This window comes from Streptomyces sp. NPDC031049, from assembly GCF_055571015.1.
This window is the reverse complement of the sequence record NZ_JBVIGC010000007.1, coordinates 257151-362825: the sequence shown is the minus strand read 5'-3', so window position 1 is coordinate 362825 and position 105675 is coordinate 257151. Positions and strand designations below refer to the sequence as shown.

At 74.6% G+C, this 105675-nt stretch carries 99 protein-coding genes and 1 pseudogene; 49 read left to right on the top strand and 51 right to left on the bottom strand.

From position 1 onward, the window contains the following. Positions 1-94: 94 nt before the first annotated feature. Complete coding sequence (locus ACZ45Q_RS15305; protein WP_468260349.1) at positions 95-547, bottom strand: DUF3662 domain-containing protein; 453 nt, start codon at positions 545-547, stop codon at positions 95-97. A gap of 93 nt (positions 548-640) precedes the next feature. Further along, entirely contained in the window at positions 641-844 is a 204-nt protein-coding gene (locus tag ACZ45Q_RS15300; protein ID WP_468260346.1) for a hypothetical protein, read from the bottom strand. A 193-nt stretch (positions 845-1037) separates the two neighbouring features. On the opposite strand from ACZ45Q_RS15300, the gene ACZ45Q_RS15295 reads away from it, so the two are divergent. The 3 genes from ACZ45Q_RS15295 (at position 1038) to ACZ45Q_RS15285 (ending at position 5616) form a co-directional block, all read left to right on the top strand. Continuing rightward, positions 1038-1955 (top strand): MurR/RpiR family transcriptional regulator, encoded by a 918-nt coding sequence (locus tag ACZ45Q_RS15295; protein ID WP_468260343.1) that lies wholly within the window; start codon positions 1038-1040, stop codon positions 1953-1955. A 315-nt stretch (positions 1956-2270) separates the two neighbouring features. Next, positions 2271-2645 (top strand): hypothetical protein, encoded by a 375-nt coding sequence (locus tag ACZ45Q_RS15290; RefSeq protein WP_468260400.1) that lies wholly within the window; start codon positions 2271-2273, stop codon positions 2643-2645. A gap of 463 nt (positions 2646-3108) precedes the next feature. Beyond that, entirely contained in the window at positions 3109-5616 is a 2508-nt protein-coding gene (locus ACZ45Q_RS15285; RefSeq protein WP_468260397.1) for a SpoIIE family protein phosphatase, read from the top strand. A 57-nt stretch (positions 5617-5673) separates the two neighbouring features. Here ACZ45Q_RS15285 and ACZ45Q_RS15280 read toward each other — a convergent pair whose 3' ends face one another. Both ACZ45Q_RS15280 and ACZ45Q_RS15275 read right to left on the bottom strand, forming a co-directional pair. Continuing rightward, positions 5674-6165, bottom strand: coding sequence for a flavin reductase family protein (locus ACZ45Q_RS15280; RefSeq protein ID WP_468260341.1), 492 nt, complete (start codon positions 6163-6165; stop codon positions 5674-5676). A gap of 137 nt (positions 6166-6302) precedes the next feature. Further along, the gene (locus ACZ45Q_RS15275; RefSeq protein ID WP_468260394.1) at positions 6303-7139 is read right to left on the bottom strand and encodes an ATP-grasp domain-containing protein; all 837 of its coding nucleotides are present in this window, start codon (positions 7137-7139) and stop codon (positions 6303-6305) included. Positions 7140-7505: 366 nt separating this feature from the next. Between ACZ45Q_RS15275 and ACZ45Q_RS15270 the strand changes: the two genes are divergently transcribed. Beyond that, positions 7506-7916, top strand: coding sequence for a Zn-ribbon domain-containing OB-fold protein (locus ACZ45Q_RS15270; protein ID WP_468260338.1), 411 nt, complete (start codon positions 7506-7508; stop codon positions 7914-7916). Positions 7917-7923: 7 nt separating this feature from the next. On the opposite strand, the gene paaI is transcribed toward ACZ45Q_RS15270, so the two are convergent. From paaI to ACZ45Q_RS15255, 3 genes are read right to left on the bottom strand one after another with little or no spacing between them, the layout of a single operon-like run. Next, positions 7924-8319 carry a hydroxyphenylacetyl-CoA thioesterase PaaI gene (paaI, locus tag ACZ45Q_RS15265; protein ID WP_468260392.1) on the bottom strand — a complete coding sequence of 132 codons (396 nt, stop codon included), beginning with the start codon at positions 8317-8319 and terminating at the stop codon, positions 7924-7926. 38 nt (positions 8320-8357) lie between these two features. Further along, positions 8358-8744, bottom strand: coding sequence for a PPOX class F420-dependent oxidoreductase (locus ACZ45Q_RS15260; protein WP_468260335.1), 387 nt, complete (start codon positions 8742-8744; stop codon positions 8358-8360). 40 nt (positions 8745-8784) lie between these two features. Continuing rightward, positions 8785-9966, bottom strand: a complete 1182-nt coding sequence (locus tag ACZ45Q_RS15255; protein ID WP_468260332.1) for a MalY/PatB family protein — start codon at positions 9964-9966, stop codon at positions 8785-8787. Between the two features lie 183 nt (positions 9967-10149). Here ACZ45Q_RS15255 and ACZ45Q_RS15250 point away from each other — a divergent pair, with 183 nt between their 5' ends. Then, entirely contained in the window at positions 10150-11547 is a 1398-nt protein-coding gene (locus ACZ45Q_RS15250; protein ID WP_468260330.1) for a S1 family peptidase, read from the top strand. Positions 11548-11551: 4 nt separating this feature from the next. Here the strand turns inward: ACZ45Q_RS15250 and ACZ45Q_RS15245 are convergent, their stop codons facing one another. The 4 genes from ACZ45Q_RS15245 to ACZ45Q_RS15230 all read right to left on the bottom strand — a co-directional run bounded on the left by ACZ45Q_RS15245 (position 11552) and on the right by ACZ45Q_RS15230 (position 13310). Further along, positions 11552-11749: a hypothetical protein gene (locus ACZ45Q_RS15245; RefSeq protein ID WP_468260327.1), complete on the bottom strand. Its 198-nt coding sequence runs from the start codon at positions 11747-11749 to the stop codon at positions 11552-11554. A 123-nt stretch (positions 11750-11872) separates the two neighbouring features. Beyond that, positions 11873-12130, bottom strand: coding sequence for a hypothetical protein (locus tag ACZ45Q_RS15240; RefSeq protein ID WP_468260324.1), 258 nt, complete (start codon positions 12128-12130; stop codon positions 11873-11875). Between the two features lie 134 nt (positions 12131-12264). Beyond that, entirely contained in the window at positions 12265-12450 is a 186-nt protein-coding gene (locus tag ACZ45Q_RS15235) for a hypothetical protein (protein WP_468260321.1), read from the bottom strand. Between the two features lie 161 nt (positions 12451-12611). Further along, the gene (locus tag ACZ45Q_RS15230; RefSeq protein ID WP_468260319.1) at positions 12612-13310 is read right to left on the bottom strand and encodes a L,D-transpeptidase family protein; all 699 of its coding nucleotides are present in this window, start codon (positions 13308-13310) and stop codon (positions 12612-12614) included. A gap of 192 nt (positions 13311-13502) precedes the next feature. Between ACZ45Q_RS15230 and ACZ45Q_RS15225 the strand changes: the two genes are divergently transcribed. Continuing rightward, positions 13503-13919: a hypothetical protein gene (locus ACZ45Q_RS15225; protein WP_468260316.1), complete on the top strand. Its 417-nt coding sequence runs from the start codon at positions 13503-13505 to the stop codon at positions 13917-13919. Between the two features lie 79 nt (positions 13920-13998). Here the strand turns inward: ACZ45Q_RS15225 and ACZ45Q_RS15220 are convergent, their stop codons facing one another. From ACZ45Q_RS15220 to ACZ45Q_RS15205, 4 genes are all read right to left on the bottom strand, one after another. Beyond that, a complete protein-coding gene (locus ACZ45Q_RS15220) occupies positions 13999-14913 on the bottom strand; it encodes an SDR family oxidoreductase (RefSeq protein ID WP_468260313.1) in 915 nt (304 codons plus the stop codon). Positions 14914-15029: 116 nt separating this feature from the next. Further along, the gene (locus ACZ45Q_RS15215; protein WP_468260310.1) at positions 15030-15659 is read right to left on the bottom strand and encodes an MBL fold metallo-hydrolase; all 630 of its coding nucleotides are present in this window, start codon (positions 15657-15659) and stop codon (positions 15030-15032) included. Next, the gene (locus tag ACZ45Q_RS15210; RefSeq protein ID WP_468260308.1) at positions 15659-16747 is read right to left on the bottom strand and encodes an S-(hydroxymethyl)mycothiol dehydrogenase; all 1089 of its coding nucleotides are present in this window, start codon (positions 16745-16747) and stop codon (positions 15659-15661) included. The genes ACZ45Q_RS15215 and ACZ45Q_RS15210 overlap by 1 nt, the downstream gene beginning before the upstream one ends. Before the next feature lie 152 nt (positions 16748-16899). After that, on the bottom strand, positions 16900-17184 hold the full coding sequence (locus ACZ45Q_RS15205; RefSeq protein WP_468260305.1) for a hypothetical protein: 285 nt from the start codon (positions 17182-17184) through the stop codon (positions 16900-16902). A 173-nt stretch (positions 17185-17357) separates the two neighbouring features. On the opposite strand from ACZ45Q_RS15205, the gene ACZ45Q_RS15200 reads away from it, so the two are divergent. Together ACZ45Q_RS15200 and ACZ45Q_RS15195 are read left to right on the top strand one after the other, a co-directional pair. Continuing rightward, entirely contained in the window at positions 17358-17723 is a 366-nt protein-coding gene (locus ACZ45Q_RS15200) for a nuclear transport factor 2 family protein (RefSeq protein WP_468260302.1), read from the top strand. 429 nt (positions 17724-18152) lie between these two features. Continuing rightward, complete coding sequence (locus ACZ45Q_RS15195; RefSeq protein WP_468260299.1) at positions 18153-19406, top strand: YncE family protein; 1254 nt, start codon at positions 18153-18155, stop codon at positions 19404-19406. 41 nt (positions 19407-19447) lie between these two features. Here the strand turns inward: ACZ45Q_RS15195 and ACZ45Q_RS15190 are convergent, their stop codons facing one another. From ACZ45Q_RS15190 to ACZ45Q_RS15170, 5 genes are all read right to left on the bottom strand, one after another. Beyond that, a complete protein-coding gene (locus tag ACZ45Q_RS15190) occupies positions 19448-19966 on the bottom strand; it encodes a metallophosphoesterase family protein (RefSeq protein ID WP_468260389.1) in 519 nt (172 codons plus the stop codon). A 2-nt stretch (positions 19967-19968) separates the two neighbouring features. Beyond that, positions 19969-20952, bottom strand: a complete 984-nt coding sequence (gene rfbB, locus ACZ45Q_RS15185) for a dTDP-glucose 4,6-dehydratase (protein ID WP_468260297.1) — start codon at positions 20950-20952, stop codon at positions 19969-19971. A gap of 84 nt (positions 20953-21036) precedes the next feature. Further along, on the bottom strand, positions 21037-21216 hold the full coding sequence (locus tag ACZ45Q_RS15180; RefSeq protein WP_468260386.1) for a hypothetical protein: 180 nt from the start codon (positions 21214-21216) through the stop codon (positions 21037-21039). Between the two features lie 189 nt (positions 21217-21405). Then, the gene (locus ACZ45Q_RS15175) at positions 21406-21828 is read right to left on the bottom strand and encodes a CBS domain-containing protein (protein ID WP_468260294.1); all 423 of its coding nucleotides are present in this window, start codon (positions 21826-21828) and stop codon (positions 21406-21408) included. Between the two features lie 84 nt (positions 21829-21912). Next, the gene (locus ACZ45Q_RS15170; RefSeq protein WP_468260291.1) at positions 21913-24366 is read right to left on the bottom strand and encodes a SpoIIE family protein phosphatase; all 2454 of its coding nucleotides are present in this window, start codon (positions 24364-24366) and stop codon (positions 21913-21915) included. Positions 24367-24559: 193 nt separating this feature from the next. On the opposite strand from ACZ45Q_RS15170, the gene lanKC reads away from it, so the two are divergent. From lanKC to ACZ45Q_RS15150, 4 genes are all read left to right on the top strand, one after another. After that, positions 24560-27283 (top strand): class III lanthionine synthetase LanKC, encoded by a 2724-nt coding sequence (gene lanKC / locus ACZ45Q_RS15165; protein ID WP_468260288.1) that lies wholly within the window; start codon positions 24560-24562, stop codon positions 27281-27283. Between the two features lie 152 nt (positions 27284-27435). After that, positions 27436-27552 (top strand): SapB/AmfS family lanthipeptide, encoded by a 117-nt coding sequence (locus ACZ45Q_RS15160; protein WP_468260285.1) that lies wholly within the window; start codon positions 27436-27438, stop codon positions 27550-27552. A gap of 100 nt (positions 27553-27652) precedes the next feature. Beyond that, the gene (locus ACZ45Q_RS15155) at positions 27653-29401 is read left to right on the top strand and encodes an ABC transporter transmembrane domain-containing protein (RefSeq protein ID WP_468260283.1); all 1749 of its coding nucleotides are present in this window, start codon (positions 27653-27655) and stop codon (positions 29399-29401) included. A gap of 19 nt (positions 29402-29420) precedes the next feature. Next, the gene (locus ACZ45Q_RS15150; RefSeq protein ID WP_468260281.1) at positions 29421-31457 is read left to right on the top strand and encodes an ATP-binding cassette domain-containing protein; all 2037 of its coding nucleotides are present in this window, start codon (positions 29421-29423) and stop codon (positions 31455-31457) included. Here ACZ45Q_RS15150 and ACZ45Q_RS15145 read toward each other — a convergent pair. Next, positions 31380-31961: pseudogene (locus tag ACZ45Q_RS15145) on the bottom strand (response regulator transcription factor); the annotation flags it as partial. The gene ACZ45Q_RS15150 and the pseudogene ACZ45Q_RS15145 overlap by 78 nt on opposite strands. A 218-nt stretch (positions 31962-32179) precedes the next feature. Here ACZ45Q_RS15145 and ACZ45Q_RS15140 point away from each other — a divergent pair. After that, positions 32180-34321 carry a PP2C family protein-serine/threonine phosphatase gene (locus tag ACZ45Q_RS15140; protein ID WP_468260278.1) on the top strand — a complete coding sequence of 714 codons (2142 nt, stop codon included), beginning with the start codon at positions 32180-32182 and terminating at the stop codon, positions 34319-34321. A 226-nt stretch (positions 34322-34547) separates the two neighbouring features. Here ACZ45Q_RS15140 and ACZ45Q_RS15135 read toward each other — a convergent pair whose 3' ends face one another. Then, on the bottom strand, positions 34548-35933 hold the full coding sequence (locus ACZ45Q_RS15135) for a S1 family peptidase (protein WP_468260275.1): 1386 nt from the start codon (positions 35931-35933) through the stop codon (positions 34548-34550). Between the two features lie 567 nt (positions 35934-36500). Between ACZ45Q_RS15135 and ACZ45Q_RS15130 the strand changes: the two genes are divergently transcribed. The 9 genes from ACZ45Q_RS15130 (at position 36501) to ACZ45Q_RS15090 (ending at position 46143) form a co-directional block, all read left to right on the top strand. Then, positions 36501-36716 (top strand): type A2 lantipeptide, encoded by a 216-nt coding sequence (locus tag ACZ45Q_RS15130; RefSeq protein WP_468260273.1) that lies wholly within the window; start codon positions 36501-36503, stop codon positions 36714-36716. Between the two features lie 91 nt (positions 36717-36807). Next, the gene (locus ACZ45Q_RS15125) at positions 36808-37611 is read left to right on the top strand and encodes a hypothetical protein (RefSeq protein WP_468260270.1); all 804 of its coding nucleotides are present in this window, start codon (positions 36808-36810) and stop codon (positions 37609-37611) included. Further along, the gene (locus ACZ45Q_RS15120) at positions 37608-39830 is read left to right on the top strand and encodes an NHLP family bacteriocin export ABC transporter peptidase/permease/ATPase subunit (RefSeq protein WP_468260267.1); all 2223 of its coding nucleotides are present in this window, start codon (positions 37608-37610) and stop codon (positions 39828-39830) included. The genes ACZ45Q_RS15125 and ACZ45Q_RS15120 overlap by 4 nt, the downstream gene beginning before the upstream one ends. A gap of 1 nt (position 39831) precedes the next feature. After that, positions 39832-42882: an NHLP bacteriocin export ABC transporter permease/ATPase subunit gene (locus ACZ45Q_RS15115; protein ID WP_468260265.1), complete on the top strand. Its 3051-nt coding sequence runs from the start codon at positions 39832-39834 to the stop codon at positions 42880-42882. Positions 42883-42967: 85 nt separating this feature from the next. Continuing rightward, the gene (locus ACZ45Q_RS15110) at positions 42968-43972 is read left to right on the top strand and encodes a Ppx/GppA family phosphatase (RefSeq protein WP_468260263.1); all 1005 of its coding nucleotides are present in this window, start codon (positions 42968-42970) and stop codon (positions 43970-43972) included. 43 nt (positions 43973-44015) lie between these two features. Continuing rightward, a complete protein-coding gene (locus ACZ45Q_RS15105; RefSeq protein ID WP_468260260.1) occupies positions 44016-44198 on the top strand; it encodes a hypothetical protein in 183 nt (60 codons plus the stop codon). Between the two features lie 26 nt (positions 44199-44224). Beyond that, positions 44225-45247 carry an iron-containing redox enzyme family protein gene (locus ACZ45Q_RS15100; protein WP_468260257.1) on the top strand — a complete coding sequence of 341 codons (1023 nt, stop codon included), beginning with the start codon at positions 44225-44227 and terminating at the stop codon, positions 45245-45247. A 28-nt stretch (positions 45248-45275) separates the two neighbouring features. Beyond that, positions 45276-45938 carry a HemK2/MTQ2 family protein methyltransferase gene (locus ACZ45Q_RS15095; protein WP_468260254.1) on the top strand — a complete coding sequence of 221 codons (663 nt, stop codon included), beginning with the start codon at positions 45276-45278 and terminating at the stop codon, positions 45936-45938. Next, positions 45919-46143 carry a CDGSH iron-sulfur domain-containing protein gene (locus ACZ45Q_RS15090; protein ID WP_468260251.1) on the top strand — a complete coding sequence of 75 codons (225 nt, stop codon included), beginning with the start codon at positions 45919-45921 and terminating at the stop codon, positions 46141-46143. The genes ACZ45Q_RS15095 and ACZ45Q_RS15090 overlap by 20 nt, the downstream gene beginning before the upstream one ends. A gap of 220 nt (positions 46144-46363) precedes the next feature. Here the strand turns inward: ACZ45Q_RS15090 and ACZ45Q_RS15085 are convergent, their stop codons facing one another. Next, positions 46364-46798 (bottom strand): subtilase-type protease inhibitor, encoded by a 435-nt coding sequence (locus tag ACZ45Q_RS15085; protein WP_468260248.1) that lies wholly within the window; start codon positions 46796-46798, stop codon positions 46364-46366. Positions 46799-47119: 321 nt separating this feature from the next. On the opposite strand from ACZ45Q_RS15085, the gene ACZ45Q_RS15080 reads away from it, so the two are divergent. Both ACZ45Q_RS15080 and ACZ45Q_RS15075 read left to right on the top strand, forming a co-directional pair. Beyond that, positions 47120-48289 (top strand): lactate 2-monooxygenase, encoded by a 1170-nt coding sequence (locus ACZ45Q_RS15080; RefSeq protein ID WP_468260245.1) that lies wholly within the window; start codon positions 47120-47122, stop codon positions 48287-48289. Between the two features lie 38 nt (positions 48290-48327). Then, entirely contained in the window at positions 48328-49308 is a 981-nt protein-coding gene (locus ACZ45Q_RS15075) for a 2-hydroxyacid dehydrogenase (protein WP_468260383.1), read from the top strand. Between the two features lie 57 nt (positions 49309-49365). Here the strand turns inward: ACZ45Q_RS15075 and ACZ45Q_RS15070 are convergent, their stop codons facing one another. From ACZ45Q_RS15070 to ACZ45Q_RS15055, 4 genes are all read right to left on the bottom strand, one after another. Next, entirely contained in the window at positions 49366-50982 is a 1617-nt protein-coding gene (locus ACZ45Q_RS15070) for an RICIN domain-containing protein (RefSeq protein WP_468260242.1), read from the bottom strand. 304 nt (positions 50983-51286) lie between these two features. Further along, complete coding sequence (locus ACZ45Q_RS15065) at positions 51287-51664, bottom strand: toxin Doc (RefSeq protein WP_468260239.1); 378 nt, start codon at positions 51662-51664, stop codon at positions 51287-51289. A 3-nt stretch (positions 51665-51667) separates the two neighbouring features. Further along, on the bottom strand, positions 51668-51913 hold the full coding sequence (locus tag ACZ45Q_RS15060; protein ID WP_468260236.1) for a hypothetical protein: 246 nt from the start codon (positions 51911-51913) through the stop codon (positions 51668-51670). Positions 51914-52007: 94 nt separating this feature from the next. After that, a complete protein-coding gene (locus ACZ45Q_RS15055) occupies positions 52008-54251 on the bottom strand; it encodes a glycoside hydrolase family 9 protein (protein WP_468260234.1) in 2244 nt (747 codons plus the stop codon). Between the two features lie 329 nt (positions 54252-54580). Between ACZ45Q_RS15055 and ACZ45Q_RS15050 the strand changes: the two genes are divergently transcribed. Then, positions 54581-56965, top strand: coding sequence for a SpoIIE family protein phosphatase (locus ACZ45Q_RS15050; protein WP_468260231.1), 2385 nt, complete (start codon positions 54581-54583; stop codon positions 56963-56965). Positions 56966-57469: 504 nt separating this feature from the next. Then, positions 57470-58108, top strand: a complete 639-nt coding sequence (locus ACZ45Q_RS15045; RefSeq protein WP_468260228.1) for a DUF4232 domain-containing protein — start codon at positions 57470-57472, stop codon at positions 58106-58108. A gap of 46 nt (positions 58109-58154) precedes the next feature. Here ACZ45Q_RS15045 and ACZ45Q_RS15040 read toward each other — a convergent pair whose 3' ends face one another. Further along, positions 58155-59123, bottom strand: coding sequence for an aldo/keto reductase (locus tag ACZ45Q_RS15040; RefSeq protein ID WP_468260225.1), 969 nt, complete (start codon positions 59121-59123; stop codon positions 58155-58157). Between the two features lie 245 nt (positions 59124-59368). On the opposite strand from ACZ45Q_RS15040, the gene ACZ45Q_RS15035 reads away from it, so the two are divergent. Further along, positions 59369-60202, top strand: a complete 834-nt coding sequence (locus ACZ45Q_RS15035; protein WP_468260223.1) for a hypothetical protein — start codon at positions 59369-59371, stop codon at positions 60200-60202. Here ACZ45Q_RS15035 and ACZ45Q_RS15030 read toward each other — a convergent pair. From ACZ45Q_RS15030 to ACZ45Q_RS15015, 4 genes are all read right to left on the bottom strand, one after another. Beyond that, complete coding sequence (locus ACZ45Q_RS15030) at positions 60199-60825, bottom strand: flavoprotein (RefSeq protein ID WP_468260220.1); 627 nt, start codon at positions 60823-60825, stop codon at positions 60199-60201. The two genes, ACZ45Q_RS15035 and ACZ45Q_RS15030, sit on opposite strands and share 4 nt — an antisense overlap. Positions 60826-60873: 48 nt before the next feature. Beyond that, positions 60874-61074, bottom strand: a complete 201-nt coding sequence (locus tag ACZ45Q_RS15025) for a ferredoxin (RefSeq protein WP_468260217.1) — start codon at positions 61072-61074, stop codon at positions 60874-60876. Between the two features lie 12 nt (positions 61075-61086). Then, positions 61087-62310, bottom strand: coding sequence for a cytochrome P450 (locus ACZ45Q_RS15020; protein WP_468260215.1), 1224 nt, complete (start codon positions 62308-62310; stop codon positions 61087-61089). Positions 62311-62811: 501 nt separating this feature from the next. After that, on the bottom strand, positions 62812-63732 hold the full coding sequence (locus ACZ45Q_RS15015; protein WP_468260380.1) for a cation diffusion facilitator family transporter: 921 nt from the start codon (positions 63730-63732) through the stop codon (positions 62812-62814). Positions 63733-63995: 263 nt separating this feature from the next. Between ACZ45Q_RS15015 and ACZ45Q_RS15010 the strand changes: the two genes are divergently transcribed. Further along, a complete protein-coding gene (locus ACZ45Q_RS15010; protein WP_468260213.1) occupies positions 63996-65024 on the top strand; it encodes a glutathione S-transferase family protein in 1029 nt (342 codons plus the stop codon). A 104-nt stretch (positions 65025-65128) separates the two neighbouring features. Continuing rightward, the gene (locus ACZ45Q_RS15005; protein WP_468260210.1) at positions 65129-65434 is read left to right on the top strand and encodes a DUF4235 domain-containing protein; all 306 of its coding nucleotides are present in this window, start codon (positions 65129-65131) and stop codon (positions 65432-65434) included. Between the two features lie 107 nt (positions 65435-65541). Here the strand turns inward: ACZ45Q_RS15005 and ACZ45Q_RS15000 are convergent, their stop codons facing one another. Further along, positions 65542-65934, bottom strand: coding sequence for a VOC family protein (locus ACZ45Q_RS15000; RefSeq protein WP_468260208.1), 393 nt, complete (start codon positions 65932-65934; stop codon positions 65542-65544). A gap of 177 nt (positions 65935-66111) precedes the next feature. Further along, positions 66112-67068 (bottom strand): GlxA family transcriptional regulator, encoded by a 957-nt coding sequence (locus ACZ45Q_RS14995; protein WP_468260205.1) that lies wholly within the window; start codon positions 67066-67068, stop codon positions 66112-66114. Positions 67069-67139: 71 nt separating this feature from the next. Between ACZ45Q_RS14995 and ACZ45Q_RS14990 the strand changes: the two genes are divergently transcribed. Together ACZ45Q_RS14990 and ACZ45Q_RS14985 are read left to right on the top strand one after the other, a co-directional pair. Beyond that, positions 67140-68090 carry an NADP-dependent oxidoreductase gene (locus tag ACZ45Q_RS14990; protein WP_468260202.1) on the top strand — a complete coding sequence of 317 codons (951 nt, stop codon included), beginning with the start codon at positions 67140-67142 and terminating at the stop codon, positions 68088-68090. Between the two features lie 130 nt (positions 68091-68220). Further along, positions 68221-68619 (top strand): anti-sigma factor antagonist, encoded by a 399-nt coding sequence (locus ACZ45Q_RS14985; protein ID WP_468260194.1) that lies wholly within the window; start codon positions 68221-68223, stop codon positions 68617-68619. Here ACZ45Q_RS14985 and ACZ45Q_RS14980 read toward each other — a convergent pair. After that, the gene (locus ACZ45Q_RS14980) at positions 68616-69563 is read right to left on the bottom strand and encodes a ribose-phosphate diphosphokinase (RefSeq protein ID WP_468260191.1); all 948 of its coding nucleotides are present in this window, start codon (positions 69561-69563) and stop codon (positions 68616-68618) included. The two genes, ACZ45Q_RS14985 and ACZ45Q_RS14980, sit on opposite strands and share 4 nt — an antisense overlap. Before the next feature lie 201 nt (positions 69564-69764). Between ACZ45Q_RS14980 and ACZ45Q_RS14975 the strand changes: the two genes are divergently transcribed. Beyond that, positions 69765-70427 (top strand): DUF4230 domain-containing protein, encoded by a 663-nt coding sequence (locus ACZ45Q_RS14975; protein WP_468260188.1) that lies wholly within the window; start codon positions 69765-69767, stop codon positions 70425-70427. A gap of 254 nt (positions 70428-70681) precedes the next feature. Beyond that, on the top strand, positions 70682-71230 hold the full coding sequence (locus ACZ45Q_RS14970) for a VanZ family protein (protein ID WP_468260185.1): 549 nt from the start codon (positions 70682-70684) through the stop codon (positions 71228-71230). A 141-nt stretch (positions 71231-71371) separates the two neighbouring features. On the opposite strand, the gene ACZ45Q_RS14965 is transcribed toward ACZ45Q_RS14970, so the two are convergent. Further along, a complete protein-coding gene (locus tag ACZ45Q_RS14965) occupies positions 71372-71608 on the bottom strand; it encodes a hypothetical protein (RefSeq protein ID WP_468260182.1) in 237 nt (78 codons plus the stop codon). An 89-nt stretch (positions 71609-71697) separates the two neighbouring features. Further along, positions 71698-72507: an SDR family oxidoreductase gene (locus tag ACZ45Q_RS14960; protein ID WP_468260180.1), complete on the bottom strand. Its 810-nt coding sequence runs from the start codon at positions 72505-72507 to the stop codon at positions 71698-71700. 142 nt (positions 72508-72649) lie between these two features. Here ACZ45Q_RS14960 and ACZ45Q_RS14955 point away from each other — a divergent pair, with 142 nt between their 5' ends. The 4 genes from ACZ45Q_RS14955 to ACZ45Q_RS14940 all read left to right on the top strand — a co-directional run bounded on the left by ACZ45Q_RS14955 (position 72650) and on the right by ACZ45Q_RS14940 (position 77190). Further along, positions 72650-73687, top strand: coding sequence for a PHP domain-containing protein (locus ACZ45Q_RS14955; protein WP_468260177.1), 1038 nt, complete (start codon positions 72650-72652; stop codon positions 73685-73687). A gap of 185 nt (positions 73688-73872) precedes the next feature. Further along, entirely contained in the window at positions 73873-74529 is a 657-nt protein-coding gene (locus ACZ45Q_RS14950; RefSeq protein ID WP_468260175.1) for an HAD family hydrolase, read from the top strand. 152 nt (positions 74530-74681) lie between these two features. Then, a complete protein-coding gene (locus ACZ45Q_RS14945; protein ID WP_468260377.1) occupies positions 74682-75854 on the top strand; it encodes an FUSC family protein in 1173 nt (390 codons plus the stop codon). 304 nt (positions 75855-76158) lie between these two features. Beyond that, on the top strand, positions 76159-77190 hold the full coding sequence (locus ACZ45Q_RS14940) for an SDR family oxidoreductase (protein ID WP_468260173.1): 1032 nt from the start codon (positions 76159-76161) through the stop codon (positions 77188-77190). 138 nt (positions 77191-77328) lie between these two features. Here ACZ45Q_RS14940 and ACZ45Q_RS14935 read toward each other — a convergent pair whose 3' ends face one another. Further along, a complete protein-coding gene (locus ACZ45Q_RS14935; RefSeq protein WP_468260170.1) occupies positions 77329-77652 on the bottom strand; it encodes a hypothetical protein in 324 nt (107 codons plus the stop codon). Positions 77653-78009: 357 nt separating this feature from the next. On the opposite strand from ACZ45Q_RS14935, the gene ACZ45Q_RS14930 reads away from it, so the two are divergent. Continuing rightward, a complete protein-coding gene (locus ACZ45Q_RS14930) occupies positions 78010-78507 on the top strand; it encodes an FBP domain-containing protein (RefSeq protein ID WP_468260168.1) in 498 nt (165 codons plus the stop codon). Here ACZ45Q_RS14930 and ACZ45Q_RS14925 read toward each other — a convergent pair. Continuing rightward, complete coding sequence (locus ACZ45Q_RS14925; protein WP_468260165.1) at positions 78504-79919, bottom strand: erythromycin esterase family protein; 1416 nt, start codon at positions 79917-79919, stop codon at positions 78504-78506. The two genes, ACZ45Q_RS14930 and ACZ45Q_RS14925, sit on opposite strands and share 4 nt — an antisense overlap. Positions 79920-80160: 241 nt before the next feature. Here ACZ45Q_RS14925 and ACZ45Q_RS14920 point away from each other — a divergent pair, with 241 nt between their 5' ends. Both ACZ45Q_RS14920 and ACZ45Q_RS14915 read left to right on the top strand, forming a co-directional pair. Next, positions 80161-81408, top strand: coding sequence for an FUSC family protein (locus ACZ45Q_RS14920; RefSeq protein ID WP_468260162.1), 1248 nt, complete (start codon positions 80161-80163; stop codon positions 81406-81408). A gap of 43 nt (positions 81409-81451) precedes the next feature. Then, a complete protein-coding gene (locus ACZ45Q_RS14915) occupies positions 81452-82486 on the top strand; it encodes a hypothetical protein (protein WP_468260160.1) in 1035 nt (344 codons plus the stop codon). A 108-nt stretch (positions 82487-82594) separates the two neighbouring features. Here the strand turns inward: ACZ45Q_RS14915 and ACZ45Q_RS14910 are convergent, their stop codons facing one another. Beyond that, positions 82595-83320: a DUF2470 domain-containing protein gene (locus ACZ45Q_RS14910; protein ID WP_468260158.1), complete on the bottom strand. Its 726-nt coding sequence runs from the start codon at positions 83318-83320 to the stop codon at positions 82595-82597. A 183-nt stretch (positions 83321-83503) separates the two neighbouring features. Next, entirely contained in the window at positions 83504-84112 is a 609-nt protein-coding gene (locus ACZ45Q_RS14905) for a TetR/AcrR family transcriptional regulator (RefSeq protein WP_468260155.1), read from the bottom strand. 154 nt (positions 84113-84266) lie between these two features. Here ACZ45Q_RS14905 and ACZ45Q_RS14900 point away from each other — a divergent pair, with 154 nt between their 5' ends. Further along, positions 84267-85838 (top strand): cytochrome P450, encoded by a 1572-nt coding sequence (locus tag ACZ45Q_RS14900; RefSeq protein ID WP_468260152.1) that lies wholly within the window; start codon positions 84267-84269, stop codon positions 85836-85838. Here ACZ45Q_RS14900 and ACZ45Q_RS14895 read toward each other — a convergent pair. From ACZ45Q_RS14895 to ACZ45Q_RS14865, 7 genes are all read right to left on the bottom strand, one after another. Further along, the gene (locus ACZ45Q_RS14895; protein WP_468260149.1) at positions 85800-86639 is read right to left on the bottom strand and encodes a pentapeptide repeat-containing protein; all 840 of its coding nucleotides are present in this window, start codon (positions 86637-86639) and stop codon (positions 85800-85802) included. The two genes, ACZ45Q_RS14900 and ACZ45Q_RS14895, sit on opposite strands and share 39 nt — an antisense overlap. A 78-nt stretch (positions 86640-86717) precedes the next feature. Continuing rightward, entirely contained in the window at positions 86718-87626 is a 909-nt protein-coding gene (locus ACZ45Q_RS14890; protein ID WP_468260146.1) for a sigma-70 family RNA polymerase sigma factor, read from the bottom strand. 11 nt (positions 87627-87637) lie between these two features. Next, on the bottom strand, positions 87638-88381 hold the full coding sequence (locus ACZ45Q_RS14885; protein ID WP_468260143.1) for a PIG-L deacetylase family protein: 744 nt from the start codon (positions 88379-88381) through the stop codon (positions 87638-87640). Between the two features lie 42 nt (positions 88382-88423). Next, complete coding sequence (locus ACZ45Q_RS14880; protein WP_468260140.1) at positions 88424-89725, bottom strand: alpha/beta fold hydrolase; 1302 nt, start codon at positions 89723-89725, stop codon at positions 88424-88426. A gap of 98 nt (positions 89726-89823) precedes the next feature. Further along, complete coding sequence (locus ACZ45Q_RS14875; RefSeq protein ID WP_468260138.1) at positions 89824-90843, bottom strand: LacI family DNA-binding transcriptional regulator; 1020 nt, start codon at positions 90841-90843, stop codon at positions 89824-89826. Between the two features lie 253 nt (positions 90844-91096). Continuing rightward, a complete protein-coding gene (locus ACZ45Q_RS14870; RefSeq protein WP_468260135.1) occupies positions 91097-91417 on the bottom strand; it encodes an L-rhamnose mutarotase in 321 nt (106 codons plus the stop codon). Positions 91418-91434: 17 nt separating this feature from the next. Continuing rightward, the gene (locus tag ACZ45Q_RS14865) at positions 91435-91566 is read right to left on the bottom strand and encodes a hypothetical protein (protein WP_468260133.1); all 132 of its coding nucleotides are present in this window, start codon (positions 91564-91566) and stop codon (positions 91435-91437) included. A 282-nt stretch (positions 91567-91848) separates the two neighbouring features. Here ACZ45Q_RS14865 and rhaI point away from each other — a divergent pair, with 282 nt between their 5' ends. The 6 genes from rhaI to ACZ45Q_RS14835 all read left to right on the top strand — a co-directional run bounded on the left by rhaI (position 91849) and on the right by ACZ45Q_RS14835 (position 99615). After that, positions 91849-93009: an L-rhamnose isomerase gene (gene rhaI / locus ACZ45Q_RS14860; RefSeq protein WP_468260130.1), complete on the top strand. Its 1161-nt coding sequence runs from the start codon at positions 91849-91851 to the stop codon at positions 93007-93009. Positions 93010-93161: 152 nt separating this feature from the next. Beyond that, complete coding sequence (locus tag ACZ45Q_RS14855; RefSeq protein ID WP_468260127.1) at positions 93162-95201, top strand: bifunctional aldolase/short-chain dehydrogenase; 2040 nt, start codon at positions 93162-93164, stop codon at positions 95199-95201. Continuing rightward, positions 95198-96646 (top strand): rhamnulokinase, encoded by a 1449-nt coding sequence (locus tag ACZ45Q_RS14850; RefSeq protein WP_468260124.1) that lies wholly within the window; start codon positions 95198-95200, stop codon positions 96644-96646. The genes ACZ45Q_RS14855 and ACZ45Q_RS14850 overlap by 4 nt, the downstream gene beginning before the upstream one ends. 73 nt (positions 96647-96719) lie before the next feature. Beyond that, on the top strand, positions 96720-97475 hold the full coding sequence (locus tag ACZ45Q_RS14845; protein WP_468260121.1) for a (Fe-S)-binding protein: 756 nt from the start codon (positions 96720-96722) through the stop codon (positions 97473-97475). Next, positions 97472-98950, top strand: a complete 1479-nt coding sequence (locus ACZ45Q_RS14840) for a LutB/LldF family L-lactate oxidation iron-sulfur protein (protein ID WP_468260118.1) — start codon at positions 97472-97474, stop codon at positions 98948-98950. The genes ACZ45Q_RS14845 and ACZ45Q_RS14840 overlap by 4 nt, the downstream gene beginning before the upstream one ends. Continuing rightward, the gene (locus ACZ45Q_RS14835) at positions 98947-99615 is read left to right on the top strand and encodes a LutC/YkgG family protein (RefSeq protein ID WP_468260116.1); all 669 of its coding nucleotides are present in this window, start codon (positions 98947-98949) and stop codon (positions 99613-99615) included. The genes ACZ45Q_RS14840 and ACZ45Q_RS14835 overlap by 4 nt, the downstream gene beginning before the upstream one ends. Positions 99616-99645: 30 nt before the next feature. Here the strand turns inward: ACZ45Q_RS14835 and ACZ45Q_RS14830 are convergent, their stop codons facing one another. From ACZ45Q_RS14830 to ACZ45Q_RS14820, 3 genes are all read right to left on the bottom strand, one after another. Next, positions 99646-100488, bottom strand: a complete 843-nt coding sequence (locus tag ACZ45Q_RS14830; RefSeq protein ID WP_468260113.1) for a class I SAM-dependent methyltransferase — start codon at positions 100486-100488, stop codon at positions 99646-99648. 49 nt (positions 100489-100537) lie between these two features. Next, positions 100538-100897 carry a cupin domain-containing protein gene (locus ACZ45Q_RS14825; protein WP_468260110.1) on the bottom strand — a complete coding sequence of 120 codons (360 nt, stop codon included), beginning with the start codon at positions 100895-100897 and terminating at the stop codon, positions 100538-100540. Positions 100898-101066: 169 nt separating this feature from the next. Then, entirely contained in the window at positions 101067-102044 is a 978-nt protein-coding gene (locus ACZ45Q_RS14820; protein ID WP_468260107.1) for a pyridoxal-phosphate dependent enzyme, read from the bottom strand. A gap of 317 nt (positions 102045-102361) precedes the next feature. Between ACZ45Q_RS14820 and ACZ45Q_RS14815 the strand changes: the two genes are divergently transcribed. Together ACZ45Q_RS14815 and ACZ45Q_RS14810 are read left to right on the top strand one after the other, a co-directional pair. Beyond that, on the top strand, positions 102362-104026 hold the full coding sequence (locus ACZ45Q_RS14815; protein WP_468260105.1) for an alkaline phosphatase D family protein: 1665 nt from the start codon (positions 102362-102364) through the stop codon (positions 104024-104026). A gap of 170 nt (positions 104027-104196) precedes the next feature. Continuing rightward, positions 104197-105573: an alpha-lytic protease prodomain-containing protein gene (locus tag ACZ45Q_RS14810; protein WP_468260102.1), complete on the top strand. Its 1377-nt coding sequence runs from the start codon at positions 104197-104199 to the stop codon at positions 105571-105573. Positions 105574-105675: the final 102 nt, after the last annotated feature.

Genomic DNA, 105675 nt, shown 5'->3' with positions numbered 1-105675 from the left:
CCCCCCCCCCCCCCCCCCCCCCCCCCCCCCCCCCCCCCCCCCCCCCCCCCCCCCCCCCCCCCCCCCCCCCCCCCCCCCCCCCCCCCCCCCCCCGCTACGGGCGGTGGGGGCTGACCGCGCCCCGGTCCGCCGCATCCGGGGCCTGCCGCTGGCCGGCCACGTGCCCGAAACCGTCCGCGCTCACGTGCGGCAGCACGTGGCCGGCCACCTCGTAGCGGCCGTTGGGCACGTCGTCGGTCCTGGTGATGTGGACGGCGAGCGGCCCCGCCCACTCGTAGCCGTGCCGTTCGGCGTGCCGGGCCAGGCTGTCGGTGAGGGCCTGGCCCACCCCGCCGTGGCGGGACAGCTCCTCGTGGACGGCACCGGCGAGCGCCACCTCGTAGGCGTTGGGCACCAGGACCCGGCCCTCGGCGCAGACCACCGCCTTGCGGTCGCACTCGCTGCGCAGGGCGTCGAGGAGTTCGACCGGTTGCCGGTCGAACACCCGCGCCCGCAGCGCTTCCCATCGGTTCTCCAGTGTCTCTTCCAGCGCGCTGAGGGCGCCCATGCGCATGTCACCTGCCGGGTAGGTCGTCTGCTGCTCGTGCGTCTGCCGCGTACGGGACGGGAGGGCGCGGAGCCGGTTGCCGGGAGCCGCGCCTCACTTCTCGTCGTAGTCGTCGGGACGCACCTGGGCCTCTTCGAGAGCCTCGCGCATCGTGCGGCCGGTGGCACCCGGACGGGACTCCTCCGACTCCTCGCGCGCCCGGGACTCCTCGCGGGTCCGGCTCGGATTGGCGTTCGGGTCCTGGACGACGTCGTCCGTGGTCTCGGTCTTCCGGCGGTTCTCCTCCGGGACGGTCATGACGGCGACTCCTCCTGGTTCGGGTGGGGCTGTTGCCTTTCCGTGGCGGCGGGTTCCCGAAGCGGGCGCGGCTATCCCTCCCACCGGGCCCCTCGCCCTCTCGGCCGGCCGCGAAGGCGCCCTGGTGGGGGCGGCCGGTGGGCTATGTTGAACCTCCGTGGGAGACTCCGTGGGAGACAAGGGAGGCGCACCCGTGCCATCGCCGCAGCAGGCACGCGCGCAGGCGTCAGCGATCACCTCGGGCCGGACCGTCCCGGAGACCGAGGTCTCCCCGACGTCCCAGCTGCGGACGCTGTTCGACCGTCCCCGGCTCTCCCCCGGTCACCGGCGCATCGCCCAGTACCTGATCGAGCACCTCACCGAGGCGGCGTTCCTGTCCATCACGGAGCTGGCCGACCGGGTCGGGGTGAGCCAGCCGTCGGTGACCCGCTTCGCCTCGGCGGTCGGCTTCAGCGGCTACCCGGCGCTGCGGGAGCGGCTCCAGTCGATCGCCCTCGGCTCCCGTGGCGGCGGCCCGGCCGAGGAGAACCGCGGCAACGAGCTCCAGTCCGCGGTGGACGCCGAGATCGAGAACCTGGAGAACCTGCGGCGCGACCTCGCCGACCCCGACCTGGTGATCGACATCGGCCGCGAGCTGTCGGCGTCCACCCCGCTGACCGTGCTCGGGCTGCGCATCTCCGTCTCGCTCGCCGAGTACTTCGCCTACGCCGCCCGCCGGATCCACCCGGACGTGCGGCTGGTGACCCTGGGCGGCAGCGTCGCCTACGACGCGCTGCTGCAGTCCCGGGAGGCCGGCGGCACCTGGGTGCTGGCGTTCTCCATGCCGCGGCACGCGCAGGAGACGCTGACCGCCGTGCGGGTGGCGCGCGGCGCCGGGCTCAAGGTGGCGCTGATCACCGACCTGGCGCTGGGGCCCGTGGTCGACGAGGCCGACGTCACCTTCGCCACCGGGACCGGCTCCCGGCTGGTCTTCGACTCCTACGCGGCTCCGGGCGTGATGTGCGCGGCGCTGCTCCAGGCCATGACCGACGCCGATCCCGAGCGGACGCAGGCCCGCCTGGAGGAGTACGAGCACCTCGCCGACCAGCACCACTTCTTCCTCCGGGACTGAGCCGGGCGCGGTCTCCGGCGGGCGGCGGGCCCTTCGGCAACAAAGCACGCATGAATGTTTTCATACGTCTTGCAATGCGGATGGCATATATAAATACTGCTCACGGATCGCGGCCCGGCGTCCGGCCCGCGTCCGCACCCACACGAACACCGGCGGCCGCCGACTCCTACCCGCTCCGGCAGCCCGGGTGTTCGGCCGGGGGGCATCGCCTGCGCGAGCGCCCGCCCGTGGCGGTCCCGGTCATCCCCTAGGCCGGGGCCGCCCCCCAACCGTCGCCTCACCCCGACGACGCCGCACACTCCGGAAGCGATGAACATGTCCCTGACGTCCACGCGCACCCGCCCGGACTGGCCCTGCCAGGTGAAGATTCCCGGCAGCTACGACTGGGAGCGCTCGGCTGCCAAGTGGCTGCGCGAGCTGGTGCCGGCGCGCTACGCCGGCTACCCGGCGCTGGTACGGCACCCCGTGCTGCTGGCGCGGCACGCGCAGATCCAGGTGCAGCACGAGATCCGGATGGCGCGGACGGCCCTTCAGACGGCGCGGGCCGACCTGCCGCGGCTCGGCGTCCCCGAGTCGGTCATCGAGCACACGATCAAGCTCTACGCGGCGGAGGTCTCCCAGCTCCAGCACATCGCCCGCAGCGTGCGCGCGGTGACGGAAGCACTGGTCGAACACAACGCCGGCCGCTGAACGCCCGCCGGCGCGAAGGCGGTACCGGTCCCCGGCCCCCGGTCCCGCGCCCGCCGGCGCGAAGGCGGTACGGGCCCCCCGCACCCGGCGCCGAGCCCCGTGGCCACGCGGGCGAGGCGGGCGGCTCGGGCTACGCGGGCGGCTCGGCGCCCCCTCCGGCGGAGTGGGGCCGCCCCGGCGGAGTGGGGCCGCCCCGGCGGGACGGGGCCGCTCCGACGGAATGGGGCTGGCCGCTCCGGCGGTGCAGGGCCTTGTTCGCGGCGAGGTAGGGCCTGGTCCGCGGCGGGCCTGTCGCGCGTGCCGGCCCGGGCCGGCACGCGTCTGATCAGCCTCTTTGCCGACCCTGCCCCTCGCGGGCGCGTGGACCGGCCACGAGCCGGTCCGCGAATCCGGTTTCGTGTGCAATGCTCAACGCGTGACCAGCGACCACGCCACGCCGGCGGGTTCCGGCGCCGCTCACGACCTGGCCGCACCGGCCGAGGCCGTCGCCGCGGCGCGCACCGAACTCGACCGGCTGCGCGAGCTGACCGCGGTCTCGGCCGTGCTGGAGCGGGCCAGGGGCGCGGTGATGGCCCGCACCGGCTGCTCCGCGGAGGCCGCGCACGAGACGCTGGTCCGGCGGGCCCAGGCGGAACGGCGGACGTTGCTCGAGGAGTGCTGGATCACGCTGGGCACCCTGCTGCCCCCGCTGTCCGGACCCGACCGTACGACGGAACCGGCGACGCCGGACCCGACGCCCGCCGCCCCCGGCGAGAGCCACCGGGAGCCGGACGCGGTGACCGCGACGGCGGCCGACGCCGGCACGGAAGCGGCCGCTCCCGCCCCCTCTCCCACCGCCCCTCCCGGCACCGGACCGGCATCGGACTCCCCCACCGACGCACCGTCCCCGGCACCGCCCCACCCGTCCGGCACCGCAGCCGCGGCGGCGTCGCCCGCCGGCGCACCGGAGGGACTCGCGCGGCTCGCGCAGTGGCTGGTGCGGGTCGACTCGCCGCAGGAGCTGGCCGGCTGCCTGCTGGAGCACCTCGCGCCGGATCTCGGCGCCGACGCCGTCATGCTCTACGCCCGTACCTCCACGGGCGGCCTGGAACTGCTCGGACACGCCGGTGTCGACGAGACCCTGGCGGCGCAGTGGCGTCATGTCCCCCCGCTGAGCGGTGTGGTGGCGCTGGACGCCCTGCGGACCGGGGAGCCGCGCTGGCTGGAGGACTTCGAGCGGGACCGGGAGCGGTATCTGCTGATCGGCGGCCCGCCCGAGCGCTGGCGGTCCCGGGCCTGGCTGCCGATGCCGGCGGGGACGGCGCCCGATGTGTGCCTCGGGGTGCTGCGCCGGCGCGGCGGGCCGTTCTCGCCCGGTGCGCGGGAGCACCTGGAGGCCGTCGCGCGGCTGTGCGCGGGACGGCTGCGCGCCTTCGGTGACCGGCCGCGGCCGGTGGTGGACACCGCCGGGCTCGTCCAGCGGGTCTTCGACACCCTGCCGGTCCCGGCCCTGCTGGTCACACCGTTGCGCGCCCCGTCGGGCGAGGTGCGGGACTACCGCGTCGACGCGGCGACCGCCGAGGCCGAGGAGCTGGCCGGCGCCGATGCCGGCAAGCTGCGCGGCAGGCGGCTGCTGGAGTGCTTCCCGTCCCTCGCGGGCGGTCCGCTGTGGCGGGGCTGCCGGGACACACTGGTCACCGGGGAGCCGTACGAGGGCGAGGCCCGCGCGCGGCCGGCCCCGGCGTCCGGCGCCGGGGAGCCGTCGACGTACACGGTCCGGGTGGCGGCGCTGGGTGGCGGTCTGGTCCTGACCTGGGTCCGGGACCCGCTGTCCGACCGACAGGAACAGCGGCTGGCCGACCTCCAGCGGCTCGGCGGCCTCGGCTGGGCCGACTGGAGCCTGGTCACCGGTACGGCCGCCTGGTCCGAGCAGGTCTACAGCATCCTCGGCCGTGACCCGGCACGCGGCCCGGTCCCGCTGGCCGAGCTGCCCGGCCTGGCGCTGCCCGAGGACGACGCCGCGCTGTCCTCGGCGATCAGGGCGCTGGTGGAGGAGGGCCAGCCGTGCGACGTGCCGTTCCGCACCCGCACGCCACGCGGTGTGCGGCATCTGCGGATCGTCGCCGAGGCCGTGAAGGACGCCGACGGCGCCCCGGTGGACGTGCACGGCTTCGTGCAGGACCTGACCAGGCGGCGGCGGGTGGAGCTCGCCTTGGTGGAGAGCGAGCGGGCGATGCTCACGCAGCACGACGTGCTGCGGGCCGAGCGGACGCTGGCCGCCCGGCTCCAGCACGCGCTGCTGCCGCTGCCCCGGAGCCCGCTGCGGCCGGCCGGGCTGCGCGTCGAGGTCGCCTATCTGCCCGCGCAGTCCGGGGTGCATGTCGGCGGCGACTGGTTCAGCGCGGTCGAACTCCCCGGCGGTGACGCGCTGCTCGTGGTCGGCGACGTCGCCGGGCACGGCGTGGACGCGGTGGCCACGATGGCCCAGCTCCGGTTCACCGCCAAGGGCATGGTCACCACGGGCTCGTCGCTGACCGGGGCGCTGGCCCGGCTGAACACGCTGCTGCTGCACTCCCGCGACGCCCACGGCACCGCCAGCATGGTCCTGGCCCGCTACCACCCCGCCGGCCGTCGCCTGGTGTGGGCGCAGGCCGGTCATCCGCCGCCGCTGCTGGTGCGCGCGGGTACCGCCCGCTATCTCGACCGTCCCGCGGGCATGCTGCTCGGGGCGACCGGCGAGCCGGTGTACGAGGAGGCGGAGTGCCTGCTGGAGCCGGGCGACCGGATCCTGCTGTACACCGACGGCCTGGTCGAGCGCCCCGAGGAGAACATCGACCGGGGGCTGGAGAGGCTGGCGGAGGCGGTCACGGCGGCCGGCGGCCGCTCCCCCGCGCCGGGCGCCCTGGAACCGCTGCTCACCGCGATGCTGGCCGGGCAGGAGCGGCGCGACGACGTCTGCGTGCTGGACATACGGGTGCCGCGGGAGCAGTGAGCGGCGCCGGGCGCCGTCACTCCACGCCAGGGCCGGGAGCGAGCGCGCAGGGCGCCGTCACTCCACGGGATGGCCGGCGTCGATGCCGCGCGCGTCGCTCAGGCGCAGCAGCGGGCCGCCGGCGCCGTCGCGTGCCCCGCACTCGACCGGGTCGAGCACGAACCCGATGTGGTCGCCGCCGCCGGCGTGCCCCACGATCCGGCCGACGAACCAGGCCTCGGCGTCCTGAAGGACCACGGCCCCGCCGTGCCCCTGGCGCCAGCGCACGTCCCGGAACTTGTCGACCCCGTCGTCGCCGGTCCGGCCGCCGAAGACCTCCGCCAGCCCCAGGCGGTCGCGGCCCAGCAGGTGCACGGCGAGGAACTCCGCGGTCCGCGCCACCCGGAAGGTGCGGTTGGCCTCCGACAGCCACACCACGAACCGCACCGGCCGCAGGGAGCACTGCGAGGCGAACCCGACCAGGCACCCGGCCCGCTCGCCGCGCGCCGCGGCCGTCACCACGCACATGTCGGGATCGAGCAGACCGGTGAACGCGTCGATGTCCGCCATGCCCGGGCTCCTCCCGTACCGTCCGCTTCCCTGGGTCGCCGTCACGGCATCACCTCACCACGTCACCGGCAGGCATGCCATCGGGCCGGGGCACGGCGCCCCCGCCGGGCACCGCAGCCGGGTGGCACCGCGCGGGTTCAGGCGGCGAGGAAGCGGTGCAGCGACGCCGTCATCGCCGCGACGAAGGCGTCCCGGCGCGCCTCGTCGAGGGCGTCCAGGGACAGGTACGGGTTGAGGTCCTCCAGTTCGACCAGCAGCAGCCCGCCGTCGGGAGCCCGGCAGGCGTCGACGCGCTGGATGCCGTGCTCCAGGCCGTTCCAGTCGATGAAGCGGCGGGCGAACGCGAGGTCCTCCGCCGTGGGCTCGTACGGCTCGAGCCGCCAGCGCCGGTCCCGGTCCGGCGCGTACAGCGCGTACTGGAAGCCGGAGTCGACGAAGCAGAACGAGACCTCGTAGGAGAAGTCGACGCGCGGCTGCGCGAGGATCTGACCGGCCTCGGCGGCCACCGTCTCGCACAGCCGGTCCGCGGGCACCGTGCGCAGGCCCAGGGAGTCGGCGCCGAGTTTCGGCTTGACGACGTACTGCCCGGCCTCCGGCAGCCGGTGCAGGTCCTCGGGGCGGTCGGCGGTGGGGATGACGGGGTGGCCCGCCTCAGTGAGGTCGAGCAGGTACTGCTTGCCGGCCATGTCCCCCTTGCCGGTGAGCGGGTTGTACACGCGGGTGCCGCGCTCGGCCGCCCGTGCCCGGAAGTCCGCGTAGGCGTCGAGGTGGCCCAGCACCGGGCCGCTGTTGCGGACGACGACGGCGTCGAAGGCGTCCATCAGGGCGACGGCGTCCCGGGGGTGGCACAGCGCGAGGTCGAAGCTCTCGCGCAGGCGCGAGGTGAGGAAGACGTCCTCGTCGCCGTAGCGCCGCCCGCGCGCCGGGTAGGCGAGGTCGGTGACGTACAGGATGCGGGGGCGGCCGGTGGGCATGCGGGTCTCCTCGGGCTGGCTCACGGCGATCGTAGGCAATCACCGGGAGCCGTCCGCGGCCGGGAGCACTGGACCCCCGTAGGCTGCACCGAGTGCCACCTGGCGCTGCTGGTCGCCGGTGGCGCGGCACCCCGAGCGTGCCCTCACCGGCCGGCCCATGAGCCCGAGGATGTGGCGCCGCCCCTACAGAGATGCGGGCGTCCGACCCGACGGAATTCGGTCCCCATTTGAAGGTACCGAGTACCTTTACGTGTGGCACTGAGTGCCATACGCTGTGCCCCGTGCACGGTGGCACGACGCACCGCGCACGCGCGTGCCGGGTCACCGCGCACGCGGATTCCGGCCGAGTGCAGGGAGTTGACCAGCGTGTACCACTCAGGAAGTGTCGCTCAGCAGGCAGCCGGCTCCGCGACGGGCCTGCTCGACTCCGGGGTCCCGGACACCGAGGCCATCGTCTTCCAGCGCTGCACCTGGTGCGGTACGGCGATGTACCACCGGCTGCTGTGCCCGGTCTGCCGGGGCAGCGATCTGCGCACCGAGCGCAGCGAGGGCACCGGGACCGTGCGCCACTCGACGGTGGTGCACCGCAACACCCCCGCCGCGCGCAACGTGTCGCTGATCGAGATGGCGGAGGGCTTCGTGGTGCGGGGCCGGGTGATGGGCCCGCCCATCGGCATCCACAGCGGTGACCGGGTGCGGCTGTCCACGGCCAAGGACCCGGTGCGCGGCGAGCCGGTGTTCCAGCTGGTCGACGAGCCGTACCGGGCCTGGACCTGACGGGCGGTCAACGGCCGGCGGACTCCCCCGGCCCGGGCCGCCGCAGCGTCCGGCTGCGCCCGCGGAACTCGGCGATCACCTCGTCGCCGCGCCGCACGGTGACGTCGTAGACACCGCTGCGGCCGAACCTGGTGCGCTCCTCGGCGACGGCGGTCAGCACGTCGCCCTCGCGCGCGGGCGCCACGAACTCGATGTCGGCCCCGGCCGCGACGGTCACGGGGCCGTGGCTGTTGCAGGCGCAGGCGAACGCGGTGTCGGCGAGCAGGAAGAGGTATCCGCCGTGCGCGATGCCGTGTCCGTTCACCATCCGGCCGGTCACCTCCATGCGCAGCAGGGCGCGGCCCTCGGCGTGCTCCAGCAGTTCGATGCCGAGACCGCGCGAGGCCCGGTCGGCCTCGAACATCCGCTCGGTGGAGGTCAGGGCTCCCTCGGCCGCCGTGCTCACCGCGGCACCGTCACACGGATGCCGACGGTGCCGTCCAGGCCGCGGCGCAGCCGGCTGCCCAGGAGGGTGAGCCGGCCGGTCAGTCCGTACTTGCGGGCGATCAGCCGGCGATAGCGCGCGGTGGTGGCCGCGTCGCACAGCTCGGCCGTCGCCGGGAACTGGTCGCCGGTGGGGTTGCCCCGGACGTCGCAGGGTCCGACGAGGACGTCGGCGCGGTTGCGGATGCGCTTGACCTTGCCGGAGTCCGCGACGGTCCACACGCCGAGCCCGTCGCCGTCCGGCACCACCCACACCGGCGTGGCGACCGGAGTGCCGTTCCTGCGATGGCTGGTGAGCAGCAGGTACTTGCCCGTGCCGAGCCGGGTCAGCGTGGCCTCGTCCATGGTCGGGCAGTCTAGGCGGTGCCGCCGGCGGCCACGAGGGTCAGGCCGCCGCCCCCGCGGCCATCCGCCGCACCGCCTCTTCGATCAGCTCCGGTGACGTGCCCAGGTTGAACCGGACGTGCCCCGCCCCGCCGGTGCCGAAGGGCAGCCCGGAGCTGAGCGCCACCCGGCCGCGGCGCAGGAACGCCTCCGCCGGGTCGTCGCCGAGGCCGAGCGCGCGGCAGTCCAGCCAGGCCAGGAACGTCGCCGGCGCCGGGCGGTACCCGATGCCCGGCAGATGCTCGGCGAGCAGCCCGGCCAGCAGTTCCCGGTTGTCGTCGAGGCCGGCCAGCAGGGCGTCCAGCCAGGCGGTGCCGTCGCGCAGGGCCGCGGTGTGGGCGAGGGCGCCGACGTGGCTCGGGCCGTGCCCGACCTCCTCGGGCATCCGGGCCAGGTCGGCGGCGGAGTCCGGCCCGGCCAGGGCGAGCGCGGCCTTGAGACCGGCCAGGTTCCAGCCCTTCGACGCCGACATCAGCGCGAGGCCGCGTTCGGCGCCCGGCACGCTCAGATACGGCACGAACCGCGTGCCGCCGGAGACGACCGGGGCGTGGATCTCGTCCGCCACGACCCGGACGCCGTAGCGCTCGGCGAGCGCGGCGACGGCGGCCAGTTCCTCGGCGGTGTGCACGGTGCCGGTCGGATTGTGCGGGCTGCACAGCAGGTGGGCGGCGCGTCCGCCGTCCGCGGTGGCCCGCCGGAAGGACTCCTCCAGAACGTCGAGGTCGAGCCGCAGGTCCGCGCCGAGCGGGGCCTCGTCCACCCGCCGGTCCAGGTGGGACACGAACGCGTAGAACGGCGGATACACCGGCGGGTTGACGATCACCGCGTCGCCCGGTCCGGTGACCAGCTTGAGCATCTCCACCACACCCAGCATGACGTCCGGCACCAGGGCGGTGCGCTCCACCGCGAGGCCGTCCCAGCCCCACCGCTTGCTCGCGAAGGCGGCGAGCGCCTCGGCGTAGGCGGTGCCGGCGGGGTATCCGGTGTCGCCGAGTTCCATGGCCTCGGTGACGGCCCGGACGACCGGTTCGGCGAGCGGCACGTCCATCTCGGCCACCCACAGCGGCAGTACGTCCTCCGGGTAGGTGCGCCACTTCATGCTCGTACGGCGCCGGAGCCGGTCGAGGGTGAGGGCGGTGAGCGGGTTCGGTTCGCCGCGGTCGTCGTGCCGGATGCTGGTCATGGGCCTCAAGATAGGCGGACGCGGTGCGACCGGGGAACCACGCGCGGAGGACCGGGGGACCACGCGCGGGGGGCCGGTGCGGCTGAACGCCGCGGTCCTTGCGCGCGTATGGAGTGAGGGCACTCGGTCTGGCGCGGGGCCCCGCGGCGCCGACGCCGCGCGACCGGCTACGGGAGCACACGCATGAGGCACGCACGACGACGCTTGGTCCGGCGAGCGGTACGGCTGGCCGCCGCCGGCGGGCTGCTGCTCGGGGCCACGATGGTCACCGGCGCCGTGGCGAGCGAGCCCCCCGGCGCCTCCCCCGCCCCCCGCACCCTCGCCGGACCGGCCGCCGGCACCGGAGCCGACCTGGTGCGACGGCTCGGCACCTCCCGCACCGCGGGCCACTGGGTCGACGACGACGGGCGCCCGGTCGTGGCGGTCACGGACGACGCGGCGGCGGCCGAGGTGCGCCGGGCGGGGGCCGAGGCGAAGGTCGTCCGGCACAGCATGCGGGAGCTGAGGTCGGCGACGGAGAGCCTGCGTTCGGCGCCCCGGGTCGCGGGCACCGCGTGGATGGTGGACTACCGGTCGAACGAGGTGGTGGTCCGGGGCGACAGCACCGTCTCGCGCGCCGACTGGTCGCGGCTGACCGACGTCGCCGAGGGCGTCGGCGGCTTCGTGCGCATGGAGCGCGTCGGGGGCGCGTTCACGACCCGGCTGAACGGCGCGCTGCCGATCCTGTCGACGGCGGGCCGCTGCTCGGCGGGGTTCAACGTCACCGACGGGCGCAGCGAGTTCATCCTCACGGCCGGTCACTGCGGTCCGACCGGGTCGGTGTGGTTCTCGGACTCGGGCGGTGACCGGCAGGTCGGCGAGACGGTCGCCGGAAGCTTCCCGGGGGACGACTTCTCCCTCGTGGAGTACGCGAACGGGGAGGCGGGCGACGCCGCCGACGTGGTGTCGGTCGGCGGCGGAAAGGGCGTGCGGATCACGGGTGCGGGCGAACCGTCCGTCGGGCAGCGGGTGTTCCGCAGCGGCAGCACCAGCGGGCTGCGCGACGGCCGGGTGACGGCGCTGAACGCGACCGTGAACTATCCGGAGGGCACGGTGACCGGTCTCATCGAGACGGACGTGTGCGCGGAGCCGGGGGACAGCGGTGGGCCGATGTTCTCCGAGGGGATCGCCCTCGGTGTGACCTCGGGCGGCAACGGTGACTGCGCCGGGGGCGGGACGACGTTCTTCCAGCCGGTCCAGGAGGCCATGGAGTCGCTCGGCGTCCGGCTGCTCGTCGCCGGGTCGGGGTCCGGTGCCGGCTCCGATTCTGGTTCCGGCTCCGGTTCCGGTTCCGGTCAGGGCGGTGCGGCGCCCGGCTCCGACGGGGCGGCCCGGCCGGGGGACGCCTCGCCGGGGGCGCCGGCTCCGGTGACGGGCATCGACGCCGGGACGCTGCTGGCCCGCCTGGCCGACCGGCGCAACCTCGGCCCCGGCCTGCTGATCGTCGCCGGCAGTGTGATCGCCCTCGTCGCCACCCGCTGGATCAGGGCGGAGCAGGACCGCAGCGCCTATCGGCGCCAATACTCGGCCCTGTGGGGCTGACCGGTCAGCCCAGGGTCAGCAGCACCGTGGCCACCGCCGCCCCGATCAGCAGCGCCTCGGCGCACCGGCGCGGCGGCAGCCGGAGGCACGCGGTGTGCCGGGCGACGGCCGGGATCAGCACGAGGACGGCGGCGACCCGGCCGGCGGCCACGGGCCACAGACCGCTGTCGGGACCGGCCTGGCCGAGGGCGAGGTACTGCACGGCGACGCCTGCACTGGCGAGCAGGCCGTCGGTGACCGCGGGCCCGGCCCGGCGGCACCGCCTCCGGAGACCAGCCCGGGCGCGGCGACGACGACGCCGGCCCAGGCGAGGGTGTGGGGCCGGTCACCGAGGACGAGGACTCCGCAGAGCTCGGAGAGCAGTGACGCCCGTGACGGCGCTCACGGGCACCACCACGCTCATCGCGCCGCGGCTCAGGCCTCGGTTGAGGAAGTGCATGGCGCAGCCGCTGCCGACGCCGGACAGGGCGCCCCACAGCAGGTCCGTGACGTGGACCCGGCCGGTGGCGAACAGCCACGCGGCGGCGCAGGCCAGCAGCAGACCGCCGACCTGCCCGAGAGAGGTGACCGCGGTGAAGTGCACACGGCGCGAGAGCAGGCCGCCGGCGAAGTCGACGACGCCGTACAGGACGGCTGAGGCGAGAGCGAGAAGGGCACCCTCAGCATGGGAGTGCCCAGGTCGGGCGCCCGGATACTACGAGGAGCGCGGTGCGCCGGTCAGGCGGCTCGCCCGGACTCGGGGGCCACGGCGGCCCACTCCATGACGAGGCGCTGGTACTCCTCGCGCTGCTCGACGCTCAGTGTCCCGCCCGACCGGAGCCACAGGGCCCGGATCTCCTCGTTGACCTCGGCCGCCGATCGCTCGGAGGAGGGTTCAACAGTGGTGGACATGCTGTGAAGCATACGATGCCGAAGGTGAAGGTCATGTGAGTAGCGGCAAGTCAATCGGACATATCGGACCGTGTCTCTGGTCACGTCCATCTGGCAAGGAACAACGGCGAGTTCGCGCCCCGCACCGACGGACGTGACCCTTCGCACAGCGCCGAGCGGCCCCGTCGCTGCGGTCAGGTGCCCGGCTTGCGACCGTACACGTAGACGTCGTCGCCCTTCTTCAGCAGCGACCAGTACTTCTTGGCGTCGGCCTTCGTCATGTTGACGCAGCCGTGGGAGCCCGGCGGGTTCCACATGCTGACGCCGGCCGAGTGGAAGGCCTGGCCGCCGTCGAAGAACTGGCTGTAGGGCATCGGCACGTCGTAGAGGGTCGAGTGGTGGTCGATGTTGCGCCAGTAGATCTTCTTCAGCCCGGTGCGGGTCTCGTGGCCGTCGCGGCCGGTACGGACCGGCACCGGGCCGTACACCAGCTTCTTGCCGTCCTGGACCCAGCTCAGCTGGAGGCTGAGGTTCACGCAGGCGATGCGGCCCTTGTTCACCGGGCACCTGCCGTCCTTGTTCGGGTTCTTCCCGACGGCCTTCTGCTTGCGCATGAGGTCCATCACGCCCCAGGTGATCGGCCCGGCGTAGCCGATGTTCGGTGTGATGCCGTGCTTGGTCTGGAAGGCGCGGATCGCCTTGCAGTCGGCCGCGGACTGCTTGCCGTCGACCGGGCGGCCGAGGAACTTCTCCACCTGCTTCTGGTGCGGACCGGCCTTCGTGGTGCAGCTCGCGGCGGCCTGCGCGGGCGTGGCGCCCAGCGCGAGCGTGAGCGGCGCCACCAGCGCCGTGATTCCGAGTGCGACGGCTCCCCGTCTGCGTGTCTCCCCCATGACCGGCCGGCCTTTCGCGTCGTAGTGGGCGGTGGGTGGAACGTCCCGCGTGGTGCGGTCCCCTGCCTGCTAGACCCGCCCGGGGCACCATCGGTTGCCCGCACCGGCGCACCGCGACCGAACGGTGACATACGACGCGGCCCGTTTCTTATGTAGCCTGTCGAGCTGTTCGAACGCGCTGAGGGGCTGAGGGTGGACAAGGAACGCCAGCAGGGTGGCATCCAGCTCCCCGCGGGGTCCTGGTGGGACTGGGACGTCATCACCTGGAACGCTGGTCAGTTCCGCCTGGCGGCCGGACATGACCTCACGTATCACCATGGCTTGGAGCTGGTCTTCGGTGATCCCGCCTTCGTCAGCTGTCCGGCGACGTTTCACGATCCGATGTTCCGTGTGCCGACGAACGAGGAGCTGATGCGGATCGCTCGCCGGCTTGGTGGGGAGCCGCCGGTCCTCGTCGCGTTCGAAGCGGACGCGGGCGGTCGGGAGCCCGTCTCCTGCCTCATCGCCGCAGAGCGGTTCGAGGTCGTGCACGAGACCGTACTGAGGTACTGGCGGGACGACGCAGCCCCTGGTCAGCGCTTTGCTTCGTGGGTGCGGTCCCCGATGTAGCAGCGGTAGGGCGCTGATCGGGCTCAGGTGATGCCGAGCCCGCGGGCCCGCTGCCGTCCGTGGTGGCCGCTCGCGTCGGTCAGCGGTAGCCGGTGACGTCGGCCGGTTTGCCCGCGTCCTGGACCTCCACGAGATAGCGCCAGGCATCGGGGCGGCTGCCGTCGAGGTCCGTGAAGCCGTACTCCCGTGCGAGGCCGCCGCTGGAGAGCGACCGGCCGTTGAAGCGGGCCACGTCCGGGTCGGCGGCGAGGGCGGCGACGGCGCGGCCGACGTAGCGGGGTGTCTCCGAGATCGCGAAGTGCGGTTCCGCGGCGAGCGCGTCGCGCCAGTTGTCCTCCCGGACGCCGAAGTGGTCGAGCATGAACTCCGAGCGCAGCCAGCCGGGGGTGAGCGCGAGGGCCGTGGCGCCGCGGGGGCCGAGTTCGTGGCCGAGGGAGAAGGCCATGCGCAGCACGGAGGTCTTGGCTAGGTCGTAGAAGAAGGAGTTCCGGTAGTGCTCGCCGTTGTACTCGGCGGTGCCGTCGGTGACCTCGACGACCAGGCCGCCGGGACGGCGCAGCAGCAGCGGCAGGGCGTGGTGGCTGGTGATGGCGTGGGTCTCGACCGCGAGCCGCAGCAGTCTCAGCCCGTCGTCGAGGTCGTGCTCCCAGACGGGCTTGTCCCACGCGAAGAGGTGCTCGCCGCCCCAGATGTCGTTGACGAGGACGTCGAGCCGGTTCTGTTCGCGGGCGATGCGCTCCACGAGTGTGCGGACCTGGTCCGGGTCGAGGTGGTCGGCGGGGTGGGCGATGCCGCGGCCGCCGGCCTCGGTGACCAGGTCGGCGGTGTCCTCGATGGTCTCGGGCCGGTCGTACTCCGAGCGGCGGGCGCGGGTGCTGCGCCCGGTGACGTAGACGGTGGCGCCCGCGGCGCCGAGTTCGACGGCGATGCCCCGCCCGGCTCCCCGCGTCGCCCCGGCGACCAGTGCGACCCTGCCCTCCAGCGGACGTGACATGTCCGGCCTCCCGTTTCCTTGTTCCGTCGGTGGTGTGGCTCCGGGAACGAGAATGCCGGGTGAGCCGGACATCTCCTGTCGCCTTTTATGGGTGTCGGTGCCCGTGTTCCCGGGTGTCAGTGCCCGCGTGCGATCCACTCGTCCAGGTGCGGGGCCTCGGCGCCGATGGTCGTCGGGTCGCCGTGGCCGGTGAGGACCCGTGTTCCGGGCGGGAGGGTGAGCAGGCGGTCCCGGATGGAGTCGATGATCGTCGGGAAGTGGGAGAAGGAGCGGCCGGTGGCGCCGGGGCCGCCTTGGAAGAGCGTGTCGCCGGTGAAGACGGCGCCGAGGCCGGGGTCGTGCAGGCAGACCGCGCCGGGGGCGTGGCCGGGGGTGTGCAGGACGGTCAGGTCGGCGCCGGCGCCCTCGATCACCTGGCCGTCGGTGAGCCAGGCGTCGGGCTCCCGGTCCGGGTGGGTCTGCTGCCACAGGGGCAGGTCGTCGGGGTGCAGCCAGATGACGGCGCCGGTGCGCTCGGCGAGCGCGGGGGCCGCGTTGACGTGGTCGTTGTGGGCGTGGGTGCACACGATGGCGGTCAGGCGCCGCTCTCCGACGGCGGCGGCGATCGCGTCGGCGTCGTGGGCGGCGTCGATGACGATCACCTCGTCGTCGTCGCCGACCAGCCAGACGTTGTTGTCCACGTCCCAGGTGCCGCCGTCCAGGGCGAACTTCCCGGAGGTGACGACGCGTTCGATACGGGCGGTCATCACAGCACCACCACCGAGCGCAGGACGTCACCGGCGTGCATCCGCTCGAACGCCTTCTCCACCTCGTCGAGCCGGATGGTCTCGGTGACGAACTGGGCGAGATCCAGCCGTCCCTGGAGGTGGAGGTCGATGAGCATCGGGAAGTCGCGGGAGGGCAGACAGTCGCCGTACCAGGAGGACTTCAGCGCGCCGCCCCGGCCGAAGACGTCCAGCAGCGGCAGTTCCAGGGTCATCTCCGGGGTGGGGACCCCGACGAGCACCACCGTGCCGGCCAGGTCGCGGGCGTAGAAGGCCTGCCGGTAGGTCTCCGGCCGGCCGACCGCCTCGATGACGACGTCGGCGCCGAAGCCGCCGGTCAGCTCCCGGATCGCCTCGACCGGGTCGGTGTCACGGGAGTTGACGGTGTGGGTGGCGCCCATGGTGCGGGCGGTGCGCAGCTTGCGGTCGTCGATGTCCACGGCGATGATCCGCGCGGCCCCCGCCAGCCGGGAGCCGGCGATCGCGGCGTCGCCGACCCCGCCGCAGCCGATGACGGCGACCGTGTCGCCCCGGCCCACGGAGCCGGTGTTGACCGCCGCGCCGATCCCGGCCATCACGCCGCAGCCGAGCAGACCGGCGACCTCCGGTGCCACGGCCGGGTCGACCTTGGTGCACTGTCCGGCCGCGACCAGCGTCTTCTCGGCGAACGCGCCGATGCCCAGGGCCGGGGACAGCTCCCGGCCGCTGTCGGCGAGCGTCATCTTCTGAGCGGCGTTGTGCGTGTCGAAGCAGTACCAGGGCCGGCCGCGCCGGCAGGCCCGGCACGCGCCGCACACGGCACGCCAGTTGAGGATCACGAAGTCGCCGGGCGCGACGTCCGTGACCCCCTGTCCCACCGACTCCACGACGCCCGCGGCCTCGTGGCCGAGCAGGAAGGGGAAGTCGTCGTTGATGCCGCCCTGCTTGTAGTGGAGGTCGGTGTGGCACACGCCGCAGGCCTGGACGCGCACCACGGCCTCGCCCGGTCCGGGATCGGGCACGACGATCGTCTCGATGCGGACCGGTTCGTCCTTGCCCGGTGCGATCACGCCGCGTACTTCCTGCGCCATGGTGCTGACCCCTTCGTCGGCCGCTGTCCCGTTGCCCTCCGACCCTACGTCCGATTGATCGGCAAGGGGACGCGGCCCGGGGACACGGGTGAGGGCCGCCCCGCGTCGGGACGGCCCTCGGGCCCGCACGCGGGGCCCCTCGTCAGTGGACGTCAGTGGATGGCGGGGACCAGGCCGAACAGCGGCGAGACCAGGCCGGTGACCTGGTGCAGCTGGTTGACGTCGTTGAGCCGGTTGAGCTGGGCGGACGGCGGCAGGACCTCGTCGCGGTGCTCGGCGGGGATGTCGCCGGCGGCGAGCGAGTCGAGGGTCCCCGTCACGCTGATTCCGCCGGTCTCCTGGGCAGCCGCGTCGGCCGCGCCCGCCGTGGGCGCGACGAGGCCGGTGACCCCGGCGGCGAGGCCAACGGCTGCGACGATACGTCGTGTTGAGATCATGTACTCAGCAACGCCGGGCGGCCGTTTCCGGACACGGGGCCGGAGCACCGCTCACCCGACAGGCGCAGTGCCCGGCCGCGCTTGCCAGGCCCGCCCGGGCGGAGGAGTCTCGAAGGAGAAGCCCCGAGCGGCCCGCAGCCGCAGTCGGGCCGCGACCTTCGAAGGAGGTCGTCATGGGCACTACGGCATCGCCGGGATTCGACACCGAGACCTTCCGCCGGGCCCTCGAAGGAGGGACCGTGGCGGACCTGGTCTCCCTCTACGCGGACGACGCGCAAGTGCGCATCGTGGACCGCAACACCCAGCCCAGCCATCCCCGGGTCCTGCACGGCCGCGACGAGATCGCCGAGATGCTCGACGACGTCTACAGCCGCGACATGTCGCACAAGCTGGAGGAGTGCATCGTCCAGGGCGACCGCGTCGCCTACGCCGAGTCCTGCGCCTATCCGGACGGGGTGCGGGTCCTCGCGGAGTCGATGGTGTCGCTGCGGGACGGCAAGATCGTCGATCAGACCATGATCCAGGCCTGGGACGAGTGACGGGCGCGCGGGAGCGTCCCAGCGGAAGGAAGTGATCGCGGGCGTCGGACGGCGGCGTACGGGCGGAAGGTCGCGGCGGCGCGTTCGGCGGGCGGCAGGCCCGCCGCCTCGCTGCGCACCGGCACGGTGGCACACCCGCGGTGGCCGGGGGTGCCCCAGTGGCCAGGGGTGCCCTGGTGGCGAGGCGTGCCCCGGTGGCGAGGGGCGCCCCGGTGGCCGGAGGTGCCGCCTCGGTCTGCCCGTCGCCGGCCCTCCCGGCGCCGCCGGCACAGCCGTCGCCGCGATTTTGTCGTGTGCACGGCCTTGTGCTGGAGCACGCCCGCTCCTTACTTTCCAGTAAGCACTCTCCGGCAAGCCCCACTCCCCCTAAGCCTCCCGCCGTGGACTGATTGTCATGCGCTCGCCAAGACCAGGCCAAGGAGCGTCCCCATGCCCGTCCGCCCGTCCCGCTTCCTCCGTTCTCTCGGCGCCGCCCTCGCACTCGTCCTCGCCGCCCCCGCGACCGCCGCCCACGCCGCACCGGACGCCCCCGCCGCCCTCCGGGAGGTCCTGTTCGTCGGCAACAACTGGGACGGCACCGCCGACGTCCTCAGGTCCACCGGCGACTTCGCGCGGATCGGCCGGATCGACGTGATCCCGGACAAGGCCGAACGGATGGCCGAGATCAACGCCGATCCGATCCGGTGGATCTACTTCCACGCCATCCGCAACAGCGTCGGCGAGGGCCACGACCAGTTCGTCGACGACATGTACGCCACGCCGGACGGCCGGTCGGTGGTCGTCTCCCGGCCGAGCTTCGCCGACGTGGTCTCCCTCGACCTCGCCACCGGCCGCGTCAACTGGCGGTTCCCGGTCTCCGGCCACCGCTCCGACCACATGGCCGTCTCGCCCGACGGGAGGCGGGTCGCGGTGTCGGCGTCGACCTCCAACACCGTCCACGTGCTGGACATCGTGACCGGCGAGCAGCTCGGCTCGTTCGCCACCGGCGACAAGCCGCACGAGAACGTCTTCACCGCGGACGGCAGGTACCTGTGGAACATGTCCATCGGCGAGGTCAACACCGCCCTGGACGCCCCCTGGCTGGACTGGACCAAGGGTGACCGGCGTATCACGGTCGTGGACGCGACGACGTACCGGCCGGTCAGGGTGATCGACATGCGGGAGCGACTGGACGCGATCGGGCTGAAGGACCACTCGGACGCCGTCCGGCCCGCCGCCTTCTCACCCGGCGAGTCCACGCTCTACTTCCAGGTCTCCTTCTTCAACGGCTTCTTCGAGTACGACGTCGCCGGCGACCGCATCACCCGGACCAAGACCCTGCCGAAGAACCCCGCCACCAGCGAGGACCGCACCACCTGGGTCAACGACTCCCGCCACCACGGCATCACGGTCAGCCCGGACGGCGCCAAGCTGTGCGTGGCGGGCACCATGGACGACTACGCCACGGTCGTCGACCGCGCGTCCCTGGCCCACGGGCCGCTGGTGCCCGCCGCCAAGCCCTACTGGGCCACGGTCAGCGGCGACGGCCGGCACTGCGTCGTCTCCGAGAGCGGCGCCGACCGGGTCACCGCGATCGACTTCGCCACCGGCGAGAAGTCGGTGTCCGTGCCCGTCGGCGACCATCCGCAGCGGGTGCGTCTCGGGCGGGTGCCGGCCGACTGGCGGGGCCCGTCCGCCGGCTGACGCCCCGGTCACCGGCGGCCCCGGCGCACCGGGACGGGGGCTCAGCCGCCCGGGCGCCGGGTGCGCGGCGGCAGCCGGTGCAGCACGACGTCGGTGAGCCGGCCGCCGGCGGCGGTGGCGGTCATGTACGTGCAGTGCGGCTGGCGTCGCCGGTCGGTCGGGGAGCCGGGGTTGAGCAGGCGCAGTCCGGTGCCGGCGGTGGTGTCCCAGGGGATGTGGCTGTGCCCGAAGACCAGCACGTCGAGGTCGGGGAAGCGGGCGGCGCAACGCGCTTCCCGGCCCTTGGCCGGGCCGGTCTCGTGGACGACGCCGAAGCGCAGGCCGCCCAGTTCCGCGTACGCCACCTCCGGCAGCCGGGCGCGCAGGCCGGGGCCGTCGTTGTTGCCGTACACGGCGACCAGCCGGCGGCTGCGGCTCTCCAGCAGGTCGAGGGTGGCCGTGTCGACCCAGTCCCCCGCGTGCACGACGGCGTCGGCGCGCGGGAGTTCGGCCAGCAGCCCGGCGGGCAGTTCCCTGGCGCGGACGGGCAGATGGGTGTCGGACATCAGCAGCAGGCGCACGGTCACCTCGCACCGTCGTGGCCGGTCCGTCGCTTCAGCGGCTCCCACCAGGACCGGTTCTCCCGGTACCAGGCGACGGTCGCGGCGAGCCCGGCGGCGAAATCGTGGCGCGGGCGGTAGCCGAGTTCGTCGCGGGCCTTGCTCCAGTCGACCGAGTAGCGCCGGTCGTGTCCCTTGCGGTCGGCGACGTGGTCGACGCGGTCCCAGCCGGCGCCGCAGGCGTCGAGGAGCAGGCCGGTCAGTTCCCGGTTGGTCAGCTCGGTGCCGCCCCCGAGGTTGTACACCTGCCCGGCCCGGCCGCGGGTGCGGACCAGTTCGATGCCGTGGCAGTGGTCGTCGACGTGCAGCCAGTCGCGGACGTGGGCGCCGTCGCCGTACAGCGGGACCCGGCCGCCGTCGAGCAGGTTCGTCACGAACAGCGGGACGATCTTCTCGGGGAACTGGTGCGGGCCGTAGTTGTTGGTGCAGCGGGTGATCCGCACGTCGAACCCGTGGGTGCGGTGCTGGGCGAGGGCGAGCAGGTCGGCGGAGGCCTTGGAGGCGGAGTACGGCGAGCTGGGCCTGAGCGGCCACTCCTCGTCGGCGCGGCCGGTGCCGACCGAGCCGTACACCTCGTCGGTGGAGATGTGCACGAAGGTGCGCACGCCGTGGCGCAGGGCCGCGTCCAGCAGGGTCTGGGTGCCCGCGACGTTGGTGTGCACGAAGTCGGCGGCCGTGCGGATCGAGCGGTCGACGTGGGACTCGGCGGCGAAGTGCACCACCTGGTCGGTCTCCGCCATCACCTTGTCGACCAGTCCGGCGTCGCAGACGTCACCGTGGACGAAGTCCAGCCGGGGGTGGCCCAGCTCCAGGTTGTCGAGGGTGCCGGCGTAGGTGAGCTTGTCCAGCACCGTGACGTGCGGCGCCCCCGGCGGGTCGGAGGCGAGCAGCAGACGGACGTAGCGGGAGCCGATGAAGCCGGCGCCACCGGTGACCAGGAGGTTCATGGTCCGATCCTCCCTGCACCGGTGCGGCGGTCGGCTACGGGGTGGCCGTCGCGCTCAGCGGCTCGGGTTCCCCGGCTCGGCGGCTCAGTCCTCGCCGCGGACGATGTTCGGCTCCGTGCCCGGACGGGGCGCGCGCGGGGCGGTGCCGTCCTCGACGGCCGGGACCCAGGTCCTCAGCACGCTCTTTCCGCGCAGCCGGCGGGCCTCGGACCAGCCGGTCTCCGGGCGGCGTGCGACGGGTTTCTCACTGGCGTCCGTGGTCACGGATCTCATCTTCTTTCTGTCTCCGGACGGTTTCCGGTTCTCTCTGTCTCCGGACGGCTCCGCACGGCTCCGGCCGCCCGCGGCCGTCACCGGACCGGCGGCCGGCCCCCGCACCGCGGCCCTCGAGAAGGGCCGCTCCGGCGGTGCGGGTTCCCGGGCCGCGCCGAGGTCAAACGCCGCTCGGGCGCCTCAGGGGTTGGGCCGGGCCACGCTGATGTCGCCGAGCGCCGACTCCGGGTCGCGCTCCATGGCCGCGTCGCCCAGGGAGACGATGCCCACGGGGTGCTGCCCCTCGTCGACGACCGGGATGCGGCGCACGGCGTGCTCGCGCATCAGCCGGATCGCGTGGTCCAGCTCCTCGTCGGGGCGCACGGTGACCACGTCGTCGCTGCACGCGCCGGCCACCGTGATCTGGTCCACGTCGCCGCCGTCGGCCAGGGAGCGGATCACCAGGTCGCGGTCGGTGACCAGGCCGCGCAGTTCGTCGCCGTCGGTCACCAGCACGGCGCCGAGGTCCTGGTCGCGCATGATCCGGGCGACGGCGTGGACCGAGGTCTGCGGTTCGACGGTCACCGGGTCGCCGGTCATGATGTCGCGGACGTACTGGGTCATGGCATGCCTCCTGACGGTTATCGGTCCGGTTCACCCGCCGGGTACCCGGTGGCGCGGTGTGTCACCTGTCCGTCGCCGGGACGGTCACCGGCTGACCGGGATCTCGCTCCAGACCTGCTTGCCGCCGCTGACCGGCAGCGTCCCCCACGCCGCCGACACGGCCTCGACGAGGAGGATGCCCCGGCCGCCGGTGGCCTCCCAGCCGATGCTGGTCGGCTTGGCGGGGCTGCGCGGGGAGGCGTCGGCGACGGCCACGCGCATCCGGCCGCCGATCAGGGTCAGGTCGAGCCGGACCTTGCCGTCGGTGTGCACGAGAGCGTTGGTGACGAGTTCGGACACCACCAGCAGGACGCTGTCGATGTCGTCCCCGGACACGTCCCAGGAGCGCAGGGTGCGCCGGGTGAAGCGGCGGGCGTGGGACACCGCCTCGGGGACCCGCCACACCGTCCAGCTCTCGCGCAGCGGGCGCAGCGCCATGCCGTCGTAGCGCACCAGCAGCAGTGCCACGTCGTCGCTGCGGCGGGCGTTGCCGAGCAGGGCGTCGGCGACGAGGCCCGGGTGGGCGGGGTCGCAGGCGGCGAGGGCGTGGGCGAAGCGGTCCATCCCCTCGTCGATGTCGGCGTCGGCGGACTCCACCAGGCCGTCCGTGGTCAGGGCGATCAGGGTGCCGGGCTGGAGCCGCAGCGGGTTCATCGGGAAGTCGGCCTGGGCCAGGACGCCGAGCGGCGGGCCGCCCTCCGCCTCGGCGGTCTCCGTCCGGCCGTCCGGGTGGCGCAGCACCGGCGGCAGGTGCCCGGCGCGCACGCACCAGGCGAAGCCCTCCTCCATGTCCAGTTCGACGTAGGTGCAGGTGGCGAAGAGGTCGGTCTCCATGTCCACCAGCAGCCGGTTCGCGTGGGAGACCACCACGTCCGGGGGGTGGCCCTCGACGGCGTAGGCGCGCAGGGCGGTGCGCATCTGGCCCATGAGGGTGGCGGCGCCGGCGCTGTGCCCCTGGACGTCGCCGATGACGAGGGCGACGTGGTTGTCGGGCAGCGGGATCACGTCGTACCAGTCGCCGCCCAGTTCCAGCCCTGCGGTGCTGGGCAGGTAGCGGGCGACGGCGACCGCGCCGGGCAGCCGGGGCAGCCGGCGGGGCAGCAGCTGGCGCTGGAGCATGCCCACGAGTTCGTGTTCGGCGTCGAAGGCGTGGGCGCGCATCAGGGCCTGTCCGGCGAGACCGGCGGAGGCGGTGAGCAGGGCGCGTTCGTCGGGGCCGAAGACGTGCGGGCTGTCCCAGCCGATCAGGCAGGCGCCGGCCATGCGTCCGCCGGCGGGCAGCGGCAGGACGGCGAGGCCGCCGGGGCCGACCTCGGCGAGGGCGGGTTCGAGGTCGCCGGTGCCGGCCGGCCAGATCCGGGCGCGGCCCTCGCGGAGCGCCGCGGCGAGCGTCGGCATGGCCCGGACCGGGGCGTCGGGCCATTCGGTGCGCCACTCCAGCCGCCACAGGTCGGGCCAGGACTCCGGCTCCGGCGGGTCGAGGACGGTGACGACGAGCCGGTCGTTCTCCAGCTCGGCCAGGGCGATCCGGTCGGCGCGCAGCGGGGCGCGCAGCGCGGCGACCACCGCCTGGCCGACGTCGCGGACGGTGCCCGCGGTGGCGAGCGCGGCGGCCAGGCGCTGCACGCGGGCCACATCGGTGACGTCGGGCCGCAGAGTGGAGGCGTCGGCGACCGTGCCGACCAGGCGGGCCGGCCGGCCCTCGCCGCCGGGCAGCAGCCGGCCGCGCAGCCTCAGCCACTTCGGCGGCCCGTCGGGCTGGAGCACCCGGAACTCCAGCTCGCGGTCGCCGATGGTCATGTGGTCGGCCTCCGTCACCGACATCAGCGACGGCAGGTCCTCGGGCACGGTCAGGGCGAGCAGCGTCTCGACCTTGCCGTCGAAGGCGCCGGTGTCGAGGCCGAACAGGCGCAGGATGCCGTCGCCGACCTCGACCCGTCCGGTGTCCATGGCGAGGCTGAAGGCGTCCGGCGGCAGCTCCCCGCCGTCGGCGGCCGTGCCCGGGGCCGGGCAGACGACGGCCTCGGCGATCAGCTCCAGGCAGGCCCGGTCCTCGTCGGCGAAGCCGCCGGGGCGTTCGGTGACGGCGAGCAGACAGCCGCCGGCGTCGCCGTCGCCGGGCACCGGCAGCGCGGCCAGGGAGAAGCCGCCCCCCGGCACGCGCCGCGACTCGGCGCTGCCGGCGAGGTCCGCGGCGTCGAGCCACACCGGGCTCTTGGCGCGCCGGGCCTCGGCGACCGCGGAGCCGCCGGCCGCGGGGTAGACGTCACGCACCCCGTACAGGGTGCGCGGCACTCCGGCCGACTCCGCCAGGCACAGCAGCTCGCGGTCCTCGCCCGGCGCGTAGAGGGCGGCGAAGGCGGCGCCGGCGAAGACCAGGGCCTGTTCGAGGACGCGGTGGGTGCGGTCGGCACCGTCCTGGGCGGAGGCGAGCGCACCGAGCGCTTCGGCGGCACGCGGCGTTCCCGCTCCTCGTCCCGCAGCGCCCTCACCGACCACGCCGCCATTACAGCGCGTATGGGGCGTTCGCGCAGCCCTTGCGGGCGTTCGGCACCACGACCGCCACGGGTTCGAAAGCGGATCGAACATGTCTTGACGGGTGCGTTCCGCACGCCGTTCTCGTGACAGGCGTGACTGTCCGGGGCCGCCGCCCGGCTGGAAGGCTCGTAGCCGCCCGAGGAGGGGGACGCGCATGGACAAGCGGTACGAGGTGTACGCGCTCGCGGACCGGTACTTCTACGAGACACCGGACCGGCTGGCCGGCGGCACGGCGGACGCCGGGCGCCGGTTCGAGGCGGCCCGCCGCACGGTGCCGGAGGGCTGGTCGGCGGAGCGCACCGGTGACTGGCTGACCATGACGCCGCTAGGCCCGGACGGGGCACCGCTGCCGGGCCCGGCCCAGGGCTGGAAGATCCACGCCTCGGCGACCCGGGCGAACGCGGAGGAGATCGCCGGCATCGTGTGGGACTACTGCGTGCCGCGCCGCATCCCGTTCAAGTTCGTGCCCGGCCCTGACCTGCTGCACCTGCGCAACACCAAGTACGCGCCCCGGGACGGCAGCGGCAAGTTCGTCACCGTCTACCCGGCCGACGAGGCGCGGCTGCACGAGGTGCTGCGCGAGCTGGGGGCGCTGCTGGAGGGCTTCGAGGGGCCGTACATCCTCACCGATCTGCGCTGGCACGACGGTCCGCTCTACGTCCGCTACGGGGCCTTCGCGCGCTCCTTCGTCGTCGACGAGCGGGGTTCGCTGGTGCCGGCGGTGCGCGACGGTGCGGGGCGGCTGGTGCCGGACCGGCGGACGCCGTCGTTCCAGGTGCCGGAGTGGGTGACGCTGCCGTCCTTCCTGGAGCCGCATCTGGCGGCCCGCAACACCACGACGGTGGGTGAGCTGCCGTACCGGATCGAGAAGGCGCTGCACTTCTCCAACGGCGGCGGCGTCTACGCGGGCACCGACACCCGCGACGGCCGCAAGGTCGTGCTGAAGGAGGGCCGGCCGCACGCGGGCCTGGCCGCCGACGGAGCGGACGCGGTGGCGCGCCTGGAGCGGGAGAGGCGGGCGCTGGAGCGGGTGTCGGGCACGGGCGTGGTGCCCGAGGTCCGCGACTGGTTCGAGCTGGGCGGCCACCGCTTCCTGGTGATGGACTTCGTCGAGGGCCGTCCGCTCAACGCGTTCTTCGCCGAGCGGCACCCGCTGCTGGGTCCCGACCCGGACCCCGAGGCGGTCGCCGCGTACACGCGGTGGGCGTTGCGCGTCCACCGCAGGGTGGAGGAGGCGGTGGCGGCGGTCCACGCACGCGGCATCGTCTTCAACGACCTGCACGTCTTCAACATCATGGTGGCGCCCGACGAGGAGTCGGTGTTCCTGCTGGACTTCGAGGCGGCGGCCCTGGTCGAGGAGAGGGGCCGCCAGGTCGTCGCCCACCCCGGCTTCTTCGCGCCGCCCGACCGGCGGGGCACCGACGTGGACCATTACGCGCTGGCCTGTCTGCGGCTCGCCCTCTTCCTGCCGGTGACCACGCTGTTCGTGGTGGACCGGGGCAAGGCGGCCCATCTGGCGGAGGTGGTCCGGGAGCAGTTCCCGCAGGTGCCGCGGGCGTTCCTGGACGAGGCGGTCGCGGAGATCACCCGCGACCCGGAACCGGAGGCGGCGGAGCTGGAGCCGGCGGGGGCGGACCCGGGACCGGCGGGGGCGGCGGACGCGGGCCGGACGCCCGGCACCGGTCACCGGCCGTCCCCGGGGACCGGCGCGGCGCGGCTGGGCTCCGCGCCCCCGGCCGAGCCCGGCGACTGGCCCTACAGCCGTGACTCGATGATCAAGGCGATCCTGGCCTCCGCCACCCCGGACCGCACCGACCGGCTCTTCCCCGGCGACATCGCGCAGTTCTCCGACGGCGGCGGCCTCGGCCTCGCGCACGGCGCGGCCGGGGTGCTGTACGCGCTGGCCGCAAGCGGCGCCGAGCGGTACGAGGAGGGCGAGCGCTGGCTGCTGGACCGCACCGGTCCGCCCCCGGCGGGCACACCGCTCGGCCTGTACGACGGTCTCGCCGGCGTCGCCCACGTCCTGGAGCGGCTCGGGCACCGGCAACGGGCGCTGGACCTGGTCGACGGCGTCCTGCGCGAGCGCTGGCAGAACCTCTCCTCGGATCTGTACGGCGGCCTGGCCGGGCTCGGCCTGGTCCTCGGCGACCTGGCGCGCTCCACCGGGGAGCGGGAGCTGGGCGAGCGGGCGGCCGAGGCCGCGGAGATCCTCGTACGGCGTCTGGCGGAGCCCCTGCCCGAGGCGCCGCGGCGGCGGGCCGGGCTGCTGCGGGGCGCGAGCGGACCGGCGCTGTTCCTGCTGCGGCAGTACGAGCGGACCGGCGACCGGACGCTGCTGGACGCGGCCGTGACGGCGCTCCGCCGGGACCTGGCGTGCTGCGTGACCCGCCACGACGGCGCCCTGGAGGTCGACGAGGGCTGGCGGACCCTGCCCTATCTCGGCGACGGCGGGGTGGGGGTCGGCGCGGTCCTCGACGACCTGCTCGTCCATGTCCCGGACGGCGGCGAGGACTTCGCGCGGGCCCGCCGGGGCGCCCGGACCGCCGCCACCTCACGCTTCTACGCCCAGCCCGGCCTCTTCCAGGGCCGCGCCGGGATGATCCTGCACCTGAGCCGCACCGACGCGCCGGGCTCCGCCGCCCCGGGCGCCGTGTCCCCGCGGCTGGCCGGGCAGATCGCCGGGCTCGGCTGGTACGTGATGGCCTACCAGGGGCAGCTGGCCTTCCCCGGCCACCAGATGATGCGGCTCTCCATGGACCTCGCCACCGGAACGGCGGGCTGTCTGCTGGCCCTGTCGGCGGCCCTCGGCCCCGGCCGCGCCGCGCACCTGCCGTTCCTGCCGCCACCGCGGCCCCACGAACGCGGCTCCGCCGGCTGACGGAGCCGTGCACCACCCCGTCCCCACGGGCGGAACGGAAACACCCCGAAAGACCTCGGGGGGTCTCCCCGGAAAGCCTCGGGAGGGCTCCCCCGGGAAACCGCTCCGGACGTGTCACGACGCGTCCGATCACATCGACGAGAGGAAACACCATGGCGCTTCTCGACCTGCAGGCGATGGAGTCCGAGGCCCGCACCGACGGCGGCGGCAACAGCACCGTCAGCCTGCTGTCCTGCATCAGCGCGGCCAGCGTCCTGCTCTGCCTCTGACCGCACGGTGCCACCGGCCCCGGGCGGACCGCTCCCGCGAGGGAGGGGCCGCCCGGGGTCCCGCACACCGCCCCGACCCCGGAGGGGAAGGCCGCCGCCCATGACGACCCGCGCAGCCGCCGCTCCCGGCACCCGGCCGGCCCGCACTCCGCCGCCCGCGGCGGCCGGGCCCGGCGGCGCCCGCTGGGTGGCCCTCTGCCTCGCCGGCACCGCCGGGACCGGTGCGGCCCTGCTGCTGCCGGCCGTGCTGGGCCGGACCCTCGACCTGCTGCTGGCGCAGGCCCCGGCGACCCGCTGGGTGCTGGCCTGCGCCGGCCTGCTGCTGCTCGTCGCCGCGCTGGACGCGCTGGAGACGGTGCTCACCGGCACCCTCGGCGCCCGCACCACCGCCGGGCTGCGCCGCACCACGCTCCGCCGGCTGCTGGCCGTGGGCCCCCGGGCCCAGGACCGCTTCGCCCCGGGCGACCTCGTCGCCCGGCTGGTGGGCAGCGCGGCGCAGGCCGGCGCCGGACCCGCCGCCCGTGCCTCGCTGCTCGCCGCGTCGGCCGGCCCGGTCGGCGGCGTGGTCGCGCTCGTCCTGATCGACCCCTGGCTCGCGGCCGTGTTCCTGGCGGGCGCCCCCGTGCTGGGCCTGCTGCTGCGCACGGTGTCCCGGGACACCTCCGCCTGTGCCGCCCGCTACCAGCGGGCGCAGGGCCGGGTCTCCGCCGCGCTGGCCGAGGCCCTCGCCGGGTTCCGCACCATCCGGGCGGCGGGCACACAGCGGCGGGAGACCGAGCGGATCCTGCGTCCGCTGCCGGAGCTGGCCGACGCCGGGCACCGCATGTGGCGGGTGCAGGGCCGGGCCGCCGGCCAGGCCGTCGCGGTGGCCCCGGCGCTGTACCTCGGCGTCCTCGCGGTCGCCGGTGTGCTGGTCGCCCGGCACCGGATCACGGTGGGCGAGCTGCTCGCGGCGTCCCGGTACGCGGTTCTCGCCACCGGCGTCGGCGTGCTGGTCGGACAGCTCGCCGCCCTGGCGCGGGCGCGGGCGGCCGCCGGGCGGCTCGGCGAGGTCCTGGCCGAGCCCGCCCCCGCGCACGGCGGGCGCCGGCTGCCGGCGGGCCCCGGCCGGCTGGAGCTGCGCGGCGTCACCGCCCGGCGCGGCGGGCGGACCGTGCTCGACGGGGTCGACCTGACCGTGCCCGGCGGGACGACGCTGGCCGTGGTGGGCCGCTCCGGCTCCGGCAAGTCGCTGCTCGCGGCCGTCGCCGGGCGGCTGACCGACCCGGACGCCGGGCAGGTGCTGCTCGACGGGGTGCCGCTCGGCGAGCTGTCCCGCGAGGAACTGCGCGGCGCGATCGGCTACGCCTTCGCCCGCCCCGCCCTGCTGGGCACCAGCGTCGAGGACACGATCGGCCTCGCGCTGCCCCGGCCCTCCCCCGCCCGGGTCCGGGAGGCCGCCCGGACGGCACGCGCCGACGACTTCGTGCGGCGCCTGCCCGACGGCTACCGCACCGCCCTCGCCGACGCCCCGCTGTCCGGCGGCGAGACCCAGCGGCTCGGCCTCGCCCGGGCGTTCGCCCACGGCGGCCGGCTGCTGATCCTCGACGACGCGCTGTCCAGCCTCGACACGGTCACCGAACGCCACATCGCGCGGGTCCTGGCCGGGCACGGCACCGGCGGCACCCGCCTGCTGGTGGCCCACCGCGCCGCGACGGCGGCCCGCGCGGACGCGGTGGCGTGGCTGGACGGCGGACGGATCCGCGCACTGGGCCGGCATGCCCACCTGTGGCGCTCGCCGGAGTACCGGGCCGTGTTCGGGGACGAGGACGGGGGCGGCGGTGACGGACGGTCCGGGGAGCGGCTGTGACGGGGGCCGGGGTACGCCCATGACGGGCAGCGTGTACCGGCGTGGTCTGCGGTACCTGCGCGGGCGGGCGCGGGTGCTGGCCCGGCTCGCGGGGTGGTCGGTGCTGGAGTCGGGGCAGAGCTTCCTCATCGGGTACGCGCCCGCACGGGCGCTGGACGACGGCTTCCTGGCCGGACGGCCCGGCACGGGTGTGGGGTGGCTCGCGGTGGCGGGGCTCGGTGTGCTGCTCGGGGCGTACGGGACCGCCCGGGTGTACGGGGCCGTCGCCGACCTCGTCGAACCGCTCCGGGACCGGCTCGTGGCGCGGGTGGTCGCCCGGGGGGTGCGGACCGGGGACAGCGGCACCCTGTCGGGCCTGACCCAGCAGGTGGAGATCGCCCGGGACACCTTCGCGGGACTGGTGCTGGTCTCCCGTTCGTTCCTGTTCACCACCGCCGGGGCGCTCGCCGGGCTGTTCTCCCTGGCCCCGCCGCTGCTCCTGGTCGTCGGGCCGCCGCTGCTGCTCGGCGTGGCGCTGTTCGCGGCGAGCCTGCGTCCGCTGGCCCGCCGCCAGGAGGCGTTCCTCGTCGCGGACGAGGCACTCGCCGGCCGGCTGGGCGTGATCTGCCCGGGGCTGCGGGACATCACCGCCGCCGGGGCCGAGGACCGGGTGGCCGCGGACGCCGGGCAGGCCGTCGACGCCGAGCTGCGGGCGGCGTACTCGCTGGCCCGCTGGAGTGTGCTGCGGGTGGCGTCCCTGGCGGTGGGCGGGCAACTGCCGATCGTGCTGCTGCTGGTCGCGACCCCGTGGCTCCTCGCCCGCGGCGTGACCGCCGGGGCCCTGGTCGGCGCCCTCGCCTACATCACCCAGTCGCTGCTGCCGGCCCTGCGCGACCTCGTGCACGGCCTGGGCACCAGCGGCTCGCGCCTCGCGGTGGTGCTGCGCCGCCTGGTGCCCGACAGCACCGAGCGGCACGTGCCCGGCCCGGCCGCGCCCGTCGCGGTGCCCGGGGGGCGCGAGCCGGCGGAGGGACCGGCGACCGCCGGACCCGTCGGCCGGTCCCGGGGCGAGCCGGCGTTCCACGGCGAGCCGGCATCCCAGGGCAAGCGGGCGCTCCCGGACGGGCCGGCACCCCCGGACGGCCCGGCGTCCCCGAACGAATCGGCCTCCCCGGACCACCCCGCGTCCCCGGACCAACCCGTGCTCGTTCTGGACGGTGTCACCTTCGGCTACGGGCGCGCCGCCGTCCCGGTGGTCGAGGATCTCGACCTGTCCCTCGAACCCGGAGAGCACCTGGCGGTCGTCGGGCCGAGCGGCATCGGCAAGTCGACGCTCACGGCGCTGGTCGCCGGCCTGCTGGAACCGGTGCGGGGCACGATCCGCATCGGCGGTCACCCGGTGCCCGGCGCCGCCGCGGCCGCCCGGCGCGTGCTCATCCCCCAGGAGGCCTACGTCCACACGGGCACCCTCGCCGAGAATCTGGACCACCTGCGGCCCGGCCCGGTGCCCGAGGCCGAGCTGCGCGCCGCCGCCGAAGCGGTGGGCATGACACCGCTGCTGTCGCGGCTCGGCGGACCCGGCGCCGTACTCGACCCGGCGGCGCTGTCCGCCGGCGAGCGGCAGCTGATCGCGCTCGCCCGGGCCCTGCTGTCCCCCGCCCCGCTGGTCCTGCTCGACGAGGCGACCTGCCACCTGGACCCGGCGGCGGAGGAACGCGCGGAGCGCGCCTTCGCCGACCGCCCCGGAACCACGCTGGTCGTCGTGGCGCACCGCATCAGCGCCGCACGCCGCGCCGACCGGGTACTGGTCATGGACGGCCCGCGCACGGCGTGCGGAAGCCACGAGGACCTGCTGCGCCGCTCCGCGGCCTACCGCGATCTGGTCGGCTGCTGGACAGCCGGCCGTACCGGGCCGTCACAGCCAGCCCTCCCCCTGGGAGATCCGGATGGCGTCGACCCGGTTGCGGGCCCCGGTCTTGCGGGTGATGGCCGCCATGTAGTTCCGCACGGTGCCGTGCGACAGGTGCAGCCGCCCGGCGATCTCCGCGATGGAGGCCCCGCCCGCGGCCAGGGATAACACGCTCAGCTCCCGCCCGGTCAGCGGCATGTCCGCGGCCTTGAGGAAGCCGAGTCCCAGCGAGGCGTCGACGAAGCGTTCCCCCGCGGCGACCCGCCGGATGCCGCGCACCAGGCACTCCGGCGCGCCCTTGCGGTCGACATAGCCGAGCGCGCCCGCCTCGACGGCACGTTTCAGCAGGCCGGGCCGGTGCGCGCCGGCCAGCACCAGCAGTCGCGACGGCACCGCCCCCGCGTCCCTCGGCAGGAGTTCGCCCAGCGACGGCGCACCGTCGGCGTCCCGGCACTCCAGGTCCGCCACGCACACGTCCGGCCGCAGGGACCGCACGCGTACCGGCGCGCCGTGCCAGGTGCTGTCGGACACCGCGAGATCGGGTTCCCGGCGGAGCCACTCCGCCAGGACCGATCGCACGAGACACGCGTCGTGCACCAGTAGCACCCGAATCACTGCCACTCCCTCAGCTCTTCGCCCGCCCCGCCGGCCGGTGTTGAACGCGTGCCCCATTGTTGGCGTCCCGGACGGCCGCTGCGCATGGGGAACCGGCCATCGCGGTGCGCGGGGGCGCACACAGGGCACCCGTACGCCACCACGCGCACCGACTCCCCAGGTGTGGACCGGGCCCCTCGGGGTACCGCCCGCCGGCCCCGCCGTGCGCGGCAGGCCGCCAAGGAGGAGATTTGAATACCGGGGCCCGTCGCGACGGTGACGAGGAGGTGGTCGGCATGTCCGACGGAGGGTCGTCCCCGCAGGCGGCCTCCTCCAGGACGTCGCCCGGCCGGCCCGTGCTGTCCCTGGCGCTGGCGTCGATGCTGGAGGACTCCCACGCCCACTCCGGCGCCGTGTACCTGCTCGCCGCCGACCCGCCGGTGCTGGAGATGGCCGTCATGGCGGGGATGCCGCGGGCTTTCGCGGCGCCCTGGGAGCGGGTGACGCTCAACGCGCGGGTCCCGGTGGCCGACGCGGTGCGCGAGCGGCGGCTGATCTGGGTCGGCGGCGCGGAGGAGATGGCGCGCCGCTACCCCCGGGTCGCCGTGGTGCTCCCCTACCCGTTCGCGCTGGCCGCGCTGCCGGTCGCCACCGACTCCACCGTGTACGGCGCCGTCTTCCTGACCTGGCCGGGAACACGTCCCCCGGAACTGTCCGACCGGGAGCGGGAGCATCTCGGCTCCGCCTGCGAGCGGCTCGCCCTCCGGCTGGAGCGGGCGGCCGCGGCACGGCTGCCCGTGCACCCCGAGCCGGATCTGCTCGCCGCCCCGACGATCGGCGGCGCGGCCGGCACCCTCGGGGCGCTGGAGGCCGTGCGGATGACGGCGCGGCTGCCGTACGGACTGTGCTCGCTCGACCTGCACGGGCGGGTCGGCTTCGCCAACGCGGCCGCGGCCGATCTGCTGGACGTCCCGGTCGACCGGCTGCTCGGCACCCATCTGTGGTCCGTGGTGCCCTGGCTCAACGACCCCGTGTACGAGGACCGCTACCGCGCGGCCCTGATGAGCCAGGAGTCCACGTCCTTCGTGGCGCTGCGCCCGCCGGGCGAGTGGCTGTCGTTCCGGCTGTATCCGAGCCGTACCGGGCTCAGCGTCCGGATCACCCGGGCCCGGGGCGTGGCGCGCGCCGCCCGGACGACGCCGTCCCCTCAGGAGGTGCCGACCCGGCTGGTCACCATCTCCCAGGTGGTGAGCCTGACCGGCGCGCTCGCGGAGGCGGTCGGCGTGCGGGACGTGGTGGAGCTGGTCGCGAACGAGATCGCCCCGACGGTGGGCAGCCAGGCCCTGGTCCTCCTGGGCTCACGGGCGGGCCGGCTGCACGTGCTGGGTCACCGCGGCTATCCCGACCCGCGCACGGTGGAGCAGTTCGAGGGGCTGCCGCTGACCGAGCGGACGCCGGGCACCCAGGTGCTCAAGACGGGGGTGCCGGCGTTCCTGGAGTCGTGGGAGGAGTTGCAGCGCCTGTACCCGGCGCGACGGGCGACTCCGGACGGCTACGCGTCCTGGGCCTTCCTGCCGCTGATCGCCTCGGGCCGGCCGGTGGGCACGTGCGTGTTCGCGTACGCCGAGCCGCACTCCTTCGCCACCGACGAACGGGCGGTGCTCACCAGCCTGGCCGGGCTGGTCGCCCAGGCGCTGGAGCGCGCCCTGCTGTACGACGCCAAGCACCGGCTGGCGCACGGTCTTCAGCAGGCCCTGCTGCCGCACTCGCTGCCGGTGCTGCCCGGCTTCGAGACGGCGGCCCGCTATCTGCCGGCCACCCGCGGCATGGACATCGGCGGGGACTTCTACGACCTGGTGCGCAGCCGGGGCGCGGCGGCGGCGGCGGTGATCGGGGACGTGCAGGGCCACAACGTGACCGCGGCGGGGCTGATGGGGCAGCTGCGGACCGCCGTCCGCGCCTACACGGCGGTCGGGCAGGCGCCCGAGGAGGTCATGCGCAGCACCAACCGGCTGCTCATCGAGCTGGGCACCGACCTGTTCGCCAGCTGTCTGTACCTGCGGCTCGACCCGGATCGGGGGTGTGCGGTGATGGCGCGTGCCGGTCATCCGCCGCCGCTGGTGCGCCGGCCCGACGGACGGGTGCGCGTGCTGGACCTGGCCGGTGGTCCGCTGCTCGGCATCGACGCGACGGCCGCGTACCCGACGACGCGGGTCGACCTGCCGCCCGGTTCCGTGCTCGCGCTGTACACCGACGGCCTGGTGGAGGTGCCCGGCATGGACTTCGAGGACGGGGTGGCCGGACTCGGCCGGCGTCTGGGCGAGGCCGGGGACCTGCCGCCGGACGAACTGGCCGACGCCCTGGTGGGGCCGGACGCGGACGCCGAGGAGCGGCTCGACGACATCGCGCTGCTGCTGCTCCGGGCGCGGGAGCCCTGACCGGGCGGCACCGCGAGGACCCGTCGCTGCGGCCGGCGGCCGCTGTCCGGCCAGGGCGGCCCCGCCACGGCGGTTCCGTCACGACGGTCCGGTCACCACGGCCCGACCACAGCGGTTCGGCGCGCCGGTCCGATCACCAGGGCCCGGAGACGACGAGGGACGACGGCCCGCGACGGTCCGGTCCTCCCGCCGGAGGGCCGGACCGTCCCGGACGCCGGCCGGCTCGTCAGCCGGTCGACCCGGAGCCGTCCGCGCCGGCCTCGCCCGTGCCGTCGCCCGCTCCGTGACCGGGGCCCTGGCCGGCACCGGCACCGTCTCCGGTGCCGTCTCCGGCCTCCGCGCCCTCACCGGCTCCCGCCCCGGCGTTCGCGCCCGCGCCCGGGGCGCCGCCACCGACGCCCGCACCGCCGGTCTCCTGCCCGGCACCGGCACCGGCGCCCTCGCCGCCGGTCTGATCGCCGGCGCCGCCGCCCTGCTCGCCCGCGCCCTGGTCGCCCGCGCCGAGCGTGGCGCCGACCGCCGCCAGGGCGGTGGTGACCGGCTGGAAGAACGTCTCGCCGCCGACGGTGCAGTCGCCGCTGCCGCCCGAGGTCAGCCCGATGGCCAGGCCGTCCTGGGTGAACAGCGAGCCGCCGCTGTCCCCGGGCTCGGCGCAGACGTCGGTCTGGATGAGGCCGGTGACGGTGCCCTCCGGGTAGTTCACGGTGGCGTCGAGCCCGAGGACCTGGCCGTCGGCGAGCCCGGTGGTGCTGCCCATCCGGAACACCTGCTGTCCGACGGTGGCCTCCGCGGCCCCGGTGATCTGCACGGTCTGGTCCCCGAGGTTCACCTCGCTGGGCGCCTCGGTGGCCGGGTCGTCGTACGTCACCAGCCCGAAGTCGCCCTCGCCGGGGAAGACGGACTGCTCGACGGTGCCGATCGGCGCTCCGCCCTGGACGTCCGACCACTGCCGGGCGGCGGCCGTGCAGTGCCCGGCGGTCAGGAACGCCGGGGAGCCGTCGCCCGCGGTGACGTTGAAGCCGAGCGAGCAGCGGGCGCCGCCGCCGAAGACGGCGTCCCCGCCGGACGCGAACGTCTTGAAGGTGCCGGCCGACTTCTTCAGGGTGGCCATGCCGGAGCCGAGCTGCCGCACCGTGGACTCCAGCCGGTCCCACCTCTCGCCGGTGACGGTGGAGTCGGCGGTCACCAGGATCTTGTTGGTCCGCGGGTCGATGGCCCACGAGGTGCCCGGGATGGTCGCCCGGGACGTCAGCGTCCGCGCGCCGGCCCGCAGTTCGGCGTAGCTGTTGTCGACCTCCCGTACCTCCGCGCCCGCCTTCTTGGCCTGCACGATGATCTGGTTGTTGTCACCGGGGACGACGTTGACGACCAGTTGCCGGTCGCCGGCGTCGTAGTAGGAGCCGGCGAAGGCGTCGCCGAGCATGCCGGCCAGCCGGGAGGCGAGATCCGAGGCGTCCGCCGCCTTCAGCGTCCGCGGCGCTGCGGCCGTGTCGCCCGCGCCGCCCTCCTGCGAGGCGTTGGCGTGGGGCAGCAGGACGGCGGCCGCGCCGAGCGCCACCACGCCGCCCGCCGCGATCGCGGCCCTGCGCTTCGGGATTCGCTTGTGACTCAACCTTCTCGACCTCCTGGGACGGGGTCCGTGCCGCCGGTCGGCAGCAATTCGGGGCGCCTGGTTGGCTGTTGGTACGCACGTGTCGCCCGGGGCGTTCAAACACGGCGACGGCACACCGATCGTGATCGGTCGGTCACGATCGGTTCCGGACACGTAGTGGAATCCCGGCTTCAGCGAATCTGCACATCGAATGCCCAATCCGGTCACCGCCGTCCGCGGATCCCCACACCGGCCGGGTGCCGCGTACGCCTTTGGGGCGGGAGTGCCGGATTCGCCGGCGCCGGGGCAAGGGGCCGGACGCGCCGATGCCGGACGGCATGTGAAGAAGTCGCTGCGAAGGCGTGCCCGGTCCTGCACGGTTGGTCGCCTGGGCGACGCAAGTGCCCAGGTGGGAGGGGGTTGTTGATTGGAAGGGCGGCGGCGCCGCGTGCTTTGATCCATCGCACCGCGGGGGTCGCGGAGGGCTCCGGAGACGGGCTGCCCGGCGCCCGCGGCCGCGGCCGTCGTCTGTCCCCAGAGGGGGCCGCTCCCCCCTTGTGAAAGAGCTATAGGAAGGGAAGTTCCATCATGAACTCCACCCCCCAGGTCGAGACCGTCGAGATCTCGGACGCCGAGCTGGACAACGTCTCCGGCGGTCTCTCCGTGAACGCCGTGGGCACCGTCACCGGCGCCCTGGACAGCGTCGCCCCGGTCTCCGGTCTGGTGAACACGGCCGTCGGCACCGTCGAGGGTGTCACCGGTCTGAACACCGCCCCGGTCACCAACCTGGTCGCCGGTCTCTGATCGCACCGTCGCGCCGCCGACAGTCCCGGAGCCGCCTGACGGCTCCGGGGCTTTCGGACGTCTCCGCCTCGCACCCCCTGGACCCTCCCCCGTGCAGTTCCGCCAACAGGCCCTCGCCAAGCTCCAGTCGCCCGAGGAGCTCGATCTCCCCGTGCGCTTCGCCCGCCCCCAGGGCTGGCTGGTGCTGTCCGTGACCGTGCTCGCGATGGCCGCCGCGTCCGTGTGGGCGGTGACCGGTTCGGTGACGTCCACGGTCGGCGCGCCCGCCGTCCTCACCCACGGACAGGGCAGCTACCTGTTGCAGAGCCCGGTGTCCGGCCAGGTCACCGCCGTGCTCGCCGAGCAGGGCCGGCGGCTGCCGGCCGACGCCCCCGTCCTGAAGGTCCGCACCGCCGAGGGCGAGACCGTCGTCCGCACGCTCGACGCGGGCCGGGTCAGCGCGCTCGCCGCGACCGTCGGCCAGATCGTGCAGACCGGTGCGAACCTCGCCGCCGTGGAGAAGGTCGCGCACGCCGACGACCCGCTGTACGCCACGGTGTACGTGCCCGCCGAGAACGCCGCGTCCATCCCGGCGCACGCCTCCGTCGACCTGACCGTGCAGTCGGTGCCCAGCCAGGAGTACGGCGTGCTGCACGGCGAGGTGAAGTCGGTGGACCGCACCGCCCAGTCGGCGCAGCAGATCGCCGCCTTCCTCGGCGACCGGCAGCTCGGCGAGCAGTTCACCGAGGAGGGCAGGCCGGTGGCGGTCACCGTCGAGCTGAAGAAGGCGAACACCGAGAGCGGCTACGAGTGGTCCACCGCGGACGGGCCGCCGTTCGAGCTGACCTCGATGACCCTGGCCACCGGCTCGGTCCGGCTGGCCGAGGAGCGTCCCGTCGACTGGCTGCTGCCGTGAGCACCGCACAGGAGACCCGGGGCAGGCGCCGCGCCGCACCGCCGAAGCGCGCGGTTACGAAGTCCGCGGCGAAGGCCGTCCGTACGCCGACGGTGCTCCAGATGGAAGCCGTGGAGTGCGGTGCCGCCTCCCTGGCGATGGTGCTCGGCCACCACGGCCGGCACGTCCCGCTGGAGGAGCTGCGCATCGCCTGCGGCGTCTCCCGCGACGGCTCGCGCGCCAGCAACCTGCTGAAGGCGGCCCGCGGTTACGGACTGACCGCCAAGGGCATGCAGATGGACCTGGCCGCCCTCGCGGAGGTGACGGCACCGGCCATCCTGTTCTGGGAGTTCAACCACTACGTCGTCTACGACGGGATGGGGCGCCGCTTCGGCCGCCGCGGCGTCTTCGTCAACGACCCCGGCAAGGGCCGCCGGTTCGTGCCGCTGGAGGACTTCGACGGCTCCTTCACCGGTGTCGTGCTGACCATGGAGCCCGGCCCCGGCTTCCGCCGCGGCGGGCGCAGGCCGGGCGTGCTCGGCGCGATGCCGGCCCGGCTGCGCGGCACGGCGGGCACCCTGCCGGCCGCGGTCCTGGCGAGCCTGCTGCTGGTGCTGGTCGGCGCGGCGGTGCCCGCGCTCAGCCGCACCTATATCGACATGTTCCTGATCGGCGGCCAGACCTCGCTGCTGGGCGTGCTGTTCGCCTCGATGGCCGCCTGCGTGCTGCTCACCGTCGCCCTGACCTGGCTGCAACAGGCGAACCTGCTGCGCGGCCGGCTGATCTCCTCCACCCTGTCCAGCGCCCGCTTCCTGCGCCACCTGCTGCGACTGCCGGTGACGTTCTTCGGCCAGCGCAGCCCCGCCGACCTGGTGCAGCGGCTCCAGTCCAACGACGCGGTGGCCGAGACGCTGGCCCGCGACCTCGCGGCGGCCGGTGTGGACGCGGTGGTCGTCGTGCTCTACGCGCTGCTGCTGTACACCTACGACCCGCAGCTGACCTTCGTCGGCATCGGGGTGGCGCTGCTGAACATCGTCGCCATGCGGGTGGTGGTCCGGCTGCGGGCGACGCGCACGGCCAAGCTGCGCGCGGACACCGCCCGGCTCACCAACACGGCGTACACCGGTCTTCAGCTGATCGAGACGATGAAGGCGACCGGCGGCGAGGACGGCTACTTCCGCAAATGGGCCGGGCAGCACGCCACGACGCTGGAGGAGCAGCAGCGGCTGGGGGTGCCGACCGCCTGGCTGGGCGTGGTGGCGCCGACGCTGGCCACCCTCAACAGCGCGCTGATCCTGTGGATCGGCGGCATGCGGGCCGTGGAGGGGCACATCTCCGTCGGGCTCCTGGTGGCGTTCCAGGCGCTGGTCACCCGCTTCACCGCCCCGCTGACCCGGCTGAACGGCGTCGCGAGCCGCATCCAGGACTTCGCCGCCGACGTCGCCCGGCTGAAGGACGTGGAGAACTTCCGCGCCGACCCGCTCTACGGCCGCCCCGACGCCGGCGACTCCACGCGCCGCCTGCACGGCCACGTCGAGTTGCAGAACGTCTCCTTCGGCTACAACCCGCTCGACAAGCCGCTGCTCACCGGCTTCGACCTGACCGTCGGCCCCGGGCAGCAGGTGGCGCTGGTCGGCGGCTCCGGCAGCGGCAAGTCGACGGTGTCCCGGCTGATCTCCGGCCTGTACACCCCGTGGGAGGGCGTCATCCGCATCGACGGGCAGCGTCTGGAGGACATTCCGCGCGGCGCGCTGGCTGCCTCGGTGTCCTTCGTCGACCAGGAGCTGTTCCTGTTCGAGGGCACCGTCCGCGACAACGTGGCGCTGTGGGACCCGTCCGTGCCGGACGAGGCGGTGATCGAGGCGCTGCGCGACGCGGCGCTGTACGACGTGGTGATGCGCCGCCCCGGCGGCATCCACAGCCGGGTCGAGCAGGACGGCCGGAACTTCTCCGGCGGGCAGCGCCAGCGGCTGGAGATCGCGCGGGCGCTGGTGCGCCGGCCCAGCATCCTGGTCCTGGACGAGGTGACCAGTGCCCTGGACGCGGAGACCGAGCTGGTCGTCATGGACAACCTGCGCAAGCGGGGCTGCGCCTGCGTGGTGATCGCCCACCGGCTGAGCACCGTGCGGGACAGCGACGAGATCGTCGTCCTCCAGCACGGCACGGTCGTGGAGCGCGGCCGGCACGAGGAACTGCTGGCGCGCGGCGGCGCGTACGCGGCGCTGGTCAGGGAGCGGTGAGATGACCTCCGTACACGACGGAGCCTCCGGATACGAGGGGCCCCCCGGATACGACGGTGCCTCCGGATACGAGGCGGCCCCCGGAGACGACGGTGCCTCCGGCTACCACGGCGGGTCGGGGTACGACGGCGCCGCCGGCCACGGCCCGGCCTCCGGGTACGCCGGCGCGGCCGGCCACGGGCAGGCCCCCGGGCACCCGGGAGCCCCGGGGCACACGGCGGGCACCGCGTCCGGGCAGGGGCCCGCGCCCGAGGGCGACCTCGTCCTCGGCGCGCTCGGCGCCCTGGGCACGCCCGTCGACTGCGCCGGCTCCAGCCGCCTGGACCTTCAGGGCCCCCAGGTGCTGTGGCTGGTGGCGTCCGGCGCGGTGGACCTGTTCGCGGTGGACGCCGAGCGGCAGGGCCACTGGCACCACCTGGGCCGCCTGGAGGCGGGTTCGCTGCTGCTCGGCCCGGTCGCCGGCCCCCGGCACACGCTGGTCGCCCGGCCGCTCAGGGACTGCGTGGTGCACCGCATCGGGCTGCGCGAGCTGTACCAGCCGGCGAGCACGCAGACGTGGTCCTACGACGAGTACGGCACCCCCCGGTACGTGCCGCCGACGACGAGCCCGCTGGAGTACGCCCTCGCCCTGGGCGTCGGCCGCAGTCTGTCCATCCTGTTCCAGGCGCCGATGGCGAGCGAGGGCGCGGTCGCGCCCGCCGACGACGACGTGTTCTGGATGCAGGTGCCGCCGGGCAGCGTGCAGTACGGCGCGCTCTACGGTGCCGAGGCCGCCGCCGACCTGCTGATGGACCCGGCGCTGTGGCAGAGCATGGTCGACCAGCAGTACCGGCTGCTGACCACGCTGGACCGCTGGATCGAACAGCTGGAACACACCCACGAAACCCGCACCGCGGCCGGCATCAGGGCCGGTGAGGCGGTGCGCGCCCAGGCCGACCGGACGCTGCTGGCGTCCATCGGGAAGCGGGCGGACCGGCGCACGACGACCGCCGACGCGGACGCCACCTACGCGGCCTGCAAGCTGGTCGCTCGGGCGGCCGGGATCACGCTGGCCGAGCCCGCGCGCGGCGGCACGCAGAGCGACCGGCTCGACCCGGTCGAGCGGGTCGCCGTCGCCTCGCGGGTGCGCACCCGCGCCGTACGCCTGGACGGCCGCTGGTGGCGGGAGAACGTCGGCCCGCTCGTCGGCCACCGGGCGCTGTCCGGTGCGCCGGTGGCGCTGCTGTGGCGGCGCGGCGGCTATGTCGCCGTCCATCCGTCGACCGGCCGGGAGACCCCGGTGGAGAAGGCGAACGCGGGCGAGTTCGAGCCGCGTGCGGTGATGTTCTACCGGCCGCTGCCCGAACGCGGGCTCGGTCCGCTGCGGCTGCTGCGGTTCTGTCTGCGCGGCACGCGCGGCGATCTGCTGAGCCTGCTGCTGGGCGGGCTGGTGACGGTGGCGATCGGGGCGCTGGTGCCGATCGCCACCGGCAAGGTGCTCGGCGAGTTCGTGCCGCAGGCGCGGACCGGGCTGATCGTGCAGGTCTGTCTGGCGGTGATGCTCAGCAGCGTGGTGGCGGCGGCGTTCATGCTGTTGCAGAACCTGACCATCCTGCGGCTGGAGGGCCGGATCGAGGCCACTCTCCAGCCCGCGGTGTGGGACCGGTTGCTGCGGCTGCCGACGACGTTCTTCACCGAGCGGTCCACCGGTGAGCTGGCCAGTGCCGCCATGGGCATCAGCCAGATCCGCCGGCTGCTGGCCGGGGTCGGCCCGACGGTGGCCCAGTCGGTGACCGTCGGCGCGATGAACCTGGGGCTGCTGCTGTGGTTCAGCGTGCCGATGGCGCTCGCGGCGATCGGCATGCTCGTCGTGGTCGCCGGGGTGTTCCTGGGGCTCGGACTGTGGCAGGTGCGGTGGCAGCGCAGGCTGGTGGTGCTCACCAACAAGCTGAACAACCAGGCGTTCCAGACGCTGCGCGGCCTGCCCAAGCTGCGGGTGGCGGCGGCGGAGAACTACGCGTACGCCGCCTGGGCCGGGCAGTTCGCGCGCAGCCGTGAGCTCCAGCAGCGGGTGGGGCGCATCAAGAACCTCAACGCGGTGCTCGGCGCGGTGTATCTGCCGCTGTGCACGCTGCTGATGTTCATGCTGCTGGCGGGACCGGCGCGCGGGTCGATGTCGGCGGCGGCGTTCCTGACCTTCAACACCTCGGTGACGATGCTGCTGACCTCGGTCACCCAGCTGACCGGCGCGTTCGTCTCGGCGGTGGCCGCGCTGCCGATGTTCGAGCAGATCAAGCCGGTGCTGGACGCCACCCCGGAGGTGCGTGCGGCGAGCACCCGGCCGGGCCCCCTGTCGGGGGCGATCGAGGCGCGGCGGCTGTCCTTCCGGTACACCGACGACGGCCCGCTGGTGCTGGACGACGTGTCGTTCGAGGTGCGGCCGGGCGAGTTCGTGGCGGTCGTCGGGCCGAGCGGCTGCGGCAAGTCGACGCTGCTCAGGCTGCTCATCGGCTTCGACCGCCCGCTGTCGGGCAGCGTCCTGTACGACGGTCAGGACCTGGCCGCCCTGGACCAGTCGGCGGTGCGCCGCCAGTGCGGGGTGGTGCTCCAGCACGCGCAGCCGTTCACCGGTTCCCTCCTGGACGTCATCTGCGGCACCGAGCCGTACACGCCGGAGGAGGCGATGGCGGCGGCGGAGATGGCGGGGCTCGCGGAGGACATCCGGCGGATGCCGATGGGGCTGCACACCATCGTCTCCGGCAGCGGCGCGGTCTCCGGCGGCCAGCGGCAGCGGCTGATGATCGCGCAGGCACTGATCCGCCGGCCGCGCATCCTCTTCTTCGACGAGGCGACCAGCGCCCTCGACAACGACACGCAGCGCACCGTGATCGCGTCGACCAAGGCCCTCGATGCCACCCGCGTCGTCATCGCCCACCGGCTGTCGACGGTGCTGGACGCCGACCGCGTGATCGTGATGGAGGACGGCAGGATCACCGAGCAGGGCCCGCCCGCGCGGCTGCTCGCGGACACCGGGGGCCGGCTGCACGAGCTGGTGCGGCGGCAGATGGCCTGACCGCGCCCCGGCGCGGTGGCCGGTGACCGCCCCTTCGCCCGGCCCCCGCCGTTGATCCCGCCCGTATCTGGGTACCTGCCGCTGCATGCGGATCAGCGTGGTGGATGTGGGATCGAACACGGTCCGGCTGGTGGTGGCGGACGCGGAGGGCGGGGTGCCGCTGCCGGTGCACACCGCGAAGTGGCGGTTGCGCCTGTCGGAGCTGGTCAAGCCGGGGTCCGCGATCCCCGAGGAGGCCGTCGAGCGGCTGGCGGAGGCGGTGGCGGACGCGAGCCGGACGGCGGGCCGCTGGGGGTCGGCCCCGCCCCTGGCCTTCGCGACGGCCGTGGTGCGGGCCGCCCCGAACCGGGCGGAGGTGCTGCGGACCGTGCGTGCCCGCACGGGCGTGGAGCTGTGCACCCTGCCGGGGGAGGTGGAGGCGGAGCTGACGTTCCTCGGGGCGCGGCGCTGGATGGGCTGGCGGGCGGGGCCGCTCGCCCTCATGGACATCGGCGGCGGGTCGCTGGAGATCGCCTTCGGGCGGGGCCGGCTGCCGGACTTCGTGGCCTCGCTGCCGCTGGGGGCGGGCCGGCTCACCCACGAGTTCTTCGGGGACGACGACCCCCCGCCGCCGGAGCGGGTGCGGGCGCTGCGCCGCCGGGTCCGCCACCAGCTGCGGGACGTCGCGGCCCGGATCCGCTGGGAGGGCCCGCGCACCGCCGTGGCCACCTCCCGCACGTTCCAGCAGCTCGGCCGCCTGTGCGGGGCCGCGCCCGGCCGCCACGGCCCGTTCGTGGAGCGGCAGTTGTACTGCGCCGACCTGCGGACGGCGATCGACCGGCTGGCCGCCCTGCCCGCCGCCGAACGCGCCGCGCTGCCCGGCATCTCCGCGCCGCGCGCCGCCCAGAGCCTGGCCGGAGCGGTGGTCGGGCACACGGCGATGAAGCTGACCGGGCTGCGGTCCGTGACGATCTGCCCGTGGGCGATCCGCGAGGGTGTCCTGCTGCGGCACATCGAGGACGGCCCGTCCTGGTGGGCGGAGATCACCCGCCGCCACGACGAGGCTCCCGCGGCCCCGGTGCCTCTGCGCATCGCGACCACGACGAGCTGACCCGGCCGAGCCGGCCGGCACCGAACCGAAGGAGGAGTCACCCGTGTCCGACCACGACGACCGCAAGCCCACCGAGCCCGAGACGGCCATCGACGAGATCCTGCGGGAGATCCGGGACGCCAGGCCCCGTGACGCGGAGTCGGACGAGCCGGACCCGCGCCGGGGCGAGGCCGGGGACGCCACCTCTCCGAACGTCGACGCCCAGGAGCAGTCCGGCGGGGAGTGACCGCCCGGCCCGGGTACCCGCCCGGCATGACGCACCAGGACCACAACCACGAAGAACCACAGCTGCCGACGGCCCGGGGCCCGCTCTCCGCGGCCGTCGGCGACCATCTGCGGGGCGCCGGCCCGCTGCCCGCCCCCGACGCCGTCGCCGCCGCGTCCCCCTACGGCGACGATCTCCAGCTCGCCCTCTACGTGTGCTACGAGATGCACTACCGGGGCTTCGCCGGGGTCGACCCGGGCCTGGAGTGGGACCCCGGTCTGCTGCGCACCCGGGCGGCGCTGGAGGACCGCTTCCTGTCCGCGCTCCGCGCCGACGTGCCGGTCCACGGCACGGTGGACGACGCGATCGGTGAGCTGCTGGTGGAGCCGGCCGACGGAACCGGTGTGTCCCACTTCCTGCGCGACGAGGGCCAGCTGTGGCAGCTGCGGGAGTACGCCGCCCAGCGTTCGCTGTACCACCTGAAGGAGGCCGACCCGCACGCCTGGGTGCTGCCGCGGCTGTGGGGCCGGGCCAAGGCGGGGATGGCGGCGGTGGAGTTCGACGAGTACGGCGGCGGCCGTGCCGACCGGGTGCACGCCCGGCTGTTCGCCGATCTGATGACCGATCTGGGGCTGGACACCGCCTACGGGCGGTACCTCGACGCGACCGGCGCGGAGTGCCTGGCCACGGTGAACCTGATGTCGCTGTTCGGGCTGCACCGCCGCCTGCGCGGGGCGCTGGTGGGCCACTTCGCCGCGGTGGAGATCACCTCGTCGCCGGGCTCCCGCAGGCTCGCCGAGGCGATGCGCCGCACGGGGGCCGGAGCGGCCGCCGAGCACTTCTACGACGAGCACGTCGAGGCCGACGCGGTGCACGAGCAGGTGGTGCGCCACGAGGTGATCGGGGGCCTGCTGGAACAGGAGCCGCACCTCGCGCCGGACGTCGTGTTCGGCATCGACGCCACCGGCTTCGTCGAGGACCGCTTCGGCGCCCGGCTGGTGGACGCCTGGCGCTCGGGCCGGCCGACGCTGCGCGCCCCGCTGCCGGAGCCGGCCGGCGCACCGTTCTGACCAGGGTTGATTTCGCCAGGTGGGGTACTTGGGTGCCGTGAATCCGTTGGTACCACCGGGCGTCTACGCCCCGCAGGAGGACACCGAGCTGCTGGCCGGTGCCCTGTCCGACGAGTCCTTGCCGGCCGGTGCGGCCGTCCTCGACGTGGGCACCGGGACCGGTGCGCTGGCCCTGGCGGCGGCGCGGCGGGGCGCCCGGGTGACCGCGGTCGACGTGTCCTGGCGGGCGGTCGTCACCGCCCGGCTCAACGCCGCCCGGTCCGGGCTGCCACTGCGTGTGCGGCGCGGGAACCTGTTCGATCCGGTACGGGGTGAGACCTTCGACCTGGTCCTGGCCAACCCGCCGTACGTGCCGGCGCCCCGGGGCGGCCGCCGTCCGCGAGGGGCGGCCCGGGCCTGGGACGCGGGCCACGACGGGCGGCTGCTGCTGGACCGGATCGGCGACGAGGTGCCGGGACTGCTGCGGCCGGGCGGTGTGCTGCTGCTCGTGCAGTCCGCGCTGGCCGATCCGGAGCGGACGGTCGGGCACCTGCGGGCCGGCGGTCTGAAGGCCGCCGTCGTCCGGCGCCGGCGGATCGCCTTCGGCCCGGTGGTCCGCGGCCGGGAGGGCTGGCTGCGCCGCCGGGGTCTGCTGTCCGCCACCGAGAACAACGAGGAGCTGGTGGTCGTCCGTGCCGAACTCCCCGTCTGACTGCCCACGCCGGATCACCGTCCAGCGCCGGGGCCCGATCCTGGTGGAGGGCCCGGTGGAGGTCGAGCTGGAGGACGGCACGACGGTGTCGTCCGACCGCTTCCGGGTCGCGTTGTGCACCTGCCGGCGCAGTCGCCGCTATCCCTGGTGCGACACCAGCCACCGTGCCCGGACCCCTCGCCCGGACCGGACCGCTCAGGAGTGACGGCGTCCCGGCGGCGCGCATCCAGGTCCCCGGCGGGCCCGTGATGCCGGCGGGCCCGGGGGGGGGGGGGGGGGGGGGGGGGGGGGGGGGGGGGGGGGGGGCGCCCCCCCCCCCCCCCCCCCCCCCCCCCGGTGCGGGACCGCAGACCCTCCGCGGCAGCGCTCGCACTCCCCAGCAGCGAGCCGCCGGTCACGCCGCGGACACGGGTGCGGTCCCGGTCTCAGAACGTGAAGACGCTCGCGCTGTGGGCGTTCTTCACGCAGGGGTTGCCGAAGGTGCGCTCGTCGGCGATGCGGCGGCCCTCCCAGACGCCCTCGACGGTGACGACGACGGGGTCGTACTCCTTGGTGCACATCACGTCGTCCGTGGCCGTCAGGGCGTGCAGGTCGGCCTCGGCGCCGCGCAGTTCGGCGCAGGCCTGCTCGGGGTCCGGGTGGGTGCCGGAGGGCGTCGGGGCGCAGCTGAGGGTGACGGCGCGCATCGGGGTGGCCAGCGCCGCGTTCTCGCCGTGGCCCACGGTGAGCACCAGGGCCGAGGGGGCGTAGAGCGACGCGGGGGCGTTGTCCGGGCCAGCGAGCGCGGCGCCCGCGAGGGGGCCGCAGGTGGTGGTGATCGCGAGGCCGAGGGTGGTCGCCCAGCGCGCGGTGTTCCGCATTGTGTGCATCCTTCCGCTGTCCGTTCGAGGGTGTGCCGGCCCGGCTCGGTCGGTGCCGGGGACGGCGAGCGCGAGTCTGCCGAGTCCGCCGCCGAAACACACCTCGACCCCCCGCGTTTCAGTAACCTTGCGTATTGAATCAGTGGCGTGAAGTTACGGAATACGAACGTTTCAACGCCGTATCCACCCGACTCTTGATCGCTCCGGGTGGCCGGATGGCGCGATTGACGCGTTCCGCAATAGGCCTGAAACATTCCGCTTGCTTACTCGCGAGTATGGTCGGGGCGACGCGAACTCGACGACGAGAGGCGGAGCGTGCGGATGGCGAAGCACTGGGCCGACTTCCAGTACGAGATCTACCTGAACGGGATGACGGGTGCCGTGCCACGGCTGCCCACCGATCTGACCCGCCTGGAGCAGCTCGCCGAGCAGCGGCTCGGCCCCGGGCCCGTCGGCTACGTCGCGGGCGGCGCCGGTGACGGCAGCACCGCCCGCGCCAACCGGGCGGCGCTGGCACGGCGCAGGATCGTGCCGCGGATGCTGCGCGACGTGCACGAGCGGGACCTGTCGGCCGAGGTGCTGGGCCGTGCCCTGCCCGCCCCGCTGGCGCTGGCCCCGGTCGGGGTGCTGTCCATCATGCATCCGGACGCCGAGCCGGCCGCCGCCCGGGCCGCCGCCGCGCAGGGTGTGCCGTACATCCTGTCCTCCGCCTCGAGCACGCCCATGGAGCAGGTGGCGGAGGCGATGGGCGACGGTGAGCGCTGGTTCCAGCTGTACTGGCCGAAGGACCGGGAGGTGGCCCGCAGTTTCCTGGACCGGGCGAAGGCCGCCGGGTTCACCGCGCTGTTCGTCACCCTGGACACCCCGCTGCTGTCCTGGCGCCCGCGCGACCTGGACCAGGCCTACCTGCCGTTCCTGCGCGGCGTCGGCACCGCCAACTACTTCACCGACCCGGCGTTCCGGGCGGGTCTGGCCAAGCCGGTGCACGAGGACCCGGACGCGGCGGTGATGCACTTCGTCGGGATGTTCTCCGACCCGGGCAAGACCTGGCCGGATCTGGCGTTCCTGCGCGAGAACTGGGACGGCCCGATCGTCCTCAAGGGCGTGCTGCACCCGGACGACGCCCGGCTCGCCGCCGACGCCGGGATGGACGGCGTGGTGGTCTCCAACCACGGCGGCCGGCAGGTGGCCGGTTCCGTGGCCGCGGCCGACGCCCTGCCGCGCGTGGCGGACGCGGTCGGTGACCGGCTCACCGTCCTGTTCGACAGCGGCGTACGCACCGGTGACGACGTGTTCAAGGCACTCGCGCTGGGGGCGCGGGCGGTGCTGCTCGGCCGGCCCTACGTCTACGGACTCGGCCTCGACGGGCAGGCCGGGGTCGAGCACGTGATCCGGTGCCTGCTCGCCGAACTCGACCTCACGCTCGCCCTGTCCGGGCACGCCACACCGGCCACGCCCGGCCGCGCCGACCTGGTGGAGGACCCGGCATGAGCGGAGTCGACGGCGTCCCGGCCGACGAGGAGACCGCCATGACCGAGGCGAAGAACGTGCTCGCCGTCGTCTCGCCCCACGTCGGCGGCCGCAGGGCCGGCGCCGGGCTGGCGGGCCTCTTTCCCGGCGGGACCCGGGTCACCGTCGTCGAGGCGGCCGACGAGGACCCGGCCGCCCTGCGCGAGGCACACGTGGTCGTCACCGCGCTCGCCCCGCTGACGGCCGCTCATCTCGCCGCCGCCGCACGCCTGGAGCTGGTGCAGTGCGCCAGCCACGGCTTCGACTACGTCGACACGGAGGCGGCCCGCGCACGCGGCATACCGGTGTGCACGATCGGGTCCAGCGGCGCCGAGGCGCAGAACGTGGCCGAGCAGACCTTCGCGCTGATGCTGGCCCTGGCCAAGCAGCTCCTCCCGGCCCATCGGGCGCTCACCGAGGCCGACTGGGCGCTCCCCCGGCTCCAGGGCTCGCTGACCGAGCTGTCCGGCAAGACGCTCGGCGTCGTGGGCCTGGGCCGGATCGGGCAGCAGGTCGCCCGGCGCGCCGCGGCGTTCGACATGACCGTCGTCTACGCCGGGCGGCACCGGGCGGCCCCCGGGACGGAACAGCGGCTCGGGGGCGCCCGGCACGTCCCGCTGGAGGAGCTGCTGCGCACCGCGGACTACGTCACCCTGCACACCCCGCTCACCGACGAGACGCGGCATCTGCTCGACGCCGGGCGGCTGGCGCTGCTGAAGCCGACGGCGTTCGTGGTCAACACCGCGCGGGGCGCGCTGATCGACCAGGACGCCCTGGCGGACGCGCTGGAACGGGGCGCCCTGGCCGGGGCGGGCATCGACGTCTTCGACCCCGAGCCGCCCACCCCGGCGCTGCGCCTGCTGAAGGCCCCGAACGTGGTGCTGTCGCCGCATGTCGGCGGGGTCACCCGCGAGACGGTGGTCCGCATCGCCCTGGCCGCGGTCCAGAACGTCTCGTCGTTCCTCGCGGGCGAGCCGCCCCGGGACGTGGTGAACGGCTGACCTGCGCCGGCGGGCACCGGCTCCGGCCCCGCCGGTGCCGGCCGGCCCTTGAGGCCGTCAGCCGCCCGAGACGGGCACGGGCCGGGCGGCCGGGGCGCTCGACCCGGCGATCGACAGCGACCCGTCGGTCACCGGCTCGGTCCGCCAGCGCTGCGCCTCGGTGCCGTCCCGGACCTTGACCACCACATCGGCCTCCGGCGCTCCGGTGGTGCTGGTCAGGGCGAGCTGCTCCTGCCAGCGGGGCAGCAGTTCGCCCCGCACGGTCCGGTCGTACCGCACGTCGTCGCCGCGCTCGGTGCCCTCGTCGGCGCAGGTACCGAGGATGACGACGCCCGCATCGGCGTGCGAGTCCAGGCACAGCCCCGGGTCGGCCACGCTGCGCAGCCGCCCGTCGTCCTCGTACGTCCACTGCTGGGTCCAGGTCTCGGAGCACTCCGCCAGCCGGGCCCCCGCCCCGGCGCGCGGCTCGCCGCGCACGTCGAGGCAGAGCCCGGCGTCGACGTTGCGCAGCCGGGCCTGGCCGGCCGCGGTGGGCGGTACGGCGGCCGGCGGTGCCGGGGTGGTGGTGGCGCCGGGTGCGCCGTCGCGGTCGGCGGCGCTGGTGGAGGCGGCCGGGTCGGCGCCGCTGCCGTCGTAGGACCACACGCTCACCACGAGCATCGTCACCAGGACGCCGGCCGAGGCCGCGCCGACACCCCTGAGCATCGAGCGGGCGGACCAGGGGCGGACCGGACCGCCGCGGCCGCCGGGACCACGGCGCGCCGCCACGGGGAACCGCGCCAGCAACCCGGTCGGCCGGGCGCGGTGCCGGGCGGAGCCCTGGGCGCCGGAGCGGGAGGCCGTGCGTCCCGGGCGGGAGTCGAGATAGCGGCGGGCGCCCCAGCCGAGCACCGCCTCGGCGAGCAGGGTCCCGAGCCCGCCGCTGAAATGGCTCAGCTGTTCGGCCGCGTGCCGGCAGTGCCGGCACTGGGCGAGATGGTCCTTGACGTCCGGCAGCAATTCGCCGCCCCGGCGAATGGGGACGTCCAGGAGCCGGTTGTAGAAGCGGCAGTCCTGCGTCGGGGCGAGTTGCTGATGGGCGTGTACACAGCCGTCGCGGAATGTGTCCCGGGCCTGTCCGAGAGTGGCCGAGGCCGTGTCGAGGTCCATGCCGAGCAGTCCGGCCGGCACGGATATCGGTTCGGCCTCGACCTCGGTGTGCCACAGCAGACAGCGGGAGGGCGCCGGAAGGGAGGCGAATGCCCGCGCGGCCAGTGTGCGGTTTTCCGGTATCAGCGACTTCGCGGCCCGCATGCCCCGGCCGCCCGCCGGTTTCAGCAGTTCGGGAACGGCGGCGGTCATTCTGTCGTCGGCGGACCACTGGCGGACCGTGTCCCGCACGGCCACCAGCAGCCGGGGGCGCAGTGCGGTGGCCGACTCGCCCTCGGCGAGCCGGCCCAGGACCCGGTGGAAGGCGGCGGCGGTGACCATGGCGGCGGCGCTCGCCGAGGAGGCGAGGCACACGGCCGCGTAGTCGTGGGCCGGCTGCCAGTGCCGGGCGGTCAGCAGGGCGACGGCTTCGGCGGCCTCGCTCTCGGGGCGGCCCCGCAGCCGGGCGGCGAGGGCCTCGTCGGACTCTCCAGGATCACCGCCGGAGGGAGGGTGGAGCGGTCGAGGGGGGTGGGGGGTGGGCACTGAGACGGTTCCTTCCCACGCGCGCGTTGCACACATGTTCTCCGTCCGAAAAGGAGCCCGGATTGGTGCATACCTTTTGGGACGCTGCACGGGGAGCAGGAATTCACCGCCGGAGATTCGGCCCCGGTTCTCCAAGGCGCGTGCGACACCCGGCCATTACCCCCCGCACGGGTGCCTCACTCTCGCACAAACCCTCATGGTCAACAAGGCGCACGGAGAACTTGCGCCAGCGGCCCAGACCATTGAAAGAAAGTCAGAATCCTTTTCCGCAACCCAGCGGGAAAGGGGCCCCGGCGCCCCCGGCTCAGATCTGCCAGGAGCGCAGCCGGTCGGCCGCGCCGTAGACGTCGGCCTTGCCGGACATCAGATCGCGGGCGAGGTCGACCAGCGCGCCGTAGGGCGGGTCGATGCCGACGCCGCTGACGAACATGTACGCCACCGCCGTCGCACAGGCGAAGCGGGCGTTGGCCGAGGGCAGGGGCTTGAGCACGGCGAGCGTGTGCAGCAGCGCGGCGGCCCGCCAGGCGGGGTCGGAGTCCACACCGAGCCGGGGCGGGTCGACGCGGTGCCGGGCGACGGCGGCGACCAGGGCGGAGAAGTCGTTGACCGTCGGCTGGTCCGGCAGCACCTCCTCGTGGCGCTGCAACAGCCAGGGAACGTCGATGTGAACGACCGGCGCCATGGGTCAGGCCGCCCGCCCCTCGCCCCGGCCGGGCGGTTCGTCGTCGGGGAAGGCGGCCGCGAACTCGTCGGCGTGCGTCCGGAAGAAGCGACGGAACGCCTCCGCGCCCTCTTGCAGTGCCCGGTGCCTGGCGATGTCGGCGGCGGCGGCCTCGCGCACGAGGGCCTTCATCGACGTACCGCGTTCCTTGGCTATCTGCCGCAGGTCCTCGAGCTCGCGGTCGCTGAACTCCACGTTCAGGGCTGGCATGCCCCCACGGTACCGCTCGGGTACTGACCCGTAAATATCCCCAGGTCAGATACGGAATCGAACGGTACCGCGAAGGCGTCGAACGAGTGGTCGGTCAACTCTGGTCGGCGACGAAGGCCGCCATCCGCACCAGGGCCGCGTTCCAGTTGATGGTGATCTCGTTGGTCGACCAGGACTGGATGTCGTCGAGGTAGCAGAACTGCGCCACGCAGCCCTGGAGCTTCTCCTGGGCGACGGGGTCCTGGATGGAGGAGTTCGGGCCGCCCGAGAGCGAGCCGTCCGGCGGCTGGGGCAGCGCCGGGTCGAGCTGCCTGGCGTACCAGCGGCTGTGCTGGTTGCGCGCGTGGACCTCGCCGTAGCCGGTGACGTAGGAGATGTTCAGCGCGTTGCGGCCCAGGACGTAGTCCATGCTCTGCACCGCTGCGTCACGGTACTTCGACGCGCCCGTGATGTCGTAGGCGGTGGCGATGACGACGGCGTTGTTGAGGACCTGGTGGGTGGAGCCCCAGTCGTACCTGTTGTCCTCGGGGGCGTACGGCATGCCGTACGGGTGCGCCTTCAGCGTGGCCAGATAGCGGTCGGCGCCCTCGACCACCGAGCGGCGCACCTCGCCCCGGCCGGGCAGCCGGCTGGGCACCGTCGCCAGGTCGAGCCGGGCCGCCGCGGCGGTGCGGGCCCAGTCGAAGCCGAGCGGGCCGAAGATGTCGGCGGTGTGCACCGGCGAGGAGAGCACGTGGTCCCGGAACTCCCGCTCCCCGGTGGTCAGGTACAGCTCGGCCGCCGCCCAGTAGAACTCGTCCCGCACGTCCCGGTCGGGGTAGGCCCCGCCGCCGATGCCGTCGTTCTCGTCGGCGTACACCTCGGGGTGGGCGAGCGCCGCCTCCCACGCCGTGCGCGCGGCGGCGAGGGCGCGCCGGGCGAAGTCGCGGTCGTACGGCTTGTACAGCCGGGCCGCCTGGGCGGCGGTGGCCGCCAGGTTCAGGGTGGCCGCGGTGGTCGGCGGGTGCAGTTCGCGCTTCTGCGGGTCGTCGGCGGGCATCAGGGGCAGGCCGGTCCACGCCTCGTCGTGGATCTTGTGGTGCGCCATGCCCGCCAGCGGCTCGCCCTGCGGGACCTGCATCTTCAGCAGGAAGTCCAGCTCCCAGCGGACCTCGTCGAGCAGGTCGGGCACCTTGTTGCCGCTCTCCGGGATGTCGAGCGTGCCGTCGCGGAAGGCGGCCCGGTCGCCGGTCCGCGCGTGCAGGGCGCGCTCGTAGGTGCTCAGCAGCTCCCACACGGAGATGCCGCCGTTGACGACGTACTTGCCGTGGTCGCCGGCGTCGTACCAGCCACCGGAGACGTCGAGGCGGTGGTCGCACACGCCCGGCTGGCACGGCACGTCGGTGTCGCCCTGGTTGGGCGCCACGCCCACGTGGCCGGCGGCACGGCCGTAGCCCGGGCGCAGGTCGTCCCGGATGGCGACGCCGCTGCGCTGCGTGTAGTAGAACTTCGCGGCGTCGGTGCGCAGCCGGTCGTAGGCGCGCGTGCCGATGGCGAAGGGGCGGCTGGTCTCGCCGTCGGCCACCAGGGTGTAGCCCTCGCCGCGCCGGGTGTGGCGGCCGAAGTCGATCGAGTGGACGTTCTGCCCGGAGGAGGCGTCCACCCCGCGCGGCTCGCTCCAGCCGCGGGCGACCACACGGCCGTCCGCGTTCTTCAGCCGCCAGGGCAGCCGCTCGGTGGCGTCGGTGACCAGGGTGGCGTTCTTGGGGCCGGAGGGCAGGTAGGCGACCTGGTTGACGCGGACCCGGGGGCCGGTGTCCGGCTCGTACGGCTCCGGCGCCACCCCGCCCAGCAGGGACACGTCGTCCACGCAGAAGCGCCAGGCGTCCGCGCTGCCGCCGAGCTGGAAGGCGACCTGGCCCTGGGCGGTGTCGGCGGGTGCGGTGAAGGTGTACGTGTAGGTGTTGCCGGAGACGCTGAGCTGCGGGCTGACCTCGTAGTAGGTGTCGTACGGCGCCGCGGCCAGGCCCACCAGGGCCCGCACCACGTGGTCGGCGGGCGTGCCGTCCGCCGTGAAGGAGAACCGGTACGACTCCCCCTCCACGAGGGCGATGTCGTTCTGGCCGACGATCACGTCCCAGCGGTTCGCGGTGCCGCCGGGCACGTCGGCGCAGAGCCGGCCGTCGACCGGGGCCGCGGTGACGTTGGCGGTCGTCCACCAGGACTCGGTGCCGTTGTCGAAGGTGCCGTTCCTGACCTGCTCCGTCTCGTCGGCGCCGGCCGGGGTGGCGGGCAGCGCGGTGAGCGCGGTGGCCAGCAGGGCGGTCAGGGAGAGCAGAGCGGTGCTGCGTCTGCGCACGTCGGGGCTCCTCGGAGGGGTCAAAGGGACGTCGGAAGCCGTTACGGGAGTGCATGGGAGCGCTCCCAAGAATCGGACACGGATATGCTTGTTGCAGGCATGACACCCCGTCAACGGTCGTGACAGGACTGATTGCCCTCTCCCTCGTCCGCGGGCGGGCGGCTCCGCGCGGCCGGCCGGCCGGATGCGGGGCGGTTCCGGCGCGGGGACGGGCGCGCGGGCGGTGGCGTCACCGCGGGGTTCGGCCACCCGGCCACGGCCGGACGCACTAGGCTGGTACCCAAGTGACACACCTGTTGACGGTGAGTGTGCGCGATGGAGTGGCGACGATGAGCCCGGTCAACCCGTTCGACGATGCCGCCCCGGCCCGGGCCGTCATCGACGCCACCGGCGACGTGCTGGAGTGGAACGAGGCGGCGCGACGGCTCCTCGGGCACACCGCGTCCGACATCGTGGGCCGGCCCGCCGCCGAACTGCTCGCCGACCCGGCGGCCCTGGCGTTCTTCGGGCCCCGCGACAACCGCTGGAGCGGCACGCTCACGCTGCGGCACCGCGACGGCCGCACCGTCTCCGCGTGGGTGCTCGCCCACCGCCGGCCCGCGCCGGACGGCGGTCCGGGCACCTGGCTCGCCGTCAGCCCGCCCGACCGCGACGGGTCCGGGCGCCCCGACGACCCGCTGGTCCGGGCGGCGCTGTCCCAGTCCCCCTGCGCGACGATGATCTTCGACGAGCGGCTCCGTCTGCACGGTGTCAACGACGCCATGGCGCGGCTGCTGGAACTGCCGGCCGAGCGTCTGCACGGGCTGCGGCCCACCGACATCGGCAGCCGCCCGCAGCACGCGGAACTCGAGGACAACCTGCGGCGCGTCCTCGCCACGGGGCGGGGCCACGACATGCACACGTACATGAAGGCCGCGGGCGAGGAGCGCGGCGCCCACGCCTGGCTGGCCCGGCTCGCCCCGCTGACCGCCCCCGACGGCCGGGTGCGCGGTGTCTGCCTGACCGCCCACGACTTCACCGAGCAGCACCGCGCCCGGGAGCGGCTGAACCTGGTCAACGAGGCCAGCGTGCGCATCGGCACCACCCTCGACGTCACCCGGACGGCGCAGGAGCTGGCCGCGGTGTGCGTGCCCGCGCTCGCCGACTTCGTCAGCGTCGATCTGCTCGACGCCCGGGAGTACGGCGGGGAGAGCGCCGGAGCGCCGGCCCCGCCGGTGAGCCTGCGGCGCACGGCGCACCGGTCGATCACGCCGGGGTGCCCGGAGGCGGTGGCCGAACCCGGGCAGGTGGACGTCTATCCGGCCGGCTCCCCGCAGGCCGAGTCACTGGTGACGGGCGGCGCGGTCGTGGCCGCCGTGCCCGCCGGGGACACCGAGCGGTGGCGCACCTGGGACGAGGTCGGCTTCCGGCGGCTCGAGGAGCACGGCATCCACTCCACGATGTCCGTCCCGCTCCAGGCCCGCGGCAGCACCCTCGGGGTGGCGGTCTTCACCCGCTTCCGGCGCCCGGAGCCGTTCACCCACGACGACGTGCTGCTGGCCGAGGAGGTCACCGCGCGCGCCGCCGTCTGCATCGACAACGCCCGCCGGTACTCGCGGGAGCGGGAGACGACGCTGACCCTCCAGCGCAGCCTGCTGCCGCGGGCGCTGCCGCCCACCGCCGCGGTCGAGGCGGCCTCGCGATATCTGCCGGCGGCGCGCTCCGGGGTCGGCGGCGACTGGTTCGACGTGATCCCGCTGTCCGGGATGCGGGTCGCCATGGTGGTCGGGGACGTCGTCGGCCACGGCATCACCGCCTCGGCCACCATGGGCCGGCTGCGCACCGCCGTCCGCACGCTCGCCGACATCGACCTCGCCCCCGACGAACTGCTCACCCACCTCGACGACCTGGTCGTGCGCCTGTCGGAGGAGTCCGGCGGCAACGGTGCCGACGAGGTCGGCGCGACCTGTCTGTACGCGGTGTACGACCCGGTGTCCCGGCGGTGCACCATGGCACGGGCCGGTCATCCGCCGCCCGTCGTGCTGCCGCCCGGCGAGCCCGCGCACCATGTCGACCTGCCCACGGGCCCGCCGCTGGGCGTGGGCGGGCTGCCGTTCGAGTCCGCCGAGATCGCGCTGGCGGAGGGCAGCGTCCTGGCGTTCTACACCGACGGCCTGGTGGCGGGCCGGGACCGGGACCCCGACACGGGCCACTCCCTGCTGGTGCGGACCCTGGCCTCGGCCGCCGCCTCGCTGGACCTGACGTGCGACCGGGTGCTGCACGCCCTGCTCCCGCCGGGCGGCACCACGGACGACGTGGCACTGCTGCTGGCCCGGACCCGGGGCCTGCCCGCCTCCCAGGTCGCGACCTGGGACATCCCCGCCGACCCGGCGCTGGTCGCGCCGATCCGCAAGCAGGTGCTGGACCAACTCGCCGAGTGGGCGCTGCTGGAGGCGTCCTTCACCGCCGAGCTGGTGGTGAGCGAACTGGTCACCAACGCCATCCGGTACGGCACGGCGCCCATCCGGCTGCGGCTGATCCACGATGCGTCCACGCTGATCTGCGAGGTGTCCGACACCAGTCACACGGCGCCGCATCTGCGCCGCGCCAAGACGTGGGACGAGGGCGGGCGCGGACTGCTGCTGGTCGCCCAGCTCACCCAGCGCTGGGGCAGCCGGCACACCGCCGACGGCAAGACCATCTGGGCCGAGCTGACCCTCCTCGGCGAGGAGTGACCCCCGGTTTCCCGGGCCGCGCCGCGGGACACCCGGTCCTCAGGGCGTGCGGTGCGGGCGGAAGCGGCCGTGCCGCACGCGGCCGACCTCCTCGGGAGTGGAGAAGCGATGGCGAAGACGTCCCGGCCCCTGCGATCCGAACCCGGCCCGCCCGGCCCCGGCCGGCCACCGTGCGTCCGGCCCGCGCGGTCGGAACCCGCGCCACCAGAACCGGGGCGGCCACCGTCCGTCCGGCCCGCACGATCGGAACCCGTGGCGTCCGGGCCCAGGCGGCCGGAATCCGGGGGGCCGGAACTCGCGCCACCGGAACCCGGACGGTCCGGACCCGGACGGTCCGGACCCGGGCGGTCCCGACCCGGCCGGTGGCCGTCCGTCGGGCCCGTGCCGCCCGGCCCCGGGGGGCCCGAGCCCCTGCCGCCCGGACCCGGGCGGTCGCCGTGGGTGCGGGCGGTCGCCGGACGGACCGGTCCCGCGGCGGGGTGGTTCCGGTCCGGGCGGCGGGCCGTGCTGCTCGTGGGCGCGGTCGCGGTGCTCGGCGCGCTCACCGCCTGCGGCGGCGAGGGCGCCGCGACCGGCAGCCCGCAGCCCACCCGCGCCGACCGCACGGCCGGTACCCCCGGCACGTCGCCCGGCACCGCCGCGACGGGCTCTCCCACCGCGGCTGACACGGCCTCTCCCACCGCCGGCGACACGGCCGCGTCCGCCTCGGCGTCCGCCCGGACCGACGGCCGCTGCCACACCTCCGAACTGCGCGCGTCCGTCGGCCGCGTCGACCCGGGCGCCGGTCAGCGCAACTTCCCGATCGTGCTGACCAACACCTCCGACCGCACCTGCACGCTGTACGGCTATCCGGGCGCCGCCTTCGTCGACGCCTCCGGCGAGCAGCTGGGCCCCGACCCGGAACGCGTCCCGGCGTCACCGCAGACGGTCCGGCTGACGCCGGGTGCCAGCGCCTGGTCGGGGCTGTCGTTCGCGAGTCCGCAGATCAGCGGGGCGCGCACCGCCGAGCCGGCCGCGCTGCTGATCACCCCGCCGGACGAGCACCACCCCCTGAAGGTCGCGTGGACGGCCGGCGAGGTGCCCGTGGGCGGCAACGAGTCGTCGGTCTCCGTCACCGCCCTGGCCCCCGGCAAGGGGCCCTGAGCCCGGGACGACGGGGCCCTGCCCCCCGTCCCGGCCCGGGCGGCCCTCAGTGGCCGGCGATCGGGTGCGGGGTGTAGGGCCGCTCCAGTTCCTCGATCTCCTTGTCGGTCAGGGTGAGTTCGACGGCCGCCACGGCGTCGTCGAGGTGCCCCGGCCTGGACGCGCCGACGATGGGCGCGGTCACCGTGTCCCGCTGGAGCAGCCAGGCGAGGGCGACCTGGGCGCGCGGGACGCCGCGCTCGCCGGCGATGCGGGTGACCGCCTCGACGATGGCCCGGTCGCCCTCCTGGTAGAGGGTGCTGCCGAAGCCGTCGGTGGCGCTGCGCTCGGTGGTGGTCCCCCAGTCGCGGGTGAGCCGGCCGCGGGCGAGCGGGCTCCACGGCAGCACGCCGACGCCCTGGTCCGCGCAGAGCGGCAGCATCTCGCGCTCCTCCTCGCGGTAGAGCAGGTTGTAGTGGTTCTGCATGGACACGAACCTGGTCCAGCCGCGCAGCTCGGCGGTGTACTGCGCCTTGGCGAACTGCCAGGCGTACATCGAACTGGCCCCGATGTAGCGCACCTTGCCGGCCCTGACCAGGTCGTGCAGGGCCTCCATCGTCTCCTCGATCGGCGTGTGCGCATCCCAGCGGTGGATCTGGTACAGGTCCACGTAGTCGGTGCCCAGCCGCCGCAGGCTGTGATCGATCTCCGTCATGATCGCCTTGCGGGACAGGCCGCCGCCGTTGGGGCCGGGCCGCATCCGGCCGTGCACCTTGGTCGCCAGGACGATCTCGTCGCGGCGGGCGTACTCGGCGAGCGCGCGCCCGACGATCTCCTCGCTGGTGCCGTCGGAGTAGACGTTGGCGGTGTCGAAGAAGGTGATGCCCGCCTCCAGCGCCTGGCGGATCAGGGGCCGTGAGGCCTCCTCGTCGAGCGTCCACTCGTGCTTGCCGCGGTCGGGCAGGCCGTAGGTCATGCACCCCAGACAGATCCGCGACACGTCCAGGCCCGTCGAACCGAGCTTCACGTACTGCATCGTTGCTGCTCCCGCCTTCTGGATCACTACGGGTGGAGCGTACGCGTTGGTGTGTGCTCCACGTCCAGGGCGCCTCGTCCCCGACCGGCACGGTCGTTGCTGCCCCCAGGTGACCGACCGGCGTGGGAGCGGGGGGCGTGCCGCGCGGCTGCCGCATCCTCGGCGCAGACGGCCGGCGCCCGGCCGGCCGCGAACGTCCGCGGGAGGAACGCGTGCCGACACGTGCGAGAACGACTCCGAGACGAGTGACGACCCTGGCCGGTGCCGCCGCACTGTGCCTCGCCCTGATCACACCGGCGTGGGCCCGGCCGGCGCCCGAGCCGGACGCCCCGGCGCGGGCGACGCTGTGCGCGCCGGCCGGGACCCTCCGCGGCACGGACGGGCAGCGGGCCGCGGTCGACCTGTGCGCCTCGGCGGGCGCCCGCGGCATGGAGGTGTCGGCCCCGGCGACCTGCCGGCGGCCCGGCACCGGGACCCGGTACGCCTGTCTGACCTCCGGCACCTGGACCGCGCGGCGGGACGGCAGGACGGTCGCGTCCGGGACGCTGCCCGGCTCGGACCCGGTCCACCCGGGCCCGGGGACGTACGAGATCACGGCCACGGTGCACGCCCGTTCCGTGCCGGAGGGCGTGGACCTGCGCGGCACCGTCCGCACCACGCTCACCCTGACCACTCCCAAGCCGGCGCCCACCCACCGCGTCGAGGTGGACCGGCGCACCCTGCGGCCCGGGGCCACGACCACGCTCACGTACACGGTGCACCGCGACAGCGACGCGGGCGACGGCAGCGCGCGGTTCGGCCTCATCGGGGAGGAGGGCTCCGGCGTGACCCTGGCCACGGACGACGCCCGGTGCGTCAACCCGCTGGTCGGCCGCCACCCGTCGACGGACCGGTTGCGCCACGCCCTGGACTGCGCCCTGACGGACCTTCAGCCGGGCCGCCCGGCCACGGTCCGGGTCGACGTGACCCTCGGCCGGTCCTGCTCGACCGTGGTCTCGAAACTGGGCTACTGGATGCCGCGGGGCCAGGAGGTGTACACGGGAGGCATGCTGGTCGGGCCGGCGGTCGGCTGCGCCTAGCGGGTGCCCCGGGGGCGCCCGGCGGGTGCCCCCGTGGTGCGCCTGGACGTGCGTGGACGTGCCTGGCCCTGCCCGTCCGCCCGTTCGACCAGGTCCAGGGCCCGCTCCCAGTCGAAGTCGGGGCGGCGCCCGTCCGGCCCCGGCTCCCCGGTGTACCGCTCGCCGAAGCGGACGCCCATCCCGCGCAGCCGGGCGAGGCTCTCCCGGTAGGCGGGGTGGGCGGCGAGCGCGTCGGCCACGCAGGGCAGGACGGCGACGGGCACGCCGAGGCCGCAGGCCTCGCAGAGGGTGCCCAGGGCGACGCTGTCGGCGAGGCCGGCGGCCCACTTGTTGACGGTGTTGAAGGTGGCGGGCGCGACGATCACCGCGTCCGGTGGCGGGAACGGGCGCGGTTCGCCCGGCGGGCGGGGCCGGGCACGGACCGGGCGGCCGGTCTGGGCGGCGACGGCGGCCGGATCGAGGAAGCCGTCCGCCGCCGCGGTCGGGGTGGCGATCACCCCGACCTCCCAGTCGCGTTCCTGCGCCGCCGTGATCAGTTTGCTGACGTCCGCGGCGGCGCCCGCGGCGCACACGACGACGTAGAGGAACGGCTTCCGGGACGGTTTCGGGTCCGCTGCGGTCATCCCGGAACCCTAACGAACCCTGACGCGACCGGCCGCGGGGCCCGTGGGTCAGGAGACCGTCCCTGACACGGTGATGGCGGAGACCGGGCAGGCGCGGGCCGCCTCGCGGAGCAGCGGGCTGCCGCCGCCGTCCTCCCGGCCGGGCAGCACGGTGCTGTAGCCGTCGTCGTCCTGGGTGAACACCTCCGGCGCGGTCAGGGCGCACTGGCCGGCGCCGATGCAGAGGTCCTTGTCGATGTCGATGCGCATGTCCGGAGCCTCCTACCAGGCCACGGGGAGTTCCAGCATCCCCTGGATCGTGTCGCCGGGTTTGCAGGGGATCTCCTCGGACGGGACCGCCAGGCGCAGCGTCGGCAGCCGCTCGAGGAGGGTGCGCAGGGCGATCTCGAGTTCGGCGCGGGCCAGGTTCTGGCCGAGGCACTGGTGGATGCCGAAACCGAAGGCGACGTGGTGGCGGGCCGGGCGGTGCCAGTCGAGGGTGTCGGGGTCGGGGTAGACCGCGGCGTCCCGGTTGATGACGGAGGTGGCGAAGACGACGCCGTCGCCCGCCCGGATGGTGTGGCCGTCCACCTCGATGTCCTCGGTGGCCCGGCGGAGCAGGCCGTCGGCGATGGACAGCATCCGCATCAGTTCCTCGACCGCGGAGGGCAGCAGGCCCGGGTCGGCGCGCAGTTCGGCGAGCCGCTCGGGGTGCCGCAGCAGGGTGTAGGTGCCGAGCGAGATCATGTTCGCGGTCGTCTCGTGTCCCGCGACCAGCAGGATGACCGCCAGGGAGACGAGTTCGGCGCGGCCGGCCGCGCCGTCCCCCTCCGGCCGCCGGACCAGGTCGTCCAGCAGGCCGGTGCCGGGCTCGCGCCGCTTGCGGTCGACGAGCCCGCCGAGGTACGCCTCCAGTTTCTCGCGGGCGTCCTGGACGTCGTCCGCGGTCGCGCCGCGCAGCAGGCGGCGGGACTGCTCCTCGAAGAAGTCGTGGTCGGCGTAGGGGACGCCGAGCAGGGCGCAGATCACCATGGAGGGCACCGGCAGCGCGAAGGCGGAGACCAGTTCGGCGGGCGGGCCCTGCGTGATCATCGCGTCGAGGCGGCCGTCCACGATCTCCTGGATGCGCGGGCGCAGGGCGGCGGCCCGTTTGAGGGTGAACTCGGGCAGGACCAGCTTGCGCTGGGCGTGGTGCTCGGGGTCGTCGACGCCCAGCAATGCGGCCCTGCGGTCGCGCACCCCGGCGAAGCGGGGGGCGGTGACGGGGAAGCCGGGGTGGGTGCGGTCCGTGGACAGCCGCCGGTCGGCCAGGAGCCTGCGCGCGGCGGCGTGGCCGGTGACCATCCAGACCGGGCGGCCGTCGTAGAGGGTGACACGGGTCAGCGGCCGGGCGGCGCGCAGCGGGTCGTAGCCGGTGGGCGGGTGGTAGGGGCAGGTGCGGTCCTGGGGGAAGGCGACGGGCGCCGTGGGCGGGGCGGTGACGTGCGCGCCGCCGGCGTCCGTCATGTCTGTTGTGTCCGTCGTGTCCGGCATGGAAGACCTCGCAGACGAAGAGTGCGTCGTGCCGGTCTTCATTAGATGCCTTGGGCACCTATCCGGCGACGGGAAGTTCGGCCAGACCGGGTGCGGCGGCGAACTGGCCGAGGATCGACGCCGGGCCGCTGCGCCCGCCCCGCCGCGCTCGCCCCGTACGGCCGCGGCACCGTCCTCGCCCCGCCGACGGCCCCGGCCTCGTCGCGCCGACGGGATGCGGCTCGGTGGCGTGCGCATGATCGGTCCCGCGCGGCACGGCCCGGCCGGCACCTGGCGCGATGCCGACGCCGGCCCGGCCGCACGGGTCGCCGGATCTGATCCGATCGCACGGCAGGACCCGCACCGGCCCGGGCAGCTTCCCGGCGCGTGGGCGGTCAGGGGCCGGCGGACGTGGGTCCGGCGGCCCGTTGTCGCACGCTCGGAGGAATGTGTGGCCGTGGGTGCATGAATCCGCGGACACCGGGCACGCGTGGGTCAGGCCCCGCCGCGCTCCCCCGTCGCGGCGGGGCTTTCGGCTGCCTCACGGGCCGGCCGGTCCGTCACGTCGAGGAAGATCTGCTGCGCCTCGGGAACGGTGCGCGCGATGGACCGCTTGATGCGGACCGCGACCTCCTCGACGCGCTCGCTGTCCAGGCCCGGCACCAGGTCGACGCGGGCGGCGACCAGGGCGGAGTCGATGCCGGTCTTCATGGTGAACAGCGCCTCGACGCTGTCGATCTCCGGCTGCGCCCGAAGCAGCGCCCGGATGCGTCCGCTGGCCTCGGGGTCGGCGGCCTCGCCGATCAGCTGGTCGCGGGCCTCGCGGCCCAGCCGGTAGGCCACGTACACGAGCAGTGCGCCGATCCCGAGCGAGGCCACGGCCTCGTAGACGACCCGGCCGGTGACCATGTGCAGCACCATGCCGGCCATGGCGAGCGTCACGCCGAGCACCGCGGTGCCGTCCTCGGCGACGACCGTGCGCAGCGCCGGGTCCCGCAGCCCGCCGTCGGTCCCGCCCTGCCGGCGCGCCTGGTACAGGGCCCGCAGCAGCGAGCCGCCCTCGGCGAGCAGGGCGACGGCCAGCACGATCAGGCCCGCCACGTATCCGCCGAGGTCGTCCTCGCCGCCCGTACGCAGCGCCTCGACGCCCTGGTAGAACGAGAAGCAACCGCCCATGACGAAGATGCCCACGGCCGCGAGCAGCGACCAGAAGTACCGCTCCTTGCCGTAGCCGAACGGGTGACGCCGGTCGGCGGGGCGGCGGCTGCGGCGCAGCGCGGCCAGCAGGAACACCTCGTTCATGCTGTCGGCCACGGAGTGGGCCGCCTCCGACAGCAGTGCCGGGGAGGAGGCCATCAGGCCGCCGACCGCCTTGGCGGTGGCGATCACCAGGTTGGCCGCCAGCGCGACCAGCACGGTGACCCGGGTCCTGCGGTCCGCCTTCCGCCCCTCGCGGTCCTTCCCGCCGCGCCTGTCTCCGTCGCCCTGGGAATGCGTCTTCTCTTCCGTCGATGTGCCGCTCACGACTCGCCGACTGCCCGCCACCCGCCGGGCTCACACCCCCTGTGCGGGTGGCCCACCAGTGCCGACGGCCCGAAACGGGGAACGCGTCCAGACGGGGAACGCCTCCGGACGGGGAAGGCGTCCCGCACGGGCGGACACTCGAGGGAGGAGAGGACATGAGCGGCGGCGAGGACGATCGGCCCGGCAACAGCGCCTACGGCAGGAAGGCCTTCAAGCGGTCGAAGAGCCACTTCGCGGACCGGATCACCGCCGACGGCCGGGACGGCTGGCCGGTGGAGCCCGGCCGGTACCGGCTGGTGGTCAGCCGGGCCTGCCCCTGGGCGAGCCGCGCACTGGTCTCGCGTCGGCTGCTGGGGCTGGAGGACGCGTTGTCCCTGGCGATCGCCGACCCGGTCCAGGACGACCGCAGCTGGCGGTTCACGCTCGACCCGGACGGCCGTGACCCGGTGCTCGGCATCGGCTTCCTCAGCGAGGCGTACGACGCACGGGAGACGGGTTACCCGGGCGGGGTGAGCGTCCCGGCGGTGGTGGACGTGCCCAGCGGGCAGCTGGTCACCAACGACTACCAGCAGATCACCCTGGACCTGGCCACCGAGTGGACCTCCCTGCACCGTGCGGGCGCCCCCGACCTCTACCCGGAGCCGCTGCGGGACGAGATCGACGAGGTGATGGCCGGCGTCTACGAGGACGTCAACAACGGCGTGTACCGGGCGGGCTTCGCCACCGGCCAGGAGGAGTACGAGGCCGCGTGCACCGCGGTGTTCCGCCGGCTGGAGCTGCTCACCCCCCGGCTGGAACGGCAGCGCTACCTGGTCGGCGACACCCTCACGGAGGCGGACATCCGGCTGTTCACCACCCTGGTCCGCTTCGACGCCGTCTACCACGGCCACTTCAAGTGCAACCGGTGGAAGCTGGCGGAGAACCCGGTGCTGTGGGCCTACGCCCGGGACCTGTACCAGACGCCCGGATTCGGCGACACCGTCGACTTCGACCACATCAAGCGCCACTACTACCAGGTGCACACCGGCATCAACCCGACCCGGATCGTGCCCCTGGGCCCCGACCTGTCCGGCTGGCTCACCCCGCATCACCGGCAGGAACTGGGCGGCCGCCCGTTCGGGGACGGGACGCCGCCGGGTCCCGTCCCCACCGGCGAGGAGGTCCCGGCGGCGGGCCGGCCCTGACCGCGGACGCCGGACGCCGGACGCCGGACGCCACGGAGAACGGCGCAGAGCCGGACCGGCACAGGACGAACGGAACTCACCAGACCCCGACCAAGGAGAACCTCGTGGGCAAGAAGACCAAGAAGAAGCAGCTCTCGCTGGCCTACAAGCCGGTCGGCTTCGTGCTGGGCTGGGCGGGCGGCGCACTGGCCGGCATGGCCTTCCAGAAGACGTGGAAGGTGCTCCGGCACGAGGACGACGCGCCCGACGCGCTCGACCCGGACCGCGGCTGGGGGGAGATCCTGCTGGCCGCGGCGGTGCAGGGCGCGATCTTCGCCGTGGTGCGCAGCGCCGTCGACCGCACGGGCGCCAAGGCCATCGCGCGGCAGACCGGTGTCTGGCCGACCAAGGAGACCAGCGGACGGGACTGACCGGGCGGGCCCGGCGTCCGGTCCGGCGGCCTGCCGTCGGACCGCCCGGCGCCGGGCTCAGCCCCGCTCGGGACTCACCGGGCTCACCCCGCTCGGGACTCACGGGCTCAGCCCTGCTTGGGACTCGTCGGTGGGCTCAGGCGCAGCGTGAAGGAGTGGCCCGCGGGGTCGGCGTAGCTGCGTTCCTCGTACGGCCCCAGGGCCTCCTTGGCCTCCATCGGCCGCCCGCCGAGCCCGACGACCTTGCGCTCGGTCTCGTCCAGGTCGTCCACCACGAAGTCAAGGTGGGCCTGGAGGGAGTTCTCGGGCCGCGGCCAGCTCGGCGGGGTGGCGTTCACATCGCGCCGGAACGCCATGCGGAAGCCGCCGGCGCCGCTGATCTCGACCCGGTTGGCGCTCGTGTGCGTCTCCTCGGCGTCCAGCAGGCCCTTGTAGAACTCGGCGAGTTCCTCGGGGCGGGCGCAGTCGAGCACCACGACGCCCGCGGTCACCAGTGCCATCTTCTCCTCCGGAGGTCCTGGGTCCGGGGCGTCGTGTGCCCCGGACCCCCGTACCCTGCGGATATCCCGGCCCGCCGGATTCAGTCGGGCGCCGGGCCCGGCCAACCCGCCTGTCCCGGCGGGGCGTTGGCGGCGCCGCCCCGGGGACGGCTCGGTGATGTGCGGGGGACGGCTCGGTCAGCGGGACGACTGGAAGGTGCGCCGGTAGGCCAGCGGGGAGACGCCGATCGAGGCGTGCAGATGCCGGCGCAGGGAGGCGCCGGTGGCGAAGCCGACCCGGCCGGCGATCTGGTCCACGGACAGGTCGCTGGACTCCAGCAGGTGCCGGGCGCGGGCGACGCGCTGCTGGACGAGCCAGCGGCCGGGGCTGAGTCCCACCTCGTCGTGGAAGCGGCGGGCGAACGTGCGCAGGCTCATCCCGGCGTGGGCGGCGAGGTCCGCGAGCGACAGTGACGCGTCGAGGCGTTCGAGGGCCCAGGCGCGGGTCGCGGCGGTGCCGGCCGCCCCCTGCGCGGGAACCGGCTGCTCGATGTACTGCGCCTGCCCGCCGTCCCGGAACGGCGGGACCACGCAGCGGCGGGCGACGGCGTTGGCGAGGGCGCTGCCGTGGTCGGTGCGGACGAGGTGGAGGCAGACGTCGACCCCGGAGGCGGCACCGGCGGAGGTCAGCACCCGGCCGTCGTCGACGAAGAGGACGTCGGGGTCGAGGCGTACGTGCGGGTACATGCGCCGGAACAGGTCCGCGACGGCCCAGTGGGTGGTCGCCCGGCGGCCGTCCAGCAGCCCGGCCGCGGCGAGGACGAAGGCGCCGGTGCAGATGGAGACGATCCGTGCGTCGGGCCGGATGCGGGCGAGGGCGGCGGTGACCTCGGCGGGCGGTTCGGCCGTGACGAGGGCGGGCGGGACGGCCGCGACCACCACCGTGTCGGCCGTCGCCAGGATCTCGGGGCCGTGCTCGGCGGTGACGGTGAAGCCCGCGTCGGTGCGCACCGGCCGCCCGTCGGCGGTGCAGGTCAGCACCTCGTACCGGCCGTCGGCCGCGCCCAGGATGCGGCTGGGGATGCCCAGTTCGAAGGCGTAGGCGCCGTCGACGGCGAGGACCACGACACGGTGGGGGCGACGCGAGCGCTGCATGGCACGATCGTATCGCAAGGTGGCAATCTTGCCATTTCCCTGGCGGGCGGGAACCGGCACGCTGGACGACCATGAACGATGTGAAGCAGATGCGAGCCATCAGCCAGGACACCCTCGGCGGTCCCGAGGTGCTGCGGGAAGTGCGGCTGGAGCGTCCCGAACCGCGCCCGAACGAGGTGCTGGTGCGGGTGCGCGCCGCCGGGGTGAACCCGACCGACTGGAAGCACCGGGCGAACGGCGGCTTCCTGGGCCGGCCGCCGTTCGTGCTCGGCTGGGACGTCTCGGGGGTGGTCGAGGCGACCGGGATCGGCGTCGCCGAGTTCCGGCCGGGCGACGAGGTCTTCGGGATGCTGTCGTACCCGTTCGGCCACGGCTCCCACGCCGAGTACGTCGCCGCACCGGCGCGGGCCTTCACCCACAAGCCGGCCGGGATCGACCACGTCCAGGCGGGCGCGCTGCCGCTGGTCTCGCTGACGGCGTGGCAGGCGCTGGTGGAGCGGGCGGAGCTGCGGTCCGGGCAGCGGGTGCTGATCCACGCGGCGGCGGGCGGCGTGGGCCATGTGGCGGTGCAGATCGCCAAGGCCCGCGGTGCGCATGTGATCGGCACCGCCAGCGCGGGCAAGCACGACTTCCTGCGGTCGATCGGCGTGGACGAGCCGGTGGACTACCGGGAGACGGACGTCACCGAGGCCGTGCGGGACGTCGACGTGGTGCTCGACACCCTCGGCGCGGAGACCTCCGTCCGCTCGCTGCGCGTCCTGCGCCCGGGCGGGATCGTGGTCTCGATCCTGCCGGTCGGCTCGGCGGAGTTCCACGAGGAGGCGGAGCGGCTCGGGGTGCGGGCCGTGCGGATGCTGGTCGACGCCGACCGCAGCGGCATGCGGGAGATCGCCGCCCTCGCGGAGTCGGGGCGGCTGCGCGCCACGGTCGAGCGGACGTTCCCGCTGGGCGAGGCCGCCGAGGCGCACGCCGTCGGTGAGCGGGGGCGGACCACGGGCAAGCTCGTCCTGGTGATGGACTGACCCGCCGTCCGGGTGCGGCCGGTGAACCGCGTGAGAATTCGATGACATATGTCAATCGAACATGCTCAAATTCGTTCCATCGAGGGTAACTTGCAGAGCAGGGACGGATCAGGCGGGAGGCGATGTCGTCGTGCGGCAGGGACCCGCGCCGTTCACCCGGCACCTGCGCGTGCACCGCGACCGGGGACGCACGGTGCTGGAGTTCCGCGGTGAGATCGACATCGCCGCGGAGGGCGAGATCGGCCCGCACCTGGACCGGGAGACGGGCCGTCCCGGCGCCCGGGTCGTGATCGACCTCAGCCGGGTCGAGTTCTTCGACTGCTCCGGCCTGCGCCTGCTGCTGCGGGCGCGGGCCAGGGTGCTCGCTCACGGGGGCGAGCTGCACCTGGTGTGCGCGCACCCGCTGACGCTGCGCATGCTCCGCATCACCGGCCTGGCGGAGCTGCTGCCCCCGCACCCGGCGCTCGACCACGTCCTGGACCGCCCCCGGACGGCGTGCTGTGAGGAGCGGCGTGGTCCCACCGCCTAGCCCCGGTCGTCGAACAGGGCGCTGACGGACTCGCCGTTATGGATGCGGCGTACGGCCTCGGCGAGGGCCGGGGCGATGGACAGCACCCGGAGTTTGTCCGTGTGCTCCCCGGCCGGGACCGGCACGGTGTTGGTGCACACGATCTCCTGGACGTCCGGCTGTTCGCCGAGCCGCTTGAGGGCGCCGGCCGCGAACAGCCCGTGGGTGCACGCGACGCGGATGGAGCGGGGGCCCGACTCCCGCAGCCGGTCGAGCAGTTCCAGGACGGTGCTGCCCTTGGCGATCTCGTCGTCCAGCACGATCACGTCGCGTCCGGCGACGTCGCCGATGACCGCGCTGATGCTGACCCGGTCGTCGGCGTACCGCTGCTTGGCGCCCGCCGCGACCTGGGCGCCGATCCGCCGGGCGAAGGCGGCGGCCTCCTTGGCGTTGCCGAGGTCCGGCGAAACCACCGTCGTGCGGGAGAGGTCGTACTGCCGGAAGTGGGCGGCGAGTTCGCGCAGTGCGTGCAGATGGTCGACCGGGACCGAGAAGAAGCCGTGCACCTGGGGTGAGTGCAGGGTCATCGCCAGCACCCGGCTCGCGCCCGCCGCCACCAGCAGGTCCGCGACCAGCCGGCCGCCCAGGGAGATGCGGGGCTCGTCCTTCTTGTCGGAGCGGGCGTAGGAGTAGTGCGGCATGACGACGGTGATCCGTCCGGCCGACGCGCCGCGGGCCGCGTCGCACATCAGCAGCAGCTCCACGAGGTGCTCCTGGACCGGCCGGACCAGCGGCTGGACGAGGAAGACGTCCCGCTCCCGGCAGTTGGCCTCCAGCTGCACCTCCAGGCAGTCGTTGGCGAACCGGCTGACCCGGGTGGGGCTGAGGGGCACGCCGAGCTGCGCGCACAGCTCCTCGGCCAGCTCGGGGTGGGCACTACCGCTGAACACGGCGATGTCTCGCACGGACCGCTCCTTGGGTGATCACGTCCGGCCGGGAGGCTCATGCTACTGACCTGTGCTCGGGCCCACGGTGGGCGACCGGGTCACGCCGCACCGGGCACCGGTGCGCCCGGCGTGCTCCTCCGGGACCCACCCGTCCGCCAACGGGCCGGTCTGGCACGGGAGATGAGGGGCATGCGGTAACCAGGAAGGAGGCCCGCCCCCATGACGACTCCTCTCAAGCGCCTTCCCCGGCGGACGCCCGGCTGGGCCAAGGCGGTGGCCGCGATCGTCCTGGTGCTCGCCGTGCTGTTCGCCGGGCTGCGGCTGAGCGTGCTGCCGGGGCTCAAGGACCTGTTCGGCAGCGAGACCCGCGACCGCTCGGGCCCGGCGCTGCTGGAGTCCATCCAGGACATGAGCCGTTACGAGGCCGCCTCCGGCAGCTTCCAGATCGTGGTGGACCTGGAGAAGGACGCCCGGTTCCTGCCCGACGCCGTCCGCGGCACCCGCACCCTGTACGTCGGTGCCGGCACCGTCGACGCCTACGTCGACCTCGGCAAGGTCGGCGAGGACGACGTGACGGTCGACGAGGACCGCACCTCGGCCACGCTCCGGCTGCCGCACGCCGCCCTCGGCCGGCCGGCGCTCGACCCCGAGCGCTCCTACGCCGTGTCCAAGCAGCGCGGCCTCCTCGACCGCCTCGGTGATCTGTTCTCGGACAACCCCAACAGCGAGCAGGCCGTGCAGAAGCTCGCGGTCCGGCACATCCGCGAGGCGGCCGAGGACAGCGAGCTGACCGCCCGCGCGGAGAGCAACACCACCGGCATGCTCAAGGGCCTGCTGCGCTCCCTGGGCTTCACCGAGGTGCGGGTGACCTACGGCGACTGACCAGAGGTCCGGGTGACGTACGGCGACCGACCAGCGGTCGCGGAGACCGGGCACCCGGCCAGCGGTCACGGACACCCGGCGCCCGGTCGGCGGACGCCGGCGCCCGCACCCGACCGGCGGTCACCGCACCCGGCGCCTGACCGGCGGGCCCGGTCGCTGAGGCCCGGCCGACCGGACCCGCCGGGCCGCGGGCACCGGGCACCGGCCGGGTGCCCGCCCCACCGCTCACCGACGATGACGACTGGAGGACGGACATGACCCGCACCGCCGCCCGCGCCCCACGGCCGCGCTCCCTGCTGCGCCGCCGCAGTAGCGGCACCAAGGCACCCGACCGGCGCGAACGCCGCCCGCTGCCCTGGCCGCTGCGGCTGCTGGCGACGGTGTGCGCGTTCGCCGTCATGGTGGCGTTCGCGGTGCTGCTGGCCCGGCTGACGCTGCACCCCTCCCCCGCCTCGGAGGCGCTGACGCACACCAATCTGCATCCGGGACGCTCCCTGCGGGCGTATCTGGACCAGCCGGAGCTGCGCGACGCCGTCAAGCAGATCGGCGGCAACATCCTGCTCGGCATGCCGTTCGGCGTGCTGGTGCCCGTGGTGGCGCCGCGCACCCGGGGACTGCTGCGGGTGCTGGTGCTGACCGCCGTCGTCATGCTGCTGGTGGAGTTCGCACAGGGCGCGATGGTGACCGGGCGCGCCTTCGACATCGACGACGTCATCCTCAACACCGCCGGGGCGCTGCTCGGATACCTGCTCCTGGGGCGGCGGGTCAGCCGTGCCGTGCACGCGCGCCGGGTGCGGGCGTGAGGAGCGGCGGCGGGAGGCACACGTCCGGCCGACGGCGCCGGGGCCGGTCCGGCGACGGCACCCGGCTGCACCCGGGGGCCCGCACCGGCGGCGCCGGCCTGAAGTGGACGGTCGGCCGAGCCGGCACCCCGCGGGCGTGCGCTAGTGCACGGTCCAGGTGAACTTGTCCCCGCCCACCCAGCGGACCACGTCCGGGTCGTCCAGGTCGTGGACGGTGATGCCGAACGCGGCGGCGGCCTCCAGGACGTCGGTGACGGCCTTCGCCTCACCGACGACCTGACCGTCGATCTCCACGATCCTGAACGGTGGGGTCCCCGGCTGGACCCCGAGCACCATGATCCGCGGTCGGGCGATGTACGGGCTCGCGATTTCGGTCATGCAATAGAGGGTAGGACGGAAGGCCGCTCGTGGCTCCGCGCGCCGTCCGCCCCCTCCCCCACCTGCGCCGACGCCCGCCCCGGGACACCTCAGGGGCGCCGCCAGTCGTCGGAGGTGAGATGAGATCCGGCCATCGGCCCCATGCGCAGCATGCCACCGTCCACGCTCCAGGAGGCGCCGGTGACGTAGGAGGCGTCGGGTCCGGCGAGGAAGGCGACGACGGCGGCGACCTCACGGGCGTCGCCGGGGCGGCCCAGCGGCACCCCGGGGCGGCGCTCGGTGTGCGGGTCGGTGTCCTCCTGCCCGGTCATGGGCGTGGCGATCTCGCCGGGCGCCACCGCGTTGACGGTGATGCCGTGCTCGGCGAGTTCGATCGCCATCACCTGGGTGAGCAGCCCGAGGCCGCCCTTGGCCGCGCAGTACGGGGCGGCGCCCACCCTCGGCTGGTGCTCGTGGACCGAGGTGACGTTGACGATCCGGCCGCCCTCGCCCTGCCGGATCATGCGCCGGGCGGCCTTCTGCCCGCACAGGAACGGGCCGGCGAGGTCGACGTCCAGCACGTGCCGCAGGTCGTCGAGCCCCAGGTCGAGGAAGGGCGTGGCGGTGCCCGTACCGGCGTTGTTGACCAGGACGTCGACCCGGCCGAGCCGCTCGCACAGCGCGTCGACGGTCTCCGCGGCCTCGGGCAGCCGGGTCAGGTTCACCTGGGCGGTCTCGGCGCGCCGGCCGTGCGCCCGGACCTCCTCGGCGGTCCGCTCGGCGCCCTCCCGGTCGCTGTGCCAGGTGATGCCGATGTCCATGCCCGCCTCGGCCAGGCGTACGGCGGTGGCGCGGCCGATGCCGGAGTCGGCACCGGTGATCACGGCCACCTTGGCGGCGGATACGGCGGAACGGGACATGGCGGTGCTCCTCCTCGACCGGGCGCGGCACTGACGGGGCATCGCAGTACCCGGGTGCGACAGGGACAAACCGGGCGGTTCCGCCGTGCGGCTCCCGGGAGGCTGGGGAACCCTGGAGGGCGGGGCGGCCGAGGAGGTGGCGATGGATCCCGTGGAGGCGCTGGAGCGGATCGCCTTTCTGCTGGAGCGGTCCCTGGCGCCGACGTACCGGGTGCGCGCGTTCCGCACCGCGGCGCGGGTGCTGTCCGCCCTGCCCGAGGAGGAGGTGCGGCAGCGGGCGGAGGCCGGTTCGCTTCAGTCGCTCAAGGGCGTCGGCCCGAAGACCGCGCAGGTGGTGCGCGAGGCGCTCACCGGCGGGGTGCCCGACTACCTGCGCAAGCTCACGGAGGAGGCCCGGGAACCGCTCGCCCGGGGCGGCGAGGAGCTGCGGGCGCTGCTGCGCGGCGACTGCCATCTGCACTCCGACTGGTCCGACGGCGGCAGCCCGATCGAGGAGATGGGCCGGGCCGCGGCGGCGCTGGGGCACGAGTGGGCGGCGCTCACCGACCACTCGCCCCGGCTGACCGTGGCCCGCGGCCTGTCCGCCGAGAGGCTGCGCGAGCAGCTGGACGTGGTGGCGGAGCTGAACGCGACCTGGGCGCCGTTCCGGCTGCTCACCGGCATCGAGTGCGACATCCTCGAGGACGGCGCGCTCGACCAGGAGCCGGAGCTGCTCGAGCGGCTGGACGTCGTGGTGGTGTCGGTCCACTCCAAGCTGCGGATGGACGCCCGCTCGATGACCCGGCGGATGGTGACCGCCGTCCGCGATCCGCACGCCGACATCCTGGGGCACTGCACGGGGCGGCTGCTGACCGGGCGGGGGCGGCCGGAGTCGGAGTTCGACGCGGACGCGGTGTTCGCGGCCTGCGCGGAGTCCGGTACCGCCCTGGAGATCAACAGCCGGCCCGAGCGGCTGGACCCGCCGCGGCGGCTGCTGCGCCGGGCGGTGGAGGCGGGCGTGCTGTTCTCCATCGACACGGACGCGCACGCTCCCGGCCAGCTCGACTGGCAGGTCCACGGCTGCGCCCGGGCGGCGGAGTGCGGGGTTCCGGCCGAGCGGGTGGTGACCACCTGGCCCCTCGACGACCTGCTGGCCTGGACCCGTGAGGGCCGTACGCCGTCCGGAGTGGCGGGCGGCTGACGTGGTACTCGCGGGCCGACCCGCGGGACACCGGACGCGGAGCGGCTTCGCGCGAGCGTCCCGACGGGACACGAGCTCCACGGGACAAGAGGTCCACGGGACAAGAGGTCCACGGGACAAGAGGACAAGGGGTCAAGGGGTCCACGGGACACGAGACCCGGGGCCCGCGAGGAAGGGAACGGTGCATGGAACGGGCGGCCGTGTTCGACGTCGACGGAACCCTCGTCGACACCAATCACCTGCATGTGACGACCTGGTGGGAGGCGTTCCGGCAGGCCGGTCACACGGTGCCGATGCACGCCGTCCACCGCGCCGTGGGCCTGGCGTCCACCGACCTGATCGCGCACCTGCTGGGCGACGACCGGGACGAGGAGCAGGACGCCGCGCTGAGCGCCGCGCACAAGACGCTGTACGGGCAGTACTTCGACCGGCTGCCGGCCCTGCCGGACGCCGGGCGGCTGCTGCGGCGGCTGGCCGGGGACGGCTGGCGGGTGGTGCTGGCCACGTCGGCGGGCGGTGCGGAGCTGAGCGCGCTGCGCCGGGCGATCGACGCCGACGACGCGATCACCGCGACCGCGAGCGCGGACGACGTGGGGGCGGGCAAGCCCGCGCCCGAGCCGGTGGAGCACGCCCTGGAACTGGCCGAGGTGCCGGCCGAGCGTGCGGTGTTCGTGGGCGACACCGTCTGGGACATGCGGGCGGGCAGCCGGGCGGGGGTGCGCTGCGTGGCCGTTCTGTGCGGTGGGATCCCGCGCGCCGATCTGGAGGAGGCCGGTGCCGAGGCGGTCTACGCCGATCCGGCCGATCTGCTGGCGTCGCTGTCCGGCAGCCCGCTCGGGTGAGTCGCCCGGCTCGACGGCGGGACGGACACGACGGAGGGAAACAGGTGCCGGGGCACGACGATCGCCGGGACGGGCGGCACGAACACGGAGGGCGGGACGGGGACGCGGCGGCGGGACCGCACTCCCGGTGGCTGCGGGTCGCCGGGCAGGCGGTGCGGGGCCGACGGCCGCAGGACGTGGTGCGCCGTGAGCTGGAAGGGGTGTGGCGGGCCACCCGGGCGGCCTGGCAGGGCCCGGGGCGGGAGCGGGACCTGGTCAAGCAGTCGCTGAAGGCCGCCGGTGCGGGGGTACTGGCCTGGCTCGTGGGCGGCGTCTGGCTGGACGATCCGATGGCGCTGATGGCGCCGTGGGTGGCCGTGGTGCTGGTGCAGGCCACCGTCTACAGCTCGGTGCGGCAGGGGACGCAGCAGTTCGCGGCGATCTGCATGGGCGCCCTGATGGCCTCGGGGGCCCAGGCGGTCACCGACGACAACACCGGAGCACTGGCCCTGTGCCTGCCGCTGCTCATGCTGCTGTCGAACTGGCCCCGCTTCGGCAACCAGGGCGTCTACGCGGCCACCACGGCACTGTTCACCCTCACCGCGGGCACCGTGTCCGCGGCGGCTGTCGGGCACCGGCTGGGGCAGGCGGCACTGGGGGCGGTGATCGGCGTGGCCGTCAACGCCCTGGTCCTGCCGCCGGTGCATCTGCGGGACGTCCGGGAGAACCTCGCCGCGCTCGCCCGGCAGACCGGGGACCTGCTGGCGGGCATCGCCGGCGATCTGCGCGAGGGCGGCTGGGACGAGCAGACGGCGGCCGACTGGTCCAACGGCTCCTGGCGGTTGCAGCGCCGGCTGAACGCGCTGGAGTCGGCCCGCTCCTGGAGCCGGGAGAGTCTGCGCCTGACCTACGCGCCGCTGCGGGCCCTGAACCGGATCCCCTCGGCCCTGCCGCCGGAGGAGGAGGACCAGCGGTGGAGCAGGATCACCGGGAACGTGGTGGCGCTCGTCAGGACGCTCGCCGTGGCGGCGGACGAACAGCGGACTCCCGCGCCGCCGGACGGGCCCGTGGTCGAGGAGTACGCGCGGCTGCTGGAGCTGATCGGCGAGGTCTGCCGGTCGGAGGCCGACCGGGTGGAGGGCGGGGCGGCGGACGCCCGGCCGGACGACTCGACGCGGGAGGCGATGGACGAGCTGCACGGGCGGCTCCAGGAAGCCCTGCGCGAACAGGCGGCCCAGGGCGCCCCCCGGGCCACCGTGCTGGGCACGCTGCTGCTCCAGGCCGAGGACCTGTGGACCGAGGTCCTCCCCGCGCCGGAGGCCGCTTCCGGCACCACGGGGCAGTGACGCACATCACCACAAAACAGCACAGACCCCGGAACACCCATGGGTCGTTCACCGTTGAACGGGGCGTGGGTACGGATGGGACAGTGTCCCCGGGCCTCACCTATAGCGCACAGGGACGATCGTTCGGCTGAAGCCCTGTGCAGCCTTTCGCCGAGAGGCGACCGCCATCCGTATCCACCACCTGACCGCCCCGACCGTGATCCCCCCGTCCGGTCGGGGCACTTTTCTGTCCGCTCTGTCTGCTGTCCGCGACGAAGGGGTACCCGGAGGGCTCCGCCGGACAAGCGGCCGAGAGGAGCCGATGGTGAGCAGCGCAACGGGCAGCAGGATCGTGGTCACGGGCGCCACCGGCAACGTGGGCAGCAGCGTCGTGCGGCTGCTGTCCGAGGACCCGGAGACCGGGTCGGTGCTGGGGCTCGCCCGGCGCGTCCCCGACTGGTCGCCGCCGAAGACCGAGTGGGCCGCGGTCGACGTGGCCTCCGAGCGGGCCGATCTCGTCGGGCACTTCGCGGGGGCCGACGCCGTCGTCCATCTGGCCTGGGCGTTCCAGCCGACGCACGACCCGGCGACGACCTGGCGCACCAATGTGCTCGGCTCCATCCGCGTGTTCGAGGCGGTGGCCACGGCCGGGGTGCCGGCCCTGGTGCACGCCTCGTCCGTCGGGGCGTACTCGCCGGGCCCGAAGGACCACGCGGTGGACGAGTCGTGGCCGACGCACGGCTGGCCGGACGCCGCCTACTGCCGGGAGAAGGCGTATCTCGAACGGGCGCTGGACACCTTCGAGCGCGACCACCCCGGTGTGCGGGTGGTGCGGATGCGGCCCGCCTTCCTGTTCAAGCGGGAGTCGGCGAGCGAACAGCGGCGGATCTTCGGCGGCAAGTTCCTGCCCGGCCCGCTGGCCCGTCCGGAGCTGCTGCCCTTCCTGCCCGACGTGCCGGGGCTGCGGGTGCAGGCGCTGCACACGGACGACGCCGCGAACGCCTACCGGCTGGCGGTTCGCTCGCCGGACGCGCGGGGCCCCTTCAATCTGGCGGCCGAGCCGCCCGTCGACGCCGGTCTGCTGAGCGAGCTGACCGGCGCCCGCCCGGTCCGGCTGCCGCGCACCGCGGCCCGCTCGGCGATCGCCGCCGCGTGGGGGCTGCACCTGCTGCCCGCGTCGCCGCATCTGTTCGACGCGGTGCTGCGGCTGCCGCTGATGGACTGCACGCGGGCGCGCGCGGAGCTGGGCTGGCGCCCGGAGCGCACCGCCACCGAGGTGCTTCAGGAGTTCCTGCAAGGGCTGCAGCAGGGCGCGGGCGCGCCGACGGCCCCACTGCGGGGCCGCAAGGTCGGCTGACCCGGACGCCGGGGAGGGCCGACCTGCCCGCCGAGGGGCCGAGCCGTGGACGGCTCGGCCCCTCGGTGTACGGGGACCTCGGTGTACGGGGACATGTGACGCCCTGCGAGGTGCGGTGTCGGTGTCCGGCGGCCCGGGTCAGGCGGAGGACTCGTCGGGCACCGGGTGCTCGGGGTGGACCGCGCCCGACCGCGGCGCGCCCTGCCGGCCCGTGCCGGCCTCGTCCGTGTCGGGGACGTCGTCGGACGGCCCGGCCTCCTCGTCGGTACCGGCACCGGTGTCGCCCCCGCCGTCGCCCCCGCTGTCACTGTCGCCCTCGCCCGTGTCCTGGACGTCACCGCGGGCCGCGAGGCCGGGGGCGACCTCCCAGGGGTCCTCGCCGGCGTCGGCCTGCTGGTCGGGCATGTCCCGGGGGATCGGGTCACCGCTCTCGCCCGGGCCCTCGGCGCGGTGGTCGGTCACGGCGGTCTCCCTCCTGTCGTCCGCTCACCCGGCGGCCGTGTCGACCGCTCACGTGACGGTCACGGTCGTGCGAGCGACACCGGGTACCTCCGCCCCGGCCGGCGAAACCCCCGCGCGGCGCCCGCTCCGGCGGGGCCGTGCCGCGTCCGGCCCGCCCCGGTCCGAAGCGGCGGCATACGGCCGCGGGCGGCGGGAAATCCGATGGCCCGCTCCCCCGGCACTCCCTACGCTGTGACACCGAGAGGCCCCGGGCTCCGTGTCCCGATGGGCCTTCTTCCGTGCGACTCGCCGTCGCCGTCCCGTTGCCGTCCTCGACGTCCTTTCGCCGTCCTTTCGATCCGCCCACGGAGCCCCACCATGCGACCGCTCACCGAGCAGGAAATCCGCAGCTCGTTCATCAACTGCTCGAAGGGCGAGGCCAAGCGTCTGGCAGTGCCCCGCGACCTCGGTGAGCTGCCGTGGGAGGACCTGGACTTCCTCGGCTGGCGGGACCCCGGGGCGCCGGACCGCAGTTGTCTGGTGGCGGAACGGGACGGCGGGCTCACCGCGGTGGCGCTGCGCTTCCAGCCCGTCCGGCCCGGCTTCTTCCAGCGCAGCATGTGCTCGCTGTGCCTGACGTCCCACCCGCGTGGCGGCGTCTCCCTGATGACCGCGCGCAAGGCGGGCCCGGCGGGCCGCGAGGGCAACTCGGTCGGCGTCTACATCTGCACCGACCTCGCCTGCCCCCTCTACCTGCGCGGCAAGAAGGTCCCGGACTCCGGCCCGCGCTACGCGGAGAACCTCACCCTGGAGGAGCAGATCGCCCGGACCATGGGCAACGTGTTGGCGTTCCTGGACAAGGTGGCCGCCCCCTAGCGGCCCCGCGGACCGGCGTCCCGTCGGCCGGCGTCCCGCGCTTCCGCCGCTCGCACCCGGTGCAGATGGACCAGCACGTCGTGACTGAGCCCGAGCGCGACGTCGTAGGGGCCGTCGGGGTGATCGGTGCCGATGCTGCGCGTCGGCCGCGCCTGCCGCAGCCAGGTCCGCGCCGGGTCGCCGACGGTCCGCAGGTCGATCAGGTGGTCGCGGTGGCGGACGCGGTCCAGCGTGTGTTCGTTGCTGCCCGGACCCGCCGGCCCCAGCGTCCAGCGCCGGACCCTTCCGTCCGGGCCGGTGGCGTTGAACGAGCCGCGGCCGAAGGTGAGGCCGACGCTGACGTAGCCGTCGCCGAGGCCGTCGCGCAGGAACGCGCCCTGCACCTTCGGGTAGGCGGCGGGGTCCGTCGGCACATAGGCGACGTGGTTGTCGTGCGCCGACAGCAGCACCTTGTGGCCGGTGTGCCGCTGCCACCAGAGCACGTTCGCGGCCATCGCCTGGTCCCGGTAGCGCATGGCGGCGGCGGCCTGCGCGGGGTCGTCGAAGTCGAAGGCGTACTGACGGGCGGTCTGGTCGATGGCGGTGGCGTGCCGCAGGGCCCAGCGGTACGCCTCCGGGTCGCCGCCGCCCGGCCCGTGCCGCTTCAGCAGCCGCAGCGCCTCGCCGGTACGCTCCGCCCTCTCCTTGCGCTCGGCGTACGGCGTGTTCAGGCAGCCCTCGATGTACTCCCCCGTGGCCGTGGTGGGCCGCAGTCCGCGGTAGAGCACGGCGAAGCGGTGGCTCAGCCCGGGGTGGGCGGCGCCGACGTACGCGGTGACCTCGTCGTACAGCTCCGGTCCCGTCCAGGCGATGTCGTCGCCCATGAAGGACACGGGATCGTCGGGGTGGCGCACGTTGTACGCGCGCATCCACTCCAGGAGGTGCAGGTACTCGGTGGTGTTCCACCACCGGTAGTCCCGCTGGAACTCCTCGCGCATGATCCGGCGGGGGTCCCCCTCGCCGTGCAGCACGTAGTCGTTGAGCCGCAAGCCCGTGCTCCAGCTCGCCTCCAGAGCGAAGGTGCGGAAGCCCTTCTCCCGCACCAGGTGGCGGAAGACCCGGTGCTTGAGGGCGAAGAAGTCGTGGCTGCCGTGCGTGGCCTCGCCCAGTCCGACGACGCGGGCGTCGCCGATCATCCGGTCCAGCGGGAGCAGATCGCGCGTGTCGCCGCCCGGTTCGACGGTGCGCAGCGGGTGGGCGGCCCGGTCGAGCGCCGCCACGACCTCCCGGTCGGGGGCCGGAGCGGCGGACGGGACGGGACGGGCGGCCGGTGTCGGGTCCGCGGCCGTCACCGCCGCGGCCGGGGCGGTGCTCGTCAGGGCGCCCAGGGTGACCAGCAGGCTCAGGGTGGTACGGGTCCGGTGACGTTTCATGATCCAAGACTGTCGCGCCGGGCACGCCGGGGACCATGGAGCGGTCCTCCGTTCCCCGGTGCGGTCCACCGGCGGCCGGTGCCGGGGGTTTTCCACAGGGAGCGGATCGGCCATGGCGACATATCGACCGTGCCACGGCGCGTGGGACCGATCCGTGCGCCCCTTCTCCGGTTACCGTCCTGTTCCGACGGGTCCTGTCCGAAAACGTTCGGCGCGCCTGGGGAAGGGGAACAGCCCGAGGATGCTGGGAGTACGTGAGAGGGCGGAGTCCGCCGCGCAGTCGGTGAAACGGGCGCACCAGGACCCCACGGTGGTGCAGGCGCTGCGGTCGGCGGCGGCGGCGACGATCGCCTACGTCATCGCGCTGCGGCTGAGCCCCGAGGCCGCGCCGCTGACCGCACCGCTCACCGCGCTGCTGGTCGTGCAGGTCACGCTGTACGCCACCCTCAAGATGAGCGTCCGCCGTGTCAACTCCGTGGTGGCCGGCGTCCTGGTCGCCATCGCGTTCAGCCAGTTGGTCGGTCTGACCTGGTGGAGCCTGGCGCTGGTGATCGTGGCGGCGCTGGGTGTCGGCCATCTGGTGCGGGCTCATGAGTTCGTGCCCGAGGTGGCGATCAGCGCCATGCTGGTGCTGGGCGTGACCTCGCACGGGGACACGGCGTGGGCGCGGATCGTGGAGACGCTGATCGGCGCGGTCGTCGGGCTCACCTTCAATCTGCTGCTCGCTCCCCCCGTCTGGGTGGAGCAGGCGGGCGAGTCGATCGAGGACCTGTCCCGGCGGGTGCGGCAGCTGATGCTGCGCATGGGCGAGGAGGCGGCGGGGCGCACCCCGCACCATCTCGCGGCGGAACGCCTGCACGAGGCCCGCCGGCTCGACCACGACATCGTGGAGGTGGACGCGGCGCTGCGGCAGGCCGAGGACAGCCTCCGGCTCAACCCGCGCGTGCGGGAGGGCCTGCTGCACCGGGTGGTGCTGCGCACCGGTCTGGACACCCTGGAGATCTGCACGGTCGTCCTGCGGGTACTGGCCCGCACCCTGACCGACCTGGCGAAGGAACGCGAGCCGGACCCGCTGTTCCCGCCGGAGACGGGCGCCACGCTGGAACAGCTGCTGTCCGAGATCGCCGACGCCGTGGTCAGCTTCGCGGTGCTGGCGACGACCAGCACCAGCGAGAACGCCGAGTCCGCGGAGGAACGGCTCGCCGCGGAGCTGCGCCAGGCCGCGGTCACCCGGGACAAGCTCGCCCAGCTGCTCCTGGAGGAGGTGGAGCGCGACGCCCGGCAGTGGCAGCTGCACGGCGCGGTGCTGACGGAGGTCAACCGCATCATCGACGAGATGGACACCGAGCACCGTTCGCGCCGGCTGCTGGAGGAACTGGACCGGCACACCCGGGAGATGCGCGAGCGCATGCCGCGGCTGACCCGGCTGCGGGACCGCGTGCGCCGGGCGCGCCGGAACCGCGGGAGGGCCGTTCGGCGTTCCTCCTGAAGGCGGCACCGAGGGCCGGGCCGAGGAACGTGGGGGACCAGAGATGACCGACACCACCGTGCGGATCGACGGAAACACGCTGCGGCTGCCGGGCGGTGTGGCGGTGCGCTTCGTCCGCACCCTGCGGCTGCCGGAGCAGGGCACGCACCCGCTGCCGCCGGGGCTCGGCGAGTTCCCGGTGCGCCGGGTCGCCGACCACGCGGACCGGGTGCCGAAGGCCTGGCGGGCGCGCGGCGGCGTGATGCTGCCGGTGTATCTGCGCGAGGCGATGTGGCTGAGCTTCGCCGGCTCGACGGAGCCCGCGGCGCTCCAGGTCGGTGTGGGCAAGGTGTGCGCGGTGTCGGGCCGGCCCTTCGGCGACCGGCTCTGCCGGGACCCGCAGAACTACGTGGTGCTGCCCCGCCAGCCCTGGCTCGACGGCATCAACTCCGGCCGGGGCACGGTGCGGCAGTTCGTGGCGGTGCCGCTGGGGCTGGGCGCGACCGTGGAGGGGCAGGTCACCGGCGAGGAGGTCTGGGGCGGCGTCCAGTTGCGGTCGTTTCCGCTGCGGGAGGAGCCGCTTCGGCGGTGGCGCGAGGCCCAGCGCCGCCTGGCCGCTCCCCGGGGGGCCTTCGGCGCGCCCGCGATGCCGATGGCCGCGGCGGGCGCGGCGCCGAGCGCGCCCGGCGCCGCGCCGGGGGGCCGGCCCCGGGCCGCCGCGGCCATGGGGCTGGGCGTGGGCGGCTCGATGCGGCAGGAGGTCCACCGCGACGACCGGCGGCTCGAGGACTGGTCCGAGAAGCCCGGCGGCCGGGTCTTCGTGCACCTGGTGACACCGCCGGAATGGCGCCGCATCACGGGTGAGGCGCCCCCGCCGTCCCCGGTGGACCGCGCCGCGTACACCCGGGCCGGCCTCCCCTGGTACGACTACTACGACCAGGACGCGCACGATCTCGCCCCGACGGAGACGCTGGAGGGCGTGCGCCCGGTCGGTGACTGGCTCGGCGACGACCACGAACCCTGGCAGCCGCCCGCCCCGTCCCAGGTGCACCCCCTCGGGGACGCGGCGGGCCGGCCGGTGGAGGACGGCGACTGGTAGCCGGGGGCGGTCAGGGGCGGGCCGGTGCCCGGCGGCGCCGTCCGGCTCGTGTCCGGACGACGGACTCCCGGGCGGCCGGCGCGGCGCCCGGCCGGCCCGCCGTTCGCCTCACCGGTCGCCGTCCGTGCGCTGCCGTTGCAGGGCGCGGGGGCAGGCGGCGGCGCTCGCCTGCGCGAGCAGCACGTGCATCCGTTCGCTGAGCTGCGCGACGTCGTCGGCGGGCGCGTGGAACGGCAGGCGTACGTCGCCGTGGGCGCGGGCGCGTTCGATGCGCAGGGTGAGGCCGTGGCGGTCGACGGCGAGCGGCCGGACCCGGACCGCGCCGTGCAGGCTGTCGGCGTCGACCAGCCGGGTGAGCCGCTCCACCGCGTCGCCGTGGCAGTCGGCGAGGTGGGTCAGCAGCCGGGCCTCCGCCGTGGCCAGCGGGTCGGGTTCGGCGGCGGCGAACTCGTCGCGGTCGATCACGACGGCGCCGGATGGCTGCCGCAGCACCACGCGTGTCGGCGAGAAGGCCAGATGGCCGTCCTCGACGGCCGCCCAGCCCGCGAGCCAGAGCCGGGCGCGGATCCGGCCGCGCACCGGGACCGGCGCGACGTCGGCGAACTCCAGGACGGCGGACGGCTCACCGCGCGGTGCGCAGACCGCGGCGGCGAGCAGGACGCTGTCCTCGGGCACGTGCAGCAGCACCCGGCCGTCGGTGGCGACGGTGTGCGCGCCGACGAACTCCTCGCGGCCGCCCTCCGCGGTGACCGCGCAGGACCATGCGGCGGCGAGCACCGAGCGGGCACGCTCGGCCGCCGCGGGCGCGGCCGTCCAGGTCTGGCTCTCACCCATCCCAACCTCCTATTAGGTAAGCCTTGCCTAACCTATCGAAGATCGAGGTGTGCGCCAACCATGGCACGTGATCTTTACGAGACCTTTCAGAGACTGGGGTGCGCTTCCGGACGGAGTGGGACATCTCGCAGCCGACACGGCGCGTGCGCCACCGCGTTCACCCGATCCGCCGCACCCGGAGGCTCAGGGCCCGATGACCCCGAGGAGCGCGCGTGCGCACAGGTCGCGCACCTGCTCCCGGGTCAGCTCCGCACCGCGCAGCCACTCCAGGCAGACCCGTGTCGTGAACGCCAGCCAGCCGCGCACCGCCAGGCGTACGTCGGGCCGCTGCGCCAGCGCCGGGCCGAACTCGGGGTCGGCGGCCAGCGCCGCGAGGATCTGCCGCTCCTGCGCGGCCAGCGACCGCCGGTAGACCCGGCGTACGGCCTGGTCGCCCGCCGCGTCCGCGCGATGGAAGGCCCGGTAGCCGTGCGCGTGCGCCTCGACGTCCGCCAGATAGGCGTCCAGGCCGGCGGTCAGCTGCTCGCGCACCGGCAGCCCGGGCACAGCCGAGGTCAGCCGCAGCATGCGCTCGCTCTCGCGCTCGACGACGGCCGCGAAGAAGTCCCGCTTGGTCGGGAAGTAGTGGTACAGCAGGCCGCGGGAGACCCCGGCGATCTCGGCGACCTGCTCGATCCACACGTCGTCGTACGGGCTCTCGGAGAACAGCCGCGCCCCGACCGACAGCAACTGCTCGCGGCGCTCGGCGGTGCTGAGCCGGCGGCGCGTACGCCCGCCCTGGTTCGCGGCCATGCCCGCACTCTACTTGACGCCGATTCAACAACGGGACCAGACTGAAACGCGTTATTGAATCCACGTACAACAGGGCATCGGTGCCGCGTCGTGCGGTGGTGTCGACGTGTCACCGGACCGATCGACGTGCCGCTGGACCAAGGGAGATCGCGTCATGGCGGAGACGACCGGGGCGCCGGCCGGAGCGCGGGCCGGGGACGGACTGCCGAAGGGCTTCCGCAGCGCCGAGCACGGCTGGCCCGAACTGCACCGCATACCCCACCCGCCGTACCGCCTGCCGCTGGTCGGCGACGTGGTCGGGGCCAGTCGGCGCACCCCCATGCAGGACTCCCTGCGGTACGCGCGCCGGCTGGGGCCGATCTTCCGGCGGCGGGCGTTCGGCAAGGAGTTCGTGTTCGTATGGGGCGCCGGGCTCACGGCCGACCTCGCGGACGAGACGCGGTTCGCCAAGCACGTCGGCCTCGGCGTGGCCAATCTGCGGCCGGTCGCCGGGGACGGGCTGTTCACGGCGTACAACCACGAGCCGAACTGGCAGTTGGCGCACGACGTCCTGGCGCCGGGCTTCAGCCGCGAGGCGATGGCGGGCTACCACCGGACGATGCTGGACGTCGCCGGCCGGCTCCTCGACCACTGGGACCGCGCCGCGACGGCGGGGGCCGCGGTGGACGTGCCCGCGGACATGACCAAGCTGACGCTGGAGACCATCGCGCGCACCGGGTTCGGGCACGACTTCGGCTCCTTCGAGCGCTCCCGGCCGCACCCCTTCGTCACCGCCATGGTGGGCACGCTCGGGTACGCCCAGCGGCTCAACACCGTCCCCGCTCCGCTGGCCCCCTGGCTGCTGCGCCGGGCCGGCCGCCGCAACGCGGCCGACATCGCCCACCTGAACCGCACGGTCGACGACCTGGTCCGCGCCCGCCGCTCCGGCGGCGGGGACGGGGGCGGGGACCTGCTCGACCGGATGCTGTGGACCGCGCATCCGCGGACCGGTGAGCGGCTGTCCGCGGAGAACGTCCGCCGGCAGGTCATCACCTTCCTGGTCGCCGGCCACGAGACCACCTCCGGCGCGCTCTCCTTCGCCCTGCACCACCTCGCCCGGCACCCCGACGTCGCGGCCAGGGCGCGCGCCGAGGTGGACCGGGTGTGGGGCGCCACGGCGGCACCCTCCTACGACCAGGTGGCCAAGCTGCGCTACGTGCGCCGGGTGCTGGACGAGACGCTGCGGCTGTGGCCGACGGCGCCCGCCTTCGCCCGGGAGGCCCGCACGGACACGGTGCTGGCCGGCGAGCACCCGATGCGGCGCGGCGCCTGGGCGCTGGTGCTGACGGGGATGCTGCACCGCGATCCCGAGGTGTGGGGGCCCGACGCGGAACGGTTCGACCCCGACCGGTTCGAGCCCGGGGCCGTGCGCGCCCGGCCGCCGCACACCTTCAAGCCGTTCGGAACGGGCGCGCGGGCGTGCATCGGGCGGCAGTTCGCGCTGCACGAGGCGACGCTGGTCCTCGGGCTGCTGCTGCGCCGCTACGAGCTGCGCGCCGAGCCGGGCTACCGGCTGCGCGTCGGCGAACGGCTGACGCTGATGCCCGAGGGGCTGCGGCTGCGGCTGGACCGGCGGTCCACGTCGCCCGCGCCGCCCGCACGGGCCGGCGGAGACGCCGCGGGCGACGTGGACGCCGGGGGTGCCGCGTCAGCTTCCCGCTGTCCAGTGCGCGGGGCGGGTGAGTGACCCGGGCAGCCGCGTGCCCGCGCCGCCCCGGGCCGCGGTGAGCTGGGGCCGGGTCAGGAAGAAGGCACCGGTGAGGTCCGCGTCCGTCAGGTCGGCGTCCCGCAGGTCGGCCCCGATCAGGTCGGCGCCGCGCAGATCGGCACCGGTGAGGTCGGCGGCGATGAGGCAGGCGCCGCGCAGATCCGCGCCCCTCAGGTCGGCGTTGCGCAGCCGGGCGCCGATCAGGTCGGCGTTGCGGCGGTTCTTCTTCCTGCCGCGCGCTCCGGAGCGCACCAGTTCGCTGGTGCGCAGCAGCAGGGCGTTGACCTGCTGCCGGTGCGCGGCCACGTCGAGCGCGGCCAGTTCCTCGGGGCTGCCGGCGGCGAGCCGCTCGGTGTGCTCCAGCAGCCGGCGCAGGTCGGCGTGGACCGGGCGGGCCGCGGGGAGGGTCAACGCCTCGGTCAGGTACCAGAGCAGTTCGTGCAGCTGCCGCACCAGCGGGAAGGCGTCGAACATGCGGCGGGCGTGCTCCGGGGAGCCGGTCCGCCAGTCCGCGCCGTGGAAGGTGACCTGCGAGACCCGCTGTCCGGCGCCGAAGCAGTCGTAGACCGTGCAGCCGGTGAAGCCGCTGTGCCGCAGTCGCGCGTGGATGCCGCACCGGTGGTCGTCCCGCAGGTTCGGGCAGGGCGTCCCGGCGTCCTTGCCGATCGCGAAGTCCGCCGACGCGGCGAACGGCAGGGCCACGCAGCACAGCCCGAAGCACCGCGCGCAGTCGCCGCGCAGCGCCGTGCCGTCCCCCTGGTCCGCCGTGTCCTCACGCATGCCGCCCAGGATACGGAACCGCAGGTGGTAGGCGGTGCGTGGGTGGTGCCGGACGGACGGCACCACCCACGGGCGCGGTCAGCCGGCGGTCAGGGCGGACAGGTCCAGGCGGGCGAGCCGGTCGGGGTCGGCCAGGATGTACAGGCCGGTGATCCGGCCGTCCACGACGGTGAAGCCGGAGACCGAGCGGGGGTGCCCCGCGGCGGGCGCGTTGAGGAGGCCGACCGTGCCGTTGACCAGCACCGGGCGGGCGTCCGACGCGAAGCGCCGGAAGAGCATCGCCCCTTCGGCCACCGCCCGGGCGCCCCGCAGCACCTTCGACGCCGCCGGTCCGACGACCGACGCGCCGGCGTCGGCGCGCAGCACGACGTCCGGGTGCAGGACGGCCAGCAGGGCATCGAAGTCGCCGGACCGCGTGGCGGTGAGGAAGGCCTCGACGGCCCGGCGCTGACGTCCGAGGTCGGGATCGGCGGGCGGGGTCGCCTCCCGCACCCGGCGCCGGGCCCTGCTGGCCAGTTGCCGGGTGGCGGCGGAGCTGCGCTCCACGACCGGGGCGATGTCGTCGAAGGGCACGGCGAACAGGTCGTGCAGCACGAACGCCACCCGCTCGTCCGGGGCCAGGGTCTCCAGGACGACCAGCAGGGCCAGGCCCACCGCGTCGGTGTGCAGGGCCGCCTGCTCCGGGTCGGCCGGCTCCAGCGGCCCCAGCTGGGGGTCGGGGACGAAGACGTCGGCCCGCTCGGGCAGCGGCTCCTCGCGCCGGGAGGCGCGCGAGCGCAGCATGTCGAGGCAGACCCGGCCGGTCACGGTGGTCAGCCACCCGGCGAGGTTGCCGATGCCGTCCGCGTCGCTGCGGCCCAGTCTCAGCCACGCCTCCTGTACGGCGTCCTCCGCCTCGCTCCGGGAGCCGAGCATGCGGTAGGCGACCGCGCGCAGGTGGCCCCGGTGCTCCTCGAAACGGCGGGCCAGGTGTTCTTCGACGTCCATCCCTGCCGCCCTCACCGGCCGAAGAGCTCGAACGCGACCGCCGGCCTGCCGCCGAACCGCTCGCCCATGGTGCGGGCGTAGCCGGTGAGGAAGCCTCGGACGTACGTCTCCGGGTCCTCGTCGGTCAGTGCCTCGATGTACGTGCGGTGTTCGAGGAGGGAGCGGACCGCGCGCTCCATGCCCGCGGTGGCGTCCACCGCGTGGGTGGGCGTGTTCGAGCCGGCCACGGCGACCCAGCGGACGCCGTCCCAGGGCTCGAGCCCCCGCTCGGTCAGCTCCGGGAAGATCCAGCGGTTCCCGGCGTCGGCCGCGGCGTCGAGGGTGGCCCGGCCCACCGCGCGGTGGTCGGGGGTGTTCCAGGCGACGCCGCCCCAGGTGTCCCGGTGGTTGAGGGTGATCACCAGCTCGGGCCGGTGCCGGCGGATGGCGGCGGCGATGTCGCGGCGCAGCCCGGTGCCGTACTCGATCACGCCGTCCCGGTGGTCGAGGAACTCCACCTCGCTCACACCGACCACGGCCGCGCTCGCCCGCTGCTCCCGCTCGCGCAGCGGGCCGCACTCCTCGGGCGGGAGGGTGTCGATGCCCGCCTCACCCCGGGTGGCGAGCACATAGGCGACCTCCCGGCCCTCGTCGGTCCAGGCCGCGATCGCCGCCGAGCAGCCGTACTCCAGGTCGTCCGGGTGGGCCACGACGGCGAGGGCGCGCCGCCAGTCGCCGGGCATGGGCTCCAGTTGCGTGATCGCAGAGTCCGTCATGCTCCGCACCCTAACCGGCGGCACCGACAACTCGGCCCGGATTCATGCCTCGTCGCGCGCCAGAGCCAGCAGCCGGTCCAGGACGCGGGGGCCGCCGGCGCGGACGCCGTCGTGCTCGAACTCGTCGGTGACCCAGGTGCGCAGCCCCCGGACGGCGCGCGCGGTGGTCAGGGAGTGGGCGGTGTCGACGTACATGTCGTCGTGGTAGACGGCCGCGGCGGCCGGCACCTCGTTGGCGGCCAGGCGGGCGGGGTCGTACAAGGGGGTCCAGTCGGTGCGGGCGGCGAGCAGTTCGGCGGTCTCGCGCAGCGGGCGCAGCGCCGGGTCGCACGCGAACGTCCAGGGGTGGACGGACTCGCCGGTGAACAGCACCGGTTCGTCGCCCGCGAGCGCCTTGGCGGCGTCGAACCGCGGGAACTCGGCGCGGACGCGTTCGGCGGACCAGGCGGTGGGGCGGTCGTCCTGGGCGTAGATCGCCTCGTGGACGAGGGCGTAGAGCGGGTGGCCCGCGTAGGACAGCAGGCCCTGGACCTCCTCCTGGAAGGCGTCGGACAGCTCGGTGCCGCCCGGGGTGCGCACGAAGGCGTCCTCCAGCAGGAAGTGCAGGCGGTGGCTGCCGTCGCCGCTGCCGAGGAGGATGCCGAGGGACTGGAAGGCCTCGACGGTGAGCCGGTAGCCGTTCGGCAGGACCACGTCGTGGGTGAGCAGGTGGTCGGCGATGCGGCGGACGCGTTCGACGTCCTGCGGGTAGCGGGCGTAGTGGGCGGCGACCTTGCACTCGATGCGCGGGTAGGCGGCCCGGTAGACGTCGTCGGCGTGGGCGTCCAGGGAGGGCAGGCCGCCGGTGATCAGGGCGGTGCTCAGCCCCTCGGGGGCCAGGGACAGGTAGGAGACGGTGCAGAAGCCGCCGAAGCTCTGGCCGAGGACGGTCCAGGGGGCGCCGCCGGTGACCTGGGGGCGGATCGCCTCGCAGTCGCGGACGATGGAGTCGGCGCGGAAGTGCGTGAGGTAGCGCGCCTGTTCGGCGGGGCCGCCGCGCAAGGGGAGCGTCTGCCGGCCGGCGGGGGTGGAGGCGCCGGTGCCGCGCTGGTCGAGCAGGAGGACGCGGTGGTCCTTCAGGGCGCGGCCGAGCCAGGCCGGCTTGCCGATGAAACGGTTCGCCCCGAAGCCGGGGCCGCCCTGGAGGTAGACCAGCCACGGCAGGTCCTGGCCCGCCTTGTCGCTCGCGACGACCTCTCGGGCGTACAGCTCGATCGTCTCCCCGGCCGGGGCGTCGTGGTCGAGGGGCACGGTGAAGCGGCGGTCGGTGAGGACGACGCCGGGCTGGCGGTAGCTGACGCTCAAGAGGGCTCCCGGGACGGACGAGTCTGGCCGTGTCCCAGTTCAGCACATGGACGTGAGCGCGCGGCGGCGGGGAGCGGGACGGCCTGCTGAACGGCGGGTCAGCGGGCGGGCAGGCTGGAGCGCCGGACGACCAGCTCGGGCTGGAGGACGACCCGGCGGTGCTCGTGCGGTGCGCCCTCGGCCTCCGTCTCCTCCAGGAGCAGTCCGGCGGCGAGGGCGCCCATGGTCACGGCGGGCTGGCGCACCGAGGTGAGCGGCACGGCCGCCGCCGCGGCGAACTCGATGTCGTCGTAGCCGACGAGCGCGAAGTCGTCGGGGACGGCGGCCCCGGCCGCGTAGAGGGCCTGGAGGACGCCGAGGGCGAGCAGGTCGTTGGCGCAGAAGACGGCGGCCGGCCGGTCGGCGAGGCCGAGCAGCCGGGCGCCGGCGTCCCGGCCGGCGGCGACGTCGAGCCGTTCGGTGGGCAGCTCGCGCAGCGCGTCGGGGCCGAGGCCGGCCTCGGCGAGGGCGGCCAGTGCGCCGGTGCGGCGGTCCCTGACCTGGTTGAGGCCGGGCGGTCCGCTGACGTAGGCGACGGAGCGGTGTCCGGCGTCCACCAGGTGGCGCACCGCGAGGGCGCCGCCCGCCACGTCGTCCACGGAGACGGAGCACTCGGTGGCGCCCTCGGCGACCCGGTCGACCAGCACGAAGGGGATGTTGTGCCGCCGGAAGGCGGCGATGTTGCGGCCGGTGGCGTCGGCGGGGGTCAGCAGCACGCCGCGGACCCGCTGCTCGGCGAAGTGGGAGAGGTACTCGGCCTCCTCCCCCGGGTCCTGGGCGCTGTTGCAGACCATCACCCCGAGCCCGGCCTCGCGCGCGGCCCGCTCGGCGCCGCGCGCGACGTCCACGAAGAAGGGGTTGCCCATGTCGAGGACGAGCAGCCCCATGATGCGGCTGCGGCCGGCGCGCAGCTGGCGGGCGGACTCGCTGCGGACGTAGCCGAGCCGGTCGATCGCCGACAGCACCCGTGCCCGGGTCTCGGTGGCGACCGTGTCCGGGCGGTTGATGACGTTGGAGACCGTGCCCACGGAGACTCCGGCGGCGCGGGCTACGTCCTTGATACCCACCGACTGGGCCATCGGGCAGGTTCCTCCAGGGTCGGTCTGGTTGGGGGACGGGCGTGTCGGACATGCGCGGGGCGGCCGGACGACCGTCACATTACCGTCAGGTCACCCCGGTACGGACGGCCCTCCTCGGGGCAGCCGGAAGCCGGTGACGTGCGGCGGGGGCGGGGTGGTGCCGCCGGGCTTCTCCCGGCGGAGGGCGGAGGAACGACGGCACGCCGTCCCGCGCGGCGCGTGGAGTCCGGCGGGAGGCGGACCGGGCGGGGGTTCAGTCGAGGTGGAAGACCTCGGTGAGCGGTCGCATCGCCTCGTCGGGGCGGGCGCCGTCGAGGGACTCGAAGAAGGGGGCCATCTCGGCCTGCCACCGGGCGTTGACCTCGGTGGCCTCCATGGCGGCCCGGGCGGCCTCGAAGTCCTCGGTCTCCAGGTAGCCGACGAGCAGGCCGTCGTCGCGCAGGAAGAGGGAGTAGTTGTGCCAGCCGGTGGCCGTAAGCGCCGCGCGCATCTCGGGCCACACGGCGGCGTGCCGTTCGCGGTACTCGGCGATCCGGTCCCGGCGGACCTTGAGCAGGAAGCAGACGCGTCGCATGGCGGGCCGTCCGGTGTCTAGACGTCGTACGGGTCGATGGTGCCGGCGTCGGACACGGCGGCCGGTTCGCCGAGCTCGGCCGGGTCCCACGGCTCGAAGGCCTCGACGGTGCCGTTCGGGGACGGACCCGTGGCGGACGGGTGGGTCATGGGGGCTCCTCGACGACGTCGGCGAGACGGACCTCCCGACGCTGTGAAAGGTTTCAACGGACGGACCGGGACGGTAGGCGGCGACCGCGCACCGCGTCAATGGGTCCGAGGGGAAAGGATTCCGCCGCGCAAGTCCGCGCGGCGAGTTCTGGGATGCGGGCCCGGTCGGCGGGGTTGACACCTCTTCGGCCGACCCATAGCTTCACGGTCTGAATCGTTTCACCGACCCCATGGACCGTGTTCCCCCGGGAGCACGGCTTCCGACGTCACAGGAGCCCCGAAGTGACCGACCTCGCCGCGGTGAAGGCCGCGCTCAGGACCCAGGCAGTCGAGACGCCGTCGTGGGCGTACGGGAACTCGGGCACCCGCTTCAAGGTGTTCGCGCAACCGGGCGTGCCGCGCACTCCGTACGAGAAGCTGGACGACGCGGCGAAGGTCCACGAGTTCACCGGCGTGGCGCCGACCGTCGCCCTGCACATTCCGTGGGACCGGGTCGAGGACTACGCCGCGCTGGCGGAGTACGCGGCCGAGCGGGGCGTGCGGGTGGGGGCGATCAACTCCAACACCTTCCAGGACGACGACTACCGGCTGGGCAGCGTCTGCCACCCCGACGCGGCGGTGCGCCGCAAGGCGGTCGACCACCTCCGGGAATGCGTCGACATCATGGACGCCACGGGCTCGGCCGACCTGAAGCTGTGGTTCGCGGACGGCACCAACTACCCCGGGCAGGACGACACACGGGCCCGGCAGGACCGGCTCGCCGAGGGCCTGGCGGAGGTGTACGAGCGGCTCGGCGAGGGGCAGCGGATGCTGCTGGAGTACAAGCTCTTCGAGCCGGCGTTCTACACCACGGACGTGCCGGACTGGGGCACCGCCTACGCCCACTGCATCGAGCTCGGCGAGAAGGCGCAGGTCGTGGTCGACACCGGGCACCACGCGCCGGGCACCAACATCGAGTTCATCGTGGCGACGCTGCTGCGGAAGGGGAAGCTCGGCGGTTTCGACTTCAACTCGCGGTTCTACGCGGACGACGACCTGATGGCCGGAGCCGCCGATCCGTTCCAGCTGTTCCGGATCATGTACGAGGTGGTGCGGGGCGGGGGGTTCACCTCCGAGGTGGCGTTCATGCTCGACCAGTGCCACAACGTCGAGCCGAAGATCCCGGCGATCATCCGGTCGGTGATGAACGTTCAGGAGGCCACGGCGAAGGCGCTGCTGGTCGACCGGGGGGCGTTGGCCGCCGCGCAGGCCGCGGGGGACGTGCTGGGCGCCAACGCGGTGCTGATGGACGCCTACAACACCGATGTGCGGCCGCTGCTCGGTGAGGTGCGCAAGGAGATGGGGCTGGATCCCGATCCGGTCGCGGCGTATGCCCGCAGCGGGTGGGCGGAGAAGGTCGTCGGGGAGCGGGTCGGGGGTGAGCAGGCGGGTTGGGGTGCCTGAGGTTCCGGTTCCGTCTGCCGAGTTCCGTTGTTCGCGGCCTGCGGGCCGCGGGGGCTGGTCGCGCCCACGCGGCGGTAGCCGCATAGGGACATCAGCCCCGCGCCCCTGTGAGGGCGTTGCCCAGCCCCATCCCGGAAAGGTGATGCACACTCATGACACCCCACCCCCGAGCCGCCGCCCTCCTCGCCCGTGCGCACCGGCTCGGCTCCGATCCCCGCAACACCAACTACGCCGGCGGCAACGCCTCCGCCAAGGGCACCGCGACCGATCCCGTCACCGGAGGTGATGTGGAGCTGATGTGGGTCAAGGGGTCCGGCGGGGATCTGGGGACGCTCACCGAGGACGGCCTCGCCGTGCTGCGGCTGGACCGGCTGCGGGCGCTGAAGGACGTCTATCCGGGCGTCGAGCGCGAGGACGAGATGGTCGCCGCGTTCGACTACTGCCTGCACGGCAAGGGCGGTGCGGCGCCCTCCATCGACACGGCGATGCACGGCCTGGTCGAGGCCGCCCACGTCGACCACCTGCACCCGGACTCCGGCATCGCCCTGGCCTGTGCGGCCGACGGCGAGAAGCTGACCGCCGAGTGCTTCGGCGACTCGGTGGTGTGGGTGCCGTGGCGGCGGCCGGGGTTCCAGCTGGGGCTGGACATCGCGGCGGCGAAGGAGGCCAACCCGCAGGCCGTCGGCTGCGTCCTGGGCGGGCACGGCATCACCGCCTGGGGCGACACCTCCGAGGAGTGCGAACGCAACTCGCTGCACATCATCCGCACCGCCGAGGCCTTCCTCGCCGAGCGCGGTGATCCGGAACCGTTCGGGCCGGTGATCGAGGGCTACGCCCCGCTGCCCGCGGGCGAGCGGCGGGAGCGGGCCGCCGCGCTCGCACCGTACGTACGGGCCCTCGCCTCGCGGGACCGGCCGCAGGTCGGGCACTTCACCGACGCCGAGGTGGTGCTGGACTTCGTCTCCCGCGCCGAGCACCCGCGGCTGGCCGCGCTCGGCACGTCCTGCCCGGACCACTTCCTGCGCACCAAGGTGCGGCCGCTGGTCCTCGATCTGCCGCCGACGGCGCCCCTGGAGGACGCGGTCGCCCGGCTGAAGGAACTGCACGCCGCCTACCGCGAGGAGTACGCCGCCTACTACGCGCGGCACGCCGAGCCCGGCTCGCCCGCGATGCGCGGCGCCGACCCGGCGATCGTGCTGGTGCCGGGCGTGGGCATGTTCAGCTTCGGCAAGGACAAGCAGACGGCACGCGTGGCGGGCGAGTTCTACGTCAACGCCGTCAACGTGATGCGGGGCGCGGAGGCGGTGTCCACGTACGCGCCGATCGAGGAGTCGGAGAAGTTCCGCATCGAGTACTGGGCGCTGGAGGAGGCCAAGCTGCGGCGGATGCCCGCGCCCAGGGCGCTGGCGACACGCGTCGCCCTGGTCACCGGCGCCGGCAGCGGCATCGGCAGGGCCGTCGCGCACCGGCTGGCCGCCGAGGGGGCCTGTGTCGTGGTCGCCGACCTCGACGGGGAGAACGCGGCGGCGGTCGCCGAGGAGCTGGGCGGGCCGGACCGGGCCGTCGCGGTGACGGTGGACGTCACCAGCGAGGAGCAGATCGCGGAGGCGTTCCGGACGGCCGTGCTGGCCTTCGGCGGCGTGGACCTGGTCGTCAACAACGCCGGGGTCTCCGTCTCCAAGCCGCTGCTGGAGACCACCGCGAAGGACTGGGACCGCCAGCACGACATCATGGCCCGCGGTTCCTTCCTCGTCTCGCGGGAGGCGGCCCGGGTGATGATCGCGCAGGAGCTGGGCGGCGATCTGGTGTACGTCGTGTCGAAGAACGCCGTCTTCGCCGGGCCGAACAACATCGCCTACGCGGCGACCAAGGCCGACCAGGCCCACCAGGTGCGGCTGCTCGCCGCCGAGCTGGGCGAGCACGGCATCCGGGTCAACGGGGTCAACCCGGACGGTGTCGTGCGCGGTTCGGGCATCTTCGCGGGCGGCTGGGGCGCGCGGCGCGCGGCGGTCTACGGGGTGCCGGAGGAGAAGCTCGGCGAGTTCTACGCGCAGCGGACGCTGCTCAAGCGGGAGGTGCTGCCCGAGCACGTGGCGAACGCCGTGTTCGCGCTGACCGGCGGCGACCTGACGCACACCACGGGCCTGCACGTCCCGGTCGACGCCGGTGTCGCCGCGGCCTTCCTGCGATGAGCGCGGCCGTGCGGCCGTACGCCGCGGTCGACCTGGGCGCGTCCAGCGGGCGGGTCATGGTCGGCCGCGTCGGCCCCGGCACGCTGGAGCTGACCGAGGCGCACCGGTTCCCCAACCGTCCGGTGCGGGTCCCCGAGGGGCTGCGCTGGGACGTGCTCGGGCTGTACGCGGGGGTGCTGGACGGGTTGCGGGCGGCGGGGCAGGTGGCGTCCGTCGGCATCGACGGCTGGGCCGTGGACTACGGGCTGCTGGACGCCGACGGCGCGCTGCTCGGCAACCCGGTGCACTACCGCGACGAGCGCACCGAGGGCGTCGCGGAGACGGTGTGGGCGACGGTGCCGGCCGCTGAGCTGTACGCGGCGACCGGATCGCAGTACGCGCCGTTCAACACGCTCTACCAGCTGACCGCCGCTCGTTCCTCGGCGCAACTGGACGCCGCGCGGCGGCTGTTGCTGATCCCGGACCTGCTGACGTACTGGCTGACGGGCGAGCAGGGCACGGAGCTGACCAACGCCTCCACCACCCAGCTGATCGACCCGCGCACCCGGGACTGGGCGTACGGCGTCGCGGGGCGGCTGGGCGTCGACCTCGGACTGTTCGCGCCGCTGCGCACCCCCGGCGACCCGGCCGGGGTGCTGCGTGCGCGGGTGCTCCAGGAGACGGGGATGCCGGGACCGGTGCCGGTGACGACGGTCGCCTCGCACGACACCGCCTCCGCGGTGGCCTCCGTCCCGGCCGTCGGCGAGCGGTTCGCGTACATCTGCACCGGCACCTGGTCACTGGCCGGCCTGGAGCTGACCGCTCCGGTGCTCACGGAGGAGAGCCGGGCCGCCAACTTCACCAACGAGCTGGGGCTGGACGGCACGGTCCGCTATCTGCGCAACATCATGGGGCTGTGGCTGCTCCAGGAGTGCCTGCGGGAGTGGGGGCGCCCGGAGCTGGACGCGCTGCTGCGGGAGGCGGCCGGGGTGCCGGCGCTGCGGTCGGTGGTGGACGCCGGGGACACGGCGTTTCTGGCGCCGGGCCGGATGCCGGAGCGGATCGCCGAGGCCTGCCGGGCCTCGGGGCAGCCGGTGCCGGTCTCGCCCGCCGAGATCACCCGCTGCATCCTCGACTCGCTGGCGCTGGCCCACCGCAGGGCCGTCGAGGACGCCCAGCGGCTCGCCGGTCACCCGGTGGACGTCGTGCACGTCGTCGGTGGCGGCACGCGCAACGAACTGCTGTGCCGGCTGACCGCGGACGCCTGCGGGCTGCCGGTGGTGGCGGGCCCGGCGGAGGCCGCGGCGCTGGGCAACATCCTGGTGCAGGCGCGGGCGCAGGGCCTGGCCGGCGATCTGGCGGGGATGCGCCGGCTGCTCGCCGGTACGCAGCCGCTGCGGCGGTACGAGCCGAGCGGGGGCACGGAGCGCTGGCGGGCGGCCGAGGCGCGGCTCGCCGGCCGGTGACCGGGCCTCCTCCCCCGTTCCGCCGCGCGCAACTACCCTGCACTGGTCCGATGATCGACGAAGAGGAGCCGCGATGCGTGTCGCCCTGTTCCTGACCTGCGTCAACGACACGCTCTATCCCGGCACCGGCCGTGCCGTGGTCCGGCTGCTGACCAGACTCGGCGTCGACGTCGACTTCCCGATGGGCCAGACCTGCTGCGGGCAGGCGCACTACAACACCGGGTACCGCCACGGGGCGGAGCCGCTGGCCCGCCGCTTCGCCGAGGTCTTCCGGGACTACGACGCGATCGTCACGCCCTCGGGGTCGTGCGCGGCGATGGTGCGCGAGCTGTATCCGCGGATGGGCGAACGGGCCCGCGCGGAGGGCCGCGGCGACGGCCTGGCGGCCACGCTGGCGCCGCTGGTGCCCCGTACGTACGAGCTGACGGAGTTCCTGGTGGACGTGGTGGGGGTGACGGACGTCGGCGCCTGCTACCCGCACACCGTGACCTACCACCCCACCTGTCACGGTCTGCGCGGCCTCGGTCTCGGCGACCGGCCGCTGCGGCTGCTGCGGGCGGTGAAGGGCCTGGAGCTGGTGGAGTTGCCGGGCGCGGAGGAGTGCTGCGGTTTCGGCGGCACGTTCGCGGTGAAGAACGCCGACGTCTCGACGGCGATGGGCGCGGACAAGGTGCGCAACGCCGTCTCGACCGGCGCCGAGGTGCTGTGCGCGGCCGACAACTCGTGCCTGATGCACCTCGGCGGCACCATGGCGCGGCTGCGGACGGGCATGCGGCCGGTGCACATCGCGGAGATCCTGGCGAGCACGGAGGAGGAGCCGGCGGTATGAGCGGTACGTTCGTGGGGATGCCGGCCTTTCCGCGGGCCGCGCGGGAGGCCGTGCACGACCGGACCCTGCGCGGCAATCTGCGGCACGCCACCCACACCATCCGCGCCAAGCGGGCCAAGGCGGTCGCGGAGGTGTCCGACTGGGCGGAGCTGCGCGAGGCGGGCCGGCGGATCAAGGACCACACGCTGCGGCACCTCGACCGCTATCTGGAGCAGGTGGAGGAGTCGGTGACGGCGGCCGGCGGCGTCGTCCACTGGGCCGCCGACGCGGACGAGGCCAACCGCATCGTCACCCGGCTGGTCCGGGACACCGGCGAGTCGGAGGTCGTCAAGGTCAAGTCGATGGCCACGCAGGAGATCGGGCTGAACGAGGCCCTCGACGCGGCGGGCATCCGGGCCTACGAGACGGACCTCGCGGAACTGATCGTGCAGTTGGGCAGGGACCGGCCCTCCCACATCCTGGTCCCGGCGATCCACCGCAACCGCGGCGAGATCCGGGACGTCTTCCGCACGCGGATGGGCGAGTGGGGCCGCCCGGCGCCGGAAGGCCTGACGGACACCCCGGCCGAGCTGGCCGAGGCGGCGCGGCTGCATCTGCGGGAGAAGTTCCTGCGCGCCCGGGTCGGCGTCTCCGGCGCCAACTTCGTGGTCGCCGAGACCGGCACGCTGGTGGTCGTGGAGTCGGAGGGCAACGGCCGGATGTGCCTGACCCTGCCCGAGACGCTGATCTCGGTGGTCGGCATCGAGAAGGTCGTGCCCACCTGGCGGGATCTGGAGGTGTTCCTCCAGACCCTCCCCCGCTCCTCCACCGCCGAGCGCATGAACCCGTACACGTCGATGTGGACGGGCACCACGGACGAGGACGGCCCCCGGGTCTTCCACCTGGTCCTGCTGGACAACGGCCGCACCGACACCCTGGCCGACGAGGTGGGCCGCCAGGCGCTGCGCTGCATCCGCTGCTCGGCCTGCCTGAACGTCTGCCCCGTCTACGAGCGGGCCGGCGGCCACGCCTACGGGTCGGTGTACCCGGGTCCCATCGGGGCGATCCTCAGCCCCCAGCTGCGGGGCACCGGCAGCGAGATCGACGCCTCCCTCCCCTACGCGTCCAGTCTCTGCGGCGCCTGCTACGAGGTGTGCCCGGTCGCCATCGACATCCCCGAGGTGCTGGTGCACCTGCGGGAGCGGGTCGTGCAGGGCGGCCCGGCGACCCGGCACGGCAACAAGGTCGTGCTGAAGCCCGCCGGGGGGCATGCCGCCGAGCGGGCCGCGATGCGGGCGGCGCAGTGGGCGTTCACGCATCCGGGGGCGCTGCGGTCGGGCCAGCGGCTGGCGTCGCGGACCCGCCGCTTCCATCCCCGGACGCTGCCCGGCCCGGGACGGGCGTGGAGCGGCGGCCGGGACCTGCCCGAGGTGCCCGCGGAGCCGTTCCGGGACTGGTGGCGGCGGACCCGCGGCGCAGAGGACGGTGCGAAGTGAGCAGCAGGGACCGGATCCTGGGCCGGGTGCGCCGCGCGCTGGCGGACGTGCCGCGCGACGACACCCCCTACGAGCGGGCGGTGGCCCGGGACTACCTCGCCGAGCACGGCGCCCGCGAGGCCGCGGAGACGGTCCGCCTCCTCGCCGGGAACCTCGCGGAGTACCGGGCCGTCGTGCACCGCACCACGGCGGAGGCGCTGCCGTCGGTGATCGCAGGGCTGCTCGCCGGGCGCGGCGCCCGGACGGTGGCCGTGCCACCGGGCCTGGACCCCGGCTGGCTCGCGGAGGCCGGCGTGGAGCGGCGCCCGGACCGGGCGGAGGACACCCCGCACGACCTGGACCGGGTCGACAGCGTGGTCACCGGCTGCGCGGTCGCGATCGCCGAGACGGGCACGATCGTCCTGGACGGCGGCCCGGACCAGGGCCGGCGCCGCATCACCCTGGTCCCGGACCACCACATCTGTGTCGTCCGGGTCCCGGACCAGGTCGTCCCCTCCGTGCCCCGGGCACTCGGGCGCCTCGACCCGCGCCGTCCGCTGACCTGGATCTCCGGCCCGTCGGCGACCAGCGACATCGAACTGGACCGGGTCGAGGGGGTGCACGGCCCGCGCACCCTGGAGGTGGTGCTGGTGGAGACCCGGCCGGGCGACGGGGCCGGCGCGTAGCGTCGGACCTCCCCGCCGTCCGCCGGGCGGTCAGTCCGTTCTGCGTGCGGTGACCAGCAGGTACTCCCACTCCATCACCAGGGAGCCGTCCGTCCCCCGGTCGTGCCGGCGGGCGAGGTCGGCCAGTTCGCGGTCCATCGCCGCGAGACGGTCGGGGTGGTCGGCGTTGGCCCGGTAGACGGTGATCATCGGGCCGTAGCGCTCCTTGAAGTACTCCCGGAAGTCCTCGGGCGTGGCGAACCGGTCGACCGTGAGCGTCCCGCGCTCGGCGGTCAGGTCGGTGACCAGGTCCCCGAAAAGCTCCCGCACATGGCCGGCGTCGCCCCACAGCGGGGGCGGCTGCGCGTCCGGCGGGGGCGGCGGTGCGTAAGGCTTCAGGGTTGCCAGCATGCGCCCGATGAAGCCGTCCGGCGTCCAGTTCAGCAGGGCGATGGTGCCGCCGGGCCGGCAGACGCGGAGCAGCTCGGTCGCCGCCTTGCGGTGGTGCGGGGCGAACATCACCCCGACGCAGGAGACGACGGTGTCGAAGGACGCGTCGTCGAAGGGCAGGGCCTCGGCGTCGGCCTCCTGCCAGCGCAGCCGCGCCCCGCGTTCCCGCGCCAGCCGACGGCCGGTCTCCAGCAGTTCCGGTGTCAGGTCGGACGCCGTCACGTCGGCCCCGGCCAGGGCCGCCGGGACGGCCACGTTGCCGCTGCCCGCCGCCACGTCCAGCACCCGGTCGCCGGGGCCGACCCCGGCGGCCCGCACCAGTCTCGGGCCGAGTCCGGCGATGAGATCGGCGGCCAGGGACGGATAGTCGCCCTGGGCCCACATCGTCCGGTGCCGTGCTTTGAGGGCACGGTCGGCCTCGACCGTGCCCGTCGGATTCGTCATGGGTGCGCTCCTCGGTACCGCGCCCGGGCGGACGCGGTCCTGGTCGGTCCTAGTCCGCCTTGGCGTACTGCTGCGCCATGGCGCCCGCGAAGTCGTACGCCACGACCTGTTGGTCGCCCACCACCCAGGCGTCGTGGCCGGGCGGGCAGACGAAGACGTCTCCCGGGCCGACCTCGTACTCTGCGCCGTCGTCCATGCGGACGCACAGGCGGCCCTCGACGATGTAGCCGTTGTGGTGGATCTCGCAGCTGTCGGTGCCGGCGATGGGTCCCACGGACTCCGACCAGCGCCAGCCCGGCTCGAAGGTGGCCACGGCGAAGTCGAGACCCGTCAGGTGGACGGTCTCCAGGTGACCGCGCGGAAAATCACGCCGTTCGTCCGGCTTGTCGAGCGTCTTGGCCTCGAACATGACGCTCCTCCTTTCCGGCCGCTTCTCTCCTGCGGCCGGGACCGGGCTCCGTCGCGCACCGTCCCCACGGGAAACACCGGCGAGGCCTGGCCCCACCACTCCATCGTCCGCCCGTCAAGCGGGCGGCGCCATCCGGGTGACCGGGGGCGGCGCGGACCGGGAGGGCCGCTCAGCCGACGGTGCCGCACAGCCGGGCGAAGCGCGCGGCGTCGACGTTGCCGCCGGAGACGATCACGCCGACCCGGCGCGGGAGCGGACCCGCGCGGCCGGTGAGCAGGGCGGCCAGCACGGTGGCGCCGCTCGGTTCGACGACGATCTTCAGGCGTTCGAAGGCGAACCGCATGGCGTCCCTGATCTCGTCGTCGGAGACCAGCACGATGCCGTCCAGCAGCCGCCGGTTGAGGGAGAAGGTCAGCTCGCCCGGCGTGGGCAGGGCCTGGCCGTCGGCGATGGTGCGCGGGACGGGGACGCCGACCCGGTGCCCGGCCTCCAGGGACCGCTTGGTGTCGTCGCTTGCCTCGGGCTCGACGCCGGTCACCCGGATGCCCGGGTACAGGCCCTTGGCGGCCGTGGCGGACCCGGCGATCAGCCCGCCGCCGCCGACCGGCGCGAGCAGCGCGTCCAGCTCCCCCGCCTCCTGGAGGAGTTCCAGGGCGGCGGTGCCCTGCCCGGCGATGACGTGCGGGTGCTCGTAGGGCGGGATCAGGCTCAGGCCCCGCTCGGCGGCGAGGGCCTCGGCGACGGCGACGCGGTCGCCGGTGTAGCGGTCGTAGGTGACGATCTCGGCGCCGTAGCCGGCGGTGGCGGCGCGCTTGGCCGGCGGGGCGTCCTCGGGCATGACGATGACGGCGGTGGTGCCCAGTTCGCGGGCGGCCAGGGCGACGGCCTGGGCGTGGTTGCCGGAGGAGTAGGCGGCGATGCCCCGGGCGAGCTGCCCGGGCGGGAGGCGGGAGGCGGCGTGATAGGCGCCGCGGAACTTGAAGGCGCCCACCCGCTGGAAGTTCTCGCACTTGAGGTGGACCTCGGCACCGGCCAGCGCGTCGAGGGTGCGGGAGCGCAGCACGGGGGTGCGGTGGACGACGCCCTCCAGCCGGGCGGCGGCGTCCCGGACGTCGTCGAGGGTGACCGGTGGGGTCGTGGCCGTCATGGGTGCCTCCGTTCGTCCGGTGTGCGTGACGACACTACAGTCCGGCCGTCGGATCATCGTCGGCGTTCCGGGGCCGCGGGCCGGGGACGTCGTCAGGGCCGCGACCGGGGGCCGGTCCTCCGCCCCGGGGCGCGGCCGCGATGCGCCGGGCGATACCGCCTCCTGTGTGATCACCCCGCAAGTCCTGCCGTTTTGCCGCATTTTGTCTGCTTAGCATGCATGGTCCGCGTGCGCGGGTCGCGGTCACGACGGCTCACCGTGCCGTTCGCCCCTGGACGCGCCCGCGCCGCCTTCGACCCCGCACGAGAGGACACCAGATGGCGCTCACGGGCCGTCCCAGCGCACTGGCAGAACACGCCCGCTCCCCGCACGACGCCGTGCTGACCGAGGCCGCCCGGCACCTGCGCCGCCGGCGCTTTCTCACCGTCACCGCGGCCGCCGCCGCACTCGCCTTCTCCACCAATCTGCCGGCCCACGGCGCGGCCGCCGCCGCCCGGTTGGACGCCGCCCGCATCCTCGACGACCCCTTCACCCTCGGCGTCGCCTCCGGCGACCCGCTGCCGGACTCGGTGCTGCTGTGGACACGGCTGGCGCCCGAGCCCTTCGAGGTGGACGGCGGGCTGCCCGCGCAACCGGTGACGGTCGAGTGGGAGGTGTCCCTGGACCCGTACTTCGCCGCCGTCGTACGGCGCGGATCGGCCGTGGCCCACCCGGAGTACCACCACAGCCTGCACGTCGACGTCAAAGGCCTGACGCCGGGCACCCCGTACTACTACCGGTTCCGGGCCGGCGCCTGGATCAGCCCGGCCGGCCGCACCCGCACCGCGCCCGCCGCGGGCTCCTCCGTCTCCTCCCTCACCCTGGCCGCGGTCGCCTGCCAGGCCTACCAGGACGGCTACTACACCGTGCACCGGCACCTCGCCGAGGAGGACGTCGACGTCGTCTTCCACCTCGGCGACTACCTTTACGAGTACGCGGTGAACTCCGCGGGCGGGGAGCGCCGGTACACCGACGTCACGCTGCCCGACGTGTTCGACCGGGAGACCATGACCCTCGCCGACTACCGGCTGCGCTACTCCCTGTACAAGAGCGACGAGGACCTCCAGGCGGCCCACGCCGCGCACCCGTTCGTGGTCACCTGGGACGACCACGAGACCGAGAACAACTACGCCGCCGCCATCCCGGAGAACGGCGTGCCGCCCGAGGAGTTCCTGGCCCGGCGGGCCGCCGCCTACCGCGCCTACTGGGAGAACCAGCCGCTGCGCTCCGCCCAGTTGCCGAAGGGCCCCGACGCCCTGCTGTACCGCCGGCTGCACTGGGGCACGCTGGCGCAGTTCGACATTCTGGACACCCGTCAGTACCGCTCCGACCAGGCCTACGGGGACCGGCCGCACCCGCCGGGGCCCGAGTCCGACGACCCGGCCCGCACGCTCACCGGGGACGCGCAGGAGCGCTGGCTGCTGGACGGCTGGAAGTCCTCCGGCGCGCTGTGGAACGTGATGCCCCAGCAGGTGTGCTTCTCCCAGCGCAAGTTCTCCACCGCCGCGGACGCCTCGATGTCCATGGACGCCTGGGACGGCTACCGCGCCTCCCGCAACCGGGTGGTGGCCGGGGCCAGGGCGGCGGGCATCGACAACTGGCTGGTCCTCACCGGCGACGTGCACGTCGCCTACGCCTTCGACATCAAGGAGGACTTCGACGACCCGCAGTCCAGGACCCTCGGCACCGAACTGACCTGCACCTCCGTCGCCAGCGGCAAGGACGGCGCGGCCCGGCCCGACAACTGGGACACCCTCATGCGGGCCAACCCGCACATGAGGTTCTACGACGGCAGGCGCGGGTTCGCCCGGGTGGAGCTGGACCGCAGCGCGGCCCGGTTGGACTTCAAGACCGTCTCCGCGGTGACCCGGCCCGGCGCGCCGCTGACCACCGCCGGGTCGTTCGTCACCGAGGCGGGCGCGCCCGGACTGCATCCGGCCTGACGCTGCCGCAGCCCCACGGCCCCGGCGGCCGGCGCCCCGGTACTGCACTTGCCACCACCCGGCGTCCCCCGTAGCGCTGACGCGTTCCGTTTCCGGTATCGCCGCGGGCCGTCGCGGCAAGACCTATGACCTCCGCCGCACACACCCCCTTCCCGAAGGAGGCACATCGCATGGTCGGCAGACATGCCGCGAGCGGGCGCCGCGTCGCCCTGACCGCGCTCGGCACCCTCGTCCTGACCGCACTGCCCTCGACCGCGTCCGCCGAGCCGCCGCCCGCGCCGGGCCCGCTGCCCGGCGCCGCCCAGACCCTCGGCGCGGACCGGCCGTCGGCCGGAATGCTGCGCGCCCTCGCCCGCGACCTGGAGCTGACGCCGAGCCAGGCCGCGGCCCGGCTGGTCAACGAGGCGGAGGCCGGCACCCGCGCGGGGCGCCTGCGGAACACCCTGGGCACGGACTTCGCCGGGGCCTGGGTCAGCGGCACGACCTCCGCCCGGCTCACCGTCGCCACCACCGACGCCGCGGACGTGGCCGCCATCCGCGCGCAGGGAGCCACGGCGACGGTCGTGGACCGGACGCTGAGCGACCTGAAGGCGGTGAAGCAGAAACTGGACGCCGCGGCCCGACGGGTCCAGACCCCCGAGACCCCGGTCTGGTACGTCGACGTGCCCGCGAACCGGGTCGTGGTCCAGGCGACCAGCGAGGAGGCCGCGCAGGCCTTCGTCCAGGCCGCGGGCGTCGCGGACCAGGACGTGGGCGTGCACGTCTCGACGCAGCGGCCACGGGTACTGGCGGACCTGGTCGGCGGCGACGCCTACTACATCGACGGCAAGGCGCGCTGCTCCATCGGGTTCTCGGTCACCAAGGGCGAGCAGCAGGGCTTCGCCTCGGCCGGTCACTGCGGCAAGCCGGGCGCCGCCACCACCGGCTCCGACAAGTCGGCCCAGGGCACCTTCCAGGCCTCGACGTTCCCCGGCAAGGACATGTCGTGGGTGGGCGTCAACGCCGACTGGACCGCCACCCCGGACGTCCAGGCGCAGAGCGGCAAGAAGGTGCAGATCGCGGGGTCGGTGCAGGCGCTGGTGGGGGCGTCGGTGTGCCGGTCGGGCTCCACCACCGGATGGCACTGCGGCACCATCGAGCAGCACGACACCAGCGTCAGCTACGCCGAGGGCACCGTCGACGGCCTGACCCGGACGACGGTGTGCGCCGAGCCCGGGGACTCGGGCGGGCCCTTCGTCTCCGGCGCCCAGGCCCAGGGTGTCACCTCGGGTGGTTCCGGTGACTGCTCCGCCGGCGGGACCACGTTCTACCAGCCCGTCATCCCCGTCCTCGAGGACTTCGGGCTCACCCTGAAGACCACGTCGGACGAGACCGCCCCGCCCGCCCCGCAGGACAACGCGGCAGCGGGCGCCTGGTCGGCCGGCCGGGTGTACCGGGCCGGCGTCACGGTGACCCACGGCGGTGTCCGGTACCAGTGCCTCCAGGACCACCAGGCGCAGGGCTCCTGGTCGCCGGAGGCCACTCCGGCGCTGTGGCAGCGGATGTGACGGACGGACGGCAAGCGGGGCGGGGGGGGGGGGGGGGGGGGGGGGGGAGGCGCGGGGGGGGTTTCACGGGGAGGGGGGGGGGGGGGGTTGCGGAAGGGGTGG

Excerpts from the sequence above, each read along its gene's own strand:
- ACZ45Q_RS15305 (WP_468260349.1), bottom strand. The coding sequence starts at position 547 with ATGGGCGCCCTCAGCGCGCTGGAAGAGACACTGGAGAACCGATGGGAA.
- ACZ45Q_RS15300 (WP_468260346.1), bottom strand. The coding sequence starts at position 844 with ATGACCGTCCCGGAGGAGAACCGCCGGAAGACCGAGACCACGGACGAC.
- ACZ45Q_RS15290 (WP_468260400.1), top strand. The coding sequence starts at position 2,271 with ATGTCCCTGACGTCCACGCGCACCCGCCCGGACTGGCCCTGCCAGGTG.
- ACZ45Q_RS15280 (WP_468260341.1), bottom strand. The coding sequence starts at position 6,165 with ATGGCGGACATCGACGCGTTCACCGGTCTGCTCGATCCCGACATGTGC.
- ACZ45Q_RS15275 (WP_468260394.1), bottom strand. The coding sequence starts at position 7,139 with ATGCCCACCGGCCGCCCCCGCATCCTGTACGTCACCGACCTCGCCTAC.
- paaI (WP_468260392.1), bottom strand. The coding sequence starts at position 8,319 with ATGTTCGAGGCCGACCGGGCCTCGCGCGGTCTCGGCATCGAACTGCTG.
- ACZ45Q_RS15260 (WP_468260335.1), bottom strand. The coding sequence starts at position 8,744 with ATGGACGAGGCCACGCTGACCCGGCTCGGCACGGGCAAGTACCTGCTG.
- ACZ45Q_RS15255 (WP_468260332.1), bottom strand. The coding sequence starts at position 9,966 with ATGACCAGCATCCGGCACGACGACCGCGGCGAACCGAACCCGCTCACC.
- ACZ45Q_RS15250 (WP_468260330.1), top strand. The coding sequence starts at position 10,150 with ATGAGGCACGCACGACGACGCTTGGTCCGGCGAGCGGTACGGCTGGCC.
- ACZ45Q_RS15235 (WP_468260321.1), bottom strand. The coding sequence starts at position 12,450 with ATGCTTCACAGCATGTCCACCACTGTTGAACCCTCCTCCGAGCGATCG.
- ACZ45Q_RS15230 (WP_468260319.1), bottom strand. The coding sequence starts at position 13,310 with ATGGGGGAGACACGCAGACGGGGAGCCGTCGCACTCGGAATCACGGCG.
- ACZ45Q_RS15220 (WP_468260313.1), bottom strand. The coding sequence starts at position 14,913 with ATGTCACGTCCGCTGGAGGGCAGGGTCGCACTGGTCGCCGGGGCGACG.
- ACZ45Q_RS15215 (WP_468260310.1), bottom strand. The coding sequence starts at position 15,659 with ATGACCGCCCGTATCGAACGCGTCGTCACCTCCGGGAAGTTCGCCCTG.
- ACZ45Q_RS15210 (WP_468260308.1), bottom strand. The coding sequence starts at position 16,747 with ATGGCGCAGGAAGTACGCGGCGTGATCGCACCGGGCAAGGACGAACCG.
- ACZ45Q_RS15205 (WP_468260305.1), bottom strand. The coding sequence starts at position 17,184 with ATGATCTCAACACGACGTATCGTCGCAGCCGTTGGCCTCGCCGCCGGG.
- ACZ45Q_RS15200 (WP_468260302.1), top strand. The coding sequence starts at position 17,358 with ATGGGCACTACGGCATCGCCGGGATTCGACACCGAGACCTTCCGCCGG.
- ACZ45Q_RS15195 (WP_468260299.1), top strand. The coding sequence starts at position 18,153 with ATGCCCGTCCGCCCGTCCCGCTTCCTCCGTTCTCTCGGCGCCGCCCTC.
- rfbB (WP_468260297.1), bottom strand. The coding sequence starts at position 20,952 with ATGAACCTCCTGGTCACCGGTGGCGCCGGCTTCATCGGCTCCCGCTAC.
- ACZ45Q_RS15175 (WP_468260294.1), bottom strand. The coding sequence starts at position 21,828 with ATGACCCAGTACGTCCGCGACATCATGACCGGCGACCCGGTGACCGTC.
- lanKC (WP_468260288.1), top strand. The coding sequence starts at position 24,560 with ATGGACAAGCGGTACGAGGTGTACGCGCTCGCGGACCGGTACTTCTAC.
- ACZ45Q_RS15160 (WP_468260285.1), top strand. The coding sequence starts at position 27,436 with ATGGCGCTTCTCGACCTGCAGGCGATGGAGTCCGAGGCCCGCACCGAC.
- ACZ45Q_RS15155 (WP_468260283.1), top strand. The coding sequence starts at position 27,653 with ATGACGACCCGCGCAGCCGCCGCTCCCGGCACCCGGCCGGCCCGCACT.
- ACZ45Q_RS15150 (WP_468260281.1), top strand. The coding sequence starts at position 29,421 with ATGACGGGCAGCGTGTACCGGCGTGGTCTGCGGTACCTGCGCGGGCGG.
- ACZ45Q_RS15140 (WP_468260278.1), top strand. The coding sequence starts at position 32,180 with ATGTCCGACGGAGGGTCGTCCCCGCAGGCGGCCTCCTCCAGGACGTCG.
- ACZ45Q_RS15130 (WP_468260273.1), top strand. The coding sequence starts at position 36,501 with ATGAACTCCACCCCCCAGGTCGAGACCGTCGAGATCTCGGACGCCGAG.
- ACZ45Q_RS15115 (WP_468260265.1), top strand. The coding sequence starts at position 39,832 with ATGACCTCCGTACACGACGGAGCCTCCGGATACGAGGGGCCCCCCGGA.
- ACZ45Q_RS15110 (WP_468260263.1), top strand. The coding sequence starts at position 42,968 with ATGCGGATCAGCGTGGTGGATGTGGGATCGAACACGGTCCGGCTGGTG.
- ACZ45Q_RS15100 (WP_468260257.1), top strand. The coding sequence starts at position 44,225 with ATGACGCACCAGGACCACAACCACGAAGAACCACAGCTGCCGACGGCC.
- ACZ45Q_RS15085 (WP_468260248.1), bottom strand. The coding sequence starts at position 46,798 with ATGCGGAACACCGCGCGCTGGGCGACCACCCTCGGCCTCGCGATCACC.
- ACZ45Q_RS15080 (WP_468260245.1), top strand. The coding sequence starts at position 47,120 with ATGGCGAAGCACTGGGCCGACTTCCAGTACGAGATCTACCTGAACGGG.
- ACZ45Q_RS15075 (WP_468260383.1), top strand. The coding sequence starts at position 48,328 with ATGACCGAGGCGAAGAACGTGCTCGCCGTCGTCTCGCCCCACGTCGGC.
- ACZ45Q_RS15065 (WP_468260239.1), bottom strand. The coding sequence starts at position 51,664 with ATGGCGCCGGTCGTTCACATCGACGTTCCCTGGCTGTTGCAGCGCCAC.
- ACZ45Q_RS15060 (WP_468260236.1), bottom strand. The coding sequence starts at position 51,913 with ATGCCAGCCCTGAACGTGGAGTTCAGCGACCGCGAGCTCGAGGACCTG.
- ACZ45Q_RS15050 (WP_468260231.1), top strand. The coding sequence starts at position 54,581 with ATGAGCCCGGTCAACCCGTTCGACGATGCCGCCCCGGCCCGGGCCGTC.
- ACZ45Q_RS15040 (WP_468260225.1), bottom strand. The coding sequence starts at position 59,123 with ATGCAGTACGTGAAGCTCGGTTCGACGGGCCTGGACGTGTCGCGGATC.
- ACZ45Q_RS15030 (WP_468260220.1), bottom strand. The coding sequence starts at position 60,825 with ATGACCGCAGCGGACCCGAAACCGTCCCGGAAGCCGTTCCTCTACGTC.
- ACZ45Q_RS15025 (WP_468260217.1), bottom strand. The coding sequence starts at position 61,074 with ATGCGCATCGACATCGACAAGGACCTCTGCATCGGCGCCGGCCAGTGC.
- ACZ45Q_RS15020 (WP_468260215.1), bottom strand. The coding sequence starts at position 62,310 with ATGACGGACGCCGGCGGCGCGCACGTCACCGCCCCGCCCACGGCGCCC.
- ACZ45Q_RS15010 (WP_468260213.1), top strand. The coding sequence starts at position 63,996 with ATGAGCGGCGGCGAGGACGATCGGCCCGGCAACAGCGCCTACGGCAGG.
- ACZ45Q_RS15000 (WP_468260208.1), bottom strand. The coding sequence starts at position 65,934 with ATGGCACTGGTGACCGCGGGCGTCGTGGTGCTCGACTGCGCCCGCCCC.
- ACZ45Q_RS14995 (WP_468260205.1), bottom strand. The coding sequence starts at position 67,068 with ATGCAGCGCTCGCGTCGCCCCCACCGTGTCGTGGTCCTCGCCGTCGAC.
- ACZ45Q_RS14990 (WP_468260202.1), top strand. The coding sequence starts at position 67,140 with ATGAACGATGTGAAGCAGATGCGAGCCATCAGCCAGGACACCCTCGGC.
- ACZ45Q_RS14975 (WP_468260188.1), top strand. The coding sequence starts at position 69,765 with ATGACGACTCCTCTCAAGCGCCTTCCCCGGCGGACGCCCGGCTGGGCC.
- ACZ45Q_RS14970 (WP_468260185.1), top strand. The coding sequence starts at position 70,682 with ATGACCCGCACCGCCGCCCGCGCCCCACGGCCGCGCTCCCTGCTGCGC.
- ACZ45Q_RS14965 (WP_468260182.1), bottom strand. The coding sequence starts at position 71,608 with ATGACCGAAATCGCGAGCCCGTACATCGCCCGACCGCGGATCATGGTG.
- ACZ45Q_RS14960 (WP_468260180.1), bottom strand. The coding sequence starts at position 72,507 with ATGTCCCGTTCCGCCGTATCCGCCGCCAAGGTGGCCGTGATCACCGGT.
- ACZ45Q_RS14955 (WP_468260177.1), top strand. The coding sequence starts at position 72,650 with ATGGATCCCGTGGAGGCGCTGGAGCGGATCGCCTTTCTGCTGGAGCGG.
- ACZ45Q_RS14950 (WP_468260175.1), top strand. The coding sequence starts at position 73,873 with ATGGAACGGGCGGCCGTGTTCGACGTCGACGGAACCCTCGTCGACACC.
- ACZ45Q_RS14930 (WP_468260168.1), top strand. The coding sequence starts at position 78,010 with ATGCGACCGCTCACCGAGCAGGAAATCCGCAGCTCGTTCATCAACTGC.
- ACZ45Q_RS14925 (WP_468260165.1), bottom strand. The coding sequence starts at position 79,919 with ATGAAACGTCACCGGACCCGTACCACCCTGAGCCTGCTGGTCACCCTG.
- ACZ45Q_RS14920 (WP_468260162.1), top strand. The coding sequence starts at position 80,161 with ATGCTGGGAGTACGTGAGAGGGCGGAGTCCGCCGCGCAGTCGGTGAAA.
- ACZ45Q_RS14915 (WP_468260160.1), top strand. The coding sequence starts at position 81,452 with ATGACCGACACCACCGTGCGGATCGACGGAAACACGCTGCGGCTGCCG.
- ACZ45Q_RS14910 (WP_468260158.1), bottom strand. The coding sequence starts at position 83,320 with ATGGGTGAGAGCCAGACCTGGACGGCCGCGCCCGCGGCGGCCGAGCGT.
- ACZ45Q_RS14905 (WP_468260155.1), bottom strand. The coding sequence starts at position 84,112 with ATGGCCGCGAACCAGGGCGGGCGTACGCGCCGCCGGCTCAGCACCGCC.
- ACZ45Q_RS14900 (WP_468260152.1), top strand. The coding sequence starts at position 84,267 with ATGGCGGAGACGACCGGGGCGCCGGCCGGAGCGCGGGCCGGGGACGGA.
- ACZ45Q_RS14895 (WP_468260149.1), bottom strand. The coding sequence starts at position 86,639 with ATGCGTGAGGACACGGCGGACCAGGGGGACGGCACGGCGCTGCGCGGC.
- ACZ45Q_RS14890 (WP_468260146.1), bottom strand. The coding sequence starts at position 87,626 with ATGGACGTCGAAGAACACCTGGCCCGCCGTTTCGAGGAGCACCGGGGC.
- ACZ45Q_RS14885 (WP_468260143.1), bottom strand. The coding sequence starts at position 88,381 with ATGACGGACTCTGCGATCACGCAACTGGAGCCCATGCCCGGCGACTGG.
- ACZ45Q_RS14875 (WP_468260138.1), bottom strand. The coding sequence starts at position 90,843 with ATGGCCCAGTCGGTGGGTATCAAGGACGTAGCCCGCGCCGCCGGAGTC.
- ACZ45Q_RS14870 (WP_468260135.1), bottom strand. The coding sequence starts at position 91,417 with ATGCGACGCGTCTGCTTCCTGCTCAAGGTCCGCCGGGACCGGATCGCC.
- ACZ45Q_RS14865 (WP_468260133.1), bottom strand. The coding sequence starts at position 91,566 with ATGACCCACCCGTCCGCCACGGGTCCGTCCCCGAACGGCACCGTCGAG.
- ACZ45Q_RS14855 (WP_468260127.1), top strand. The coding sequence starts at position 93,162 with ATGACACCCCACCCCCGAGCCGCCGCCCTCCTCGCCCGTGCGCACCGG.
- ACZ45Q_RS14850 (WP_468260124.1), top strand. The coding sequence starts at position 95,198 with ATGAGCGCGGCCGTGCGGCCGTACGCCGCGGTCGACCTGGGCGCGTCC.
- ACZ45Q_RS14845 (WP_468260121.1), top strand. The coding sequence starts at position 96,720 with ATGCGTGTCGCCCTGTTCCTGACCTGCGTCAACGACACGCTCTATCCC.
- ACZ45Q_RS14840 (WP_468260118.1), top strand. The coding sequence starts at position 97,472 with ATGAGCGGTACGTTCGTGGGGATGCCGGCCTTTCCGCGGGCCGCGCGG.
- ACZ45Q_RS14830 (WP_468260113.1), bottom strand. The coding sequence starts at position 100,488 with ATGACGAATCCGACGGGCACGGTCGAGGCCGACCGTGCCCTCAAAGCA.
- ACZ45Q_RS14825 (WP_468260110.1), bottom strand. The coding sequence starts at position 100,897 with ATGTTCGAGGCCAAGACGCTCGACAAGCCGGACGAACGGCGTGATTTT.
- ACZ45Q_RS14820 (WP_468260107.1), bottom strand. The coding sequence starts at position 102,044 with ATGACGGCCACGACCCCACCGGTCACCCTCGACGACGTCCGGGACGCC.
- ACZ45Q_RS14815 (WP_468260105.1), top strand. The coding sequence starts at position 102,362 with ATGGCGCTCACGGGCCGTCCCAGCGCACTGGCAGAACACGCCCGCTCC.
- ACZ45Q_RS14810 (WP_468260102.1), top strand. The coding sequence starts at position 104,197 with ATGGTCGGCAGACATGCCGCGAGCGGGCGCCGCGTCGCCCTGACCGCG.